The organism is Kitasatospora sp. NPDC034533 (assembly GCF_055575155.1).
On the sequence record NZ_JBVITE010000010.1, the window covers coordinates 1 to 115,343 of the forward strand.

Consider the following 115,343-nt stretch of genomic DNA (forward strand, 5'->3'; position numbering starts at 1 on the left):
ACCGCCGCGATCTGGCACAACGACCAGACCGGGCAGCCCGTCATGCGTTCCCTCACCGCGTACGACCACTGAACCCCTTGGCATCAATCATCTAGTTCGCGAGCGCGGCTCCCTGGCCGTGCGGGGCTTCCTCGGCATCAAGCAGCTGGAGTCGGTGGGCCCGCCGATTCCCGACCTCTGCTGCCGCTTCGCCGCCGCCTGGGCACATGCACGACCTTCCCCTGACGTTCTTTGACTGCCTCTGTCCTTCCCGTGACCGCTCGCGTCCGCTCGCGCCCGCCCCTGCGGACCTCGCGTCCCGGTGTGCCGCCCCACGTACGGGTCCGCAACGGGCGAAGACCTCATGGACCAGGGAGGGCCGCGACGGACACGAGCTGATCCACGCGAGCCGCCGGCCGTGAAGGGCCCGCCGGTCGGAACGAGGACGAAACCGAGGCCGTCCGCCCCCCAGCCCGGGGAGGGCGGCTCCGCCGTGCCCGGGGCGAGTTGACGTTCGCACAGACTGGCGGCGCGGGCGAACAGCTGTGTTAGGTTAGCCTTGCCTAATCTCGCTGGTCGGAGGGGATGTCCCGTGCAGCAACAGTCCGAATTCGCCGGTGCCGTCGCGATGGTCACCGGGGCCGGACAGGGCATCGGTGTCGCCGTGGTCCGGGCGCTGGTGGCCGAAGGCGCCGTCGTCGCGGCGGTGGACCGCAAGCCCGGCGGGCTCGACGCCCTGGTGGCCGAGGTCCCGTCCGTGCGCCCGTACGTGCTGGACGTCTCCGAGGCCAAATCCGTGAACGAGACGGTGGAGTCGATCGAGGACCAACTCGGCCCGATCGGCACCCTGGTGAACGTCGCGGGCATCCTGCGCACCGCCCCGGCCGTCGAACTCACCGACGACGACTGGGCCGACACCTTCGCCGTGAACACCGACGGCGTCTTCCACACCAGCCGCGCCGTCGGCCGCCGGATGGCGGCCCGCGGGCGCGGGGCGATCGTGACCGTCGGGTCCAACGCCGCCGGGGTGCCGCGGGCCGGCATGGCCGCCTACGCGGCGTCCAAGGCGGCGGCCACCATGTTCACCCGCTGCCTGGGGCTGGAACTCGCGCGCTCCGGGGTGCGCTGCAACGTGGTGTCGCCGGGTTCGACCGACACCGAGATGCAGCGCGCGCTGTGGGGCGAGGACGCCGAGGCGGCCGAACGCCGGGTGATCGAGGGCGACTTGAGCGCCTGGCGGGTCGGCATCCCGCTCGGCCGGATCGCCGCGCCCGCCGACATCGCGGAGGCGGTGGTCTTCCTGGCCTCGGACCGGGCGCGGCACATCACCATGCACGACCTGTACGTCGACGGCGGCGCGACCCTGCGCGCCTGAGCGGCGCCGCTCCACCTCCTCCCCAAGAACCCTCCCAGACTGGAGAGAACACCGTGACCACGGTGCACCACGCCCTCGTCGGGCTGACGGCCGCGGGCCCGGCACCCGCCGGCCCGGCACCCCTCGGGCCGATACCCGCCGGCCCCGACGCCCCGGTGAACGCCCCTGCCGGAGGCCCGGACCACGCCGTCATCGGTGCGGCCAGCGGACTGCTCGGCCAGTACCGGGCCGGCTCCGACGAGGCCTTTTTCGCCTCGCCGACCCGCACCCTGCTCGGCTCCGGCGTGCACGCCCGGGTGCCGCAGGACGGGCGGCCACTGCCCGCGCGGGTGGCCGAGGCCCTGACCGAAGCCGGCCGGGCGGGGGTCGAACGGCCCCTGGTGATGGGCGCGGTGGCGTTCGACCGGGACAGCCGGGTCGAACTCGCCGTCCCCGCCGGCGTCCGCGTCGCGGGGGCGCTGCGGGACGACCCGCTGATCGCACTGCCCGCGCCGCCGGCCGAGCGGGCCGACTGGCGGATCAGCCCGGTGCCCGCCCCGGAGGCGTACGGGGCGGGCGTCGCCGCCGCCGTGGAGCGGCTGCGCGGAGGAGAGTTGAGCAAGGTGGTGCTGGCCCGGACGCTGGAGCTGACCGCCGCCGAGCCGCTCGACCTGCCCGCCATCCTGCAACGGCTGGCCCGGCGTGACCCGGGCGGCTACACCTTCGCCGTCCCGGCCGGCGGCGGCCGTACCCTGATCGGCGCCAGCCCCGAACTGCTGCTCTCCCGGCGGGGACCGGCCGTGCTGGCCAACCCGCTGGCCGGCTCGGTGCCGCGCGGCGAGGACCTCGGCGAGGACGTCCGGCGGGCCGCCGCACTGCTGGAGTCGCCCAAGGACCTGCACGAGCACGCCGTCGTGGTGGACGCCATCCGTGACGCGCTGGCGCCGTACTGCCGCACCCTGGAGGTGCCCGAACGGCCCACGCTGGTGAGGACGGCGGCGATGTGGCACCTGGCCACGACGATCCGCGGCGAGCTGGCCGACCCGTCGGTCTCCGCACTGGAACTGGCCTGCGCGCTGCACCCCACCCCGGCCGTCTGCGGCACGCCGACGGACCTGGCACGCGGGGTGATCGGCGAGGTCGAGCCCTTCGACCGCGGCCTCTACACCGGCATGGTCGGCTGGCAGGACGCCACCGGTGACGGCGAGTGGGTGGTCACCATCCGCTGCGCGGAGGCGCAGGAGCGGACGCTGCGGGTGTACGCCGGCGCGGGCGTGGTCGAGCAGTCCCGGCCGGAGGCCGAACTGGCCGAGACCAGCGCCAAGTTCCGCACCTTCCTGGACGCCGTGGGGGTGGCCCGGTGACACCGCTGGAGACCGTCCGGGCGGGCTTCACCCCGTACCCCGCCGAGTTCGCCGAGCGCTACCGGGCCGCCGGGTACTGGCGAGGCGAGACCTTCGGCCGGATGCTGCGCGAGCGCGCCGCCGCGCACGGCGAGCGGATTGCCGTCGTCGACCCGGGCGGCCACTCGGTGGCGGCGACGCGGCGGAGCTGGACGTACGCCGAACTCGACCGCCGGGCCGACCGGATGGCGGCCGGACTGCTCGCCCGGGGCATCCGGGCCGGGGACCGCGTGGTGGTCCAACTCCCCAACGCCGCCGAGTTCTTCGAGGTCGTCTTCGCCCTCTTCCGGATCGGCGCGCTGCCGGTCTTCGCGCTGCCCGCCCACCGGTACGCCGAGATCGGGTACTTCTGCTCCTTCACCGGGGCGGCCGGGTACGTCGTGCCGGCCGTCGAGGGCGGCTACGACTACCGCGAACTCGCCGGTCGGGTAAGGGCGGAGAACCCTTCGCTGCGACTGGTGCTGGTGGCCGGCGAGGACCCGGGGGAGCACGTCCGGCTCGCGGACGTGCCCTGCGACGGGCCGGGCCCGGAGGCCTTCGGCGGGGAGCCCGCGCCCGGGGACGTCGCCTTCCTCCAGCTCTCCGGCGGCAGCACCGGCGTGCCGAAGCTGATCCCGCGCACCCACGACGACTACATCTACTCGCTGCGCGGCTCGGTCGAACTGTGCGGGCAGGACGCGGACAGCGTGTACCTGTGCGTGCTGCCGGCCGCCCACAACTTCCCGCTCAGCTCGCCGGGTTCGCTCGGCACGTTGTACGCCGGCGGCCGGGTGGTGCTCTGCCCGCAGCTCGCCCCGGAGACGGCCTTCCCGCTGATCGAAAGCGAGGGCGTGACCATCACCGGGCTGGTGCCGCCGCTCGCGCTGCTCTGGCTGGACGCCGCCGAGCGCGGCGCCCGTGGCTACGAGAGCCTGGAGGTGCTGCTGGTCGGCGGCGCCAAGTTCAGTACGGAGGCGGCCCGGAGGGTGCGTCCGGTGCTGGGCTGCACCCTCCAGCAGGTGTTCGGGATGGCCGAAGGGCTGGTCAACTACACCCGGCTGGACGACCCGGAGGAGCTGATCACCACCACCCAGGGCCGGCCGATCTCGCCGGACGACGAGGTCCGGGTGGTGGACGACCACGACCGGGACGTGCCCGACGGCGTCACCGGCCACCTGCTGACCCGCGGCCCCTACACCATCCGCGGCTACTGGAACGCGCCGGACCACAACGCCACGTCCTTCACCGAGGACGGGTTCTACCGCACCGGGGACCTGGTCCGGCGCACCCCGACGGGCCACCTGGTGGTCGAGGGGCGGGCCAAGGACCAGATCAACCGGGGCGGCGAGAAGGTCGCCGCCGAGGAGGTCGAGAACCACCTGCTCGCCCACCCCGCCGTGCACGACGCGGCCGTGGTGTCGATGCCCGACCGGTACCTGGGCGAGCGCGCCTGCGCCTATGTGGTGCTGCGCGCCGAACACCGTGAATCTCCCCCGAAGGTCGTCGAGTTGAAGCGCTTCGTGCGTCAGCGCGGACTCGCCGAGTACAAGGTGCCGGACCGGGTCGAGTTCGTCGAGGCCTTCCCGGCCACCGGGATCGGGAAGGTCAGCAAGAAGGACCTGCGCGCCGCCATCGCGGCCTCGCTTACCGACCGCTGATCCACCGCGTCCGCCACCGGAATCCGAGATCCCGTACGAGATCCAGCAAAGGAACACCACCGTGGGCCTGCCCCGCATTCCCCGCTATCCCATGCCCGCCGCCGAGGAACTGCCCGCCAACCGGGTCGCCTGGACGGTGGACCCGGCCCGCGCCGTCCTGCTGGTGCACGACCTGCAGAACCACTTCCTGGACGCCTACCGGCCCGACGCCGCACCGGTGCCCGAACTCCTCGGAAACGTCGCGGCGTTGGCCGCGGCGGCGCGTGCCGCGGGCGTCCCCGTCGTGTACTCGGCGCAGCTCGGCGGACAGAGCCCGGCCGAGCGCGGGCTGCAACAGGACTTCTGGGGGCCGGGCATCCCGGACGACCCCCGGGCCACCGCGATCGCCGACGCCGTCGCCCCGGAGCCGGGGGACACCGTGCTCACCAAGTGGAAGTACAGCGCCTTCGTGCGCACCGAGTTGGATCGGCTGCTGCGCGAACGGGGGCGGGACCAACTGGTGATCACGGGCGTGTACGCGCACATCGGCGTGCAGGCCACCGCCTGCGACGCCTGGATGCGGGACGTGCGGGCCTTCGTGGTGGCCGACGCGGTCGCGGACTTCGGGCCGGCGGAGCACCGTGGCGCGCTGGCCTGGGTGGCCGGGCGCTGCGGGATGGTCGCCACGGCGGAGGCCGTGCTCGGGATGCTGGGGGCGGCGATCCCGGGCGGGGCGGCCGTCGGTGCACTCGAAGGGGTGGGCGGGAAGTGACGGGCGTGGGCTTCACGGTGGAGCGGATCCGGGCCGAGGTCGCCGATCTGCTCGGCGAGGACCCGGCGGAGATCCCGCTGGACGAGAACCTGGTCGACTGGGGGCTGGACTCCATCCGGCTGATGACGCTCGCCGCACGCTGGCGGGAGGAGGGGGCCGAGGTGGCGTTCGTCGAACTCGCGGAGCGCCCGGCGATCGAGGCCTGGGCCGAACTGCTGGGCGCGGCGTGAGGGCGGCGGGGGTCCGGGAGGCGGCCCCGGGCGCCGTCGGCGGGGTGGTGCGTCCGGACGGGCGCCCGGCGGGGCGTTCGGCGCTGCCCGAGGTGCCTCCGCTGCCCCGCCGGGCGGTGGAGTACCCGGCGACCACCGTGGTGGGGCCGGTCGAGGCGCAGGCGGCCCGGACGCCGGACGCGCCGGCCCTGCTGCTCGCGAACGGGGAGGCCGTCCGCTACCGGGAGTTGAACGCCTCGGCCAACCGGCTGGCGCGTGCCCTGGCCGTCCGTGGGGCCCGTCCGGGTGCGGTGGTCGGCCTGGCGGGCTTCAGCCGACCGGCGGAGCTGCTGACGGCGCTGCTGGCGGTGGCGAAGGCGGGGGCGGCGTACCTGCCGCTGGACCCGGCGGACGCGCCCGGGCGGCGGGAGCGGCTGCTCGCCGAGACCGCGCCGGTCTGCGTGCTGGGGGAGGGGGTGCCGGGCGCGCTCGCGTCGCTGGAGACGGACGGCGAGCTGCCCACCGACCCGCCCCGGGCGCTCACCCCGCAGCACCTGCTCTGCGTGGGGTACGGCCCGGGCGGGCGCCCGGCCGCCGTCCGGCTCACCCACGCCGAGGCGGACCGCCGGGTGCGCGAGCTCCAGGCGGCCCATCCGCTCGGACCGGGGGACCGGGTGCTGCACCTGGGCCTGCCGCTCTGGGAGTACCTGTGGCCGCTGCGGACGGGCGCCGCGGTGGTGCTCGCCGACCCGGGGCGGGAGGGGCGGGTCGGGGCGCTGGTGCGGGAGCTGGGTGTGACGGCGGTGCGGGTGGCGCCGGGGGTGCTGCTCGGCGGGTGAGGGGTGCCCGGGGCGGGGAGCGCGGACAGCTTTCGGATGACAGGTTTCAGATGACAACTTTCAGCGAACAGATTTCGTTATCTGTTCGCTGAAAGTTGTCGGCTGTCATTCGTTCGCCGTTGCCGGATCCACCGCCGCCGCCGGACGCGCCACCAAGCCCAGGCCCTCTGCCGGATCCACCGCCGGACCCGCCGCCAGGTCCACCGCCGTCCACGCCATCGCCACCGCGCCGTCCAGCACCGCCCGCTCCGCCTCCTCGCCCAGCGCCGCCTCGGCGAACGCCGCCTCGTGCGGGGCGCAGGCGCCGCCGGTGATGTCCAGCACGGGGTGGATCGACGGCACCACGTGTGACACGTTCCCCATGTCCGTACAGGCGAAGGGTCCGCTCTCGACCGGCTCCGGCCGGCCGAGCGCCGCCGCGTTGGCCCGCCACAGCGCCAGCAGCCCCGGGTCGGAGCGCATGTCCAGGTAGTCCGGCTCGGGCCGGGTCAGTTCCACCTCGCACCCGGTGGCGAGCGCCCCCGCGCGGAAGCAGTCCTCGATCCGGGAACGCAGCTCGGCGAGGTCCTCGGCCGCGGAGGCACGGATCTCGTACTCGGCGCTCGCGCTGTCGGGGATCAGGTTCGGCGCCGTCCCCGCAGCCGTGGTGATGCCGTGCACCCGCCACTGCGGCGGGAGTTGCTGGCGCAGCAACCCGATCGCGACCTGGGCGACGGTGAGCGCGTCGGCGGCGTTGCGCCCCCGGTGCGGATCGAGGCTCGGGTGGGCGGCCCGCCCGGTGTAGCGGACGGACAGGGTGCCGAGCGCGAAGGAACGGAAGTCGGCGACCTCGACGGGGCAGGGGTGGACCATCATCGCCGCGTCCACCCCGTCGAACGCCCCCGCCTCCAGCAGCAGCGCCTTGCCCGCCCCGCGCTCCTCGGCCGGTGCGCCGATCACCCGTACGGTGAGCCCGAGTTGGTCCGCGTACGGGGCGAGGGCGAGCGCCGCGCCGATCCCGGCGGCGGCGATCAGGTTGTGTCCGCAGGCGTGTCCGAGGCCGGGCAGCGCGTCGTACTCGCAGACCAGCGCGACGGTGACCGGCCCGCTGCCGAGGCGCGCGTCGAACGCGGTGGCCAGCCCGTGCGCCGGCGCGGTGACCGAATAGCCGTGCGCGCCCAGGAGTTCGGCGCACCAGGCTGCCGCGAGGTGCTCCTCGAAGGCGGTCTCGGGGTGGGCGTGGATGCGGCGGCTGAGTGCGAGGAGGTCCGCGCGGTGCGCGTGGACGCGTTCGCGCACGGCCTGCTTGGCCTCGGTGAGAGGCGTGGTCGGTGGCTCGGTCAGGGGCATGGGGCGGCGCCTCCGGGGTGTCAGGGCCCGGGCTTTCCCGAGTCGTTGACCAGATCAGATGAAGTTAGATTAGGCTAACCTAAGTAAGGCGTTCCGGATCCCCGAGGAGCTCTCCACCCCATGCCCGCCGTCGAAACCCAGACCGCCGACGTCCCCCTGCTCGCCGCGCAGGCCGCCATCTGGTACGCCCAGACCCTCGACCCCGCCAGCCCGGTCTACAACACCGGCGACGCCGTCGAGATCGCCGGCCCGCTCGACGAGGACCGGTTCGAGCGGGCGCTGCGGCAGGCGGTGGAGGAGGCGGAAGCACTGAGCGCCGTCGTGGTCACCGGCCCGGACGGCACGCCCCGCCAGCGGGTGCGCCCGGGCCTGCCCTGGCCGCTGCACCGCCTCGACCTGCGCGCCACCGCCGGCACGGGCTCCGCCGGCGCCGATCCCGCCGGCACCGGCACCGACCCCGCCGCCGCGGCCGAGGCCTGGATGCGCGCCGACCTCGCCCGCCCGGCCGACCTCGCCGAAGGCCCGCTGTTCACCCACGCGCTCCTCCGCCTCGGCGAGGAACGCTGGATCTGGTACCGCCGCATCCACCACTTCGCCGTCGACGCCTATGCGTTGACCCTCCTCGGCGAGCGGGTCGCCGCCCTCTACACCGCCCACACCGCGGGCGCCGAACCCGCCCCGACCCCGTTCGCCACGCTCGCCGAGGCCGCCGCCGAGGAGGCCGCCTACCGTGCGAGCGCCGAGTACGCGGCCGACCGCGCCCACTGGTCCGCCCGGCTGGGCGACATCGACACCCCGGCGACCCTCCCGGGCACGCCCGAACCCGGCCCCGGATCCGAACCCGGCCCTGCCGCCCCTGCCGCCCCCGGACCCGGCCCCGCCGCCCCCGCCGCCTCTGCCGCCCCCGCCGCCTCTGCCGCCCCCGGACCCGGCCCCGTCGTCCGTACCACCCCTGAGCCCGCCCCCACAACGCCCGCCCCCGGCACGGGTATCCGCCTCACCACAGACCTCCCCGCCGGCACCCGCGACCGCCTGGAACGCGCCGCCGCCACCGCCCGCGCCACCTGGGCCGAACTGCTCCTCGCCGCCACCACCGGCTACCTGCACCGCCTGACCGGCACCCAGGACGTCCTCCTCGGCCTGCCGCTCGCCAACCGCCGCGGCCCGGCCGCCCTGCGCACCCCCGTCGCCGCCGCCAACGTGCTGCCGCTGCGCCTGGCCGTCCGCCCCGCCGACAGCGCCGAGACCCTGGTGCGCACGGTGGTCCGCGAACTGCGTGCCGTGCGCCGCCACCAGCGCTACCCGCTGGAGGACCTGCGCCGCGACCTCGGCCGCACCGGCGACCGCCGAGCCCTGTTCGGCCCGATGGTCAACATCAAGGCCTTCGAGGGGGACCTCGACCTGGCCGGCCTGCGCGGCGACGTCCGCAACCTGGCCGCCGGCCCGGTGGACGACCTCGCCCTGAACGTCTCACCCGGCCCGGACGGCGCGCTGCGCCTGGTCCTCGACGCCAACCCGGCCCGTCACGGCGCCGCCTCCCTCGCCGCCCACCGGGACGGCCTGCTGCGCTACCTCGACGCCCTCGCCGACCTCCTGCTCACCGACCCGCGGTCGCCGATCGCCCGGATCGACCTGCTCGACGCGGACGGTCTGCGCCGCGCCACCGCCGGCCGCACCGAGCCTCCGGTCGAGCGGACCGTGCCCGAGCTGTTCGCCGAGCAGGCCACCCGCACGCCGGACGCCGTCGCCGTCCGCTCCGGCTCGACCGCCCTGACCTACCGGCAACTCGACCGTGCCGCCAACCGCCTCGCCCACCGCCTGACCTCCCTCGGTGTCCGGGCGGGCTCGCCGGTCGCGATCGCCCTGCCGCGCGGCACCGACACCCTGGTCGCGATGCTCGCCGTCCTCAAGGCGGGCGGCGCGTGCGTCTCGCTCGACCTCACCCACCCCGCGCAGCGCCTCGCCGCCGTGCTGGCCGACGCCCGCCCGCTCTGCGCGATCGGCACCGCCGAGACCCTCGCCGCCCTCGACCTGCCCGCCGACCTGCCCACCGTCCGGCTCGCCGACCTGCCCACAGTCCGACCGGGGGAGGTGGACACCGAGCCCGACACCGCCCCGCCGGCGCCCCAACCACACCACCCCGCCTACGTGTTGCACACCTCCGGCTCCACCGGACGCCCCAAGGGAGTGGTGGTCACCCACGCCTCGCTGGCCAACCTGCACGCCGGCCTCGGCGAGGACCACATCGCCCCCGCCCTGGGCCGCACCGGCCGGGACCGGCTGCGCGTCGCCCACAGCGCCTCGTTCGCCTTCGACGCCTCCTGGGACCCGGTGCTCTGGATGGTCCACGGCCACGAACTCCACCTGCTGGACGACGCCACCTACCGCGACCCGGCCGCGCTGGCCGCCCACCTCGACCGCGAGCGCATCGACTACCTCGACCTCACCCCCTCCTACCTCGAAGTCCTGCTCGCCGAAGGCATCCTGGACGAGGGCCGGCACCGCCCGTCCGTCCTCGTGGTCGGCGGCGAGGCCACCCCGCCCGGGCTCTGGCAGTGCCTGACCGCCGTCCCCGGCCTGCACCCCGTCGACCTCTACGGCCCGACCGAGACCACCGTCGACGCCTACGCCTGGACCCCGGGCCCGGACGGCGCCCCGGCCGGCCGGGTGGTGCGCGGCTCCCGCGCCTACGTCCTGGACGGCTCGCTGCGCCCCGTGCCCGACGGTGTCACCGGTGAGCTGTACGTGGCCGGCGCCTGTCTGGCCCGCGGCTACCTCGGCCGCCCGGATCTGACCGCCGAACGCTTCGTCGCCGACCCGTTCGGCCCGCCCGGCAGCCGGATGTACCGCACCGGCGACCTGGTCCGCCGCCGATCCGACGGCACCCTGGAGTTCCTCGGCCGGGCCGACGACCAGGTGAAGATCCGCGGCTTCCGGGTCGAGCCCGGCGAGGTCGCCGCCGTCCTCGCCGAACTGCCCGGCGTCGCCCAGGCCGTGGTGATCGCCCGCCCCGGGCCGCAGGGCAAGCGCCTGCTCGGCTACGTCGTCCCCGAGCGCAGCGGCGCCCCCGAGCGAGGCGGCCGGCCCGAGGCCGGAGCTCCCGAGACCGGCGCCTCTGCGACAGGCGCCTCCGGGACCGGCGCACCTGAGACCGGCGTCCCCGAGACCGGCGCACCCGGGACCGGCGCCGTGCCCGACCCGGCCGGGCTGCGCGCCGCACTCGCCGCCCGGCTGCCCGCACACATGGTCCCCGCGTCCGTCCAACTGCTGGACGAACTGCCGCGCACCGCCCACGGCAAGCTCGACCACCGGGCCCTGCCCGAGCCGGTCGCCGCCACCTCCGCGACCGCCGCCACCGCCCCGGCCACGCCGCAGGAAGAGACGGTCTGCGGCCTGTTCGCCGAGGTCCTCGGCCTCCCGAGGCCGCCCGGCAGGGACGCCTCCTTCTTCGACCTCGGCGGCCACTCACTGCTCGCCGGGCGGCTGGCCGCCCGGTTGCGCGACACCTTCGCCGCCCCGGTCGGCTTCGCCGACGTGTTCCGGCAGCCGACCCCGGCCGGCCTCGCCGCCCACCTGGGAGCGGCCGGGGCGCCGGAAACGCGCCCCGCCTCCGACCTCGCCCCCGCCCCCGTCCCGGTGCCGCGCACCGAGCGGATGCCCCTCTCGCCCGCCCAGCGCGGCCTCTGGTTCCTGCACCGCCTCGAAGGCCCCAGCCCCACCTACAACATCCCGCTCGCCCTCACCCTCACCGGCCCGCTCGACCGGCGTGCCCTCACCCTCGCCCTCGGCGACCTCACCGCCCGGCACGAAGTCCTGCGCACCGTCTACGGGGAGGAGCCGGACGGCACGCCGTACCAGCGCGTCCTGCCGCCGACGGCCGTCGAACCGCACGACGGGAAGGGCACGTTGGCCGAGGCGGTCCGGTACGCCTTCGACCTGACCGCCGAACCGCCGCTGCGCGCCACGCTGTTCGCCGAGCCCGGCCAGGGGACGGAGCGGCACACCCTGCTCCTGCTGCTCCACCACATCGCGAGCGACGGCGCCTCCACCACCCCGCTGCTGCGCGACCTCGCCGCGGCCTACACTGCCAGGACCGCCGGTCGCGCTCCCGAACTCCCGCCGCTCACCGTCCAGTTCGCCGACCACGCGGTCTGGCAGCGGGAACGGCTCGGCACCGCCGACGCGCCCAGCCCACTGGCGGTCCGGCAGACGGAGTACTGGCGCGCCGCGCTCGCCGGGCTGCCCGACCAGCTGGAACTGCCCACCGACCGCCCCCGCCCGGCCGTCGCGGGCCACCAGGGCGCCACCGTGCCCTTCACCCTCGGCGCCGAGGCGCACGCCGCCCTGGCCGGGCTCGCCCGGTCCGCCGACAGCACCGTCTTCATGGCCGTCCAGGCCGGGCTCGCCGCCCTGCTCACCCGGCACGGCGCCGGCACCGACATCCCGGTCGGCACCCCGGTGGCCGGTCGTGAGGACCAGGAGACGGCCGCACTCATCGGCTACTTCGTCAACTCCGTGGTGCTGCGCACCGACACGTCCGGCGACCCCACCTTCCGCGAACTGCTGTCCCGGGTCCGCGCCACCGTGCTCGCCGCGCACGAGCACGCCGACCTGCCCTTCGACCGGCTGGTCGAGGAGCTCAACCCGGCCCGTTCGCTCGCCCGCCACCCGTTGTTCCAGGTGATGCTCGCCTGGCAGAGCCGACCGGACGAGCGGATCGCGCTGGGCGGCGGCCTCACCGCCGACATCGCCGCGATCCCCAGCGGCACCGCCAAGTTCGACCTCACCCTCAACGCCGGCGAACTGCCCGGCGGCGGCATCGGCGGCTTCCTGGAGTACCGCACCGACCTCTTCGACGCCGCCACCGCGGCCGCCCTCGCGGACCGCCTCAACCGGCTGCTCACCGCCGCCGCGACCGCCCCCGACACCCCGATCGGCCGACTCCCGCTGATCAGCGAGCGGGAGCGGCTGCGCGCCCTGGTCGAGTGGAACGGCGCCCCCACCGCGCAGATCTCCCCGACGCCCGCCACCCCGAGCGCCGCGACCCTGCCCGACCTCTTCGAGGCGGCGGCCGCAGCCAACCCGCGCGCCATCGCCGTCAGTCACCGCGACGAGCGGCTGGACTACACCGAACTGTCCGCCCGCGCCGACCGCTTGGCCCGGCTGCTGGCCGCCGAGGGCATCGGGCCCGGCACCATCGTCGCGCTCGCCCTGCCGCGCTCGCTCGAACTCGTGGTCGCCCTGCTGGCGGTGGCCAAGTCCGGCGCCGCCTACCTGCCGCTCGACCCCGACTACCCGGCCGACCGGCTCGCCTACATGCTGGCCGACGCCGCCCCCGCCGCCCTGCTCACCGACCGGGCCACCGCACCCCGACTGCCCGCCCACGAGGTGCGGCAACTCCTGGTCGACGGACCGGAGTCCGGGAGCCACCCGGCCGTCCCGCTGGCCCAGCACGAGCGCACCCGCCCGCTGCGCGCCGACGACATCGCGTACGTCATCTACACCTCCGGCTCCACCGGCCGGCCCAAGGGCGTGCCCGTCACCCACCGCAACGTGGTCCGGCTGTTCGGCGCCACCGACCACTGGTTCGGCTTCGGTGCCGAGGACGTCTGGACGCTCTTCCACTCCTACGCCTTCGACTTCTCGGTCTGGGAGCTGTGGGGCGCCCTGCTGCACGGCGGCCGCCTGGTCGTCGTCCCGCACTTGGTCAGCCGCGACCCGGCGGCCTTCCTGGAGCTGCTGGCCCGCGAGCGGGTCACCGTGCTCAACCAGACGCCCTCCGCCTTCTACCAGCTCAACGCCGCCGACCGGGACCGCCCCGGCAGCGAACTCGCCCTGCGCTACGTGGTGTTCGGTGGCGAGGCGCTCGAACTCGGCCGCCTGGACGACTGGTACGAGCGGCACGCCGAGGACGCGCCGACGCTGGTCAACATGTACGGGATCACCGAGACCACCGTGCACGTCTCGTACATCGCCCTGGACCGGGCGAGCGCCGCCGCCGGGAGCAGCAGCACCATCGGCGTCAACATCCCCGACCTGCGGGTCTACGTCCTCGACCAGCACCTCCAGCCCGTGCCGCCCGGCGTCACCGGCGAGATGTACGTGGCCGGAGCGGGCCTGGCACGCGGCTACCTCGGCCGCCCCGAGCTGACCGCCACCCGCTTCGTCGCCGACCCGTACGCCGGACTCTTCGGCGAGAGCGGCGCCCGGATGTACCGCTCCGGGGATCTGGCCCGGCGCCGCGCCGACGGCGTGCTGGAGTACTTCGGCCGCGCCGACCAGCAGGTCAAGCTGCGCGGCTTCCGGATCGAACTCGGCGAGATCGAGGCGGTGCTGGCCGCCCACCCGGCCGTCGCCGACGCCGCCGTGGTGGTCCGGGAGGACGTGCCGAGGGACAGGCGGCTGATCGGCTACGCGGTGGCCGGGGGCACCACGCCGGACGACCTCCGGGCCCACGCCGCCGCCGAACTGCCCGCCCACATGGTGCCCTCCGCCGTCGTGCTGCTCGACCGCCTCCCCCTGACGGCCAACGGCAAGCTCGACCGCCGGGCCCTGCCCGCCCCCGAGGCACCCGCGGCGGGCGCCGGCCGCCCGCCGCGCACCCCGCGCGAGCAGCAGCTGTGCGAACTGTTCGCCGAGGTGCTCGGATTGGCGTCGGTCGGGGTCGAGGACGACTTCTTCGCGCTCGGCGGCCACTCACTGCTGATCGTGCGCCTCGCCGGGCGGATCCGCGAGGTGCTCGGGCTGGAGATCGGCATCGGCGCGCTGTTCCAGGCGTCCACGGTGGCCGCCCTCGACGCGGCCCTCACCGCCGGTTCCCCGGGCAGCGACGCCCTCGACGTCCTGCTCCCGCTGCGGCCCGTGGCCCCCGGCCGGCAGCGCCCGCTGTTCGCCGTCCACCCGGCCGGCGGCCTCAGCTGGTGCTACACCGGCCTGATCCGCAACCTGCCCGGCGAGGTCCCGATCTACGGACTCCAGGCCCAGGGCGTCGGCGCCGCCACCGCCGGACTCCCCCTGCCCGCGACGCTGGAGGAACTGGCCGCGCACTACGCCGACCGGCTGCGCGAGGTCCAGCCCGAGGGCCCGTACCGGCTGCTCGGCTGGTCCACCGGCGGGATCATCGCGCACGCCGTGGCCGTCCGGCTCCAGGAGCTGGGCCAGCAGGTCGAGTTGCTCGCCGTCCTGGACGCCTACCCCGCCGAGGGCTTCCGCGAGCTGCCCGTCCCGGACCAGGCCGAGGCGCTGGAGGCGCTGCTCACCATGGGCGGTTTCGGACCCGCGGACCTCGGCGGCCGGCCGCTCGAACTCGGCGCCGTCACCGAACTGTTGCGGGCCGAGGGAAGCCCGCTCGCCGGACTCGACGAGGCGACCGTGGCCGCGCTGAACCGGATCTACCTCAACACCAACCACCTGGTGCGCGGCTACGACCACCGGCCCTTCGACGGCGACGTGCTGTTCTTCCGCGCCACCGTCGACACCATCGACGACACCCTGGTGCCCGAGCTCTGGGCGCCCTACGTGTCCGGCCGGATCGCCAACACCGACGTGGCCTGCTCCCACAAGGACATGACCCTGCCCGCCCCGATCGCGCACATCGCGAGCGTGATCGCCGACCACCTGAAGAGGTCCTCCCATGAGTGACGCCCCCGTCAACCCCTTCGACGCCGACGGCACGTTCCTGGCGCTCGTCAACTCCGAGGGACAGCACTCGCTGTGGCCCGTCTTCGCCGCCGTCCCGGCCGGCTGGGACATCGCCCACGGCCCGTGCGAGCGGGCGGCCGCGCTGGAGTGGATCACCGCGCACTGGACCGCGCTGTGACCCCTCCGCCGGTCGCCGCCCCGGCGCGCCCCCTGTTCGCGGGGCGCGCCGCGGTGGTCGTCGTCTACACGGCCGCGATGTGTATGAACGGCCTGGACTCGACCATCGTCAACCCGGCGCTGTTCAGCATCGCCGAGGACTTCGGCCGGCCGGTGTCGGCCGCCAACGCGGTGGAGACCGCCTTCCTGGTGGGCCTCGCGCTCGGCCTGCCGGTGGCCGGCTGGCTGGGCGACCGGTACGGCGTCAAACGGGTCTTCCTCGGCTCGCTCACCGCCTTCACCCTCGCCTCCGCGCTCTGCGCGGCGGCGCCCGGCCTGGGCGCGCTGTCGGTAGCCCGGGCCGTCCAGGGCGTGGCCGGCGGGCTGCTCACCCCGGTCGGGATGACCCTGCTGTTCCGGGCCTTCGCCCCGCACGAGCGGGCCGGCCTGGGCCGGATCCTGATCGTCCCGACCGCGCTGATGCCCGCCCTCGGGCCGCCGCTCGGCGGCTACCTCACCGAACACCTCTCCTGGCACTGGCTGTTCCTGGTCAACGTGCCGATCGGCGCGGCGGCCGTGCTGATCGGGCTGATCGGTCTGCGCGGTGAGCCGGAGCCCCCGGCGGGCCGTTTCGACACCGTCGGCTTCCTGCTCGCCACCCCCGGCCTCGGGCTGCTGACCTACGCCCTCGGCTTCGGCCCGGCGCACGGCTGGACCTCCCCGGGCGTGGCCCTCGGCGGCCTGCTCGGCCTGGCGCTGCTGGGAGGAGCCGTACGGCACCAACTGCGTGCCACCGAACCGCTGGTGGACCTTCGCCTGCTCGCCGACCGCACCTTCGGCGCGGCGAGCCGGCTGGCCCTGCTGACCGCGGCCGGGCTGATGGGCGCGCTGTTCGTGCTGCCGCTGCTCTACCAGGCGGCACGCGGCGCCTCGGCGCTGGACGCCGGGCTGAGCGTCTTCCCGGAGGCGATCGGCCTGATGGCCGCCTCCCAGGTGGTGGACCGGCTGCTGCCGAGGCTCGGTCCGCGCCGCCTGGCGCTGCCCGCGCTGCTGCTCGCGGCGGTGGTCATCGGCTCCCTCGGTTTCGCGGAGAACCCGTGGGCGGTACGGGTGCTGATGTTCGGCGTCGGCCTGGTCCTGGGCACCGCCGTCCTCACCGTCCAGATCGCCGGCTTCGCCGACGTCCCGCCGTCCGCCATGGGCCGCGCGATGGGCCTGTTCACCATCCTGCGCACCCTCGGCGGCGCTCTCGGCATCGCCGCCACCGCCGCGCTGCTCGGCGCCGTCGGCGACGACGCGGGCCCGACGCCCTACCGCCTCGCCCTCCTGCTCACCGCCGGTGTGGTGGCCGTCGGCGCCCTCCCGGCCGTCCGGCTCCCGGCCGAGGCCCCGGGCCCGCCGCCGGAGGAGTGAGCGCTCGGGTGGCGGTCCGGCCGGGGACGGAGCGTGCCCGGCCGGACCGCCGCCGCAGCGCGCCCAGGAGCCTCGGCCGGTGCACCGGCCCGCTCCGCGCCCCGGCCGGTGGCCGAGCACCGGGGCGGCCGGTTCGGAAGACCGCCCGTGCCGCCGTGCCGCCGAGCGCACGGCGCCACGCGCGGTACTGTGCCGGGAGCACCGGAGGAGAGCACATGAGCCCTGAGCACTACCGTCTTCTCGAAGAGGCGCGGCGCGGTCTGCCGCACGGCTACAAGGTCGAGTCGTCCGGCGAGTTGGTCATCGCCCAGGCGCCACCGGTGCTGATCCACCAGCTCAACCTGGCGATCGTCCAGCGCCAGTTCGAGGCGCGCTGCCCTCCGGGCTACTTCCCGACAGGGAACAGCGACCTCTCCTCGCCCGGGATCGGCTCCGTCCGCAGCCCCGATCTCACCTACCTGCCGGAGAACGTCATCGAGCTGGGGGACCGTGAGATCCCCGCGGACCTGACGCTGATCGCGGTCGAGATCGTGTCCCCGTCCAACCCCGACAACGACTGGACGGGCAAGGTCCGCGACTACCCGCAGATGGGCTTCCCGCTCTACCTGATCGTGGACCCGCGCCAGAAGACCGTGACGCTGTTCTCCGAGCCGAACCGCGAGCGCTACCACACCCGGACGGAGCGGGAGTTCGGCGAGAAGATCCGCATCCCCGCGCCGTTCGACTTCGAACTGGACCTGGCGCGGCTGGTGCCCTACCGGGACTGACCGTCCTCGGGGCCTCGGAGGCTCACTCGTGCGGCCAGAGGATCAGGTCGTCCAGCGGGTACCGGCGCGGCCGGTCACCGAGTTCGGTGACGGCGGCCCGGATCCGGTGCAGGTGGGCCGGGGTGAGCTGGAGCGGGGGCTCCTCGGGCTGGTAGGTGGTGCGGATCGGATAGTCGACGCCCGGCTCGCGGGTCATCTCGATGTGGCAGCCGAGCACGTACGTCACCGGGTGGCTCTCGGTGAAGGCGATCAGCCGCTCGATGGTCCGCCCGAAGGCCGGCCAGTCGTTGATGTAGAGCCGCCCGGGATAGAGGGTGTCGCCGGTGAGCAGGAAGCCCGTCCACGGGTCGTAGTAGGTGACCGAGGCCTCGTGGTGCCCCGGGGTGGCCAGGCACGTCAGCACCCGCCCGCCGCCGAGGTCGACGCGGGCCGTCGCCCCGGCGTCCCGATCGAAGCCGAAGTACGGCCAGGCGTCCGCGAGTTGCGCGCCGACCACGGTGGTGGACGGCCGGTCGGTGAACTGGCCGTCGCCCGCGACGTGGTCGCCGTGCGCGTGGGTGTGCAGGACCAGCAGCCCGTAGTCCTCACCGGCGTGGGGATTGCGGGCGAGCCACTTGTCCACCAGGGTGTCGACCGTGGCGCGTAGCGGGAAGTGGGCGGCGTCGGCCGTCGCCCCGGTGTCGATCAGGACGGCGCGGTCCGCCCCGAAGAGCAGGAACAGGAACGGCGCCTCGTAGTGGACCGCCTTGTTCTGGCGGAGGATGACGGTGTTCTCGTCGTACTCGTGGACCTGGACGTCCGGGTCGCCGTTGTGCTTCGCGGACGGGGAGCCGTGGATCCACCGCACGTCCAGCGGGCGGGCGGTCGGGGTACCGGCAGCGGACATGATGACGCCTCCACTGTGCGTCGTCTTGGCAGGCCGGGTACGGCGCACATCTCGTCCGGGGCCGACGCCGCTGCGCCGCCCCGGGGACGTTAGCACGGGCTGTCGGCGGCCTCGGCGGGAGCGGGGAGGGCGCGTTGGCGATCGCCTCCTGCCGAGCGCCTGTCGCGCTGTGTCGCACGGTCGACCACCCCCGCCGCCGAGGGCGTTGCCGCGGGTGGAGCGGCCTTCAGGCGGCGGGCCGCCGAAGCAGTGCCGCCAGCCCGTCCGCCAGTCCGCCCCGCCAGCAGGCGTAGTCGTGGCCGCCGTTGAACTCCCGGTAGGTGAAGTCGTAGCCGCGGGCCGTCAGTACGTCCCGCAGGTGGCGGTTCTGGCCGAGAAGCATCCACTCCTGGAGGCCGACCTCGATCCAGAAGCGGACCGGCCGCCGCGCCTCGGCCGCGAAGCGGCGGGTCAGCCACTCGCTGCCGGCGTCGGACTCGGTCTCGTCGGGCCACCAGAAGGAGCCGGACTGGCAGAGCGCGTTGCCGAAGCGCTCCGGGCGGTGGTAGGCCGCGTAGGCGGCGGTCAGGCCGCCGGCGCTCTGGCCGGCGATCACCGTGGCGGCGGGGTCGGTGCTCGCGCCGAACTCCGAGGCGGCCCAGGGGAGGAGGCGGTCGGCGAGGAGGTCGACGAAGGCCGGGTTGCAGCTGAGGTCGGTCGCCCGCCGCGGCCCGGGGGTGTGGACGAGCAGGGTGACGGTGGGCGGGATGGCGCCGTCCGCCGTCAGGTTGTCGAGGGTGTCGCCGACGGACAGCACCTCGCCCCACATCTCGCCGTCCAGCAGCAGCGCCACCGGGTACGGGCCGTCGCCGGCCCGGTGCCCGGCCGGGAGGTGGACGTCCACCCGCCGCCCGGCGACCTCGTGGGCCGGCGTGCGCCCGCGCGGTACACCCTCGCGCCGCAGGACGTACGGCTGTGCGGGGGCGGCGGGCAGGCTGAGCACCGAGGCGGGGTGGCGGCCGTCGCGGGCCGGCAGCCGGGGTTCGGTGTCGTACGGGTCGGGGCGGGCCTGGTCGAGGACGCGCAGCCAGTCGCGGCGGGCCGTACCGGGGGCCTCGCCGCGGAACGGGTACAGCTGGTAGGAGGCACGGTGGTCCTCGCGCAGCCGGTAGGTGATCGACCACGTCTCGCCATCGGTATGACGTGTCATCAGATGCGGCGTGAGGTCGCCGGAGTGGCGGTCCTTGTCGGTGACGGTGTGCAGCAGTGCGAGCACGCCGTCGCAGTCGCCGTCCCGGTGGGTGAAGGTGACCAGGCGGTACGCCGGATCGGCCGGGTCGGGCACGATCCGGGGGGAACGGGTTTCCATCGCGATGTCTCCAAGTGGCTTAGGCGGGGGTGCCCTTGCGGCCGAGCAGCACCCAGAGCAGGAAGGGGCCGCCGAGGACGGTGGTGACGATGCCGACGGGGATCTCCACCCCGCCGATCGCCACCCGGCCCAGGGTGTCCGCGAGCACGACGAGCAGGGCGCCGGTCAGCGCCGAGCCGAGCACCGGCACCCGTGCGGGGCCGGCCAGGCGTCCGGCGATCACCGGGGCGGCGAGTGCCACGAAGCCGACCGGTCCGCAGACGCCGACGGCCAGCCCGGCGAGCGCGACCGCCAGCAGCAGGCAGCCGAGGCGGACCCGGGCCGGGTCGACTCCCAGGGCGGAGGCGACGCTGTCGTCGAAGCGAAGCACCGCCAGCCGCCGGGCCACCGCCAGGGCCGCCGGCACCAGCACCGCCAGTCCGAGCAGTGCGGGCGTGGCGACGGCGAGGTCCCGTCCGTTGAGGCTGCCGTTGGTCCAGACGTACAGCGAGCCGGCCGAGTTGAGCGACCGCCGGGCCATCGCGACCTGGATGACCGCCGAGGCGAGTGCCGACATGGCGAGCCCGACCACCAGCACCCGGTAGCCGCGCGCGCCGAGCCCGCCGGAGGCGAGGGCGACGACGAGGACGGCGGCCAGCGCGCCGAGCGGTCCGGCCCACCACGCGCCGAAGGTGCCCGCGGTGCTCGCGGAGATCAGCACGGCGGCCGTCGCCCCGTCGTTGACGCCGAGGAGTTCGGGCGTGGCCAGGCGGTTGCGGGCCAGGGTCTGGGTGAGGCAGCCGGCCAGGCCGAGGGCGGCCCCGGCGGCGAGCCCGGCGACGATCCGGCCGAGCCGGAACTTCTGCACCAGCAGCACGTCCAGCCGGTCGCCGTAGCCGAACACGGCCTGGAAGGTGCGGGCGAGGTCGAGTTCACTCTGCCCGGCGTGCGCGGAGACCACCACGGCGGCCAGCAGCGCGGCGGCGAGGCCGAGGGAGGCGACCAGGGCCCGGCGCGGCAGCAGCAGCGACCAGGCGCCGTGGCGTAGCGCCACGTCCGGTTTCGGCGGGGCGGGTTCGGCGCGTCGCGCGGGCGGGGTCGCTTCGGCGGGGTCGGCCATGGCCAGGGCGGCGGAGTGCCGGGAGCGGACGATCGCGATCAGCGCCGGAGCCCCGATCAGGGCGACGATCACCGACACCGGCGCCTCGAAGGGGCGGGCCACCACCCGGGCGAGCACGTCCGCGCCGGTCAGCACGGCGGCGCCGAACAGCGCCGCGAGCAGGGTGAGCCGGCCGGTCCTGGGTCCGGCGACGGTGCGGGCGAGGAAGCCGGAGAGCAGTCCGAGGAAGGCGACCGGCCCGGCCAGCGCGACCGCGGAGGCGGTCAGCAGGGTGACCGCGAAGGCGACGGCGGCGCGGACGGCGCCGGGGCGGTGGCCGAGGCCTCGGGCGAGGTCGTCGCCGAGGGCGAGCGCGGTCAGCGGCCGGGTGGTGAGGGCGGCGAGCAGGAACCCGGTGCCCAGCACCGGGGCGAGCTGGCGCAGCGTGGTCCAGCCCTCCACACCGGCCAGTGAGCCGAGCACCCACACCCGGTAGCGCTCGTACGCCTCGGGGGAGTTGACGATCAGCACGTCGGTGAGCCCGCGGAAGATCGCCGCGACGGCGGAGCCGGCGAGCACCAGCCGCATCGGCGATCCGCCGCCCCGGGTGGCGGCGACCAGCAGCACCACGGTGCTGGCGAGCACCGCGCCGCCGAAGGCGAAGGCGAGGTAGCCGAAGGCGGTCTGCACGCCGAGCACGGCGATGCCGAGCACGACGCCCAGCGAGGCGCCGGCGTTGACGCCGAGCAGTCCGGTCTCGGCCAGCGGGTTGCGGGTGACGGACTGGAGTTGCGCTCCGGCGACGCCGAGCGCGGCGCCGACCAGCAGGGCGGTGACGGTGCGCGGCAGCCGCAGGTCCCCGACGACCAGGGCGAGCCGTCCGTCGGCGCGGGCGCCGTCGCGGTTCAGCAGGTAGTCCAGCACCCGCCCGGGGCCGACCTCGCCGGCGCCGACCGACAGCGAGAGCGCGGCCAGGGCGATCAGCAGCACCGCCGCCGCGACGGCGAACGGCCAGGTGGGGCGGGCACCCCGGGTGAGGCCCCCGGGCGGTGGGGGCTCCGGCGCGGCGGGAGGCGCTTCGGGGACGCCGGCTTGCGACAATGTCATAAGGTAAGGCTAACCTAATGACGAAGCCGTCCCGAGGGGCACCTCCGCCGTGCCGAGCTGCCCGGACGCCGCTCAACTCCCGTACCACCGTTGCCCGGAGGCACCCATGCCGTTCGCCCGTCGCCCGCTCAGCCCCGTCCGCCGCCGTGCGGCCCAGGCGCTGGCCGTCACCGGGGCGGCCGCGCTCCTGCTCACCGGCTGCGGTTCCTCCGGCTCCTCCTCCTCGGCCTCCGCCACCGGTTCCGCCGCGGCCGCCACCCCGGGCGACGGCGGCAAGCGCACCGTCAAGGACGCCACCGGCAAGGCCGTCGACGTGCCCGTCGAGCCCAAGCGGATCGTCACCCTCACCCAGGAGGACCTGGACGCGGTGCTCGCCCTCGGCGTCAAGCCGGTCGGCATCACCAACGGACAGGGGCTGGCCGAGCCGCCCGCGTACCTCAAGGACAAGGTGCAGGGCGTCCCGGTGGTCGGGAACCTGCTCCAGCCCGTGATGGACAAGGTGATCGCCGCCAAGCCGGACCTGATCCTGGCCGGCGACATGCAGGACGAGCAGGTGCTCAAGCAGCTGCGCGAGATCACCCCCGCCACGCTGGTCACCATGGCCCCCACCGACGACTGGAAGCTCGCCTTCCGGGGCGTGGGCAACGCCGTCAACAGGCTCGACCAGGCCAACAAGGTGATCGGCGACTACGAGGCCAAGGCCGCCAAGGCGGGTGGCGAGCTCACCGCGAACAAGGGGGCCGCCGTCTCCATCGTGCGCTGGAACCCCACCGGCCCGAGCTGGATGGAGAAGCAGCAGTTCGCCGGCGGCGTCGCCCTGGACATGGGCCTGACCCGCCCGGCCGCGCAGAACAAGGACGGCAACGCGCACAGTCCGGCGCTCAGCCTGGAGAAGCTGAGCGAGATCGACGGCGACTGGCTGTTCCTGTCCACCCTCACCGACGACGGCAAGTCCGCCCTCAAGGACGTCCAGTCCAAGCCCGCCTACCAGGAGCTGAACGCGGTGAAGAACAACCACGCCGTCACCGTGGACGGTTCGGTCTGGTCCACCCGCGGGGGGCCGCTCGCCGCCGACGTCGTCATCGGCGACTTCTCCAAGGCGCTCGGCGGCAACTGAGCGCGCGCCGGCTGAGGGGGCAGTGCCATGGAACTGACGATCCAGGGGCTCAGCGCCGGGTACGGGCCGGGGCGCCCGGTCCTCGGCGGCGTCGACCTCACCGTGCCCGCCGGGCGCGTGGTGGCGGTGGTCGGCCCGAACGGCTGCGGGAAGTCCACCCTGCTGCGGGCGGTGGCCCGGCTGCACCGGCCGGAGGCCGGGCGGGTCCTGGTCGGCGGGGAGGACGTGTGGCGGCTGCGCCCGCGCCAGGCCGCCCACCGGATCGCGCTGCTGCCGCAGAGCCCGCAGGCCCCGGAGGCGGTGACCGTCGCCGGACTGGTCCGCTACGGCCGCCACCCGCACCAGGGGCTGTTCCGCCAGTGGTCGGCGCAGGACGAGCGGCTGACCGCCGAGGCCCTGCGCGCCACCGGGGTCGAGGACCTGGCCGGCCGCCGCCTCGACCGGCTCTCCGGCGGCCAGCGGCAGCGCTGCTGGCTCGCCATGGTGCTCGCCCAGGACACCCCGGTGGTGCTGCTCGACGAGCCGACCAGCGCGCTCGACCTCGGGCACGCGGTGGAGGTGCTGGAGCTGGTCCGCCGGGTCGCGGCGGGCGGGCGGACGGTGGTCATGGTGCTGCACGACCTCGCGGCGGCGGCCCGCTACGCGGACCTGCTGGTCGCGCTGCGGGACGGCGCGGTGGTGGCCTGCGGGCCGCCGCGCGAGGTGGTGGACGCGCCGCTGGTGCGGGCGCTGTACGACATCGACAGCCACGTGCTGGCGGCGCCGGGCGACGGCGCGCCGGTCATCGTGCCCAGGGCGCCGCTGGACTGACGGGGCCCGGACGGTGGGAGGGCGGGGCGGCTGCCTACGGGCGGCCGCCCCGCCCTGCCGTTGTCTTCGATCACTCGTTCGAGTGGTTTGAAACTCGCATGTCAGGCCCCAACTCACCCCGGTCGACGCGTTGTCAGTGGCCCTCGCTACGTTCCTCGCATCGCTGGTCAGCAGGCGATCGACAGGTGTTCCCGAGTGGCACTCGGGTGGGAGGAGTACGGCCGTGGCATGGGTGGAGACGGGCGCGGGAGGGTACCGCGTCACGCTCGACGGGGAGGGCAGGGTGGCGTGCCGCAACGCGGCGGGCCGCGACCTCAAGTCCCTACCGTCGAAGCTCGGTGACGACCCGGTGGTCCTCCAGCTCAAGCAGCTCGCCGAATGGCTGGCCGCGCACGAGCGGGGCTGCCGGGAGGACGTCGAGCGCTGGATGGTCCGCTCGCTGCCGGTGCCCGCCGCCGTGCTCACCGCCGTCTGGCCGGACGAGGCCTGGCAGGGCGTCCTGAAGGACCTCGTGGTCACCGCCACCGACGGCTCCGTCGCCGGCTTCCTGCGCGGCGCCGACGCCGAGCGCGGCCTCGGCCTGGTCGACCTCGACGGCGACACCGTGCGGCTGACCGACGGCGAGGTCCTGATACCGCACCCCGTGCTGCTCCAGGACCTCGACGAGCTGCGCGAGTTCGCCGTCGAGCTGGGCGTCTCCCAGCGCGTCCAGCAGCTCTACCGCGAGGTCTGGCACCGGCCCGCCGAGCCGCCCGTGGGCACCGAGGTCACCACCTACGCCGGCGGCCGCTACCGGGAGCTGCGCGAGCTGGTCGGGCGCTGCACCCGGCTCGGCTGCCGGGTCCGCGGCGGCTCCGCCGTCCAGCCGGTCACCGAGGGCGGACGCACCGTCGAGGCCCGGGTTTGGGTCGGCGACTACTACGAGTACGACGCCTGCGAGACGGGCGCGCTCAGCTGGGCCGGCCCGGACGGCCGGGCCCTGCCGCTCACCGAGGTCGGACCGGTCGCCTGGTCCGAGGGCATGCGGATGGCCGCCGCCCTGCACGCCGGCCGCACGATCCAGGGGGAGGAAGACGCATGACCGCCACCGTGAACCCGACCACCGCGACGCCCGTCGCGACGCACTCCGGGACGCCCTCCGCGACACCCGGGGAACTGCTCGACGCCGGGGCCGTGCTCCAGGCCGGCACCCTGCCCGGCGCCGGGCGCCCCGACAGCGCCGCCGACGTGCTCACCGCCCGCACCTACGCCCACCCCGCGCTCGACGGCCGCCGGATCGTCCGGCTCGTCCCCGGCGCGCTCGGCCAGGCCGAGGACCTCGCCCTCGAATTCCTCGGCCTGGCGCCGCAGGAGGAGCCGGCCGAGGTCGGCCAGGTCCGCCAGGAGGCGCTCGGCTTCCCCGCCTGGGCGCTGGTCCACGACCCGGCCAACGGCCACCACGCGCTCGCCCTGGTCAAGGAGATGGAGCGGCTGGCCCGCCAGGCCACCTCCAAGCCCGGCGCCGCCAAGGACGGCTTCGAGGAACTGGCCCTGCGCCTGGGCCGGGCCGTCCCGCACTTCCTGCCCACCTTCTGCGAGGAGGTCGGCCGGATCTTCCTCGGCCACGGCAACCAGACCTACGCCGCGGCCTGGTTCGGCAAGGCCCGCGAGGCCGAGCGCACCCACGGCCTGGCGGTCGACGAGGAACGGCTGCGCGCCGTCTTCCTGGAGTTCGCCCTGGCCGGAGCGCTCACCGTCAAGTCCCTGCGCCAGTACGTCAAGGAGCTGAGCCGGCGGCTCGACCCGCTGACGGCCTGGCAGCGCTTCCGCCAGCTGTGCACCGAGCGCTCCGCGGCCGGCATGGCCCCGTACGCCGGGGTCGCCGAGGACGCCCGCGCGCTGATCAGGGCCGCCGGCCTGGACCGCGAGGAGCACGAGCGGGCCCTGCTCGCCGAACTGCTGGACTCCCCGGCGGTCAACCGGGCCCCCGGCACGTTCTGGAAGTCCTGGCACGGCGCGCTGATCGAGCTCGGCCGGGCCGACGCCGCGGTCCGCGCCCGGCTGCTGGAACTGCTGCCCGACCCGGCCTCCTCCGACCAGGCCCCGCACGACACCGCCTGGCTGGAGATCCTCACCGAGACCGGCGCCGAGGACCTGCTCACCGGCCCGCGCCCCGAAGGCGCCGAGCCCGCCGCCGCCTGGCTCCAGCGCTGGTGCAACCACCTCGGCCGCGGCTGGCGCACCCGGCCCAGCTGCCCCGCCACGCTCGCCCTGGCCGGCCGGATGACGGACCGGCTGCGCGCCGACGGCGTCGCGGTCGACCTGTTCACCGGCATCCGGAGCAGCCTCACCCGACTCGACCTGCTCGACCTGCTGCTGGCCGCCGGCGTGCCGGTCGCCGACCCGCCGGCCGGCCTCGAATGGGACCTGCGCGGCTGGGTCGAGCAGTGCGGCCCCGACAGCACCGGCCTGGCCGCCGTCGCCGCCGACCCGCGCTTCCGGCCGGTGCTGCGCCACGCCACCCCGCCCGCCTGGGAGACGGCCGTCAAGCGCCGGGTGCCCGCCCTGCCGCTGCTGCGCGAGCTGTTCGCGGAGTGGGCCGACGCCCGCGCCGAGGAGCTGTCCGGCGCCCGCGGCCTGGCCGGCGCCGCCGACCTGGTCGGCTCGCTGGCCCCGTACCGCACCGCCGTCCGGGAGGTCGCCCCGGCCGCCGCCGAGCGGATCGCCGCCCTCGACGTCACCGCGCTGCTCACCGGCGCCCTCACCTCCGGCATCCTGGACGAACTCGGCTGGCCCGCCCTGGAGGAGGCGCTCGGCAAACTCGCCGACCCGCCCGCCGCCGACGCCCCGCAGCACCCCGTCCCGAGCCTCGGCGGCGCGGGCCTGACCGGCCTGATCATCGAGGACGCCTGGCCGCACCTGATCCTCGCCCGCCGCGACCGGGCCGTCGTGGTCGGCCCCGAGGGCATCGTGCTGGAGCACACCCTGCGGGTGCCCGGGGAGCAGCACCAGCGCAACCGGACCAGGCTGCGGCTGGTCGACGGCGAGCTGCTGGTCGTCTGGTCCCAGGAAGGCAAGCAGCGCGCGTACTGGTCCAGCCGTCCGGACGAGCAGTTCGAGCTGGAGGGCCAGACCATCGCCGGCTACTACTACGGCGACCGGGAGCCCGAGGCGCCGTCCCTCCAACTGCCCGGCGGCGGACGCACCACCGGCGAGCGCCCGCTGCACGCGGGTGACACCCGGATGCCCCAGGAGCACCGCGTCCTGGGCGACGGCACCGGCTACTGGACGCTGCGCCACGCCCCCGACGGCAGCCCCGTCCTGCGCGAACTCGACCCGGCCACCGGCAGCCTGGGCCGCACCGCCGAACCGCCGGTGATCGCCGCCACCGCCCGGGCCGGAAGGCTGGTCCAGGGCAGCACCTGGCTGCTGCCGCTCCAGCCAGGCCTGGAGCACACCCCGCTCGGCACCGACGGCACCGTGCTCGGCAGCTGGGCCCGGGTCGAGCCCGGTAAGGCCGTCACCACGTTCACGGCCGACGGGCAGCGCATCGTCCTGCCGCTCGCCGCGTCCGGGACGAACACCCACCCGGTGGGCCGGCTCGCCCTGCCCGGCACGGCCGGGCCGGTCGTCAGCCACACCCACCGCGGCCACTTCTCGCTCAACCTGCCCGACGTCACCGACCGCACCGGCCACGACGACCGCACCGTCGACCTGCGCCCTTGCCACCCCGGTGACCTCTCCGCCGCCGGCACCCCGCTCATCCCGCCGTACCCGCACTGGCACGCCCTGCGCCCGCGCGACGAGGCGGGCTCGAAGGTGCTGCGCACCGTCACCGCCGAGCAGGCCGCCCGGCTGATCGACGCCGCCTGGCCGGTCGACCCCGAGCCGGGCCCCGAGGCGGAGCAGTGCTGGCTGACCGTCCAGGGCGTGCGCCGCCGGATCGCCCGGCAGCAGGCGGTCCGGCGCTCCCTGCCCGTCCAGGCGGTCGGCGCCGTGCTGCCCGGCATCGAGCACCCGCGGCTGCTGGCCGGCGTCGCCGGGCTCGCCCGCGCCGCCGCCGACCTACTGGACCGGGTCGCCCGGTTCCTCCCGCAGCCCGAGGCCGAACGCCCCGAGGAGGCGACGGCCGCCGAGTGGCGGCCGGACCACGGCGGCGACGACGACCTGCGCGAGGCCGTCCACGCCGTGCTGCCCGGCACCGGCGGCTTCGGCAACACCTGGGACTCGGACGGGCGCTGGTCGGTGCTCAACAACCTGCGCGCCGTCAGCGCCGTGCTGGCCGCCCCGCCCGCCGCGGACGGCGAGGGCTGGACGACGCCCGCCACCGTCACGCTGCGCGGCGGCGACTCCCACCACGGCTGGCTGCACCTGCTCGGCCGCCTCCACGCGCTCGCGTACGCGGTGGCCTCGCCGTTCACCCGGCCGGCCCACCGCTCCTCGCTGGTGCTGCTGCTCGGCGAGCTCACCAAGGGCCCGCTGGCCGACCACGGCGCCACCCTGCGCGAGATCGTCCTCGCCGAGCCGTCGCCCCAGGCCGCCGCCAGTACCAAGCCGGTCACCCACCGCCAGGGCGAGGTGCTGCGGCACGCCGGGCGCACCGTCGTCATCCTCGGTCGCCAGCGGCAGTACACCGACGGCACGGTGCACTGGCTCGCCGTCGACCACGACCCGAGCGGGGAGTTCGGCCCCGTCGCGCACTTCACCACCGTCGAGGAGCGCGGCACCGAGGAACTGGTCTCCGCGGCCTGGGTCGCCAAGTTCTGGCGGGTCGCCGCGCTGCGCGGCAGCGTCCCGTGGGACCCCGCCCGGGCCGAGACCTTCAGCGAGCTCACCGGCATCGGCACCGCCCGCTCCGCCCTGCTCCTCAGCCCGCCGGCCAGGCTGCTGCACTGGAACGGCGATCCGATGCCCGCCGAGTACGGGCTCAAGTCCGGCGAGTACAAGGCCGCCCGGGCCTGGCTGCGCGGCCACGACCACACCGGCCTCGCCGCCGTCTGGGGCGCCCTGCTGCCCGCCGACCCGAAGACGCTGTGGACGGAGGGCCCCGACCTCGCCGCCGGGGCCGAGGAGTGGATCCGGCGCTTCGGACGGCTCGTCACCCTCCCCGACGAGGCGCTGGCCACCGTCCACGGCGTGCCCGTCGACACCATCGAGGCCGTGCTCAACCCCGCCCGCACCCCGTGGCTGACCGGCCGCACCGGCTTCCGGATCACCGAGACGGAGGACGCCGGCCCCCGGCTGGCCCCCGAGGACCCGTCCGCCGTCCCCGGGAACGGCGCGATCGGCTCCACCGTCGACGCGCTGCGCTGGCTCGCCTACCACCTGCCCGCCGACAGTCCGCTGCGCCCGCTGCTGCCCACCGCGGCCACCGCGCTGCGCAGCCGGCTGGCCGATCCGGAGCTGCTGCTCGACCTCGACCTGATCCGCACCCCCAAGGGCGCGGCGCTGGCCCCCGTGCTGCGCGGCCACTTCGGCCTGCCCGCCGAGGGCGGCGCCGACCGGCACGGCCTGGTCCACTGCGGCCCGGCGCTCGTCCTGACGCCTTACCACGAGAAGTACGAGCGTTGCTGGCTGCGGCCGGCCGCCCTCACCGGTCCGGACGACCCGCTGCTCGAACTGCTCGACGGGCTCTCCGGCAGCTACTGGTTCTCCCTCGAACGACGCGCCATCGAGTCGGTGCTGCGCGGCGAGCCGGAGCGACTGGCCGCCTCCGCCGGCACGGTGTCGGCCACCGGCGAGGGCCCGGCCTGGCTGCAGAACCCGCAGCTGTCCGTCCCCGAGCTGGTCACCGAGGTGGCCCGCACCCACGGCCTCGGCGAGGACGCCGCCGCGCTCTACCTCCAGCTGCTCGCCCTGCCCGACCCGACCGACCGCAACGCCGCCCGCTGGACGGGGTGGAAGCCCGCCCGGCTGAAGAAGGCCCGCGCCGAACTCGCCGCCACCCCCCTGGTGCTGGAGGCCAAGCGCGCCCGCGCCGGGCGCGGCCTCTTCCTGCCCGGCGGCTGGCAGGAGGCCAAGGCGCCCGCCCTGCCGGCCGAGACCTGGAAGGCCGCCCTGTACACCCTGCCCACCCACCGGCCCGCGCTGGCCACCCTGCCCGTCCCCGAGCTGTTCGCCCGGGCCTGGCAGCGGACGGTCGACGGCGACGCCCCCGGTTACGAAGAGCTCCAGACCAGCAAGCGCAGGAAGGCCCCCCGCCGATGAGCACCCCCACCGTCCCCACGTCCACGGAACGGCAGATCGTCCCGCCCGAGGAGAAGTACGCCGCCGAACTGGAGTTCCTGGCCGCCCACGACAGCGGCCCGCGACCGCCCGGCTGGCGCCTGACCCCCCGCTCCGTGGTCACCTTCGTGATGGGCAGCGGCGGCGAGAAGCTCAAGGCCGGGCGCAAGGCCCTCGTCATCGAGCCGAAGTTCGTCGGCGAGCGCGCCCTCGTCGAGCGCTGCGTCGTCACCCTCGCCGGCGAGCGCGGGCTGCTGCTCGTCGGCGAGCCCGGCACCGCCAAGTCCATGCTCTCCGAGCTGCTCGCCGCCGCCGTCTGCGGCACCAGCGCGCTCACCGTCCAGGGCACCGCGGGCACCACCGAGGACCAGCTCAAGTACGGCTGGAACTACGCCCTGCTGCTCGCCAAGGGGCCCAGCCGCGAGGCCCTGGTGCCCTCACCGGTGCTCACCGCGATGACCACCGGCGCGGTCGCCCGGGTCGAGGAGGTCACCCGCTGCCTGCCCGAGGTGCAGGACGCCCTGGTCTCGCTGCTCTCCGAACGGCGCATCGCCGTCCCCGAGCTGGCCGGCAGCCCGGACGGGCAGCTGCACGCCGCCGCCGGCTTCACCCTGATCGCCACCGCCAACCTGCGGGACAAGGGCGTCAGCGAGATGTCCGCGGCGCTCAAGCGGCGGTTCAACTTCGAGACGGTCGGGCCGATCGGCAGCCTCGCCGACGAGGTGGACCTCGTCCGCCGCCAGTCCACCGTCGCCGTGGCCCGGGCCGGCGCCGCCTACGCGGTGGACGACGCCGTCCTGGAGGCCCTGGTCACCGCCTTCCGCGACCTGCGCACCGGCCGCTCCACCGAGGGCTGGGACGTCGAACGGCCGTCCACCGTGATGAGCACCGCCGAGGCCGTCTCGGTCGCCACCTCACTCGGCGTCAGCGCCGCCTACCTGCCCGACGGCGGGGACCTGCTCGGCCGCCTGCCCGGCCAGCTCCTCGGCGTGGTCCGCAAGGACGACCCGGCCGACGCGGCCCGGCTGCTCGGCTACTGGGACGGACCGGTCCGCCGTCGCGCCGAACAGGGCGCCGCCACCTGGCGCACCCTGTGGGACCTCCGCTCGGCGCTGGAAGGCTGAGCCGATGAGCAGCGCGGAGATCACCCGCCCGGACGACGCGGACCAGGTGGTCCGGGCCGAGGCGGACCGGCTGGCCGCCTCCGGCACCGGCGGCCCCGGGCCCTACCTGATCGGCGTGCGCCACCACGCGCCGTCCCTCAGCGCGGTCGTCCCCGCGCTGCTCGACGCCGCCCGGCCGCAGGCCGTCCTGGTCGAGCTGCCCGCCGAGTTCCAGCCCTGGCTCGGCTGGCTCGCCGACGAGGCCACCCAGGCCCCGGTCGCCCTCGCGGCGGCCCCGGCCGGGGCCGAGGAGGCGGCCGGGCCCGCCTTCTACCCGTTCGCCGACTTCTCCCCGGAGCTCGCCGCCCTGCGCTGGGCCCGGCGTAACGGGGTGGAGGCCATCGCCTGCGACCTCCCGCTCGCCCACCGCGCCGGCCGGTCCGGGCCGGAGCGGCCCGGGGCCGAGCGGCGGGCCGTCCCCGGCGGGGCGCCCGGCGTCGCCGACGCGCTGCGCCACCGCCTCAGCGGCCGGGACTCCGACGAGGACCTCTGGGACCGCCTGGTCGAGACGGCCGCCCCCGGCTCCACCCCGGAGGCCGTCCGGCGCGCCGCCCTGCTCGTCGGCTGGGCACTGCGCCGGGACGCCGAGACCGGCCCCGGCGTCGACCCGTACGACCTGCGCCGCGAGGCCTGGATGCGGGCCCGCGTCCAGGCCGCCTCGGCCGGCGGGCGCCGGGTCGCCGTCGTGATCGGCGCCTTCCACGCCCCCGCCCTGCTGGACGGCCCGCTCGCCCCCGAGCAACCGCCGCACCCGGACGACGCCGGGCACGTCCTGTCCCTGATCCCGTACACCTACCCGCTGCTCGACGCCCGTTCCGGCTACCCGGCGGGCATCCGCGACCCTGAATGGCAGCACACCGTCCTGGACGCCGGCGGCGACCCCGAACGCCTCGCCGAGGCGCTCACCACCACGGCCGTGCGGATCTGCGCCGCCCTGCGCTCCCAGGACCACCCCAGCGGCCCGGCCGACGCCCGCGAGATCGTCCGGCTGGCCGGAGACCTCGCCCGACTGCGCGGCCACGCCGCCCCCGGCCGGGGCGAACTCGTCGAAGCGGTGCAGACCGTCCTCGCCCAGGGCGAACCCCTCGGCCGGGGCCGGGCCGTCGCCCGCGCCCTCGAACAGGTCCTGGTCGGCAGCCGCACCGGCCGTCCCACCCCCGCGGCCCCGCGCAGCGGACTCGCCCCCGCGGTGGAGGCGCTGCTCGCCGGCCTCGGCCTCCCCGGCCCCACCGACCCGGGCCCCCGCGACCTGCGCCTGGACCCGTTGCGCAGCGACCTCGACCGCCGCCGCGAGATCCTCCTGCACCGCCTCGCGGCCTGCGAGGTCCCGTACGCCGAGGCCGTCGCCACCACCGGCGCCGGCGGTACCGACACCCTCGGCACCCGCTGGCGCCTGCACTGGACACCCGCCACCGCCGCCATGCTCACCGTCGCCGGCACCCGCGGCGTCACGCCCGTCCAGGCCGCCGAAGGTGCCCTGCGGGCCCGCCTCAGCGACCAGCCGACCCCGCGCGAGACCATCGACGGCCTGACCGCCGCCGCCTCCTGCGCCCTCCCCGCCCTGACGGAGGCCCGCCTCACCCAACTGACCACCATCCTCCCCGCCTCCGCCACCCTGTCCGAGCTCCTCGACGCCCTCGCCCTCCTCGACCGGCTCGCCGCCGGTCACTTCCCGGGTTTCGCTCCGGGTGCCTTCGATGGTGTCGCCGTCGGGCAGGTCGTGGGTGGCGTCCCGGGTGGCGAGGGTGCCGAGGTCGGGGGGTCTGGCTCTGGTGGTGCCGTGGTGGTGGGCGGTGGTGGGGCGATCGCCGGTTCCTGTGACCGGCTCGCCGCCGGTCATCTCCCGGGCTTCGCTCCGGGTGCCTTCGATGGTGTCGCCGTGGGGCAGGTCGTGGGTGGCGTCCCGGGTGGCGAGGGTGCCGAGGTCGGCGGGTCTGGCTCTGGTGGTGCCGTGGTGGTGGGCGGTGGTGGGGCGATCGCCGGTTCCTGTGACCGGCTCGCCGCCGGTCCTCTCCCGGTCTTCCCTCCGGGTGCCTTCGACGGTGTCGCCGTCGGGCAGGCCGTCGATGGCGTCCCGATGGAGGGGGAGGCCGCTCCGGTTGGCGAGGCTGCCGAGGTCGACGGCTCCGCCGGGGACATCGCGACGGCTGCCGCGCCCGGCTCCGCCGATCCCGAGGACACGGAGGAGACGGGGAAGCCGGCCGCACCCGGTGCCCCGCTCACCGACGGTCTCACGGCCGGCCGCGCCTTTCCCCTCGGTGGCACCGATCCGGCTGCTGCCGGAGCGAGTGCGGAGGCTGTCGGCGGGTCGGCGGTCGCGGACCGCCCCGTGGGGCACGCCCCCGCAGGCGGTGCCCCGTCCCACGGCGGCCCGGGCCGGCCCTCCGAGCGGCCCGCCGGGCCGGGGGAGCCGACCGGCCCGGCCGTCCTCGCCGCGGCCGGCGAGGTGCTCACCGCTGCCGCCGTGCGGCAGTTGGAGGGCCTCGGCGGGTCGGACGATCCGCAGGACGCGCGGGCACTGGTGGAGCTGGTGCGGCGGGCGGACCGGCTCGGTGGGGTGCGGCTGGCCTACGTGCTGGCCGAACTCGCGGAGCGCGGGAGCCCGTTGGTGCGAGGTGCGGCCGGCGCGGTGCGGGTGCTGCTCGGGCAGGAGCCGGCCGAGGACCTGGGCGGCCGGGCTGCCTCGTGGGTGGACGGTGCGACCGGTCCCCAGGCGCGGCAGACGCTCGGCCGGGCGCTGGTCGGACTGCTGACGGCAGCGGAGGGCCTGTTCGACTCCGCGCCCCAGGCGCTGGAACCGGTGCTGGAGCGGGTCACCTCGATGCCGGACGACGCCTTCCTGGACCGGTTGCCCGCGCTGCGCGGCGGCTTCGACACGCTCAGCCCGGCCGCCCGTGACCGGCTGCTGGCCTCCGTCGAGGAGCGCCTGGGCGCCCGGCTCGCCGCACTGCCCGAGGAGGTCGCCCCCGCGGCGCTCGCCGGCTGGGTGCGCGCCGACCTCGCGGCCCGCGCCGCCCTCGCCCGCCGCGGCCTCCTGCCTCCGGCCTCCGAGCAAGCCCAGGCACCCGAGGAATCCCCGGCCCCCGCGACACCACCGGCCCTCGCAACACCACCGAATCCCGTGGCACCGACCAACGCCCCCACCCACACCCTCGCCCCCGCCGAGCGCTGGCGGCTGCTCCTCGGCCGTCCCGGCAACGGCGGCCTGAGCGGCCGGGGCGCCCGACTCGCCACCGCCCTCGACGAGTTGTACGGCAACGGCCACGGCGAGGGCTCCGGCCCAGGCCTGGACAGCCGGGCCGGCCGAGGAGGCCGCGAGGCCCCCTACCCAGGCGTGCGGGAGTGGGCCGAGGACCTGGAGTCGCTGTTCGGCCCCGGTGTGCGCGAGGAGGTGCTCACCGCCGCCGTCGCGCAGGGCCGCACCGATGTCCTGGAGGCGGTCGACCCGTCCGCCGTCCGCCCGTCCGTCGACCTGCTGCGCACCGTGCTTGAGCACGCGGGCGGCATGCCGGAGGCCCGGCTGGCCCGGCTGCGCCCGCTGGTGCGGCGCCTGGTGGACGAGCTGAGCCGGGAGCTGGCCACCAGGCTGCGCCCGGCCCTGACCGGGATCTCCGTGCCGCGCCCCTCCCGCCGCCCGGGTGGCGGGCTGGACCTGGACCGGACCATCCGGGCCAACCTGGCCACCGCCCGTCCCGCGCCGGACGGCGGCACCCTGATCGTGCCCGAGCGCCCGGTGTTCCGGACCAGGGCGCGGCAGGCCAACGACTGGCGGCTGATCCTGGTCGTGGACGTCTCCGGGTCGATGGAGGCCTCCACGGTGTGGGCCGCCCTGACGGCCTCGATCCTGGCCGGTGTTCCCTCGCTGAGCACCCACTTCGTGGCCTTCTCCACGGAGGTCCTGGACCTCACGGAGCGGGTGGACGATCCGCTCGGCCTGCTGCTGGAGGTGCGGGTCGGCGGGGGCACCCACATCGCGAGCGGGCTGCGCTACGCGCGCCGGCTGGTGACGGTGCCGTCCCGCACGCTGATCGCCGTGGTCAGCGACTTCGAGGAGGGCGGACCGGTCGGCGCACTGCTGGCCCAGACCCGGGCGCTGGTCGACTCCGGCGTGCACCTGCTCGGCTGCGCGGCACTGGACGACACCGGGACGGCCCGCTACTCGAAGGCGGTCGCGGGCCGGTTGGTGGCGGCCGGAATGCCCGTGGCGGCGTTGAGCCCGCTGGAACTGGCCCGCTGGGTGGGGGAGAAGGTGCGATGAGCGTGACGGAACCGACGAACGACTGGCCGGGCGTGCGGCCCGAGGTGGTCGCCGAGGTGGTGGCCGGGCTGAGTGCCCGGTTGCAGAAGCGGCTGGACGGCGCGGCGGCGAAGCTGGCACAGCGGCCGGTGGCCCGCGAGGGCGACGAGTGGCGGGTGGAGGTGGACGAGGAGACGGTGCTCGTGCTGCACGCCCCGGGCGGGGTGGTCGCCGGGGAAGCCGATGTCCGCTGCGGTTGCCTGCTCGCCCCGGCCTGCGTGCACCGGGCGGCCGCCGTCACCCTCTGCCCGATCACCGAGGCCGGGAGCGACACCGGCATCCCGGCCACGGACGCCGGCGGCGGGGCCGCGGAACCGTCCGGGGGACCGGCGGACCAGCCGGCCGCTCCGGCCTCCGACCCCTTCACGGCCGACCTCACGGCAGACCTCAGGCCCGACCCCCTCACGGCCGCCGAACACGCGGCCGTCCACCACCTCCACCGGGCCGCGGCCACCGTCCTGGCCGCCGGGGTGAGCGGTGCGGGAGCCGTCTCCCAGGCGGAGCTGCTGCGCGCCGCCCACCGGGCGCGCCTGGCGGGCCTGTACCGCCCGGCCGCGGCGGCCGTCACCGTCGCGACGCGGGTCCGCGCGGCGCGCGCCGGTGCGCCGGACCACCGGCTGGCGGACCTGGTGGCCGGCCTGCGGGAGCTGCTCGGCCTCACCACGGCCCTGGCCGGCGGCGCCGCCCCGACCGCCGGGCTGCGCGGCACCGCGCGCCAGGCCTACCGGGAGGAGGGTGGCCTGCGGCTCTACGGTCTGTTCGCCGAGCCGGTGCTGACGGCGACCCATGCGGGCGCGGTCAGCTGGGCCGTGGACGCCGGCGGGCGGCTCAGCACGATCGCCGAGGTGCTGCCGCACGACGGCGTGGCCGCCGCCGTCCCGCAGGCGGTCGGGGCGGGCAACCGGACGCTCCGGCTGGGCGACGCCGCGCTGAGCCACCGCGAGTTCAGCCGTGCCGGGCTGGCCGTCCAGGGCGCGACCAGGTCCGCCGGTGGCCGGCTGGGCGCCGGCGCCTCGGTACGGGCCGTCCGTGCGGCGGGCACGGCGTGGACGGCCGAGCCGGTCTCCCGGCTCTGGTCCGAACCGGTGTCCGCCCAGGTGGCCCGGGCGCTCGGGGCTCAGGACCTGCCGTACGAGAGTCGGCCGGCCGGGAGCGACCTGCTGTTCCTGGACGTCACCCTGCTGGGCACGGCCCCCACCGGCCCGGGCGGAACGCCCCAGCTGCTGGCCCGCTGCGCGGTGGGCGCCCCCGCGGGCGACGACCCGGCCGGCACGCCGGATGGGCCGGTGGTCGTCCTGCGTCCCGCGCACGAGCACCCCGACCTGCCGTTCCGGGCGAACCTCGCGCTGCTCGCGACCGCGCCCGGCCTGCGGCTGCGGGTGATCGGCCGGCTGGAGCGTGCGGACCGCCCGGAGCTGCGCCTGCTCGCGATCGGCGCGCACCCGGACGCGCCCGGCCCGCTCGCCCGGCCCGCCGACCGGGCGGGGCGGGTCAACCTCGGCCTGGAACGCCTCCAGGCCGCCGACCTCGCCGAAGCCGAGGCCACGTCCGGGGCCATCTCCGAGGCCACCCCCCGGGCCGCAGCCGAGGCCGTGCCCCAGGCCGTACCCGCAGCGACGCCCGAGGCCCTGCCCACAGTGACGCCGGAGGCCGTACCCGAGCCGCCCGCCCCGGTGCCGTACGGCCCGCCCGTTCATGTGCTCGGCCGCCGGGTCGAGCAGACGGTCACCACCGGCCGGCACGCCCTCGCCCCGAGCGAGGCCTCGGCGGCTGCCGACCGGCGTCTGCTGCGCGCCGCCGGTCTGGCCACCGCCGCCGAGCTCCTCGACGGCCTGCGGGCCGCCGCGGCCGACCGGCAGCGCGACGTCTTCGGCCGGATCGTCACGGACGACCACGACGCCTTCGCCACCGCCTGGTTGGCCGCCGCCTCGTACATCGAGGAACTGGCGGCGGCGCTGTGCGTGGCGGCCTGGTCCGGAGAGGAGTGAGAGGGGCGGGCGGGGGAAACCGGTGGGAGGTATAAGCCGAACTATTTGCACAGACCGATATTCCGCGCCGAATGGCATACTTGTCGGAGGGAGTCGCCGTACGGGACATCACCGAGGAGCGTGCACGGGGCCTTGCGCCCGGGCCTCCCGGGGCGCACGGCAACGGGCAGCGCGACGGGAGAGTGAGCAAGTCATGGGAATCCGCGACGATGCGGCCGAGATCCGGTCCCGTGGCTGGCGGACGCTCGCCGCGCTGCATGGGATGATCGACACCGCGCTGGAGAAGACGCTCCAGGCCGAGTTCAGGCTGTCGGTGGTCGAGTACACCGTGCTGGAGGCGCTCTCGCGGCAGGACGGCTGGCACATGCGGATGCAGCAGCTGGCCCGGGCGGCGGCGCTGAGCAGCAGCGCCACCACCCGGCTGGTGAGCCGTCTGGAGGAGCGCGGTCTGCTCAGCCGCTTCCTCTGCGCGGACGACCGGCGCGGCATCTACACCGAGCTGACGCCCGAGGGCCGCGACCTGCTGACGGCTGCCCGCCCGGTGCACGACGCCGCCCTGGAGGCCACCCTCGCCGAGGCCACCGGGGTGCCCGAGCTGGCCCCGCTGGTCGAGTCGCTCGCCGACCTCCACCCGGCCCACGCCACCGGCTGAGGCCCACCGCCCGGACTGAGGCCACGCGTGGCCGGGGCTCACCCCGGCGCCCGGGAGCACGCCGACGCCCGAGCCCACGCCACCGGCCGAGGCCCGGCCCCTCCCCATGGCGGGGCCGGAGCCTCGGGCCCTCCCGGTCGCCCGCCCTCCCGGCTGCTCGCCCTCACCGCCGTCCGGCGGCCAGGGCGTCCCGGTGCACCCGGTCGAGCAGGGCGAGCAGCACGTCCTTGCTGGACGCCCGTTCCCGGACGTCGCACAGCACGACGGGGACGTCCGGGCCGAGGTCCATGGCCCGGCGGACCTGCTCGGGGGTGGCCTCCCGGCGGCCGTGGAAGCAGTTGACGCCGATCGCGAACGGGATGCCGCGCTGCTCGAAGAAGTCCACGGCGGCGAAGCTGGAATCCAGCCGCCGGGTGTCGGCGAGGACGATCGCCCCGAGGGCGCCGAGCGCGAGGTCGTCCCACATGAACCAGAAGCGGAACTGTCCGGGCGTGCCGAAGAGGTAGAGCACCAGGTCCTCGCGGACGGTGATCCGCCCGAAGTCCATGGCCACCGTGGTGGTGGCCTTGTCCTGGACGCCGTCGAGGTCGTCGACCCCGACGCTGGCGTGGGTCATCCGCTCCTCGGTCTGCAACGGTTCGATCTCGCTGACCGAGCCGACCATGGTGGTCTTCCCGACGCCGAACCCACCGGCGATGAGGATCTTGACCGCGCCCGGCACCAGGCTCTGGGTCGTCAATTCGGTTCTCCTGTAGGGGCTGGGATTGTCGGGCGGCGCCGCTCGGTGCCCGCCCGTCAGAGTCGGCGGACGCCCTCGATCACGGCCTGGATCAGTGAGGCGTCCGGCGCGTCGGCGAGCGGGACCGGGGCCCGGGTGAGGATCAGTTCGGCCTCGGCCAGGTCGTCCAGCAGCACCCTGACCACGCTCACCGGAAGGTCCAGGGCGGCGGCGATCTCGGCCACGGCCAGCGGGCGTTCGCGGCACAGGTCGAGGATCGTGGCCGGTTCGGGTGCCAGCCGGCCGGTGTCGGCCTGTGGATCGGCGGTGACCACCAGGGTGATCAGCGCGAAGCCGTCCCGGACCGGCCCGGTGCGCCCGTTGGTGATCGCGTACGGACGGACCAGGTGGCCGGCGTCCTTGTCGTAGAACGAACCCTCGTCGGCGGCGGACGTCACGCACCACCGCCCTCGCCGACCGGGCCGACGTCGCCGCGCGGCGCCGCGGTGAGGAACTGGCCGACTTGCTTGACCAGCATGTTGATCTCGTAGGCCATCAGTCCGGCGTCCACCTGCTCGCTGGTGAGGACGGCCAGCCGGGCGCCCTGCCCGGCGGTGGTGACGAACAGGAAGAGCCGGTCCATCTCCACGACGGTCTGCCGGACCCGCCCGCCGTCGAAGCGGTGCCCGGCGCCGCGGGCCAGGCTCTGGAGGCCGGAGGCGACCGCGGAGAGGTGCTCGGCGTCGGCCCGGTCGAGGTCCCGGGACGTGCCGACGAGCAGGCCGTCCTCGGAGAGGACGATGGCGTGCCGGGTCTCGGGCACCCGGGCGACCAGCTGGTCCAGCAGCCAGTTGAGGTCGCGCTGGGCTTCGGTGGGCTGCGTCATGGCTGCTGTTCCTCGGCTTCGTGGATGGCGGGGGCCGCCGGGGCCTGCCGCGCTCTGGCCGGTGTGGCCGGGTCGGTGGGCGGGGTGGGCGCGTCCGGTCCGGTGCCGCCGGCGCGGGCGCTGCGGGTGCCGCGCTGGATGGCGGCCATGGTGGCGCGGGACCGCGCCGGCGAGGGGTCGTCGGACCCGGCGGTGTCGTGCCGGTAGCCGGTCGGAGCGGGGCGCGCGCCGTGGGCCGCCGTCGCCGGGGCGCCGAACGGGCGGGCCTCGCGGAGCTGCTCCGCCAGGCTGGCGTTGCGTACCCGCTGCGGCAGGACCGGCGGGGTCCGCAGTTCGCCGTCCGGGCCCCGCTCCGGGGGGTTCTCCCGCGGGTGCTCGCGGGCGGGCAGGGAGCGGCCCTCCGGGCCTCCGCCGGTGCCGGCGGCCGGGCCCGTGACCGGACCGGCCGGCGCTCCGCCGGTGCCGCCTCCGTGCCCGCTGTCGCCACCGCCGCCGGGCCCGGCCGCCAGGTCGTACACGCGCGGCGGCACGGGCCGGGGCACGACCACGGCACCGGGCAGTCCCGGGATCCGCGCACCGACGGGCAGCCCGCCGTTGACGGGCGCCGTGCCCGCCCCCCCGGTCCCCGCGCTCTCGTTTCCCGGGCCTTCGGCACCGGCACCGGCACCCTCCGCACCGGCTCCGCCCACGCCACGCGCCCCGAGAGGACCGTCGGGCGCCGGGGGAGCGACCGGCTCGGCCGGCCCGACCGGATCCGCGGGCCCGACCGGAGCCGTCGGCCCTCCCGGGGCCCCGAAGGACCCCGGAACCCCCGGCGCCCCGCCCAGCAGCCCCCCGAACACCCCGGCCGTCGCGCCCGACGGCTCCGGGCGCTCCTCACCGACCTGCGCGAGGCCGTCCGCGCCGAGCCAGGTACCGAACCCGAACCCGGAACCGCCCGCCGCCCCGGCCCCCGAGCCGATCCCGGCCCCGGAACCGGCCCCCGAATCGACGCCGGTCCCGGCCCTCGAATCGACGCCGGTCCCGGCCCCCGAGCCCGTCCCGGCCCCGCCCTCGGACCCCGCCTCGACCACCGGTGTCCGGGTGATCCGAGCGCCCGACGGCAGCCCGGGCACCGCGGCCGGCTGCCCGGCCTGCTCCAGCAGGGCCGAGGGCAGCAGCACCACGGCCCGGGTGCCGCCGTACGGCGAGGGACGCAGGGCGACCCGGACGTCGTGCCGGGCCGCCAGCCGGGCGACGACGAACAGACCGAGTCGCAGGTCGTCGCCGAGCGCGGAGACGTCCAACTCGGGCGGATTGGCCAGGTACTCGTTGAGCCGCTCGTACTCCTCCTCGGTCATGCCGAGCCCGCGGTCCTCGACCTCGACCGCCAGCCCCCTGGGCACCTCCTGCGCGGAGACCTGCACCTGGGTGTACGGCGGGGAGAAGGTGGTGCCGTTCTCGATCAGCTCGGCGACCAGGTGGATGACGTCCGCGACGGCCTGGCCGGTGAGCGAGACGCGCGGCACGCCCTGGACGACGACCCTGGAGTAGCTCTCGGTCTCCGAGACCGCGCTGCGCAGCACGTTGACCACGGGCACGGCGTTGCGCCAGCGCCGGGCCGGCAGGGCGCCGCCGAGGATGACCAGGTTCTCGGCGTTGCGCCGCATCCGGGTGGCCAGGTGGTCGACGGCGAACAGCTCGCGCAGCAGCTCCGGGTCCTCGTGCTCGCGCTCCAGCGCGTCCAGCATGCTGATCTGCCGGTGGATCAGGATCTGGGTACGCCGCGCGATGTTGAGGAAGACCTTCTTCGTCCCCTCGCGGCCCTGGGCCTGGTGGACGATGGCGGCGACCGCGGCCTGGCGGACGGCGGCGAGGCCGTCCGAGGTCTGCTGGACCACGTCGCCGCTGCGGCGGCTCGGCGCCCAGGCGGGCGGGACGGGCACCTGCTCCCCGGCACGCAGCCGCTCGACCACGTCGGGGATCTCGCGCTGGGCGAGCGCCAGGGTGTCGGCCCGCAGCGCCGTCAGCCGCGCGGACAGCGTCCGGCTGACCCGGAGCCCGAAGCCCAGGCTGATCAGCACCACCAGGGCGACGACCGTGCTGCCGGTGAGCAGCGCGGTGCGCTGTCCGGAGCCGCGCAGCAGGTGGACGGCGTAGCCCCAGGCGGCGGCGAGTCCCAGGCTGGGGACCAGTACGAGGGCGAGGAGCGGGCCGCGGAGGGAGCCGGGCCGACCGGCGCGGTGGCCCGTGCGGCGGGCCGATTTGCCTGGCATCTGATTCCTTGCTGCAGGGCCGAGGCGCGGGACCGGGACGCCGGTTCGGACCGGTGGGTCCGAGCGGCGGGTCGACCCCGCACGGCGTGGCCGGGCTTCAGGGCGTCGAGGCCGGGGCTGCCGGAGCCGGTGACGAGGTGCCACCGGCCGGGGCGGGGCGCAGCACGGCCGCCGACGGCATGGAACGCTATCAGCCCGGGGTGGACCCCACGCAATATCAACTGACGATATTGGCAAGGCTGATGGTTGGGAAGTGGGCGCCGGGACGGATGGTTCGACGGCGCGGCCTCGCGGCTCAGGGCCGTACGCTCCGCCGGACCGGCGGACTCCCGGAGGTCAGGGGCGCTCGCCCCGGGAATCCGCCGACCCGGGCCGGTGGCCGTCGTGGTGCGCCGCCGCGTCCGTCCCTCCCTCACCCCGCCAGTGGCATCGGCAGCACCCGCCCGCACTGTCCGGACCGGTCGTCCGGCGAGGTCTCCCGGGTCAGTTCGGACCAGGCCCAGCTGGTCAGGTCGGACAGCTCCGCCGACCACTGGGTGCCGTACGTGCCCGAGGCGACCTGCCCGAGCCGCAGCCGCTGGACGTCCGAGGTGCCGGCCGGCGGGTAGACGTGGGTGGCGTCCCGCAGGTAGCGCTCGATGTGGAACTCGGTCTGCAGGCCGCGGGCGGCGTGGATCTCCATGGCGTTGCGCGCGGAGTCCAGGGCGTACTCGGTGTTGATGAGCTTGGCGTTCATCAGCTCGGCGTCGCAGGCGCGCCCGTGGTCGAGCAGGTAGGAGGCGTGGTAGGCGGCGAGCCTGGCTGTCATCAAACGGGACTGCATCTCACCCAACTTCAGCCCTATGTTCGGGAGTTGGTTGAGCGGTCGACCGTAGAGCACCCGCTCCTCGGCGAACCGGGCGGTGTCCTCGACGATCGCGGTGTGGATGCCCAGGGCGACGGCGGCGAGGTTGAGCCGGCCGTAGAGGGTGGAGGAGGAGTAGGCGACGTCCAGCCCCTGCCCGTCCTGGCCGAGCCGGTGGCCGACCGGGACGCGGCAGTCCTCCAGGACGATCTCGCCGAAGCTGAAGCCGTGCAGCCCGCCCTGCGACCCGGGGGAGCCGACCCGGAACCCGGGGCGGTCGCTCTCGACCAGGAACGCCGACAGCCCCCGGCTGCCTTCCCCGGTGCGCAGGACGACGCCGTGCACGTCGCCGACGTGGGAGTTGCCGACGAACCACTTGCGGCCGTTGAGCACGTACTCGTCGCCGTCGCGGACCGCGGTGCCGGTCATCCCGAGCACGTGCCCGCCGGACTCCGGCTCGGTGACGGCGATGGTGGGCAGGCACTCGCCGGAGGCGAACTTCGGCAGCCAGGTGCGCCGTTGTTCCTGGGAGCCGTAGTGGAGCACCTTGGCCACGCCGAGCTGGGAGGCCTGGGCGATCGCGCCCGCCGCCCCGCTGACCCGGGCCAGTTCCTCGACGATCACGGTCTTCGCGACGTGGCCCAGGCCGAGGCCGCCGAACTCCCGCGGAATCGTGACGCCGATCCAGCCGCGGCGGGCGATCCGCCGGGCGAGCTCGACCTCGGTCTTCCGCTCGGCCTCCATTCTGGCCACCTGCGGGCGCACCTCCTTCTCGGCGAACTCCCGGACCTCGGCCCGTAGTTCCTCGTGACGGTCGTCGGTGAAGTAGTCCATCGCCATTGCTGGGTTCCTCTCGAAAGCGTGTGGTGTCGTGCCTCCGTCCGTGCCGTCGAAGCCGCTCCGGCTGCCCCCAGGGGGGTCCGGTGGAGTGCGGGAGTGCCGGCCGATCGCCCCGGTGCGATCGGCGCACGCGTCACCGGACGGTGTCCCGGCAAGCGGCACCGTCCGTGTCTTCGGCAGGGCTCATTGTTGTATGGGCGCGCCGGGACGACCCAGATTCGATCTTGGATTGGCGGGATTCGGCCCGTCTTCATCGGGAGGGGTTTTGCTCTCCCTACGAAGGGGGATTGATCTCGGTTTTCCGTGACGGACCGTCGACCATCGGTCCACGTGCAGTTTTGACTGGCCATCGGCAAGGCTGAGGAGCGCTGAACCCCCGGTCCCCGAAACGCTGATCTCTGGTTACATGTGCGCCATGACTGATGTGATGAGCACTCAAGGCCAGTTCCAGGGTGCCTCGGGGGAGTCCGCGCGAACCCGCAGGTTGCGCGGCCTTGGGCTCAACGACCCGTCCGCGGACGAGGCGTTCGACCGCTTCGCCCATCTGGCAGCCAGTATCACGCGCGCTCCCATTGCGATGGTCAACTTCATCAATGACGAACGTCAGATGTTCCGGGGGCTCTACATTCCGCCAAATGCGGCCGACACGGCCGAGAACGGACCGTCCTGGGCGGACCGCGGCATCGCCTTCGACCTCCCCAGCCGCGAGATGCCGTTGAGTCACGGCTTCTGCCCGCACGTCGTCGCCCAGCGCTCCCCCCTCGCGCTCGACGACATCCTCGCCTACCCCCGGTTCGCCGGAAACCCGGTGGTGGACGAACTCGGCGTCCGCGCCTACCTCGGCGCCCCGCTCGTCGACGACACCAACACCGTCATCGGCACCGTCTGCGTCCTCGACCGCGAACCGCGGCAGTGGGGGCGCGAGCGGCTGCGCGACATCCAGCACCTCGCCGAGGCGCTGCTCTCCGAGATCCGGCTGCGCGACAACCTGCTCGCCCAGCGCCAGGAGATGTTCGCCGCCTTCGACGGCTCGCCGTTCCCCATCATGCTCACCGAGGGCCCGGGCCAGGAGATCCGGTACGCCAACGCCCTGCACGCCGACACCTTCGGCGCGCCGGTCGCGTACGGGGCGGTCGGCGCCGCCTACCCGCAACTCGGCGCGGCGGGCCTCCAGCGGGCCGTCGTGGAGGCCTACCACACGGGCCGCACCACCGTCCTCGACAACGTCCGGGTTCCGTCCGGCCATCCCGACGCGCAGCGGGGCCAGCAGGTCTTCAGCTTCACCTGCACCCCGCTGCGGTCCGCGCTCTCCGGCCGGATCAACGGCGTCCTCACCGTCGGGATGGACGTCACCGCGCAGTCCCGCACCGAGGAGGAGATCAGCACGCTGGCCGCGCTGCTCGTCGACCGGCTCCAGCAGAGCGGAGCCACCGCCCCCGGCCGCCCGGCCGTCTTCGGCGACACCGGGCTGGTCCTTCCCGACTGAACTCCGGCCGGTCCCGACCGACCCGACGCCGGCCGGCGCGGACCGTCCGCCACCGTGGCGGGGCGCCTCTCACCCCCGAGGAGAGGCTCCTCGCCACGGTGCTGTCCGGGGCGGCGAGTTCACGCGGGGGTGCCGTCCGCCATCTCAGTCCGCGACCCCCGTCCGCGATCTCCGTCCGCGGTTCCCGCCCGGAGTGCCGAACGGTGGGCTCGTACCCGGAGCGGTGCTGCCGTCCGCCGACCCCTCCGGGGTGCCGGCTGCGGGCCGAGCGGGTGAACCGTCCGTCCCCCGCCGACCCGACCCGCCCCGCACCCGAGGCGCCGGATGGTAGGCATGGGCCGCATGGACTGGTTCGCCGCCCCCGACTACTGGCTGAGCCGGGTGCTCGTCCAACGCCTGCTCGCCGTCCTCTTCCTGATCGGATTCCTGGCCGCCGCCGCGCAGTTCCGCGCCCTGATCGGCACCGACGGCATGCTGCCCGTCCCCCGGTTCACCGCCCGGGTCCCGTTCCGGTACTCGCCCGGCCTGTTCCACCTCCACTACAGCGACCGCTTCTTCGCCGCCGTCGCCTGGACCGGCGCCGCCCTCGCCGCGGCGGTCGCGGCCGGGCTCGGCGACCTCGTCCCGCTCTGGGCGTCGGTGGTGCTCTGGCTGGTGCTCTGGGCCCTCTACCTCTCCATCGTCAACGTCGGGCAGACCTGGTACTCCTTCGGCTGGGAGTCCCTGCTGCTGGAGGCGGGCTTCCTCGCCGCCTTCCTGGGCAACGCCGACACGGCCCCGCCCACCCTGGTGCTGTGGCTGATGCGCTGGCTGGTGTTCCGGGTCGAGTTCGGCGCCGGGCTGATCAAGCTTCGCGGTGACAGCTGCTGGCGCGACCTGACCTGCCTGCGGTACCACCACGAGACCCAGCCGATGCCCGGCCCGCTCAGCTGGTTCTTCCACCACCTGCCCGATCCGTTGCACCGGGTCGAGGCCGCCGCCAATCATTTCGTCCAACTCGTCGTACCGGTAGGCCTGCTGATGCCGCAGCCGGTCGCGAGCTACGCGGCCTGCGCCGTCCTCGCCACCCAGCTCTGGCTGATCGCCTCCGGCAACTTCGCCTGGCTCAACTGGCTGACCATCGCCATCGCCCTCGCCGCCGTGGAACCGGCCCGCCTCGGCCTGACCGTCCACGCCCGCTCCCACCCCGGCTCCCCGGTCTGGTTCGAGGCGCTGGTGATCGCGCTGACCGCCGCCGTCGTGGTGCTCAGCTACTGGCCGGTGCGCAACATGGTCTCCCGCGGCCAGACCATGAACCGCTCCTTCAACCGGCTCCACCTCGTCAACACCTACGGCGCCTTCGGCAGCATCAACCGCCTCCGCCAGGAGGTGGTGGTCGAGGGCACCGACGACACCGTGCTCACCCCGCACACCGTCTGGCGCGAGTACGGATTCAAGGGCAAACCCGGCGACGTGCGGCGCCTTCCACGCCAGTTCGCGCCCTACCACCTGCGGCTCGACTGGCTGATGTGGTTCGCCGGCATCTCGCCCGGCTACGCCCGCCCCTGGTTCCTGCCCTTCGTCGCCCGGCTGCTCTCCGGTGACCGGGCCACCCTGCGGCTGCTGCGCCACAACCCCTTCCCGGACGACCCGCCGACCCACGTCCGGGCGACCCTCTACCTCTACCGGTTCACCGATTGGCGCGAACTGCGGGAAACCGGCGCGTGGTGGCACCGCACGGCGCTGAGCGAGTTCCTCGCGCCGGTCGACCTGCGAACCCTCGGCCGGGCCGGGTACCGGCCGCCGCTCGGCCGACGGGGCCCGGCACCGGGGCGCGGCACCCGGGAGGTGCCGCCGGAACGGTTCCGCCGGCCCGCCAGGCCGCCGGCCGGTCGGCCGGACCGCCGACCGGGGCACCGGCCGGAACACCGGCCGGACCGTCGCCCCGGCCGCGACTCCGGCCCGTCCGACGGACCCGGGCACGAAGAGCCGCGGTGAGCCGCGCGCCGCCGTCCGCCGGTCTGCCTGTCTGCCCGTCCGCCCGTTCGCCCGGGTTGGCCAGGAACGACGGGGGGCCGACGCGGGGCCGACGTCGGACGGCCGACTCGGACCACCCGCTCGGATCGCCCGAGTGGCGGCCAGGCGGGCGGTATGGCACACGACACCCGCCCGTCGCGGCGGTGGGTGCGTGCAAGGCTCGAACGGGCACCCGTATTCTGGGCGTCCACAACCGGCAGCCCGACCGCGCGCCCCCTCGCCCCGCCCCAGGGGCTACCCCGCGCGACCGGTCCGCCGCCCCCTCGCCGCCAGCCCCGCCGTCGTCGCCCAGAACCGGACCTCACATGACAGTGCTTCACTCGCGCAACGCCGACGCAGCCGACCCGGCGGACGTCGCCGACGCCGCAGACGTCAAGGACCCCCAGGACGCCGCCGCGGAGCCCGACCTCCGCGAGGACCTCGGCCGCTACGCCGAACTCGGGGCCTTCACGCTCGACGCCGAGACCCACGCCTGGTACGCGGCTGTCGACACCGTCGAGACCCCCGAGGACGCCCGCGCCGCCTCCACGGCCCTCGCCGAACTGCGCGGCAGCGACCTCGCGCAGACCTGGGAGGCCGTCGTCGCCCTCGCCGCCGAGGCCAAGCTCGACGAGCCCGACACCGTCGCCAAGACCGCGCTGCTGGTCGAGATGCTCCAGCGGGTGCACCGCACCTCCGCCACCCTGTTCCCCGCCGCGTACGACGCCGACCTCGGGGCCCTCGCCGCCGCCACCGCCGACAGCACCTGGCGCCGCGAGAACGGCGTCAAGCTGTCCTGGCTGCGCGCCCGCTCGCTGCGCAAGCAGGCCGTGGCGCTCGCGACCGACCGCCGCATCCGCCGAGAGGACCTGCACGAGGCCCTCACCTCCGCCGAGATCGAGCGCCGCGCCTGGACCGCGCTCGCCCCGAGCGGAACCCTCCCGAGGGTGCCCGCCGACGGCGCCCTGGTCGAGCGCACCGCCCAGGCCTTCGAGGCGATCAACACCGGCCTGCGCGGCCTCGCCCGCCTGCTGCCAGACCACGACCTGGACGGGCTGTCCTTCGTCGAGCTGATCGACCTGGTCGAGCGGCTCGCCGCCGACGAGGGCACCCTCTACCGCCTGCCCACCATTCGTGGTCTGCGTGCCGGACTGGAGGCGGCCGGCCTCGCCGACCTGCTGGCCGAACTGGCCGCCGCCAAGGCCGACCGCCGCGCCGCCGAGGCCGCGTACACGGCCCGCCAGGCGCTGGTGGCCGGGCAGCGGGACGGGCTGGCGAAGGAGCCCGTCGCCGAGGAGGCGGCCGAGTCCTCGTCTGTGGTCGAGGTCGAGAAGGAGAAGGACCGCGAGGTCGAGGCTGACGTCACGGCGGGGACGGAGGCTGACGCCGAGGCCGAGGACTCCGGTGTGGAGGAGGCCGAGGCGGAGGAGACGGCCGATCTGGCCGGCGCCGAGGCGGCTGCCCTCCAGGCACTGGCCGGCGGTCAGCGGGACGGGCTCGTGGAGGAGGCCCCGGTCTCGGTGACGGCTCCCGCGGTGGAGGCCGACGAGGCTGTTGCGGCTGCCGAGGTGCAGGCCGAGGCCGAGTCCGGCTCTGACGCCGAGTCCGACTCTGACGCCGGGGCCGACGCGGCTTCGGATGCGGCTGTCGCTGTCGCTGCTGCCGAGCCCGAGTCGGAGCAGCCCGAGGAGGAGACCCCGGCGGCCGTGGTCTCCCTCCCGGCGCCCTCCCCGGCGGCCGACGACCTGGTGGCCGCCGCCACCGCCGCCCTGGCCGAGGCCGTTCCCGCAGATGACAAGGCTGCTGCTGAGGCCGTTGGGATCGAGGCGGTCGCTGCTGAGGTCGCGGTCGAGGAGCCGGTCGACGAGGTTGCCGAGGTCGCTGAGGTTCCTGAGGTCGAGCCGGCTGTCGAGAATGAGCCCGAGGCCGTCGCGGTGGAGCCTGCCGCCGAGGCCGAGGCCGAGGCAGTCGAAGCCGAGGTTGCCGAGAGCGCTGCCGGGGTCGAGCCTGAGGCTCCTGCCGCCGAGGCTGAGACCGTCGCCGACGTGGTTGAAGCCGAGGTGGAGGGACCTGCCGCGGTCGAGGAGACGGCCGCGGAGGTTGTCGAGCCTGCCGCCGAGGCCCAGGTGACTGAGGCGGAGACCGTCGAGCGCGAGGCCGAGCCTGAGCCGGTCCTCGTTTCCGAGCCCGAGGCAGTTGCCGAGGAGCCCGCCGCCGAGCCTGAGTTGGCTGTCGAGGCTGAGCCCGTCGCCGGGCCCGAGCCGGTTGTCGTTCCCGAGCCTGAGCCCGTGGCTGAAGAGCCCTCCGCCGAGGCGGAGTTGGCAGTCGAAGCTGAGCCGGTTGTCGTTTCCGAGCCCGAGGCCGTTGCCGAGGAACCCGCTGTCGAGCCTGAGTTGGCTGTCGAGGCTGAGCCCGTCGCCGAGTCCGTGCCGGTCGTGGTTCCCGAGCCTGAGCCCGCCGCTGAAGCGCCCGCCGCCGAGCCCGAGCCGGTGACCGAGGCCCGTCCCGCGAAGCCGGACTTCACGCCCGGTCGCCCCGTGACCGCCTACTCCGCCGACGAGCTGCTCGCCGTCGTGCGGTGGGTGGACGGCGACGGCGCCGAGCGGACGGACGAGGAACTGCTGCGGGCGGCCATGAAGGAGCTGGGCTTCGCCCGCCTCGGCCCGCGGATCAAGGAGGCGCTGGGCGCCGCCGTCGCCGCCGCGCGCGGCTGACGCCGTACCACGGCGAGGCTCCGGCCCGGGACGCGTGCTCGCGTCCCGGGCCCTGCCGTGTTCCGGCTGCGCTGGCGTGGCGTGGTCGGTCACCCTCGTCTCCCGCCGCGACGTGAACCGCCCGGATCGAGCGCTGCCTGGCCGGCCTGAGGGCCGCGAGTTGTGCGAGCAGCAGGACCAGCCGGTACGCCTCGGCGAAGCCGCGGCGGTGAAGGCGGCCGTTCGTCCGCCTCCGACGCGTGCGACGCCCGGCACGAGGGTGGTCAGGTCGACCGTGAACGGCGCGAAGAGGTCGACCTCGACCTCCAGCAGTCCGGCGAGGGCCGGCGGGGAGACGTCCGCGTGCCGCGTGACGGCCTCGGCGGCCGCACGGCGCAGTCGCTCCCGTGCTCCCTCGGGGTGAAGGGTGACGGCGACGCGGTGGCCGAGGGCTTGCTTGACGGCGGCGGTGGCCGTGGAGGGCACCAGACCACGCAGTTCGGTACGGCGCTGTCGTCTCCGCTGAGCAGGACGACCGGCGTGCCCAGGTGCCCGGCCATGGCGGTGTTGAGCCCGATCTCTCCCATGGAGCGCCCGGCCAAGCGCACGTCGAGGACGCCGTCGTTCATGGTGTGCGCCAGCACGGCCGGCCGTGGCCGGCACGGGCGTGGTAGCCGATGAGCAGGACCGCGTCCGTCCGGTCGTCGAGCCCACCGGGCATGCCCAGCGGACGCGGTCTGCCGCGCACCAGGCGGGCCCGCCGGTCGAGTTCCTCCGGCAGCAGGTTGCGGAACGGCCCGTGGGCGTCGGCGACCCACACCTCGGCGGCGGGTTCGGCGTCCAGCACGCCGGCGATCACGCTGGTCGTCTCGGCCGTCGCCAACGAATCTTCATGCCCCGGGGAGTCTAGGCGTCGTGGCCCGCGCCACCCCTGCCGTCTGTTCCTCCTGCGCTGCCGTCTGTTCCGCCCGCGCCACCCCTGCCGCCCGGCCGGAACGGGTGGTCCAGTGCCTGCCGCAGTACGTCCGGCGCGGCCACCAGGGACGGCCCGTACCAGGTCAGGTGCCGTCCGCTGACCAGCGCCACCGGCGTACCGGGGAACGACTCCGGGCCGTCCTCGGCCGAGAAGCGGTACGGCTCGTCCGGCAGGACCACCAACTCCGCTCCGCAGGCGAGCAGTTCGGGCAGCGGGACGGCGGGGTAGCGCTCTGGGTGGTCGGCGTGGACGAGCCGCAGGCCCAGCCGGCGCAGCAGGTCCCCGGCGAAGGTGTCGCGGCCGAGGACCATCCACGGGCGGCGCCAGATCGGTACGACGGTCCGAGGGCCGCCGGGCCCCTGGGGGTCGGTGCCGCTCCCGAGCCGGGACCAGGCCGCCTGCGCCTCGCCCAGCCAGGCCGGGCGGGGCAGCCCGCAGGCGATGGTCAGCATCCGGCCCAGGGAGCGGAAGGCGTCGTCCAGGGTGCGGATGTCGGTGACCCAGACGGGGACACCGGCCGCTCTGAGCGCGTCCAGGTCCGGGATGCGGTTCTCCTCGTCGTTGGCGAGGACGAGGTCCGGTGCCAGGGTGAGGATGCGCCGGACGTCCGGGTTCTTGGTGCCGCCGATCCGGGTGACGGACAGGTCGGCGGGATGGGTGCACCAGTCGGTGGCTCCGACCAGCAGGCCTGGCGCCGTGACGGCGACCGCCTCGGTCAGCGAGGGCACCAGGGAGACCACCCGGCGGGGCGGGCGCGGCCCGAGCCGGACGGGGAGGTCGAGGTCGTCGCGCGGGGCGGTGGGGTCGGCCATCCGGCCACCCTATGTCCGGAAGCGCCCGCGAGGACCCGTCGAGGCCCGTCGCGCCCCGTCGGGACCGCAACGCTCTGCCACGCGCCCCGTCGGGCCCGCAGCGCCCCGCCGAGGCACTCAAGACCCGACGCGATTGCCCGGGAACCCGGCGCCCGGGCCGGCCGACTACCTGCTCCGGGTCCGCAGCACGGGCCCAGCACGATCACCGACCAGGAGAGAGTTGTCATGCGCCCTCGAATCGTCTGCGGAATCGCGGCCGCCGTCGCCCTGTTCGCCACGGCCTGCGGAAGCGGGGCCGGCGGCGGGCAGAGCCCCTCCGTCACCCTCCAGGCCGCGCCGGACGGCGGATACCCCGTCAAGGTCGCCGACTGCGCGGGCAAGGAGACCACCGTCGCCAAGGCCCCGACGAAGATCGTCACCAGCAACGCGTCCAGCCTGGAGCTGCTGCTCCAACTCGGCGCCGGCGACCGGGTGATCGGCACCGGCTTCCCGCCCGGCAAGGGCACGCTGCCCGCCGCCGTGGCCGAGCAGGGCGCCAAGGTGCCGGTGCTCGGGGACAAGGGCATCCCCAAGGAGAAGCTGCTCGGCTCCGGCGCCGACCTCTACGTGGACACCTTCGGCGCGATGCCGATGATGGGCGGCGGTGCCGCCGGCCCGAGCGAGGAGGAGTTCGCCGCGGCCGGCATCCAGCACGTCTTCCTGCTCTCCACGGCCTGTGCCGGGACGCCGAAGGCCGCCAAGGCGCCGCGCACCGACCTCACCGCGGTCGCGGACGACGTCCGCCGGATGGGTGCCGTCACCGGGACCGCCGCGCGGGCGGAGGAGTTGGTCGCCGGGATGGACAAGCAGCTCGGCGAGGTCCGCACCGCGCTCGCCGCCGTGCCGGAGGGGCAGCGGCCGAGCTACTTCGTCTTCGACTTCGACGCCGGCACCAAGCAGCCGGTCGCAGTCTGCGGGCGGCAGGTCGCCAACGCCGTGATCGCCCAGGCCGGGGCCCGCAACGTGTTCGCCGACTGCGACGCCGACTTCAAGCCCGGCTCCTGGGAGGACGTGGTCGCCAAGGACCCGGACTGGATCCAGCTCGCCGTGCGCAACCGGGGCAGCGAGGAGGCCACCCGCAAGGCCTTCGACGAGGCCGAGGCCTTCCTGAAGGGCTTCCCCGCGACCCAGGGCCTGAAGGCCGTCCAGGAGGGGCACTTCGTCCGGCTCGGCTCCGAGGTGACCACCATCGCGGGGGTGCGCAACGCCGACGCCGTCCGGCAGATCGCCGCCACCGTCCATCCGGACCTCGTGAAGGGTGCCGACCCCGTCAAGGGTGCCGATCCGGCCAAGGGTGCCGACCCCGCAGAGAACGGGCGGTAGCCCGGTGACCCCGGCCGTCGTTCGGGAGCCACGCGACCAGCCCCGCCCGGTCCGCACCCTGCGGGCGGGGCCGCTGGCCGCGGCGCTCGCCGCCGCCCTGGTGCTCGCGCTGACCGCCGCCGTCTCGCTCGGTTCGGTGGACGTCCCGCCCGGCGAGGTCTGGTCGGTGGTCGTCCGCCGGCTCACCGGACAGCCCTCCGAACCCGGCACCCGCGACCTCATCGTCTGGCAACTGCGCGTCCCGCGCGCCCTGTTGGCGGCCCTGGTGGGCGCGGGGCTCGGCCTGGTCGGCACCGCCGTACAGGCTCTGGTCCGCAACCCGCTCGCCGACCCCTACCTGCTGGGCATCTCCTCGGGAGCCTCGCTCGGCGCGGTCGCCGCCATCGTCCTCGGCACCACCCTCGGGCTCCAGCTCTCCTTCGGCAGCGCGCTCGGCCTCACCGTCTCCCTGGCGGCGTTCGCCGGCGCGCTCGCCGCGTTCTCGCTGGTCTGGCTGATGGCCCGGCGCGGCGGCGGCTTCTCCCCGCTGCGCCTGGTCCTCGCGGGCATCGGCATCGCCCAGTTCCTCGGCGGCATCACCAGCTACCTGGTCCTCCAGACCCGAGACGAGCAGCAGACCAGGGGCGTGCTGTTCTGGCTGATGGGCAGCCTCGGTGGCGCCGTCTGGGCGCAACTCGCCGTCCCAGCGGTCGTCGTGGCACTCGGACTGGCCCTGCTCCAGGCCCGCGCCCGGGGGCTCAACGCGATGCTGATGGGGGACGAGACGGCCGCCGGGCTCGGAGTGGACGTCGCCCGGCTGCGCCGCGAGGTCTTCGTCGTCACCAGCGTGCTCACCGGGGTGCTGGTCGCCGTCTCCGGCGCGATCGGCTTCGTCGGGCTGATGGTCCCGCACGTGTGCCGGCTGTTGGTCGGAGGCGACCACCGGCGGCTGCTGCCGCTGTCCGCCCTGACCGGGGCCCTGCTGCTGGTCGTCGTCGACACCGTGGCCCGCACCGCCCTGGACGGCCAGGAACTGCCGATCGGCGTGGTCACCGCCGTCGTCGGCGCCCCGACCCTGCTCTACCTGCTGGACCGACGTCTGGAGCGCAATTGAGGATCGCCGTCGAGGACTTGAGCGTCGCCCTGGCCGGCCGGACGGTGCTGGCCGGGGCCAGTCTGATCGCCGAGGAGGGGGAGATCGCCGGACTGGTCGGGCCCAACGGGAGCGGCAAGTCCAGTCTGCTGCGCACCGTCTACCGGCACCTTCGGCCGAGCGCCGGCCGGGTGCTGCTGGCCGGGCGGGACCTGGCGGAGCTGCGGCCCGCCCAGTCCGCCCGGCACATCGGGGCACTGCCCCAGGAGCGCGGCGGTGACTTCGAGTTGAGCGTCCTGGAGGTGGTCGCGATGGGCCGTACGCCCTACAAGCGGGCCTTCGCCGCCGACGACGCCGGGGACCACCGGATCACCACCGAGGCGCTGGCCCGGGTCGGCATGGCCGGGGCCGCCGACCGGCGGTTCGCCCAACTCTCCGGCGGTGAACGCCAACGGGTGCTGCTGGCCCGGGCGCTCGCCCAGCAGCCGGATGTCCTGGTGCTGGACGAGCCGACCAACCACCTGGACGTCCGGCACCAGGTGGAACTGCTCGCCCTGCTCCGGGAACAGCGCCGCACCACCCTGGTCGCCCTGCACGACCTCAACGCCGCCGCTTCGGTCTGTGACCGGCTGCACGTCCTGCACGGGGGCGCCCTGGTGGCCTCCGGGTCACCGCGCGAGGTGCTGACCGCCGAGCTGCTGGCCGAGGTCTTCGGGGTGCGGGCGGCGGTGGTCGAACACCCGCTCACCGGAGACCCGTTGATCGCCTTCGACCACCGCGCCACGGCGGCCGGGGGTTCCGCCGCCGCCGGCGCGGTGGACCGTGCGGGCCCCCACCCCTAGCGGCCCCGGCGGGCCTCGTCGAGGTCTCCGGCCCTGTCTTCGGTGAAGTTCTCGGCGGGGCTCTCGCGGTGGCTCTGGGGGTCGCTCTCGCGGTGGCTCTCGTAGTGGCTCGGCCGGCCGTCCCGAAGTACCAGCCGGCCGAGCCGAGCGGCCTCGTCGCTGCGCAGCAACTCCCGCTCATCATCGGCGTGCTTGAGTACCGAGGAGTGCCAGGGCGTGGTCCAGACGTCGGCCGCCGCCAACAGCCGGATGCCGAACTTGGCGGCGCCGGCCGGCTGCGGGTGGATGGAGAGCCGGACGGCACGCGGGTGGTGCTCGGCTATCAACTCGCCCCAGGCGCGGCTGCGCTGGATCACGCCGTAGGCGCGGCGGCGGCACTCCCGCTGGAGGGCGGAGCGGGTGCCGGTGAACCCGACGGTGTCCTCGGTGAGGAAGCGGGTGATGCCCCGGTAGAGCCGCAGGGTCTCCTCCTCGGCCAGCACCTGTTCGCGCAACTCCTCGACGCTGGGGGCGTACCGGGCGTGCACCCGGGCGCGCTTCTCGTCGTACGGGAGGTCGCCGAGGACGGCCCGCAGGTCGAAGGTGTCGAGGTGGGTCAGCCCCTCGCGGGCGATCATGGCGGTCAGGGCGTCGGAGTAGGCGTCGATGTGGTCGTCCGGGACGTTGATCAGGTCGCCGAAGACGTGCCCGTCGGAGCAGATCAGCATGCGGGCGCCGGGCGCGTGGAGCCGGCCGATCTCGGCGCAGAGCCCGTCGAGGAAGGACAGCGACAGCCGCTCACCCTCGTCGGGCAGGTGGCCGAGCACCTTCGCCGGGTTCGGTGACTTGCACGGGAAGCCCGGCAGGGTGAGGACGATCGGCTCGTCGGCGGCGATGAAATCCGCCAACTGCGCCAGCTGGAGGGGGAAGTGCTCGGGGCGGGCGTCGAACTCAGGGTCGGCGGCGCGGCGGTGCGGGAGCAGCAGACCGAGGACGCGGGCGGCGAGCCGATCGGGCGAGGGGCGGTCCTCCAGGGTGGCGGTGACGGGGGTGGCGGGGGCGGTGCCGACGGGCGGCATGGTGGTCCTCCACGGAAGGTGGCGCGCCAGGCAAGGTGGTGCGGTACGGGCGGCGGGCAGGGGAAGCCCGGTGGTCGGGTCGGGTCGGGTCGGGTCGGTTCGGGTCGGTTCGGGGCAGGGCCGGGTCAGTGGCGCTGGTCGTAGACGACCGGCAGCCGGTTCACCCCGCGCGCCAGGACGGCGGGAATCCAGGCGAGTTCGTCCAGACCGTCCCCGGGGGTCTCGGCGGGGCGCAGACCGGACAGCCGGGTGAGCAGGGTGGCGAGGGCGACCTGGAGTTCGGCCCGGGCCAGCGCGGCTCCGGGGCAGTAGTGGATGCCGTGGCCGAAGGCCAGATGGGCGTTGGGGGAGCGGTCGAGGTCGAGGCGGTCGGCCCCGGGGAACTGCTCGTCGTCGCGGTTGGCGGCGCAGAGCGAGACGATCACCGAGTCGCCGGCCGGGACGGCGGTGCCGAAGAGCTCGCCGTCCTCGGCGAGGAACCGCCAGGTGGTGAGCTCGAATGCCGCGTCGTGGCGCAGCAGTTCCTCCACCGCCCGGGCGAGCCGGCCGGGATCGTCGATGCCCTCGCGCAGTCGGACGAGCTGCTCGGGGTGGCGCAGCAGGGTGATCAGCATGGTGGTGATCTGGTTGGTGACCGGCTCCTGCCCGGCGACCAGCAGCTGGAACACCATCGAGTCCAGCTCCGCCCGGCTCAACTCGCCCTCGTCATGGGCGCTGACGAGTCGGCCCAGCAGGTCCTCCCGCGCCTGCCAGCCGGGTTCCCGGCAGTCCGCGCGCTTCCGGGCGACCACCTCCGCGATGTACGTCTGGAGGCCGCGCAGCCGAGCCTCGTAGGCGGGGCGGCCGGGATCCCGTGGGCCGACCGGCTGGACGACCTTGCCCCAGTCCCGGTCGAAGCGCTCCGCCAACCCGGGCGGCAGGCCGATGACTTCGGCGAGGACGCGGAAGGGGTAGAGAGCGGCGAAGCCGGCCACCAGGTCCGCAGCGCCGGACTCCGGCAGCCGGTCCACCAGCGCGTCGGCCAGCGCCCGGAAGCGGGGCCGCAGCGACTCCACCCGGCGCGGGGCGAAGGCGTCCAGGACGAGGCGGCGCATCGTGGTGTGCTTGGGCGGGTCCTGGTGGAGCAGGTGGACCTGGAGCTGTGAGTGCTGCGGCTCCGGCATGATCGAGGCGCGTCGGCGCCAATTGTCGTTGCCCAGGGCGTGGTTCTTGCCCAGGCGGGGGTCGTTGAGGGCCGCGTGGGCGGCCCGGTAGCCGGTGACCAGCCAGGCGTGGATGCCGCTCGGGAACTCCACCCGGTGCACCGGCCCGGCCTCGCGCATCCGCCGGTAGAGGGGGTACGGATCGCGCTTGAACGCCGGGCCGTACAGCGGCACGGGGGAGGGGAGGGGGCCGTCGCCGCCGTACGGGCAGCGCGGGCGGTCGGGGGTGGTGTCGCTCATCTGGGGTGATCCTTGGGAGGGAGGGGGTTTCGGCAGGTGGCGTGGTCAGGCGCGGGCGCGGGGTCGGTGCAGGGCGAGCAGGACGACCGCCGTCGACGCGACCAGGGCGGCCAGGGCGATGCCGGCGCGTGTCCCGGCGGTGGTGCGGTCGCCGGCCAGGGCGGCGGCGGTGGCGAGGGCCGGGCCGAGCGCGAAGCCGAGGCTGCGGGCGAGTTGGACGGCGGAACCGGCGGTGGCGAGCCTTCCGGGCGGGGAGGCGGACATCACCAGGGCCTGGGTGGGCCCGCCGTTGAGGCCCATTCCGGCCCCGGCGAGGGCGAGGCGCGCGGCGATCTCGGGGGCGGACCAGCCGCTGTCCAGGGGGACGAGCAGGGCCAGCCCGAGGGTGGTGACGGCGGCACCGGTCAGTGCCGTCGTGCGGGCGCCCCGGCGGTCGGCCAGCCGCCCGCCGATCCGGCTGGCCAGCACCATGCCGAGCGGGAACGCCAGCATGGTGAGCGCGGTCGTGGTGGCGCTCTCTCCCCGGGGGCCGCGAAGGTGCTGGGCGAGCAGGTAGTGGCAGGCAGCGAAACCGGAGGCGAGTGCCAGGACGGAGGCGCTGGCCCCGGTGGTTCGGCCGGCCCGCAGCACCTCCGCGACGGGCCGCCCGCCCGGGCGGCGCAGCCAGAGCAAGGCCAGCGGCGCGGCGGGCAGCGTGAGCAGCAGCCACTGCGGCGCCCGGGGTGCCAGGGTGAGCCCGAGCAGGACGGCGGCCACGGCGGCGCCGATCAGCGCGGCGTCGCCGAGCGAGGCCCGGTCGGGCGGCCGCAGCCCGCCGTGACGAGGGGCGTGCCGCCGGACGATCAGGAAGGCGGCCAGGCAGACCGGGAGCTTGACCAGGAAGATCGCCCGCCAGCCGACGTGGTCCAGCAGCAGCCCGCCGACCACCGGTCCGGTGACGGCGCCGAGCGGACCGAGCGTCGCGGGCACGCTCATCGCCCGGCCGCGCAGTTCGGGCCGGACGGAGGTCGCGGCGAGCACCGGCATCAGGACGAAGAGCACGGCCCCGAAGGCGCCCTGCGTCAGCCGGGCCGCGATCAGCCAGCCGGCCCAGGGGGCACAGGCGGCCAGGGCACTGCACGCGGCGAAGCAGCCGACGGCGAGCAGCAGGGCCGACCGCGTGCCGACCTGGTCCAGCCAGCGCCCGGCGGGCAACAGCAGGGCGACGAGCGGGAGTTGGTAGCCGAGGACGGCCCACTGGGCCACTCCGGGGGACACCCGCAGGCCGGTCGAGATGTCGGTCAGCGCGAGGTTGACCACGTTCATGTCGAGCATCGCGACGAACGACAGCAGGCCGGCGGCTATGACCAGGCTCCAGCGGTCGGCCGAAGCTTGTTGACATTCCGTCAGGGCGGTGGTGGCCGGGTGTGGTCGCGCCGCCATCGAGTCCCTCCGTTTTCCGTGCTGCCGTACCGGACGCCACCTCGGCGGCGGGGTCCGGTACAGCAGTCGGGGGCGCGGGGGTTCCGGTTCCGAACATCTGGCGGAATTTTTCCGGGGCCCGAGGGGAGCGGGGCTGACGGATGACAGGTTTCAGCGAACAGGCAACAGCTGACAGATTTCGAAATCTGTCAGCTGTCATCTGTCATCTGTTGTCTGTCATTCGTCACCGGCCGCTGCCGGAGGCGCCCGCCGCTCAGCAGGCGGCCGCGAGCTCCCCGGCCTCGGCGGCGCGCAGACGGGCCACCAGTTCCTCCCGCGCCCGGGCGACCCGGGAGCGGACGGTCCCGACGGGGCAGCCGACGACCGCGGCGGCCTCCGCGTAGCTCAGTCCGACCACCTGCGTCAGGACGAAGGCCTCCCGCCGCTGGGCGGGCACCCGTTCGAGCAGGTCGCCGAGCGCGATCCCGTCCTCGAACCCGGCCGTCGGTGTGCCGCCCTGCCGCTCGGCGGCCTCCTGCCAGTCCGGCAGCACCGCGCAGCGCGGGCGGGCGGCCGCCATCCGGTACCGGTCGATCACCGTGCGCCGGGCGATCGACAGCAGCCAGGTGCGGGCCGAGGATCGCCCCGCGAACGAGGGCAGACCGCGCAGCGCGCGCAGGAAGGTCTCCTGGGCGAGGTCGTCGGCGGACTGCACGTCGGTCAGGTGGGCGACGAAGCGCCAGACGTCCCGCTGGGTCGCGCGGATGAAGGCCTCGACGTCCGCCGCCCGCCCGGAGCGGGCGGTCAGCGCGAGCGCGGTGAGCTGCTCGTCATCCACGGCGGCCTCCGACCCGGGCGGTCCCGGCGCCATGGCCGTACGGGACGATGGTCATATGAGATGCGCGCAATTTCGCACGGCCCTGTCCGCCCGGCTGGACGGTGAGCCGAGCGGTCTGCCGGAGATCCGGCTGGACAAGCACGTCGCGCGCTGCACCGGCTGCCGGGACTGGCTGGCCCGCGCGGAGCGGCTGCGCGCTCGGGTGCGGACGGGCGCCGCGGACGGGCCTTCGCCCGATTGGTCGACGCGGCTGCTGGTCCGACTGGGTGAAGATCGGACGGGCGAGGAGCCCCCCGAGCAGAAATAGCCGGGATCGGCGCGCGCGGAGGGGCGTGAACGGCGGGACGGTGGCGCGGGCCGGAGCCGGTGCGCCGTCGAAGTCAGGCATGGGAAGGTCCCGAGGGAAGGCGGGGGAACGGCGCCGCGCAGGGCGGCGCCGTCGGCGTCGATGGGCGGCCGCGCGGCACGCCCGGACCTGGGGAGTCACGGCGGCGGGCGCGGGCCCGGACCCTGACGGCACGGCGGCGCGAAGGCGCGGCCGCACCGCAGGGCGACCTGCCCGTCGCGAACGTCCCGGCGACCGGAGGTGGCCGGGGACGAGGTGGGGAGCGGCGGGCGCGTCAGCAGGCGAGGGCGAACGCCGGGGGCCCCCGCCGGACCACGGCATGCGTCAGCAGCGCCGACCGGCACGGCCGGGCCCGGTCGTCCGCCGGGCGGGGCGGCGTCGGTGCCCGGTAGCCGAAGGGGCGCGCGAACAGCGCCACCAGCGGGAGCAGCAGCGCCCCCGCGACCACCGAGCCGAGCGCGCCGAGCAGCTCGAAGAGCCTCACCAGCGCCGCGTCACCGCGCCAGAGCAGGAGCGCGCACGCCAGCGCGGCGAGCACGTGGGCGGCGGTCATGCCCGGCGACAAGCCGTGGGACATCCCGTGCGCCATGGCGTGCGCCGGTGCGTGCGCCGGTTCGCCCATCAGGTCCTGCGCCATCCCGTACGACCCGCCGCCGTGAAGAGTCCCGTCGGGCATCAGATGCGGGCCGGCGGGCATTCCCCCCGGCCCGGGCAGACCCGGCTCCAGGGCCGGGGTCCCCCCAGGGGCCATGGTCCCCGAGGCGGCGTGGTGCGTACTCGCCGTCGGCCGCAGGCTGCCGGCGGTCGGCGGGACGTCCGGGTCGATGCCCGCCATCCGGGCCAGTTCGACCGGGGAGAGCCCACCGGGCACGCGGTCGGGGTTGCAGAGCAGCAGGGCGGCCCAATCCGTGGTGGCGAGCCGACCGAGGCCGCCGCCTCCCCGGGAGACCGCCCCGGCCTGTTCGAACAGCTGGTGCAGCGCGATCTGCGCCACCACCATCCAGAGGCTGATCACCCCGAGTCCGCGCCGCTTCCCGGCGAGCAGCCAGGTCAGCCCGAGCACCGCTCCGAGCGCGCCGGTCAGCACGGTGGGGGAGACTCCGGAACCGGCCATCGCGACGTGCGCGGTGGCGGCCATCGCCACGCACAGCGCGGCGAAGACCACGGCGCGCAGCAGGCGGATCCGGTCGGTCATCACGATGGCACTCATCGTCGCACCACCACTGCCCGGCCCGTACCGCACCCTCCGGTCATGGCCGGTTCTGTGCCGTGAGACCATGCCCGGCCGCCCGCCCGGCGGCCCTTGGCCCGGCCCCCGGCCACTCGCCCGGCGGCCCCTCGGTTCGAGCCCCGGCTGACCGGTCAGGCCCGGGTGTCGTACCGGCGTGCCGACCAGACCAACCGCTCGTAGGACCATCGGGGCGGTTTGACAGCGCCGATCGCCTGCTCACTAAATGTGCTCCACCCAGTGCGGTGCGTACCGGGACGATGCCATCCAGAAGTAGGGAGGTCCGGTCTTGAAGACCCCGACGGATGCCTCGGCGCCCATCGCCGACACTGCCGAGTCCGCTGCCACCACGGAGCCGACGGTCCCGGCGCAGGCGACCGCCCCGGCACAGGCGAAGGCTCCGGCCCAGGCCGAGGACCGCGTCGAGCAGTCCGATCCGGCCGAGGCCGAGGTCAAGAACGAGGCCCAGGCGCCGACCGAGCAGGTCGCGCAGGGCGAGGCCGCCGAGCAGAACGGCTCGGCTGAGCCCGCTGAGCCCGCTGAACCGGCCGACGTGGCCGAGGCCGGCGAGCCGGCCGAGCCGGGCGGCGCGGTGAAGGCCGAGAAGCCGACGGAACGAGCCGAAGCCGCCGAGCCGTCCGAGCCGTCCGGCGCCGCTGAAGCCGCCGACCCGGCCGGGGCCGCCGATTCCACCGAGCCCGCCGAGTCGACCGAGTCCGCCGAGTCGTCGAAGGCCGAGGAGCCGACCGACCCCGCCGTCGAGGCCGAAACCGCCGTCGAGACCAAGCCCGCAGTCGAGGCCCAGCCCGCCGCCCCCGCGGACCTCGCCGACCCCCGTTTCTGGCAGCTGCCCGCCGCCGACCGCGCCGCCGCCTTCGCCGAGCTGCGCCGCCGCCCCGCCCCGGTGTTCTTCGGCGACCGCGCCACCGGCAGGGGCTTCCACGCCCTGGTCCGCCACGCCGACGTGGTCGAGGCCAGCCGCACCCCCGCCGTCTTCCTCAGCGGCCCCGGCGTGACCACCCCCGTCCCGGCCCGCTGGGTCCGGCTGCTGTTCGGCGACTCGATGGTCAACCTGGACGACCCCCGTCACGCCCAGCTGCGCAAGATCGTCTCGCGGGCCTTCACCCCGCGACTGCTCGACCAGGTCGAGGGGGACGTCCGGCGGATCAGCACCGAGCTGGTCGACCGGATCGAGCGGGAGCGGCCGGAGGACTTCGTGACCGCGGTCGCCGCCGAACTCCCCTTCCAGGTGATCTGCACCATGATGGGCATCCCCGAGGAGCCGCGCCGCACCATCCTCGACCTGGTCAACCGCACCTCCGAGGACACCGGAGTGGGCCGCCCGTTGCGCCGCAGGCTCAGGGTGCCGGGGCGCGGGCTGCGGGCGCTCGCCCGGATGCAGGGCATCGTCGCCGGGATCGGCCGCCAGCGCCGCCGGCGGCCGGAGGAGGACCTGATCTCGGCGCTGGTCACCGCCGACGTGGACGGCCGCCGACTCACCGGGCGTGAGCTGGGTGCCTTCTTCAGCCTGCTGCTGGTGGCCGGGGTCGAGACCACCCGCAACGCGCTGGCCCACGGCCTGCACCTGCTGACCGCCAACCCCGAGCAACGCGAACTGCTGCTCGCCGACCTCGACGGGCTGCTCGACGGCGCGGTGGACGAGATGGTCCGCCACTCCGCGCCGATCATCCAGTTCAACCGGACCCTCGCGGTCGACCACGAGCTGGGCGGCCCGGGCGGCCACCTGCTGCGCGCGGGGGAGAAGGTCGCCCTGTTCTACGGCTCGGCCAACCGGGACGAGGAGGTCTTCCCCGACCCGGAGGCCTTCGACATCACCCGCGCGCCCAACCCCCACCTCGGCTTCGGCGGAGGCGGTCCGCACTACTGTCTCGGCGCGCACCTGGCCCGGCAGGAGATGACGGTGCTGTTCCGCGAGCTGTTCACCCGCCTGCCCGAGGCACGGTCGGTCGGCGAACCGGAGCTCGTCCCGTCCAGCTTCGACCACCGGGTCCGCTCGCTGCGCTTCACCTTCTGACGGTCCGAAGCCGGTCGGAAGCCGGTTCGAAGTCGGTTCGAAGCCGTTCCGAGGCGGGGTCCGAGGCCGGTTCGAGCCAGGCCGAGCCAGGCCGGACCGAGCCGAGCCGGGCCCGGCCGCGGCGCGGAGCCACCTCTACCCGGTCGGCTCCCACACCGCGTGGTCGTGCGCGAACAGCACCCGCCGCGGCGCGTGCTCCGCCACCCGGTCGAGCCAGGCGCGGAAGCCGGGCAGCGGCGCGGCCACGCCCTCGCGTGCCGCCCGCCGGGCGAGCAGCGCCTGGCCGTACTCGGAGGCGAAATCGTAGGCCTGCCCGGCCAGCAGGACCGGCCCACCGCCCGGGCGGTCGACCAGCAACGACTGGTGGCCCGCGGTGTGGCCGGGGGTGGGCAGCACCCGCACGCCCGGCCAGACCTCCTCCTCCCCGTCGAGCTCGCGGTACTCGGCACCCGGGAAGTCGACCAGCGCGTCGATGGTGTGACCTCCGCGCCGGGCGGCGGCCAGCTCGTCGGACTGGACCAGGACGGGCGTGCCGGCGAACAGCGGGTTGCCACCGCAGTGGTCGAAGTGCAGGTGGCAGTTGACCACCAGGTCGATGTCGGTGACGGCGACCCCCGCCGTGGCGAGCGCCTCCGGCAGCGGGCGGCGCACCGGGCGGTAGTGCGCCTCGGTCTCCGGCTCGCCGCCGCCGATTCCGGTGTCGAACAGCAGCAGTCCCTCCGGACACCGGACCAGGTACGCGAGCACCGGTTCCACCCGCGGCTCGGGACCTCCCACCTCGGCGGCCGGCCGGACGAAGTACCCCAGGTCGAGACGGTGGATCACACGCAATTCAGCCCCCATGTCGCGGTGCGTCGCCCCGCCCGTACGGACAGTCGCACAGGCTCCGGTTCGCACCCTACCCGCCGATCGGCAGCCCCCGGTCCGCCTTCACCTGCTTCATCGTCAGGTGTGAGTTGACCTGCGCGATGCCCGGCAGGCCGGAGAGCACATCGGTGATGAAGCGCTCGTACGCGGCTATGTCGGCCACCGCGATCCGCAGCAGGTAGTCCGGCTCGCCGAACAGGCGGTGCGCCTCGACCACCTCGGGCAGCTCGGCCACCCGGCGCTCGAACTCGGCGACCGTCACCTGGTCCTCGTGACGCATGGTGATCGTCACGAAGGGCTGGAAGCCACGACCGACCGCCGCGCCGTCCAGCACCGCCCGGTAGCCGCGGATCACGCCGTCCTGCTCCAGTTGGCGCACCCGGCGCAGGCAGGGCGAGGGGGTGAGGTCCACCCGGGAGGCCAGCTCGGCGTTGGTCAGGCGCCCTTCCCGCTGGAGCTCGCGGAGGATTCTGCGGTCGATTCGGTCCATGGCGCAACATTCTGCCAAAACGCCACCTTGGTCGGCACGAAGTGGCCATCGCGTGCCAGCCCGCTCCGGCTACCTTCAGTGACCGCACCGGCCGCACGGGCCGTCGCGGCCCACCACCGGGACACCTGCGGCCCTCGGCCGGGACGACCCCGGCCGACCGCCGCCCCCCACCACGACGAGCACGACAGGCACGCCCACGCTCATGGACACCCACGCCCTCCTCCTCTTCCTCGGAGTCGACCTGCTGTTGGTCTGCACCCCGGGCCCCGACTGGCTCTACATCGCCGCCCGCGGCCTCGGCCAGGGCCGGCGCGCCGCGCTCACCGCGGTCGGCGGGGTCTGCGCCGGGTACGCCGTCCACACCCTGCTGTCCAGCGCCGGGCTGGCCGCCGCGCTGCGTGCCGTCCCGGCCGCCCTGCCCGTGCTGCGCTTCACCGGCGCCGCGTACCTGCTGGTGCTGGCCGTCATGATGCTGCTCGCACTGCGCAAGGGCGGGGGCGCGGCTGCTCTGGCCGAGCCCAAGCCGCAGCCCACCGCGACGGTGCTGCGCCAGAGCATGCTGACCGCGCTGCTCAACCCCAAGGGGCTGCTGCTCTACCTCTCCCTGGTGCCGCAGTTCGTCGACCCGGAGGCCTCGCTGCCGGTCGGCGGGCAGGTGCTCGCGCTCGGCTCCCTGAACGTGCTGGCCTGCGCGGTGGTGTACGGGCTGGTCGCGCACGCCAGCGGGCGCCTCGGCGGCCGGTTCGGCGGCACCCCGCGGGCGGCCCGCCGGATGACCGTGGTCTCGGCGGTGCTGCTGATGCTGGTGGCGGGCGTCACAGCGAGCGCCTGAGAAGGGGAGCACAATGCCGGGCATGACAGAACGTCCGCTGCCCGCAGACACCGCCGGAGCTTCCGGAGCTTCCGGAGCCTCCGGGCGGGCCGGAACCGCCGGGTCGGCCGGAACCACCGGGTCGGCCGGAACGGCCGGAAACACCGGTACCACCGGAACCGCCGGGGCGGCCGGCCCCGGCGACCGCCCCACCGCCCACGCCTGGGCGGCCCTCGGCGGACCGGCCGAACTGCTGGAGCGGGTGACCTTCCACGGCCCGGAGGACGTCCTGCCCTCCGGGCTGCCGGTGCGCCAGCTGGCCCGGGCCACCGTGGCGGTCTGCTCGCTGGCCGCCGCCGAGCTCGCCGCCCACCGCACCGGCGGCCCCGCATCCACTGCCGAGATCGGTCCGGCGTCCGTCGCCCTGCCCGTCCCCTCGCCCGACCTGGCGTCCGTCCCCGCCGTCCGGGTGAACCAGGGCGCCGTCGCCACCGCCTTCGTCAGCGAGCGGCACCTGACGGTCGACGGCCGCACACCCGTCACCTTCGCCCCGCACTCCGGCTTCTGGCGCACCGCCGACGGCTGGGTGCGCACCCACGCCAACTACCCGCACCACCGCACCCGGCTGCTCTCCGCCCTCGGCCTCGCCGCCGACGCCGGGCCCGAGCGACTCGCCGAGGCACTCGGCCAGCTGCCCGCCGAGCAGGTCCAGGAGCGCGCGTACGAGGCAGGGGCGCTGGCAGTGGCAGTCGCGCCGGTGAGTCCGATCGGGCACCCCCTCGTGGAGCACCTGGAGGTCGGTGCCGCAGCCGGATCCGCGCCCGTCCGCCCGCTCACCCGGGCCCCGGTGGACCGGCCCGCCGCCGGAATCCGGATCCTCGACCTCACCCGGGTGATCGCCGGACCGGTGGCCACCCGGACGCTCGCCCTGCTCGGCGCCGACGTCCTGCGGATCGACTCGCCCCGGCTCCCCGAGGCCGATGACGCCCACGCCGACACCGGCTTCGGCAAGCGCTCCACCCGCCTCGACCTCGCCGAACCGGCCGACCGCGCAGCCTTCGAGGAACTGCTCGCCACCGCCGACGTCGTCGTCAGTGGCTACCGCCCCGGCGCCCTCGACACCCACGGCCTCAGCCCCGACGCGCTGTTCGCCCGGCGGCCGGACCTGATCCTCGTCCAACTCTGCGCCTGGGGCTGGACCGGCCCCTGGGCCGGGCGGCGCGGCTTCGACAGCCTGGTCCAGGCGGGCGTCGGCATCGCCGACCACGAGGCCGCCCCCGACGGGCGTCCGGGCGTGCTGCCCGCCCAGGCCCTCGACCACGGCACCGGCTACCTCATCGCCGCAGCCGTCCTGCGCGCCCTCACCGACCAGCGCACCCGCCGCCCCGGTGGCCGCCACCTGCGACTCTCCCTCGCCGGCACGGCCGCCTGGCTGCTGCACGGCATCGAACCGGAGGCACCGCGGGGGGCTTCGGGTGAACCGTACGACCCCACCCACTGGCTGGCCGAGACCGACTCCGCCTACGGACGGCTGCGCCACGCACTGCCGCCGATCGGGTACGAGGGCGCGCCCGCCGACTGGTCGCGCCCACCGGGGCGCTGGGGGACGGACGAGCCGGTCTGGCTGTGACGGAGCCGGTTCGGCGGGCACAACCCCGGTGAGCGGTGTCCGAGGCGTCTGGCAGCATCCCCGTCATGACCGCACACGCCACGGACTACACCTGGTTCGAGCAGCGCTATCCCGTGCTGGGCGAGGCCTACTGCCTCACCCAGGTTCAGGGGATCTCCGCCGACGAACTGCTGCGCCGCTTCGACGCCCCGCCCGGCCGTGAGGTCACGGGGCTGGATGCGGTGATCGCGGCCTGGGAGTCCTTCGAGGACGGGGAGGAAGGCGAGGACGGGGAAGACGGGAACACCGGGGACCTGTTCGACTCCGAGGACGACGACCGGGTGCTCGTAGCCGTCGCCGAACTCGGCGGTTGGGCGCTCGCCGTGGAACCGTTCGGTTACCTCGGCGCCCTGGACGAGGTCGTTCCCCGGCTCGGCGAAGGCACCCGACTGGTCTCGCACTTCCGCAACTCCATGGCGGTCGACCACTTCCACTGGTGGGAGCACGGCATTCGGCGACTTGACTTCGAGCCGCTCTTCCCCGACCAGCGGGACGGTTCGGACGCCGACGCTCCCGGTGTCCCCGAACTGCTGACGGCCTGCGGCTTCGAGCTGGAGACGGAGGCGTACGACCTGCACACCGAGGCCGCCTTCGCCCTCGCCGAGCGGCTGACCGGCGTCCGGCTCAGTCCGGAACGCCTGGAGGCCGCCACCTTCCGGATCGGCTACGCCCCGCGCCCGTGACCTCGCCCCGAGCCCGTAGCTCACTGCGCGCCCGTAGCTCGCTGCGCCCAGGACCTCGCTGCGCCAGGCTGTGAGGCCGTGCCCCGATGGGACACGGCCTCACGGCGGCACGAAGTGGGGGGTTGTCAGACCCCGGACGGGATCTGCTTGGCCCGACTGCGCACCTGGAGCGCCGTCACGATCTCGACCAGTCCGAGGATCACCAGCCAGCACCCGGCCAGCACGGTCAGCGCGGCGATCGACCCGACCGGCCACACCATCAGCAGCACACCGGCCAGGGTGTTGGCCACGCCGGCGAAGGCCTGCCAGCCGCGGGCGGGCATCAGCGGGTCGGAGATGGCGGCGGCGAGCTGGGTGATGCCGCGGAACAGCCAGCCGATACCGATCCAGAGGGCGAGCAGCAGCAGGGACTGCACGGCGCTGCGGAAGCAGAGCAGCCCCAGCAGTACGCAGATCGCGCCGCTGATGAAGGCCAGTACCCGCAGCGCGGTGGTGGCGTGGGTGCCGAACGCGGCGACCAGCTGCACGATGCCGATCACCAGCAGGTAGAGGCCGAACAGCACGCCCACCACCAGGAGCGTCTCCCTGGGCCAGGCGAAGACCACGATCCCGAGGGCGAGCGAGGCGATTCCGGCGACCAGCAGGATCTGCCAGGCGGCCTTGGCGAGCAGTCCGAGCGGGCCCCGGACCGGGGAACCGTCGGGGGTGATGATCGGGGAGACCACGGGGGCGCACTCCTCGGGTTGACGCCGGACGACGGGTCGGGCCCCGCGTGTGACGTGCGGGTCGGGTGACGCGCGCGGCTCACGAGGCGTACGGGACGGCCGGCTGATGGGCAGGGAACGAACCCCAGCCTCTCCGCGCCGACATCGGACCGCGCGCCGGATACGGCCGTTCGGGTGATTCGCGGCGGTCGCCGGAACGCCATGTTCCGGACATTTTCGGCCGATACCATCCTTCGATATGACTTCTGAAGGGTGGGGGACCCCTCCGGTCGAGCCGATCAGCCAGCACTACATCGTCTGCGGGGGCAATGCGCTGGCCCATCGACTGGTCCTGGAACTCATCGAACACTACGACGTGCCGGTCGTCGTCCTGGTCGCCGACCGGACCCGCGACCACGCGCCGCAGATCGATCAACTCTCCGGCGTCGCCGCCGTCGTGGAGTACGCCAGTGTCACTGAGGAGGCGCTGCGCGCGGTGTCCGTCGGCACCGCACGCGGTCTCGCCCTGGTCGAGGGGAGCGACCAGGAGAACATCCACGCCGCGCTCAGCGCCCAGAACCACAACCCGGACATCCGCATCGTGTTCCGGATGTTCAACCAGCGGCTCGGTGAGAACATCGAGCGGTTGCTCAAGAACGGCGCCGCGCTCTCCGGATCCGCCACCGCCGCGCCGGCCTTCGCCTCGGCCGCGCTCGGGCGGCCCAACTCGGTGGAGGTGGACGGGCGTTACCTGCACATCGCGTTCGACGACGACATCACCTCCGACCGGATCTGCGTGGTCGCCGACCACATCGACCGGCAGGACGTCGGCAGGATGCGGCTGCTGCCCGAACAGCGGGGGGATTCGGCCGACTTCGTGCGGCTCGCCAGCGAGTTCGGCGACGACGGCCCGATCCGCGCGGGCGGTGTGCGGCGCGAGCCGGCGCCGCCGGCCGCCGAGGAGCCGGAGCAGGGTGGCAGGGCGGCGCTCCAGGTGCTGCGGATGGAACCCCGGGAGCCGATCGACTGGACGCGGCGGCTGCGCTGGCGGCTGCTCGACACCATGCGCTTCTTCACCAGCGCCCGGATGCGGCTGGTGCTGCTCACGGCGCTCGCGGCGGTGCTGCTGTCCTTCGGGGTGCTCTGGTACCTCAACCGGAACTTCGGCTGGACCGTCTACATCGCGCTGCTCGACCTGGCCGGTGCCGCCCAGCCGGACCAGCTCTCCGACATCGCCTCCGGGACGGGCACCGGCGGGTTCTGGCAGCGGGTCGCACAGGTGGTGATCACCATCTGCGGGATCACCTTCGCGCCGGTGGCCACCGCCATCGCGGTCGAGGTGCTGGGCTCCGGGCGGCGCGGGCAGCCGCGCAACCCCGGGGCGGGCACCCGGGACCACGTGATCGTCGTCGGCCTCGGCAACGTCGGCACCCGGGTGGCGACCCAACTGCACGACATGGGTGTGCCGGTGGTCTGCATGGAGCGGGACCCGCAGGCGCGCGGCATCGCCGCCGTACGGGCCCTGGGGATTCCGGTGGTGATGGGGGACGGTCCGTTCGAGCAGCAACTGCGCCGGGCGCGGCTGAAGCACAGCCGGGCGCTGGTCGCGGTCAGCGGGGACGATGCCACCAATCTGGAAGCGGCCCTGGAGGCGCGCCACGGCAATCCCGAAGTCCGGGTGGTGGTACGGCTGTTCGAGGACGACTTCGCCAGTCACTTCTACCGGACGCTGGACAACGCGGCCTCCCGGTCGGTGTCCTACCTGGCCGCGCCCGCCTTCGCGGCGGCGCTGATGGGGCGCGAGGTGCGGGGCACGCTGTCGGTGCTCCGGCACGTGCTGCTGATCGCGGAGCTGAGGGTGGAGGACGGCAGCGGGCTGATCGGGCTGAACCGCCACGACCTGGAGGACCCGGGCGGCGTCCGGGTGATCGCCGTGCGCTTCTCCCGTGGTGGGCCGTTGCAGTGGAACTTCCCGGACCGCACCCGGCGGCTCACTCCGGGCGACCAGATCGTGGTCGCCGCCACCCGCAGTGGGCTCGCCCGGCTGAACACGGTGGCGGTGGAGGAGTGAGCGTCGGGGGAGGGAGACGGGAGAGAGGCGGCGGTGGCCGGGGGGAGACTGACAGGTGACAGCTTTCAGCTTTCAGATTTCAACATCTGAAATCTGAAAGCTGAACACTGAAATCTGTCAGCTGTCAGCTGTCACCTGTCATCGGTCAGCAGGCCGGTCCCGTCAGCGGTTGGTGAACTCCGGCGGGCGCTTCTCGGCGAAGGCCGCCATGCCCTCCTTCTGGTCGGCCGTGGCGAAGGCCGCGTGGAAGAGCCTGCGTTCGAAGCGGACGCCCTCGGCGAGGGTGGTCTCGAAGGCGCGGTTGACGCTCTCCTTCATCATGATCGTCGCCGGGGTGGACATCGCCGCGACCGTCTCGGCGGTGGCCAGCGCCTCGGACAGCAGCTGGTCCGCCGGGACGATCCGGGAGACCAGCCCGGCCCGCTCGGCCTCCTCGGCGCCCATCATCCGCCCGGTCAGGCACAGTTCCATGGCCTTGGCCTTGCCGACCGCCCGGGTCAGCCGCTGCGAGCCGCCGATGCCGGGGATGACGCCGAGCTTGATCTCCGGCTGCCCGAACTTCGCGGTGTCGGCCGCCAGCAGGATGTCGCACAGCATCGCCAGCTCGCAGCCGCCGCCCAGCGCGAACCCGGCCACCGCCGCCACCACCGGCTTGCGCAGCGCGCCGAGCCGGTCCCACGGTCCCAGCCAGTCGTCGAGGTAGACGTCCGGGAACCGGTTGCCCTGCATCTCCTTGATGTCGGCGCCGGCCGCGAAGGCCTTCTCCGAGCCGGTGATCACCAGACAGCCGATCTCCGGGTCCCGGTCGAAGGCGGTGGCGGCGGCCACCACCTCGTTCATCAGCTGGGTGTTGAGCGCGTTGAGCGCCTTGGGGCGGTTGAGCGTGATCAGCCCCACCCGGCCCTTGCGCTCGACCAGGATCGTCTCGTAGGTCTCGGTCTCGGTCATCGCCGTCGACTCCCATGTCCGCTGCTCGGCGCCGCACGGGCGCGCCCTGACCACCCAACGATCTACGACACGAGCCGCCTCGCGCCAGTCTTGGTATGCGAGACGCCGATCACCAGGCGGCGGAGGGGTGGGAGCGGCGCCGCTCAGAACCTGACGCCGTACCGTTCCGCGGTCCGCCGTACGGTCTCCGCCTTGACCTCGCCCCGGCGGGCCGCGCGGCGAGCGCGCGACCGTCACCGATCGGCGTCCACCCCGAGGTGGCTCAGTCGGTGTGCCGGGCGTACGCCAGGACGTGGTCGGCCGGCAGCCGTCCCACCTCCGGGTCCTGACGGCGGAAGGCCTCGATCAGCGGCCGGTGGCCGGCGGGGGCGGCTCCGTCGGTCGGGGCGGACGGCGGGACCGGGTGGTTCACGGCGGACTCCAGGGGTGCCGGTGGGGAGCCGGGGCCGGGGTCAGGCCAGGCCGAGCTCGTCGCCCTCGCGCGGGGCGAAGTAGCGTGCGACGTCCGCCTCCGTCACCTCGGCGAGCGTCGCGGGCTCCCAGCGGGGAGCGAGGTCCTTGTCGATCACCTGGGCGCGGATGCCCTCGACCAGGTCGTGGCTGTCCAGGGCGGCGCACGAGACCCGGTACTCCTGGTCGAGCACCGCCTCCAGCGAGGGGAGCGTGCGGGCACGGCGCAGTGCGGCCAGGGTGGCCTTGACGGCGGTGGGGGAGTTCGCCAGGACGGCTTCGGCGGCCTCCTTCGCCTCCGGGACGCCGGAGTCGAACAGGCTGTCGACGATCTCCTCGACGGTGTCTGCCGTGTAGCAGCCGTCGATCCAGGCCCGCTGGGCGGCCAGGGCGGCGGGCGGTGCGGGCTCGGCGTGCGCGGCGACCAGGGAGTCGATCTCGGTGGCGCCGACCTCGGTCGCGTCCGCGGTGCTCCGGCCCAGGGCGGCGAGCAGGTCCGGGACGCGCGCCGAGGGCACGAAGTGGTCGGCGAACCCGCACAGCAGGGCGTCCCCCGGGCCCATCGAGGCGGAGGTGAGGCCGAGATGGGTGCCCAGCTCGCCCGGGGCGAGGGCGAGCAGACGGCTGCCGCCGACGTCCGGGACGAGGCCGATCCGGGTCTCGGGCATCGCGACCCTGGAGCGTTCGGTGACGATCCGCACCGTGCCGTGGGCGGACACGCCGACGCCGCCGCCCATGGTGATGCCGTCGAGGACCGCGACGTACGGCTTCGGGTAGCGCGCGATCAGCGCGTTCAACCGGTACTCGTCGCGGAAGAACGCCCGGGCGTCGGCCCCGCCGGCCTTGGCCGATTCGTGCATCATGCGGACGTCGCCGCCCGCGCACAGGCCGCGCTCGCCGGCGCCGGTCAGTGCGACGGCGCGTATCCGGTCGTCAGCGGCCCAGTCGTCCAAGGTGACGCGCAGGGCGGTGACCATGTCGCGGGTGAGCGAGTTGAGCGCCCGCGGACGGTTCAGCACGATCCGTCCGAGGCCGCCGTCCAGGAACGCCTGGACCTCCGCCACCTGTGCGCTCATCGGGCCCGCTCCCGTCCCTCGGCGGCGTCGACGTCCGTCGGCGCCGGTCGATGTCAGCCGATTCCTGGGCCCACGTACCGGGGGAGGCTCGGAGTTGTGATCACCGGACGAACAAATGACAGCTGACAGATTTCAGCATCTGAAATCTGTCAGCTGTCATCCGTCATCTGTTACCTGTTACCCGTACCTGATCCCGGCCGCCCGCAGCCCCGTCGCCCCGCAGCCGCAGGCGCCGTCGGAGCCCTCAGCCCCGCACGCGCCCCGTAACCTCGCCGAAGCCGACCACCGCACCGTCCGGTCCGGGCGCTGTGGCGGTGATGGTGACCTCGTCGCCGTCCTCCAGGAACGTCCGGGTCGTCCCGTCCGGGAGCTTCAGCGGCTCCTCGCCGTTCCAGGTCAGCTCGATCAGCGCGCCCCGGGTCTCCGGCTCCGGCCCGCTGACCGTCCCGGAGGCGAACAGGTCGCCGGTGCGCAACGAGGCGCCGTTGACGGTCATGTGGGCCAGCTGCTGTTGCGCCGTCCAGTACATGGTGGCGAACGGCGGCCGGGAGACCGGGTGCCCGTTCAGCCGGACCTCCATCGCCAGGTCCAGCCCCCACGGGTCGCCGCCCCGGTCGTCCAGGTACGCCAGCGGCTCGACGTCGCGCTGCGGCGGCGCCACCCGGGCGTGCTCCAGGGCGTCCAGCGGGACGATCCACGGCGAGACCGAGGTGGCGAAGGACTTGCCGAGGAACGGGCCGAGCGGCACGTACTCCCAGGCCTGGATGTCCCGCGCGGACCAGTCGTTGAGCAGGCAGACGCCGAACACGTGCTCGCGGAAGTCCTCCAGCGCGACGGGCCGGCCCAGCTCCGACGGGGTGCCCACGACGAAGCCCACCTCGGCCTCGATGTCCAGTCGGCGCGACGGGCCGAAGGTCGGCGCGGCGTCGGCGGGCGCCTTGCGCTGCCCGTGCGGCCGCACCACCGGGGTGCCGGAGACCACGACGGTGCCCGCCCTCCCGTGGTAACCGATCGGCAGGTGCTTCCAGTTGGGGGTGAGCGGCTCCGAGCCGGGGCGGAAGATCCGGCCCAGGTTGGTGGCGTGGTGCTCCGAGGCGTAGAAGTCGACGTAGTCGGCGACCTCGAACGGCAGGTGCAGCTCCGCCTCGTTCGCGGGCAGCAGCGCGGGCGACAGCGCCTCGCGGAAGGACTCGTCGGTGAGCCAGGTGGTGAGGTCCGCCCGCACCCGGGTCCAGACCGGACGCCCGGCCGCCATCAGCGGGTTGAGCGAGTCCGCGTCCAGCAGTTCGGACGGCGCGCCGGCCGCGCGGGCCGCCGCTCCGGCGTCCAGGACGAAGTCCCCGACGCGTACGCCGATCCGGCGCCGCCCGGGCTGGTCGGCGGCGGTGAAGACGCCGTACGGCAGGTTGTGCACGCCGAACGGCGAGTCCTGGGTGCTGGTGACCCAGCAGCGGGGGGTGGTCAACGGTCCTCCTGGTGCAGTGGACTGGGCGACGGGAGCAGGCCGAGCGCGGCCAGGTCGTCCAGGGGCTCGGCGATGCTACAGGTGCCGAACGCGGTGAACGAGTTGCGGATCACCGTGATCTGATGCTCGGTCAGTGCACGTACCGCCTTGGCCAGCACCTCTCCGTCGCGCTCCGCCAGCACCGCGGCGGCCGCGGCCCGGTCGGTCTCCTGCGCGGCCAGCAGCACGTTCAGGAAGCCGTGGTGCTCGAATCCGGTCTCCCGGTCGGTGTGCCGGACGGCGTTGTGCAGCCCGGCCGTGCACTTGTAGGGCAGTCCGCGCCGGGCGCAGCCGGTGAGGAAGGCGGCCAGCTCCTCCTCGTCCGGGAACGCCCCGGCGACCAGCCCTCCGGTGCGGAACTTCGCCCGGTACGGGCTGTCCACCAGCACGTCCAGGGCGGCGTCCAGCCCGTCGCCGCGCAGGAGTTCGCGCGGCAGCTCGACGGCGGCGGGGACATCCGGCGGCAGCAGCCGGTCCAGTGCGGCCACCGCCTCGGCGGCGTCCCGGGTGGCCAGCTCGACGCCGGCCAGCTCGAACGGTGCGGCGGCGGCGAGCGCCGGGGCGAGCTCGGCGCTGCCCCCCGGCAGCACCAGCCCGACCTTGAGCGGCGGGTCGCCCGCCACCACCGATCCGTCCGCCCCCGCCGTGCCCCCTTCGGCCACGGCGGCCGTCACCGCCGTGGCATCCGAGGCCGCGGAAGTGCCCGCGGCCTCGGGAGAGTTCGCGACCACCGCAGCTAGCTCGCCGAGCCGGCCCGCCCCGCAGAGGAACGGGCCCACCGCCCCGGCGTACCAGGCGGCGCGGTGCGCCCGGTGCGCGGGCACCGCCTGGGCGATGGGCAGGTTCCCCGGGGGGAACACCGCCGCGTCGTCGAACAGGCCGCGGAACAGCTCGGGAATCGTGATCCCCGAAGACGGTGCGCTCATCGTCCGGGCCCCCGACCGGACCAGGTCCAGGCATAGTCGGGGTCCTCGCCGGCCCGGCCGCCCTCGCCGAGCTCCAGCGGGCGGAAGGTGTCCACCATGACGGCCAGTTCGTCGAAGAACTCCACGCCGATGCTGCGCTCGTACGCTCCCGGCTGCGGCCCGTGGGTGTGCCCACCCGGGTGCAGCGAGATGGAGCCCTGGCCGATGCCCGAGCCCTTGCGGGCCGCGTAGTCGCCGCCGCAGTAGAACATGACCTCGTCGCTGTCCACGTTGGCGTGGTAGTACGGCACCGGGATCGACAGCGGGTGGTAGTCCACCTTGCGCGGCACGAAGTTGCAGATCACGAAGCCGTCGCCCTCGAACACCTGGTGGGCCGGCGGTGGCTGGTGGACCCGGCCGGTGATCGGCTCGTAGTCCTTGATGTTGAAGGCGTACGGGTAGAGGCAGCCGTCCCAGCCGACCACGTCGAAGGGGTGGTGCGGCACGGTGTAGCGGGTGCCCGAAATCCCGTTCGGGCCACGGTGCTTGACCAGGACGTCGACGTCCCCGGGAGTGTCGACCAGCAGCGGTCCGACCGGTCCGCGGAAGTCCCGTTCGCAGTACGGCGCGTGCTCCAGCAGCTGTCCGTACTTGGACAGGTAGCGCTTGACCGGGGCGATGTGGCTGTTCGCCTCGATGCAGTACGCGCGCAGCGGCTCGTCACCGGCCGGCACCCAGCGGTGGGTGGTGGCGCGGGGGATGATGACGTAGTCGCCCTGCCCGACCTCGATCGAGCCGAAGACCGTTTCGAGGGTGCCGGCGCCGGACTCCACGTACACGCACTCGTCGCCGAGCCCGTTGCGGTAGAGCTCGCTCGGGGCCCCGGCGGCGACGTACGAGAGCCGTACGTCGCCGTTGCCGAGGACGAGCCGGCGGCTGCCGACGACGTCCGCGGACTTCCAGTCCTGGTCCGCGAACAGCGAGTGCAGCTTGAGGTGGCGGGGGAGGAGCGGATGGTTGGGCACCGTGGACTGGTCCGGCAGCTCCCAGGGCACCGCGTTGACCACCGCCGAGGGGATGCCCCGGTGGTAGAGCAGCGAGGAGTCCGAGGAGAACCCCTCTTCGCCCATCAACTCCTCGTAGTAGAGCCCGCCTTCGGGGGTGCGGTGCTGGGTGTGCCGCTTGGGCGGGATGCTGCCCAGCTGCCGGTAGTACGCCATCTCCGTGGTCCTCCTCGACCGTTCGTCAGTGCCGGCGCCGAATCAGGGTCGGCCGACGCTCACAGGTTGCCGCGGCGGTCCTGCTCGCGCTCGATGGACTCGAAGAGCGCCTTGAAGTTGCCCTTGCCGAAGCCGAGCGAACCGTGCCGCTCGATGAACTCGTAGAAGACGGTGGGGCGGTCGCCGATCGGCTTGGTGAAGATCTGGAGCAGGTAGCCGTCCTCGTCGCGGTCGACCAGGATGCCGCGCTTCTTCAGCTCCTCGATCGGCACCCGGACCTTGCCGATCCGCTCGCGCAGCTCCGGGTCGTCGTAGTAGGCGTCCGGGGTGGTCAGGAACTCCACGCCGCGCGCCCGCAGCACGTCCACGGTGGTGAGGATGTCGTTGGTGGCGAGCGCCATGTGCTGGCAGCCGGGGCCGCTGTAGAACTCCAGGTACTCGTCGATCTGGGACTTCTTCTTGGCGACGGCCGGCTCGTTGAGCGGGAACTTCACCCGGTGGTTGCCGCTGGCGACGACCTTGGACATCAGCGCGGAGTAGTCGGTGGCGATGTCGTCGCCGACGAACTCGGCCATGTTCACGAAGCCCATGACGCGGTTGTAGAACGTCACCCACTCGTCCATCCGGCCCAGCTCGACGTTGCCGACGGCGTGGTCGAGGGCCTGGAAGAGGCGCTTCGGAGAGCCCTCCGGGTGGGTGACCTTGCTCTGCGCGACGACGTAGCCGGGCAGGTACGGGCCGTTGTAGCGGGAGCGGTCGATCAGGGTGTGGCGGGTCTCGCCGTAGGTGGCGATGGCCGCGCGGCGCACGGTGCCGTTCTCGTCCGAGACGTCGTTCGGCTCCTCCAGGATGGTGGCGCCGGTCGCGCGGGCGTGCTCGATGCACTTGTCGACGTCCGGGACCTCCAGGGCGAGGTCGACGACGCCGTCGCCGTGGCGGCGGTGGTGGTCGAGCAGCGGGCTGTCCGGCTGGACGCCGCCCTTGATCACGAAGCGGCAGGAGCCGGAGCGGAGCACGTAGGCCTTGCGGTCCCGGCGGCCAGTCTCGGGGCCGGAATAGGCGACCAGTTCCATGCCGAAGACGACCTGGTAGAACTGGGCCGTCTGGGTGGCGTTCCCGACCACGAAGACGACGGCGTCCTGGGCCGTCACCGGGAACGGGTCGGCGGCCGCGTCGTGCTCGACGAGGCCGACGAGGCGGCGCAGCTGGTCGGCGTCAAGACCGGCCTCGCGCTCCTCGGGGGTCAACTCAAGGGCGTGGGACTGCGGGGTCATCGCTCGTTCCTCCACTTCGGGCCTCGGCGTCGAGGCTTCCGCTGGATCGCGACCGCACCGCGAACGGGTGGGCGGTGTGGTTGCGGAGAGCTTGCTCCTGTCGGAGGGGTTGGGCAACAGGTCGTTTTTTGACTGCTCAATGTGTACAAGCTGATCAGAAAATCCCGCTGTCGGCTGCGCAAAATGCGCTGCTGACCGGGGGCGATGCCCGAGGTCTGCGCAATGGGACGTTCACGTGCTTCCGGGGCCGGTGGGGCGCGGGAGATGGCGGAGGAACCAGTCCGACGCCAGCTCGGCGACCCGGTCCAGGGTCCCCGGCTCCTCGAACAGGTGGCTCGCGTGAGGCACCACCACGAGCCCGGTCTCGCAGCGCAGCCGGCTCCGGGCCTGCCGGTTGAGGTCGAGCACGGCGGGGTCCAACGAGCCGACGACGAGCAGCGTCGGAGCGCGCACCCGGGCCAGCGTGTCCGGCGGGGCGAGGTCCGGGCGACCGCCCCGGGAGACCACGGCGCGCACGGCCGGCCCCAGCTCGGCGGCGGTGTGCAGCGCGGCGGCCGCGCCGGTGCTGGCGCCGAACAGGCCGAGCGGCAGCCCGGGCGTCTCCGGCACGAGGGCGTCCCCGGAGCCGTCCCCGGCCAGCTCACGGGCGACGGCGGTCAGCCGGGCGCCCAGCAGCGCCACGTCGAACACGTTCCGCCGGTCGGGCTCCTCGGCCTCGGTGAGCAGGTCGAACAGCAGCGTGGCCAGCCCGGTGCGGTTCAGGTACTCGGCGACGTAGCGGTTGCGCGGGCTGTGCCGACCGCTGCCGCTGCCGTGTGCGAAGACGACGACCCCGCGCGCCCCGTCCGGAACGGTCAGCCGGCCCGCGAGGCGGACCCCGGCGACGGGCAGCGACAACTCCCGGTCGACCCCGGTGCGGGCTGCGGGCGGGTCGTCGGCGGACTCGGCGAGCAGCCGCAGCACCTCCGCGTCCTCGGTCTGCGAGAAGTCGGCGTAGAACTCGCCGATCGCGAAGAACGGCGACGGCGTGGCCACGCAGACCAGGTCGTCGGCGACATCGTCGAGGCGCTCGGTCCAGTCCGGGGGCGCGACCGGCACGGCGAGCACCACCCGGGCCGCGCCGCGCTCCCGGACGATCCGGCAGGCCGCCCGGGCGGTCGAGCCGGTGGCGATGCCGTCGTCCACCACGACGACGGTGCGCCCGCGCAGGTCGGCGGGCGGCCGGTCGCCCCGGTAGCGGCGGGCCCGGCGCTCCAGCTCGGCGCGCTCCTTGCGCTCCACCTCGTCCAGCTGCGCGTCGGTGACCGAGGAGAACCGGATGACTTGCTCGTTCAGCACGCGGACGCCGTCCTCGCCGATCGCCCCCATGCCCAACTCGGGCTGGTAGGGCACGCCGAGCTTGCGGATCACACAGATGTCCAGCGGTGCGCCGAGCGCCGTCGCGACCTCGGCGGCCACCGGCACGCCACCCCGCGGCAGGGCCACGACCACGGTGTCGGGGCCGGCCAGGCGGCCCAGGAGGGCGGCCAGCCGACGGCCCGCCTCGGTGCGGTCGGCGAAGCGGGCGAACTGGGTTCCGGTGACGTGCACGACACGGCCTCCGGTTCCACCGTACGTCCTTCCGGGCGGCTCGGGGCGGTCTCGGGGCGATCGCGCGGTGGTCGCGGGTGGACGCAGGTAGTTGCGCGGCGGTCGCGGGGGTGGGGCGCCGGACGAGGGCGGAACAGGAGCCGGCACGGGGGCGGGATCGGGCCGGGATTCCGTGTGGGATCGGGCCCGGGATTCCGTGTGGGATCGGGCGGGACCAGGCCGGATCACGTCCGGGATCGGGGCGGGAGCGATACGGGACGACACCCCCGTGTGGCCGGGACAGCGGGCGGCGCACGGTGGATCGCAGAGGCGGACCGCAGAGCCCGCCCGCGACCGGAAGGAGCGCCCGCCATGCCGGGAACCGTCATCACCGACCTGCGCCGCAGCGGCGCCGTCGACCCCGGCCGCCTGCTCGCCGGACCGCTGCGCGGGGTCGGCCTGCAACGACTCGACCCGGGCCGACAGGCCGAGGTGGCCGCCGACGGTGTCGAGCACGCGCTCTACGTCACCGCGGGCTCCGGGCTCGCCGAACCGCCCGAGGGAGCCGTGCGCCCGGACGGTGCGGACCACTCCGAGCGCGCTGACGCCGGCCTGCCGCTCGTCGAGGGCACCGCCCTCGTGCTGCCGCTCGGCACCCGGACCGTCCTGACCGCCGGGACGGCCGGGCTGGAGTACTTCCACGCCCTGCTGGCCGTCCCGCTCCCCCGCGAAGGAGGTGACCCCGGATGATCGTCACCGCCGACACCGGCGCCGCCATGGTCGTCATCGGCCCGCACGGCGAACGCGTGCGCATCCGCTCCCTCGCCCGGCGCCCGATGCTCGCCAGCGCCTGCGAGGCCTTCGACCACCTGCGGCTGAGTCCGGGCGCCCACCACACCCTCCCGGGCCGGCCCGACACCGAGACCGTCCTGCACGTGCTGCGCGGCGCCGCCGTCATCGGTCAACTCTCCGACGAGCCAGACCACTTGGCCTCGGAAGGAGACCTGCTGCTGGCCCGCCGGGGCCGCGCGCTGCACCTCGAAGCCGGACCGCTCGGTGCGGAACTGCTCTGCCTGACCCTCGCCGTCCCCCGGCACTCCGCCGGCATCCGGGCCGCCTCGGCCCGGCGCCGCGCCGCCCGCCGCGACCGGCCCTGACCGGCCCCGACCGAGGAGCCCCTCGTGATACTCGTCCCCGCCGCCGTCCCCCGTACCGCGCCCGCCTTCCAACGGCTGATCGACCCCGACCAGCGGCCCGCCGTCCGCGCCGCACTCACCGTGGAGGCGGTGCCTCCGGGTGTCCGGTTCGACCAACTCCCCTACGAGTCCGTGGAGTCGGTGACCGTGGTGCTCTCCGGCCGGCTGTTCGCGGCCGGCCGCGTCCTCTCCCCGGGGGAGGCCCTGCACCACCGCCCCGGCACCTCCTGCCGGCTCGCCGCCGTCCGCGGCACCCCGACCACCCTGCTCACCGTCCGTCCCGTCCCCGGTCCCGCCCGGGCCGCCATTCCCGCCCAGCGGTCGGAATCGGCACCCGCCCGCACCTGGCGGCAGGTGGAGGTGGGCACCGTCCGCCTCGACCCCGCCGCCGCCCGGGGCCCGTACACGGACCGGGCTGCCGACGCCTTCCTGCTGATCCTCTCCGGGCCCGCCGTCTTCCTCGGCGACCTCGGCGAAGTGCCGATGTTCCCGGGCGACTTGGTCTACATCCGGGCGGGCGAACGGTACGGCCTGAGAACCGGCCGCCGCAGCCCGGCCACCGCCGTCCTGGGCCGCGTCGGCGCCCCCGGTGCCGCTTCGGGGCCGGAGTGGGGCGGCCGGCCCGTGGGCTCGGGCCGGGTGGGCCCGCGGGATTGAGCGCGGGTCGCCGGGTGGCCCCGGTGCGCCGGAGCCGACACGCGGAGGGGGCTCGCGAGCTTGTCACGGAAAGTCACGAGGTCGACGCTGATAGTGTCGCCCGCGTGGATGAAGAAGAGCCGGTGGATCCCCCGGATCGCGGCGGGGACAGGCCCGTCCGTGTGCTGATCGTCGATGATCACCCCCTCTTCCGGGAGGGGCTCAAGGCGGCGCTGGAGAGCGCCGAGGGCATCGCGGTGGTCGCCGAGGCCGAGCGGGTCGACGAGGTTCCGGAGGCCGTCGCCAGGTCCCGTCCGACCGTGGTGATCATGGATCTCTCGCTGCCCGACGGCTCCGGTCTGGATGCCGTCCGGCACCTGGCCGCCCAGGAGGCACCGCCGCCGGTGCTGATGCTGACCATGTCGGACGACGACGGGAACCTGCTCGCCGCCCTCCAGGCCGGCGCGCGCGGCTACCTGGTCAAGGGCGCCGGGCGGGAGGAGGTGTTGCACGCGGTGCGGACGGTCGCGGCGGGCGGCGCGGTGTTCGGCGGTGAGGTGGCCGGGCGGATCACCGCCCTGCTGGCCGGGGCGAGGATGCGCGAGGCGGGGCAGCTCTTCCCCGAACTCACCGCCCGCGAGGCCGAGGTGCTGGACCTGGTCGCGCGCGGGCTGGACAACCGGCGGATCGCCCGGGAGCTGGTGGTCGCGGAGAAGACCGTCCGCAACCACATCACCCACATCTTCGAGAAGCTCCACGTGGCCACGCGCGCCGAGGCGGTCGCCCGGGCCCGTGACATGGGCCTCGGCGACGGGCGGACCTCTCCGGAGAGGTGAACCGGGCGGTGCCGGCCCGTCGCCGGCCGGCACCCCCCGGAGGCCCCGTCGCCGCGCCCTACGGCCGCATCTCGTACGCGCCGCAGAGCCCCTCGACCCGCGCCCACACCCGCGCGTCCCGTTCCTGGTCGGCGACGGGCCGGCGCACGTTCGCCAGCGCCCAGGCGGCCTGCTCCTCGGTGGCGGAGGCCTTGCCGTGCAGCTCGGTGGCGTGCGCGGAGAAGTCGCGGACCAGTGCGTCGAAGATCCGGTCCACGACCTCCGTGTCCAGGCCGGTCAGTTCGGCCTGCTCCAGTACCAGCTGGCCGTAGACGATCAGCGCGAACAGCTGGCCGATCTCCAGCAGGAAGTCCAGGTCCGCCTGCTGCTCCTTGCTCGGCGCGTTCTTGAGGAGCAACTCGCAGAAACCGTCGGCCTGTTCGCGGAAGCGGACGACGTTGGGCAGTTCGGCGTTGCGGTCGTAGGCGGCACGCCAGTCGTGGAAGCGGATCGCGCCGAGACCGCGGGCCGGGCCCTGCCGGAAGAGGAAGGCGTCGTCGGCGGCGTCCAGGCGGGTCGGCACCGGGGCGTAGTCGGCCGGGGCGAACAGGTAGTTGCCCATGAACTTGAGGATGAGCGCCAGGTTGACGTGGACGGTGCCCTCCAGCTTCGGCAGGCCGCGGATGTCCTTCGCGGCCTTGTCGAAGTAGGTGTCCGCCTCGAAGCCCTTGGCCGCGATGACGTCCCACATCAGGTCGATGACCTTCTCGCCCTCGGTGGTGACCTTCATCTTGGTCATCGGGTTGAACAGCAGGTAGCGGCGGTCCTCGGGGGAGGCGGTGCGGAAGTAGTCCACGGCCCGCGCGGAGAACAGCTTCATCGCCACCAGGCGGACGTACGCGTCGGTCAACTCCCGCTTGACGTGCGGGAAGTCGGTGACCCTCCTGCCGTACAGCACCCGGTTGTGGGCGTGCGTGACGGCCTCGTACATCGCGTGCTCGCAGATGCCGATCGAGGCGGTGCAGAGGTTGAACTTGCCGACGTTGACGGTGTTGAGCGCGGCGTCGAAGGCGGCCTGCCCGGTGTGCAGCACGTCCTCCGTGCGCACCGGGTAGTCCTCCAGGCGGAACTCGCTGACGTACATCTGGGCGTTCACCACGTTCTTGACCAGGTGGTACGCCTCGTGGCGGCTGTCGGCGGCGAAGAAGACGTAGCCCTCCGGCCCTTCGACGTCCGAGCGGCGGCCGAACACCGAGACCAGGCCGGCCACGTTGCCGTTGCCGATGTAGTACTTGGAGCCGGTCGCGGTGAAGCCGCCCTCGCCGTCCGGGGTGAGGATCATGTCGGTGGAGTAGATGTCGGCGCCGTGGGTGCGCTCGGAGAGGCCGAAGGCCATCACGTGGCCCTCGGTGAGGAGCTTGGCGGCGCGGGCACGGACGGCCTCGTTCTCGCTCTGCCAGACCGGGCCGAGGCCCAGGATGGTGACCTGCCAGGTGTACCAGTAGCCGAGGCCGTAGAAGCCGAGGATCTCGTTCAACTCGGCGATCCGCGCGGTGTCCCAGCGCTTGTCGGGGTCCGCCGCGGTGGGGGTCAGGAACTCCGCGAACAGGCCCTCTTCGGCGGCGAAGTCGAGGAAGTCGGCGTACCAGCTGCGGTCGACGTAGGTGTCGATCAGCGCCTTCTTGCCGCGGGACTCGAACCAGTCCACCGTCGCGCGAAGGAGCCGGCGGGTCGGCTCGTCGAACTGTGCGGGGTCGTAGTTGCGCGGGTTGAAGAGCATCGAGGGGCTCCCGGGGTCGAGGGTTGGGGGGGGCGGCGCGGCGCGGCGACGGGTGACAGATGACAGGTTTCAGGTTTCGAAATCTGTTATCTGTTATCCGTCATTCGTTGTCTGTCATCTGAAAGTTGTCAGCTGTCAGTCGTCAGCTGTCACTCGCCGGCTGCCCGCCGCTCTCGCCGCCCGCCGGTCGTTCCCCGGAGAGGCGGCGCAGGGTGGCGAGCACGTCGTCGAGCCAGGCGAGGGTCATCCGCTCGTACTCGATCCCGCCGCGCAGCACCACGTGCTGGAGCTCCTGCCGGGCGTCGAGCGCGGCGGGGTCGGGGAAGTCCCGCTGCTCGCCGTGCAGGTAGCGGGCGAGCAGGGCGGCATGGCTCTCGCGGTGTCGTTCGACCTCGGAGACCAGTGCCGCCGGGTCGTCGAAGGCGGCGGCCCGGATCTTCACCGCGAGTTCGTGCCGGACGGTCTCCGGTTCGACCGGTTCGCGCAGCCAGCCGGCCAGCGCGGCCCGTCCGGGCTCCGCCGCCGAGTAGACCTTCTTGTCCGGACGCCCCTCCTGGGGGACCTCCTGCGCGGACACCCAGCCGTCCGCCTCCATCCGCCGCAGCACCCGGTAGATCTGCTGATGGGTGGCGGTCCAGAAGCGCCCGATCGAGCGGTCGAAGCGCCGGGCCAGCTCGTAGCCGGAGCCGGGCTGCTCCAGCAGCGAGACGAGGATCGCGTGCTCCAGTGCCATGACCCGCATCCTGCTATGCAACGAGTTGCATAGGCAATGCCGACCCGCCCGGTTGAGACGCAGGTCACCGGCGTGATCCGATGGTTATCGGTCGTTCCGCCCCATCGGGTGCAAAACATGGGATAAGGGCCAGAATGGGTACGGGGCAAGCGCCTTACCGGTTCCGACCACAGGAGGTGGTATCGGTGGCAACCCATATCCCGGCCACGGGCATGGAGCACCATCCGGACATCGTCGAACTGCGCGAACGCTACGAGCGGGCCACTTCGACCCCCCGCGCCCAGGGTGTCGAAGCCCTGGCCATCCTGGCCGGCCTCTTCCTGGCGGCATCGCCTTGGATCGTCGGCTTCACCGCGTACACCACCCTGACCGTGACCTGCCTGATCGTGGGTCTGGCCTACACGGCTCTGATGGCCGGCTACGGAACGGCCTACGAGCGCACCCACGCACGGGCCTGGGCGGCCGCGGTGCTCGGTGTCTGGACGATCATCTCGCCGTGGGTCGTCTCCGGGTCGGTCGCGCACGGCAAGAACATCGTCACCTGCCTCATCGTGGGCGCCGTGATGTTCCTGCTCGGCCTCGCGGCCATCTCGATGGCGACCATGACGTCGAACGGGGCATCGATGCGGCGCGGCCGGGCCGGCCGCGCCAAGGGCTGATCTTCCCCGCAGCCCGTGACCGGGGCGCGGAGGGCTCGACCAGCCCACCGCGCCCCGGCGCCGACCGTGTTACGGGTGCGTCATCCGCTACGGACGTGTCATCCGCAGCACGTCCAGGGCCTCGTCCAGCTGCTCCTCGGTGAGCCTGCCCTGCTCGACGTAGCCGCGCTCCAGCACCACCTGACGGATGGTCTTGCGTTCGGCCAGCGACTGCTTGGCGACCTTCGCGGCCTCCTCGTAGCCGATGTAGCGGTTCAGCGGCGTCACCACCGAGGGTGAGGACTCCGCGTACTCCCGGGCCCGTTCGACGTTGGCGGTGACGCCGTCCACCGTCCGGTCCGCCAGCAGCCGGGCGCTGTTGGCGAGCAGTCGCACCGACTCCAGGACGTTGCGGGCGATCACCGGAAGCATCACGTTCAGCTCGAAGTTGCCGCTCGCGCCGGCCAGCGTGACCGTCGCGTCGTTGCCCACCACCTGCGCGGCGACCATCAGCACCACCTCGGGCAGCACCGGGTTGACCTTGCCCGGCATGATCGACGAGCCGGGCTGGAGGTCCGGCAGGTTGATCTCGCCGAGCCCGGTGCGAGGACCGGACCCCATCCAGCGCAGGTCGTTCGCGATCTTCGTGAACCCGACCGCCACCGTGCGCAGTTGGCCGCTCAACTCGACCAGGGCGTCCCGCGCGCCCTGTGCCTCGAAGTGGTTCCGGGCTTCGGTCAGCGGCAGGTCGGTGGCCCGGGCGACCTCCGCGATGACGGCCGCCGGGAAGCCGGGTGGGGTGTTGATGCCGGTGCCCACCGCCGTTCCCCCGAGCGGCAGTTCGGCCACCCTGGGCAGGGTGGCCAGCAGCCGCTCCCGCCCGTTCCGCACCTGCGCGGCGTAGCCGCCGAACTCCTGGCCGAGGGTGACGGGCGTGGCGTCCATCAGGTGCGTCCGGCCCGACTTGACCACCTGGGCGAACTCGGTGGCCTTGCGCTCCAGCGCCTCCGCGAGGTGCTCCAGCGCCGGGACCAGGTCGTGGGTGACGGCGGCGGTCGCGGCGATGTGGATCGAGGACGGGAACACGTCGTTGGACGACTGGCTGGCGTTGACGTGGTCGTTCGGGTGGACCGGCCGGCCCAGCCGCTCGGCGGCCAGGGTGGCGATCACCTCGTTGGTGTTCATGTTGGACGAGGTGCCCGAGCCGGTCTGGAACACGTCCACCGGGAACTGGTCGTCCCAGTGGCCCTGCGCGACCTCCTCGGCGGCCGCCGCGATCGCCTCCGCCGTCTCCCCGTCCAGCACCCCGAGCCGGGCGTTCACCCGGGCCGCGGCGGCCTTGATCCGGGCCAGCGCGGCGATGTGCGCACGCTCCAGCCGTTGACCGGACACCGGGAAGTTCTCCACCGCCCGCTGTGTCTGTGCCTGCCACTTCGCGTCGGCCGGCACCCGGACCTCACCCATCGAGTCGTGCTCGATCCGGTACTCCTGCGGCTTCTCCTGCTCGCCACCCATCACGCGCTGCACCTCCTGTACGGGCCTGACCGGCCCGGAACGGATCTCCGATCACCACAGCCGCGCACGGGGCCCGGGTATTTCCGGGGGAGGAGGCGGATCCGCGCGGGCCCGCCGGCGAGCGCCCGCCGCCCACTGCCGGAACGGCCCGGAACCGCCCGGAACCGCCCGCCGCCCGCTGCCGGAACCGCCCGCCGCCCGCCGCCCGGTGCCGACGTGGTCGCTGTCGGAGCTGTCTCGGTGCCTACCGCCGGGAAAGCTCGGCGCGAACCGACTCGGCGCGGACCAGCTCGGCCCGGACCAGCTCGCCGGGAGCGGTGCCGGCCTGGACGACGAGGCCGCCCCCCGGAGCCCAGACGCCGGAGCCGCCCGAACTGTCCGGGTACTCGCCGGTGGCGCCCGCGCAGGTCGCGAGCACGCACCAGACCCCGTGGGCGGCGGCCCGGTCGCGGAAGTGGCCGTCCCGGCGCTCGGCCTGGGCGGCGCCGGGCCCGTAGAGGGTGGAGGCGACGTAGGCGTCGATGCCGAGCGCGGCGGTCTCCTCGGCGTGCGCCGGGTCCGCGGCGTCCGCGCAGATGGCGAGGCCCAGCCGCAGGTCGTCCAGCTCCAGGACGACGGGCTTCTCGCCGGGGGGCGAAACGCTCGAACTCGGCGCCGTGCAGGCGCGTCTTCCGGTAGACCACCTCGGCACCCGCGCCGGTGACCGCCAGCGTGGCGATGGACTCGCGCCCGTCGGCCTCGGCGACCGGCGCCCCGACCAGGGCGACGGCTCCGGTGGCGGCGCAGGCCGCCAGCAGCGGCGCGAACCGGGCGTCCGCGGGGTCGACGGGCGGTGCGGCCAGGTCGTAGCCGGTCAGCGACAGCTCGGGGAACACCACCAGCCGGGTGCCCGCTTCCAGGACCGCCTCGGCGTGCCGGGCGACGTTCTCGGACACCGTGTCGGGACGGCCCGCGAGGGCGCAGACGGGTTGGGCGACCGCGACGGTCAGTGGCACGGACGTGGACGAGGGCATGGCGGGGCCTCCGGCGGGCGGGGTGGGGAGATCACGGCCAACCTACGCGCCCGTCAAGCGGACGGACAAGAAGCGGAGGAATCCGTTCCGACCGGGGTGGTGCCGCCTGCGCCGGGCCGAGGCGGATGGGCCGAGGCAGGCGGGTCGAGGCAGGCGGGTCGAGGCGGACGGTCCGACGCGGTCGGGCCGGAGCGGGCGGGCCGAGGCGGACGACGGGGGATTTCGCGGCAGTTCGGGTCGATGCTCACTCGAAGGAGTGAGATCGCGAGCGGATACGTCGGACTGTCAATGGACCTTCCTACGCTCCAAGCGGCCGGGTGGACACCGGCCGGCCCCGGGTCGTCGCAGCCCGGCCGGGGAGGGACGAAGACAGAGGGGCGGACGGACGGATGAGCACGGAGCAGGACCGGAAGGTCGAAGCGGTCGCCGGGGCGGCAGTCGAGGGGAGCGTCCCGACGAGTGGCACCACGACGACCAGTGGCACCACGACGACCCGTGGTGCCACCCCGGCGAGCGGCCTCACCCGCAGGCGGCTGCTCGGCGCGTCGGCGGCACTGGGCGGCGCGGGCTGGCTGCTGCGCGGCACCATCGGCCCGGACAGCGCCCAGGCCGCCACGCCCGTGCCGCCCGCACTTCCCGCGGGCACCGAGCTGTACCAGCGGGTCTTCCAGAACTGGTCCGGCGAGATCCGGACCGACCAGCTGTGGACCTGCGCGCCCCGCACACCCGAGGAGGTCCCGGCGCTCGCCGACTGGGCGCACGCCAACGGCTGGCGGCTGCGCGCCTCCGGCTACCGGCACACCTGGGCACCGCTGACCGTCGCCGACGGCACCCGGGAGAGCGCCCGGGTGCTGCTCGTGGACACCAGCCGGCACCTCACCGCGATCAGCGCCGACTCGCCCACCACCGTCCGGGTGCAGACCGGAGCCACCATGGAGGCCCTGCTCGCGCACCTGGCCGGCCGGGGCCTGGGCCTGACCGCCTGCCCGGCCCCCGGCGAGCTCACGGTCGGCGGCGTGCTCGCCATCGGCGGCCACGGCACCGCCGTCCCGGCCGCGGGGGAGGTGCGGCCGGAGGGGCACGGCTACGGCTCGGTCAGCAACCAGGTCGTCCGGCTCACCGCCGTCGTCCTGGACCCGGCCACCGGCCGCTACGCGCTGCGCGCCTTCGACCGCTCCGAGGCCGACAGCGCCGCCTTCCTGGTGCACCTGGGCCGCGCCTTCCTCACCGAGGTGGTGCTGCGTGTCGGCGCCGACCGGCCACTGCGGTGCGTCAGCCGGCTCGACATCCCGGCGAGCGAGCTCTTCGCCCGCCCGAGCGGCAGCGGTACGGCCTCCGGCTCCGGTTCTGGCGCCGGCTCCGGTTCCGGCTCCGGCGCGGTGACGGGCGCGGGGGGTTCAGGCGCCGATTCGGGCAGCGGCGGGGGCGGTGGGCTCGGCGGCGTGGTGGGGGGAGTGCTCGGCGGGGTGCTGGGTGGCGTCCTCGGTGGTGGGGTCGGTGGTGGAGGCGGCAAGCCCCGGACCCTGGCCGACTTCGTGGAGCGCGACGGCCGGGTCGAGGCGATCTGGTTCGCCTACACCGAGTACCCCTGGCTCAAGACCTGGAGCGTCGCCCCGAACAAGCCGACCGCCTCACTGGCCGTCGACCACCCCTACAACTACCCCTTCTCGGACAGCCTTCCGGAACCGGTCGCCCGGCTCGTCGGTGAGATCGTCTCCGGCACCTGGGGATCGGCCCCGCTGTTCGGCCAACTCCAGTACCTGGTCGCGAAGGTGGCGCTCACCGGTGACCTCACGGACGTGTTGCTCTCCGGTGGGCTGCTGCGCCGGCTGCTCAGCGGCGAGGTGCTCACCCACCTGCTCGCGGGCGCACTGCGCTCCGACCTCTGGGGCCCCTCGCGCACCCTGCTCCAGTACGTCCGACCGACCACTCTGCGGGTGACCGCCAACGGCTACGCGATCCTCACCAGGCGCGCCGACCTCCAGTGGGTGGTAAGTGAATTCGCCGCCCACTACCGTGAGTTGCTCGCGCGCTACCAGGCCAGGGGGGAGTTCCCGGTGAACGGCGCGGTGGAGATCCGGGTCACCGGCCTGGACGACCCGGCCTCCTCCGGAGTCCCCGGCGCCAGGCCCCCGCTGCTGTCCGCGCTGCGCCCGCGCGCCGACCGCCCGCAATGGGACACGGCGGTCTGGCTGGACGTCCTCGCACTCCCCGGCACCCCCGGACTGGAGCGCTTCGCCCGGGAGTTGGAGCAGTGGCTGCTGCGCACCTTCGACGGCACCCGGGCGGGTCTGCGGGTCGAGTGGTCCAAGGGCTGGGCCTACACCGACGACGCCGCGTGGTCCGATCCCGACCTGCTCGACCGGGTCATCCCCGACAGCCTGCGGGCGGGCGGCGGACCCGGCTGGGACGAGGCGGTCGCCGTCCTGGACCGCCACGACCCGCACCGGGTGTTCGGAAACCCCTTCCTGGACCGCCTGCTGAAGTAGCCGGCGCCGCCGATCGCGCACATGCCTGACGGACCGTCAGATGTGCTCCATCACGATCACCGCGAGGGTGTCCGGGGCCAGGGCCCGGAACACGTGAGGGGCGTCGCCCGGATAGCTCACGTAGTCGCCCGGGCCCAGCTCGACCGGCGCCTCGGTGGGCCCGACCAGCGCCCGCCCGGCGCCGATCATCAGGTGCTCGACGGTGCCGGGCATGTGCGGATCGGAGGCCCTGGTCTCGCCCGGCTGCGCCTCGATCCGGTAGATGTCGCGCCGGGCGTTGGGCGGGCAGGAGGAGAGCACGGTGGCGGCGTAGTCCGCGCGCTCGGAGTGGGTCACCGGACCCTCGCCGGCCCGGATCACCTTGACCGTCGGGCGGGGCGGGTCGACCAGTCGGCTGAACGGCACGTTCAGCGCGACTCCGAGCGCCCAGAGGGTCTCCACGCTGGGGTTGCCCGCGCCCGACTCCAGCTGGGACAGCGTGGACTTGGCGATGCCCGCGCGCCGGGCCAGCTCGGCCATCGACAGTCCGCTGCGCTCGCGCTCGCGCCGGATCGAGGCGGCGATCTGGCCGATCAGCTCACTGCCGCTGCCGCCGGAGTTGCCGGCGCCGTTGCCGCCCGGGTTCGCGGTCGGGGTGGTCTGGTCATTCATGCTCGCCACTCACGCTTCCTCCTGGCCCCTTCCTGTGACTCCCGTGCGACCGGTGCCGCTCATGCTGCCACGATCGGCCGAGCGAACCATCCGTTCGCTGGATCGGTCCACATGTTCGCCTTGACGAACGAGCGGGCGCGGGTTCACTCTAATGGACATGCGTTCGCTGCTCCGAACACTGGAGGGTGCCACTCTCCGTGACATCGCTCTGGTCTGCCTGGCCGACGCCCTCGTCGGTGCCTCCTTCGGCGCGATCAGCGTCTCCGGTGGGCTTCCCCTCTGGGTGCCGATCGCGCTCTCCGTCCTCGTGTTCGCCGGCGGCTCCCAGTTCGCGGCGGTCGGCGTGGTGCTCTCCGGCGGCGGCGCCCTGGCCGCGGTCGCCACCGGACTGGTGCTCAACGCCCGCCTGCTGCCCTTCGGCTTCACCGTGGCCGACGTGCTCGACGGGCCGCTGTGGCGGCGGCTGCTCGGTGCGCAGCTGCTCACGGACGAGACCGCCGCCTTCGCGCTGCGGCACGACGAGCCGCGGCGGCGCAGGGCGGCGTACTGGCTCTGCGGGATCGCGCTGTACGTGGTGTGGAACGTCTCGGTGCTGCTCGGCGCCGTGGCGGGCGGACTGATCGGCGACACCGACGCGTTCGGTCTCGACGCCGCCTTCCCCGCCGTGCTGCTCGCGCTCGTGCTGCCCTCGCTGTCGGACCGCCGTACCCGTACGGCGGCGGTGGTCGGCGCGGTGGTCGCGGTCGCGGTCACGCCGTACGTCCCGGCCGGGCTGCCGGTGCTGCTCGCGCTCGTCGGTCTGCTCTTCGCGGGGCGGCCGGAGCCGGGAGGGGCGGACCGGAAGGCGGCAGGTGAACGGGGCGGCGCGAACGAGGCGAGTGGCCCGTCCGAGGAGAAGGAGGCGGTCCGATGATGCCGCTCCACGCCGTCCTGTTGCTCGCGGCCGGGACGTACGGCTTCCGGATCGCCGGGCCGCTGTTCGCCGGCCGGCTCGCGCTCTCGGACCGGCTGCGGCACCTGCTGACCGTCGCGGCCGCGGTGCTGCTGGTGGCCCTCGTCGCGACCGGCGCGCTGACCCAGGGGGACGGCTTCGCCGGGTGGGCCCGTCCGGTGGGCGTTCTGGTCGCGGGCGTCCTGGCGCTGCGCCGGGCGCCGTTCCCGGTGGTGGTCGTCGCGGGTGCCGCGGCGACGGCGCTGCTGCGGCTCTGCGGAGTCGGGTGACAGCTGACAGAGTTTGGAATCTGTTATCTGTTAGTTGTCATCTGTCATCTGTTATCTGTCGTCCGACGGCGGTCGCTCGTCCGCCGTCACACGCCCTCCCCGCCCCCTTCCGCCAGGCGCTCCTCCTGGACCTCCGGCCGCTTGCTGTCCCAGAGCAGCTCCCACACCTTGAACACGCAGTGGTAGTCGCGCATGCTCCCCTGCGAGATCAGCAGGTAGGTGTCCCCGTCGCGGAGCAGCGTCCGCCGCCGGCTGTTGAACGGGTGGTGCGGGGTGTAGGAGGGGACGAGCCGCTTCAGCTCCTCGACTGCCTCCTCGCGGGTGCCCTCCACCTCGGCGAGCACCTTGCTGCCCCAGGTCCGGTCCTGGCCGGTGCCCACCGTCTCCTCGACGACCAGCGCCCAACGTGCCATGTCCTGCTCCCGTCCCGAGTGTCCTCGACGATCCCGCAGGCGCCGCCGAACGTGTCGCCATCCTCACGTGCTCGCACCCGCCCACCGTCCGGGCGGGTGCGGAATACTCCCCGGTATCCCGCCGAGAGTACAAGGAGCTTCAATGACGAAGCCGCCCCGGATCGACCCGTCCGACCTGCTCGCCGTCGGAGACCTCCTCACCGACGAGGAACGGCTGATCCGCGACACCGTCCGCCGGTTCACCGAGGAGCACGTCCGTCCGCACCTCGCCGACTGGTTCGAGCGCGGTGTCTTCCCGGCCCGCGAACTCGCCCCCGAACTCGGCGCCCTCGGCGTGCTCGGCATGCACCTCGACGGCTACGGCTGCGCGGGCGCCGGCGCGGTGGCGTACGGGGTGGCCTGCATGGAGCTGGAAGCGGCCGACTCCGGGCTGCGCAGTTTCGTCTCCGTCCAGGGCTCGCTCGCCATGCGCTCGATCCACGCCTTCGGCTCCGAGGAGCAGAAACAGCGCTGGCTGCCCGGCATGGCCGCCGGCGAACTGATCGGCTGCTTCGGCCTCACCGAGCCGGACTTCGGCTCGGACCCGGCCAACATGCGCACCCGGGCGGTCCGCAAGGGCGGCGAGCACGGCGACTGGGTGCTGTCCGGCAGCAAGATGTGGATCACCAACGGCAGCATCGCCGACGTCGCCGTGGTCTGGGCGCAGACCGAGGACGGTGTGCGCGGCTTCCTGGTCGAGCGCGGCACCCGCGGCCTGACCGCCACCGACGTGCACGGCAAGCTCTCGCTGCGCGCCTCGGTCACCAGCGAGCTGGCCTTCGACGAGGTGGTGCTGCCCGCGGACGCGGTGCTGCCCGGTGTGGTCGGCCTGCGCGGACCGCTCTCCTCCCTCAACGAGGCCCGCTACGGCATCCTCTGGGGCACCGTCGGCGCCGCCCGCGACTGCTACACCGCGGCCCTGGACTACGCCAAGAGCCGGATCCAGTTCGACCGCCCGATCGCGGGCTTCCAGCTGACCCAGCAGAAGCTGGTCGAGATGGTGCTGGAGGTCGAGAAGGCCTACCTGGTGGCCCTGCGGATCGGACGGCTCAAGGAACAGGGCGCGGCCCGACCGCCGCACATCAGCTTCGGCAAGCTCAACAACGTCCGCGCCGCGCTGGAGGTCGCCCGCAGCGCACGGACCGTCCTCGGTGCCAACGGGATCACCACCGAGTACCCGGTGCTGCGGCACGCCAACAACCTGGAGTCGGTGCTCACCTACGAGGGAACCAGCGAGATCCACACCCTGGTCCTCGGCGAGGCCGTCACCGGCGAGTCCGCGTACCGCTGACGGCCCGTCCACGCTGCCCGCCCGTCCACGTCACCCGCGCGTCCACGCCGCCGGCCGGGAGGAATCCGGTGGCCGGGCCCGTCCCGGCCCGGCTACCGTTCCCTGCCATGAACAGCGCGACCTCGCGGCAGGCAGCCCCGACCACCACCCTCTGGCGCCCCACCGGCCCCGAGGAACTGGCTCTGGTCGAGGCCGCCGACTGGCGCGCCTGGCCGCCGCGCCTGCCCGAGCAGCCGATCTTCTACCCCGTCCTCAACGAGGACTACGCGATCCGGATAGCCCGGGACTGGAACGTGCCCGCCTCCGGCGTCGGCTACGTCACCCGCTTCGAGGTGGACACCGCCTTCCTCGCCCGCTACCCGGTACAGCGGGCAGGCGGCCGGACCATCCTCGAACTCTGGGTGCCCGCCGAGGAGTTGGCCGAGTTCAACCGGCACATCGTCGGCGCGATCGAGGTCGTCCACGAGTTCCGGCCCCGGTCCTGACGGCCTGAGCCGGGTTCCCCCAGCGGTGTCCGGTGCCGTGAACCGCCGACGGGCGCCGGCCGGGAACCGGTCGGCGTGCTTCCGACACCTCGCGGACACCTGTCGTTCGGTGGCGGGACGCCGATCGGTACGGCGGGCGGTGGAGCATGGCGCGGTCGGCGGCGCCCTCGGCGGGCGCGGCCGGATGCGCACGACCGAAAGGAACCCCCGCCATGTCCGCTGCCCAGTGGCCCCGCCCCCGCGTGCTCGTCGTCGGGATCGACGGCGTCCGCCACGACTACCTGGCGCAGGTGCCGATGCCCCGCCTCCAGGAGGTCGCCGAGGCCGGGTTCCTGGTGCCGGTCACCGTCGCGGACACCACCCCCACCATGTCCGGGCCGTGCTGGGCCACCATCGTGACCGGGGTGGAGCCCGCCAAGCACGGGGTCTGGGGCAACCACCTGGGCGGCAACCGGCTGGACGTGTTCCCCGACTTCGCCACCCGGCTCGCCCGGGGCGACCGCCGCCGCACCTTCGTCGCGGCGGGCTGGGACCCGCTGGTGATCAGCGAGGCCGGGGGCCCGCTGTTCCGGGCCCCCGGCCGGCTCTCCTACACGGCCCCCGCCGAGGACACCCCCGAGGCCTGGGAGGCGGTGGACGAGGAAGTCACCCGGGAGGCCGTCCACGTGCTCGGCACCGCCGACCCCGAGGCCTCCTTCGTCTACCTCGGCGCCGTCGACGAAACCGCCCACTTCCTGGGCTGCGGCGACGAGTACCGCGCGTCCATGCGCACCGCCGACGAGCGCCTCGGCCGCCTCCTGGACGCCGTCCGAGGCCGGGCCACCCACGCCGAGGAGCAGTGGACGGTGATCGTCGTCACCGATCACGGGCACGTGGCCTCCGGCGGCCACGGCGGCCGTACGGACGAGGAGCGGACGGCCTGGGTCGCCTGCGCCGGGCACGGCATCCCGGCCGGCCCGCCCACCGGCGAGATCCGTCACCCCGACGTCGCCGCCCAGGTGTACGCCTCGCTGCTGCGCCCGATCGATCCGCACTGGACCCTCGACGGTCGCCCCTTCCCGGTAGCCCGGCCGGTGCCGGCGGTGGCCTGAACACCAGAGGCCTGGACCACCAGAGGCCTGAACCACGAGAGGCCTGGACCGCCGGAGGCCCCGGCCGTGGGCACTTCGAGTAGGGGGCCGTTCCGGCCGAGCCCGAGCGGGGGAGGGCGGATGCTCCAGGTGCAGCACACCGGGCTGCGGCGACGCCGGGCTTGAGCGAGGCTCGATCGGGGCTCGGGCCGTGCTGGAGCCGGGCGTGCCAGCCTGAGCGCCGGAACGGCATGAGCCCCGGCCGGCACCGACCCGCGGTCCTCAGGGTCTCTGGGGCTCTGGGTCTCAGGGTCCTCTGCCGAAAGACGTACGTCTGAAGGTGGAGAAGCTACCCCGTGGGTCGGAGACAGGATCGCGACCTGGTGGTGACGATCCGACGGGTCCGTACGGGCCACGATGGTTGCACCGGGCGGCGGACCGCGCCGGCCGGGTCGGCGGCAGCGCAGTGCAGGGCGTGTCGCACGGGAACAGGGACAGCGGCCGCACAGGCCATCACACGGAGAGGGCAGTCGGACATGAAGGGCATCGTGAGCAAGGTCGCGCTGGGAGTCGCGGGCACCGGCATGGCCGTCGCCGTGGCCGCCGTGGCTATCGGCCCGCGGGTGTCCGACTGGTACGACGAGCGCCACCAGGAGCAGGCCTCCTACGAGACCGGCACCCAGGCCAAGGCCGACCGCCGCTCGATGCCGGCCTGGCTGCCCGACAACGCCTCCGGGGTGCAGTACCTGATGTCCACCAAGGGCGATGACCGCCTGCTGCGCGCCACCCTCCCCGAGGGCCGGTTGCCCGTCGGCTGCACCGCCGGGCTGCCGGGCAAGGGCCCGCACCCGGTGCCGGAGTCGCTCAAGGCCGGCTGGTTCCCCGAGGGCGTCGCGAGCAAGGCCACCGGCACCTGCGGGCACTACAACGTGGCGCTGACCGGTAACCAGCTCTTCGCGTGGCAGGACGGAGCGGCGCTACAGGCGGCGCTCCGCGCCGAGCACGTCGCCAAGCACTGAGCCGGGCGGCCGGGCGTCTTCGGCCCGCCGACCGGGCGCCTTCGGCCCGCCGACCGGGCGCCTTCGGCCCGCCGACCGGGCGCCTTCGGCCCGCCGACCGGGCGCCGGCCCGCCTGACCGTCGGCCCTGGCGGCACCCGACCTCTCCCGAGCACCACTGACCGGCTCCTGATCGGGAACCGAACGGCCCGCCGGGCACCGGGAGGTGCGGGCGGGCCGCCGTCGTGCGCGGGCCCGGACCGGGCGGCGGACGACCGCCCCGGAGGCGCCCCCGCGGCCGGTCAGGACGTACCCCCGCTGTCGGAACCGGGCCCGGCTGCGATAGGACGGAGCGCGAACGAACCCCACGTCACCCCGTCCGTAAGGAGAGCCATGCCCGGCCCGACCGTCGGCCCCACCGACGACACGTCGACCGCTGCGACCGCACCCGCCACGGCGGCACCTGCCACCACGCCCGCCGCCGCACCCGTCCCCGCGCCCGCCGTCACGCCCCTCGCCGCGCCCGCCGACGGGAAGGCCGGCCCCGGCCTCGCGGTGATCGTCGCCCTCGGCGGTCTCGCCGCGCTCGGTCCCCTCACCACCGACCTCTACCTCCCCGGCCTGCCCGCGATCGCCGACGACCTGGTCGCCGAGCCGGCCGCCGTCCAGCTCACCCTGACCTTCTCCATGCTGGGGGTGGCGGCCGGCCAACTGCTCTTCGGACCGCTCAGCGACCGCTTCGGGCGCCGCCCGCCGCTGCTCGTGGGGCTCGTCCTCTACACCCTCTCCAGCCTGGTGTGCGTGTTCGCGCCGAACTTGACGGTGCTGATCGCCGCCCGCTTCGTCCAGGGCGCGGCCGGGTCCGCCGGGCTGGTGATCGGGCGAGCCGTCTCCCGGGACCGGTTCCAGGGCGTCGCGCTGCTGCGCTTCCTCGCCTCGATCGCCCTGATATCCGGGCTGGCGCCGATCCTCGCCCCGATCATCGGCGCGCAGTTGATGCGGTTCACCTCCTGGCGCGGCACCTTCGGCGTGCTCACGGCGCTCGGACTGCTGCTCACCCTGGTCTCGTTCGGCGTGCTGCGCGAGACGCTGCCGACGGAGGCCCGGGAACGCGGTGGGGTGGGCGAGGCCCTGCGGGCGATGGGGAGGCTGCTGCGCGACCTGCCGTTCCTGGGGCTGGCCCTGACCAGCTCCCTCGCCTTCGGCACGCTGTTCGGGTACATCAGCGGGTCGTCGACGGTGCTCCAGCACGTGTACCACGTCTCGCCGCAGACCTACAGTCTGCTGTTCGGGCTGAACTCGTTCTCGATCGTGGTGATGACCCAGGTGAACGGGCGGCTGCTGGCGCCGCGCTTCACGCCGCGGGCGCTGATGCTGGGCAGTCTGGCGGCGGCCGTGGCCGCCGGGGCGGCGCTGGTGCTGCTGACGACGGTCTGGGACTTCGGGCTGGCCGGCTTCTGCCCGCCGCTGTTCGTGATGATGGGCAGCCTCGGGGTGCTCCTGCCGAACACCGCAGCCCAGGCGCTCAGCCTGGTGGAGCCGAAGGTGGCGGGCACGGCGTCGGCGTTGCTGGGGACGGGCAACTTCCTGGTCGGAGCCGTGGTCGCGCCGCTGAGCAGCCTCGGCGGGCAGCCGTCGGCGGTGCTCCTGGCGGTGGTGGTCCTGGTCTGCGGGGTGCTGGCGACCGTCGCGTACCTGGCGCTGTGCCGGCCCGAGCGCATGCGGGCGGCGGGGATCTGACGGGCGGCGGGGGGCAGGTGACGGAGGACAGGTGACAGCGAACAAGTAACAGGTAACAAGTAACAGCGAACAGAAAACAGATGACAGCTGACAGATGTTGAAATCTGTCAGCTGTCATCTGTTATTCGTCATTCGTCATTCATCGCCCGAAGCGGACTCAGGCGATGGAGAAGTCATCCCCGTACACGTTGCCCTGGCCGTACCAGCCGTGCAGGTACACGGTGACGGTGCCGTTGGCGCCGGTGGTGAAGGGGACGGACAGCTTGGTCCAGCCGGAGGAGCTGGTCCAGGCGCTCGCGGTGGCACCGCCGCTGACGCCGACGTAGGCGTAGTTGCCCTGCACCCAACCGCTCAGGGTGTAGCTGGTGTTGGGCTTCAGCGTGACGGTCTGGGAGCACTCGCCGCTCTGGCTCGCGGTGGCCGCGGCCTGGAGCGCGTGGCTGCCGGAGTGGACCGGGGTGGAGACCACGGCGCCGCCGCTCTGGCAGGTCCACGGGCTCAGGTTGCCGCTCTCCAGGTCGCCGTTGACGAGGCCGGTGGCCGGGCCGGTCCCGGTGACGGTCAGCGAGTAGGTCGCGGTGTGGCTGCCGGAGGCGCCGGTCGCGGTGACGGTCAGCGGGTAGGTGCCTGCGGCCGCGGCGGCCGTGGTGGCGATGTTCAGCGTGGCGCTGTTGCCGGCGGTGACGCTGCCGGGGGTGACGGTGGCGGTGACGCCGGCCGGGGCTCCGCTGACGGTCAGGTTGACGCTCTGCGCCGAACCCGAGGTGACGGCGGTCGCGATCGAGGCCGAGGCGGACGAACCGGCCGCGACGGTACCGGAGTTCGGGTTCACGGCGACCGAGAAGTCATTGCCGGGCTGGGTGCCGGTGACGTTCAGCGTGAAGGTGCTGGTGTGGCTGCCGGAGGCCGCCGTGCCGGTCACGGTGATCGGGTAACTCCCGGGCGCCACCGAGGAGGTGGTGCTGACGTTCAGCGTGGCGCTGTTGCCGGCGGTGACGCTGCCGGGGGTGACGGTGGCGGTGACGCCGGCCGGGGCTCCGCTGACGGTCAGGTTGACGCTCTGCGCCGAACCCGCCGTCACGCCCGTCGCGATGGTCGCCGAGGTGGACGCACCGGCGGTGACCGTGGCGGAGGCGGGGCTGGCCGAGATCGAGAAGTCGTTGGTCACCGTCGAGCCGCTGGTGAACGGCGCGAAGATGTGGCTGAAGTCCCAGGTGTTCTGGCTGATCCCCGAGCAGTTGTCGTCGCCGGCCTTGCCGACGCAGCCGCCGTTGTCGCGCTGGAGCGCCCAGAAGGACAGCGTGCTGATGCCCTTGGACACCGCCCAGTTGTACACCGTGTTGGCGTTGGCCAGGGTGAAGGTCTCGGCCGGACCGAAGTCGTCGATGCCGATCATCTCGATGATCCCGATCGAAGCCCACAGCTGAGCGGGGGTCTTGGACGGGTAGAGCTTGGCCAGCTGGTTGTACAGGCCCTGCGCCGAGGTCTGGGTGTCGGCCGCCATGTCGTGCGTGGCGTTGTCGTAGTAGTCGAAGGTCATCATGTTGACGACGTCGATCCGCGCGTTGTTGCTGACCGCGTTCTTCAGCACCGCGAGCCCGCTGCTGGCCAGCCCGGAGGTGGTGGTGGGCAGCGTGTAGGAGAACTGGACGTTGCGGCCGTTGGCGGCGGCCCAGTCCTGCGTGATCTTGATCGCCTTGTTGCGGCGGTCGATCCCGGCGGTGTTGTTCAGCGAGTTGTCCTCGATGTCGAGGTCGATCCGGCTGACGTCGTAGGTGGTGATCACGTTCTCGAAAGCGGCCGCGATCTGGTTGACATCGGTGCAGCTGTCGGCGATCTCGGTACCGGTGTTGTCGGCGGTGTAGCCGCCGAAGGACGGGATCACGTCCCCGCCGTTGGCACGGATGGTCGCGATGTCGGCGCCCCAGGTGGAGGTGGACACCGGCTTCGAGGAGTCGCCGTTCCACAGCGGGGTGCAGGAGCCCTTGGTGGCGGTCTGGAGGAACGCCATGGTCAGGTACTTGGCACCGGACTGCGCGGACAGCTGGGCCGGGCTCTGGCCGATCCAGGACTCGAAGTAGGGGGCGAAGACCCGGCTGGGGATCGGGGTGGCGGCCTGGGCGGTGCCCGTCCCGGCGGCGACCAGGCCGGCCGAGGCGGCCAGCGTGGCACAGGCCGTCAACGCGGCCTGGACTGCTCTGCGAAGGCGCATGGATTCTCCAACAGACGTGGTGGGGCAGGACGTTGGGGATGTGCGGTCGGTCCGGGCGAGGCGGCCGTGTGGGGTCGGCCGCGCGGTCCCGGGCCGAGGGGGTCGGATATCGGGAGTACGGGCGTGCGAAGGCCCACCGACTCGCGCGGACACGGGCGGCGTTGCGGGCGCGTGCCGTACGGGGCGGGGGTGGAGCGAGCAGGGCAGGGCAGTGCCTCAGCCGCCGGTGGTCACACCCCCACAGTGCATCCCGGTCGGATCGACATGCTTATGTTTGGACTAGACCACTGGTCTGTCAAGAGTCCTAACAGTTCGTCAGCATACGGTCCGCGCGGGGGCGGGGGCGGATGATCGGTGTCCGGCCGGGTCGGGGTGTCGGCCGGTCCGGGCTGTCGGGCCGGGGCGGGGCGAGGGTGTCGCGGGGGGGCGAGGGTGAACGGCTCCGGAAACGAGAAGACCGTGGCCGCGCACCCTCGGAAGGGGCGCGGCCACGGCGGGCCCGGCGCTCAGGACACCGGGCGGTCCATGGTGCCGCAGGACATCGTGCCGCAGGATCCCGTGCCGTGGCACGAGGGCGTCGGCACTGCGGCATCTCGCGGCGGATCAGTGGGGCGGATCGGCGGACCGGTCCCGCAGGACCGGATCGGCGGGGCGGATCAGTGTGACGGCGGGCAGAGCGTGGCGAGCAGGGCCTCGTTGATCTTCGCGGCGGCCTCCGGGCCGAAGCCCTGCGGGTGGTCGGCGGAGGTGAAGCGCTGGTTGGCCAGCTCCACCAACTTCTGCTTGTCCTTGGGGAACTGGTAGATCGACTGGCACTGGTTGCGCGCCCGGTCCACCGCCTGGTCGGGCTTGCCGCCGACGATCGCCGGGTCGATCGCGTCCAGGGCGGCGACCAGCTTGGCCGTCAGGTCGGTGCCCGGCTTGGTGGGCAGTCCGGCGTCGGCGGGAGGGGCGGGCTTGGCCGGCACCGGGGCTCCCGAGGCGCCCGCGTCGGTGGCGGGCGCGCCGGTGGCGCCGTCGGCGGTGGGGGCTCCGGGGTCGGGCGCGGGCGCGGCGGGCGTGGTGGCACCGGGCGCGGTGGCGTCGCCGGAGGGCGTGGCGGCCGAGGCGGAGGTGGTGGGGGAGCCCGCCGCGGAGGTGGCCTTGTCCGAGCCGGCCCCGGAGCTGGAGCAGGCAGCGAGACTCACCGCGGCGAGTGCCGTGAGGGTGGCGGCGAGGAGACGAGTGCGCATGGCGCCCAGACTGTCATGTTCGCGGCGCGGAAGGGAAGGTCCCTCCGGCGGTCGGAAGGATCTCCGCGACGGCGAGCGGCGGCCCGGAGGAAGCTCCTCCCGGCCGCCGCGTTCACGGTCCTCGGCCCTCCGGTCCGAGGCGCGGGCCCGACTGCCGCCCGTTCGGACGTCAGCTGTCGAACACCGGCCGTCGAACACCGGCCGTCGAACACCAGCCACCGGCTGTCGTACATCAGCCGCCGAACAACAGCCGCCGACCGGCAGCCGCCGACCGGCGCCCGTCAGCCGAGACCGTTGGACTTCAGCCAGTCCTTGGCGACCGTCGACGGGTCCTCCTTGTCCACCGACACCCGCTTCATCAGCGCCGTCAGCCCGGCCGTGTCGAGCTTGGCCGACACCGCGTTGAGCGCCGCCGTCGCGGTCGCGTCCACGCCCGCCTTGTTGACCAGCGGGGTGACGTTCTGGGCGCCGAAGATGTCCTTCGGGTCGGCCAGCGGGACGAGCTTGTACTGGACGATCTTCGGGTCGGTGGTGAACACGTTGCCGACCTGGATGCTGCCGTCCTTGAGCGCGTTCGCGGTGGCGTCGCCGGTGGGCTTCCACTCCTTGAAGGTCAGCCCGTAGACGTCCTTGAGCTGCTGCTCGCGGCGGTTCTTGAACTCCGGAGGCCCGCCTATGGTGAGCTCGCCCGCCTTGGCCGCGAGGTCGGCGATGCTCTTGAGGCTGTACTTGTCGGCGGTCTCCTGGGTGACGCTGAGCGAGTCCTTGTCCTCGGCGGGGGAGGAGTCCAGGATGCCCAGCGTGGCGGGCAGCGTCTTGGTGAGCGCCGCGTTCACGTCCTGGGTGGTGACGGCGGTCGTCTTGGCGTCCAGGTAGGCGAGCAGCGAGCCGTTGTACTCCGGCAGGACGGTCAGGTTGCCGCTCTGCAACTGCCCGTAGAGGACCTCGCGGCTGCCGATGTTGAACTTCTCCTCGACCTTGACCCCCTTGGCCTTGAGCGCCTGCGAGTAGATCGAGCCGAGCAGGACGTTCTCCGGGAAGTTCGCCGAGCCGACGACCACGGTCGACCCGGAACCGCCGGAACCTGCCGCGGAGGCGGAGGCGCTCGAACCCCCGCCGAGCGGGTTGTCGCCGGAGGAGCCGCAGGCGGTGGCGCCGAGGGCCAGCACGGCGAGGGTGCCGAGGACGACGGCACGGCGGCTTCTCTTCATTGTCGACATGGTGACAGATGTCCTTCCGGGGTGGGAGGGGAGGGATGAGGGGCTCAATGGGCCCGCTGCTGGGCGCGGACCCCGGTCGGGAGCGCGAACCGGGCGAGCAGGGCGAACAACAGCTGGGCGGCGACCGCGAGCAGCACCACCAGCAGCGCGCCGCCCACCGTCACGGCGTACTGGCGGGTCGCCAGCCCGTCGATCACGTAGCGGCCGAGTCCGCCCAGACCGACGTAGGCGGCCACCGTGGCGGTCGCGATCACCTGGACGGTCGCGGTGCGGAAGCCCGCCAGCAGGGTCGGCGCGGCCGAGGGCAGGCAGACCTGCCACAGCACCTGCGGGTGGGTCAGCCCGATGCCGCGCGCGGCGTCCCGGACGTCGGGGTCGGTACCGCGCACCCCCTCGACGGCAGCCACCAGCAGGGGCGGCGCGGCGAGCGCGACCAGCGGGATCAGGACGGCCGTGTCGCCGACCCCGGCGAGCAGCACCGCCAGCGTCACCAGACCGAGCGTGGGCAGGGCGCGGGCGGCGCCGGCGAACGCGGTCACCACGGTGACGCCGCGCCCGGTGTAGCCGATCAGCAGCCCGAGCGGGACGGCGATCAGCGCCGCGAAGAGCAGGGCCTCGCCGGAGAACAGCAGGTGCTCGGAGATCCGGTGGACGATCGAGTCCGGCCCGCTCAGGCGTTCCGGGGCGGTGAAGAAGTCGCTCAGCCAGTTCAGCCAGTTCACGAGCCCGCTCCCTTCTCCCGGACGGCCCAGGGCGCGAGCAGCCGCCGGGCGGCCACCAGCAGCAGGTCGACGGCCAGCGCCAGGACGGCGATCAGCACGATTCCGGCCACGATCGGGGTCGGGAAGGTGCGCTGGAAGCCGTCGATGAACAGGTAGCCGAGCCCGCCGCGCCCGACCAGCGCGCCGACGCTCGCCAGCGAGATGCTGGACACCGCCGCCACGCGCAGACCGGCGATCAGGTACGGCACGGCGGCGGGCAGCTCGACCGAGGTCAGCCGGTGCCACGGTCCGTACCCCATCGCGGTGGCGGCCTGCCGGACGGCGTCCGGGACGGCGCGCAGCCCGTCCACGGTGGTCGGCAGCAGCACGGCCAGGGCGTAGAAGGTGAGCGGGATCATCACGGTCGCCTGGGTGGCGAGGCCGGTGTACGGGATCAGCACCACGAACACCGCCAGCGAGGGCAGCGCGTAGACGATGTTGAACACCGCGGACAGCGGCTGGTAGAGCCGGGGGAAACGGGCACAGGCCAGGCCGAGCGGGACGGCCAGCAGCAGGCCGATGAGGACGGGGAGGAGGGCAATCACGGCGTGGTCGGCGAGCAGGTCGCCGAGGTAGCCGATGTGCTCGCCGATCCAGTACCAGCGGACGATCGGTTCATCGTCCACCGTCGGCTCCGTCCGTCCGCTCCCGCGCCTCGGGGGCGGACGCGGCATCGGGCTTGACCATGCCGACGGCACCGTCGGCGCCGGGTGAACCGGAGGCATTCGCTGAACCGGAGGCGCTCGCTGAACTGGAGGTGCTCGGTGAGCCGGAGGCGCTCGCTGAACCGGAGGCGTCGGGCCGGAGCGCGGCGAGGACGGCCTCGCGGCTCGCGGTGCCGGTGGCCCGGCCGTCGGCGTCCAGCGCCACCGCGACGCCGGCGGGGGAGAGGACCGCCGCGTCCAGCGCGGTGCGCAGCGTGTCGGTCTCCGGGTGGAAGCCCGCCGCCGGGTGCAGCTCGGCGGTGACGGCGTCGCGGTCGATCCAGCCGATCGGTCGGCGCTCGTCGTCCAGGGCCAACTCCCAGCCGCCGTAGCGGAGTCCGCCGGACACCGGGCGGAGTCCGACGGCGGTGGCCGGGCGCAGGCCGAGGCCGCGCAGGCCCCGGTCACGGCCGAGGAAGGCGGCGACGCCCTCGTCGGCGGGGGTGGTGAGCAGCGTGTGCGGATCGGCCAGCTGGGCGATCCGGCCGTGTTCGCGCAGCACCACCACCTGGTCGCCGAGCCGGACGGCCTCCTCGATGTCGTGGGTGACGAACAGCACCGTCTTGTGCAGCTCGGACTGGAGCCGCAGCAGCTCCTCCTGGAGCCCGGCCCGCACCACCGGGTCGACCGCGCTGAACGGTTCGTCCATCAGCAGCACCGGCGGATCGGCGGCGAGCGCGCGCGCCACGCCGACCCGCTGCTGCTGGCCGCCGGACAGCTGGAACGGGTACCGCTTGGCGGTCTCCGGTGCGAGCCCGACCAGTTCGAGCAGTTCGGAGGCGCGGGCTCGGGCCTTCCTGCGGTCCCAGCCGAGCAGGTAGGGGACGGTGGCGATGTTGTCGATCACCTTGCGGTGCGGGAAGAGCCCTGCCTGCTGGATCACGTATCCGATGCCGCGGCGGAGTTTGGCGGGTTCCAGCTCCGCGACGTCCGCGTCGTCCAGCAGCACCCGGCCCGAGGTGGGCTCGACCATCCGGTTGACCATGCGCAGCAGGGTGGTCTTCCCACAGCCTGACGGCCCGACCAGGACGGTTATCCGTCCGGTCGGGACCTCCAGGTCCAGGCCCTCGACGGCGATGGTTCCGTCGGGGTGGCGCTTTCCGGCGCCGTCGAATCTGATCACAGGGAGTTTCCTCGTCAGGGCGCCCCGGGGAGGCGGCGCCTGGGTCGGTCGTCGTTCGGTTCTCGGCGGTCTGGCGACGAACCGCCGGTGCGGGTAGTCGTGGTGCTGGTCGGACCCGATCGTCCGGGCGTTCTTCCGCCCGCGTGGCTGCCCGGCTTCGGACCGGCGGAAACTCTGATCAGACTATGACCTACATCATCCTCTGTCTCTGATTTACCGTCCGGCGCGCACGTCCGGGGCGGACTTCGTCAGGTGGCGCTCAGCCGCTCTGACGGGTCGGCAGGCCGGCGGCCGCCCAGCCGACGAAGCCGCCGTCCAGGTCGGTCGCCCGGTGCAGCCCCAGCTCGCGCAGCGAGGCCGCGGCCAGGCTGGAGGCGTAGCCCTCGGAGCACACCACGATCACCTCGATGTCGTAGCCCGAGGCCTCGGGGATCCGATGACTGCCCGTCGGATCGAGCCGCCACTCCAGCACGTTGCGTTCGATGATCAGCGAGCCGGGGATCTCCCCTTCGGCCGCCCGCTGCGCCGCCGGACGGATGTCCACCAGCAGCGCGCCGTCCAGCTGCGCCTGGTAGGCCTCGCGGGCGCGCGGCCGGTGGACGCCCTCCCGGGCCCGCTCCACCAGGTCGTCGATCGTGGTCACCACTGTTCCGGTCCTTCCTCCGAGGTGCGGACGAGCCCTCCGGCTCGCAGGTCGTAGTGCGCCATCGAGCTCAGCGGCGGTGAGTAGGCGTGGAGCGTGACGGCGGGGCCGACGGCGGTGTTGCGCACGTCGTGCACGTACTCGGGGCCGAAGGCCCGGGCGGTGCCGGCCGGGATCCGGCGGATCAGCAGGCCCTGCTCGGGGCCGCCGAGGGACAGCTCCTCCAGTTCGCCGAGGGCGACGGTGAAGGCGCCGCGCGAGCCGCCGTGGTCGTGGAAACCGGTGGACTGGCCGGGCAGCCAGCTGATCAGCCACACCTCGTGGTCCTCGTCGGCGGCCAGGCGCCGGTACCAGCGCTCGTCGGTGGAGAGGCGGACGTGGTGGATCCACTCCTCGGGCCGCTCGGCCAGCTCGCGGACGATGGTCCGCAGGGTGCTGGGGGTGAGCGGTGCGCGGGTGTCCCCGGGGCCACTTCCGGCGTGCCCGGTTTCGCCGGTTTCCCCGGTGTCCCCGGCTTCGCCGGCGTCCCCGGTGGACGGCGTGGGTGGTGGTTCGGGGGTGCCCGTCGGGCTCCCGGGCGCGGCGCCGGACGGGACGCCGTTCGGGACGCCGTCCGTGGGGTGCTTCGCAGGGTCCTTCGTGGGGTCGGTGGTGGCGGCGGCCGTGACGCCGTCCCCGGCATCGGTCGTGACGCCGTTCGTGGCGTCGGCCGTGGCGAAGGCGGTGGTGCCCGGCGTGCTGCCCGGCGTGGTGTCGGGGCCGGGGGTCGGCCGGGCGGCGGGGCTGATGCTCGGACTCGGGCTCAGGCTCATGAGGGCGTCCTCGGGTGCGGCGGGAACGTCGGGGAAGGTGCCCGGCGTCCGACGGCGGTGGGCGGGCGCGGGCCGGTGGAACGGCCAGGCACGCACGGGTGCGCCGGGACGGGGCGGGAGTCAGGACTGTGGGTGCGGGTGCGCGGCGCGGGCCCTGGCAGACGTCACAGGGCGGGACCGGCGGGGAAGGGCAAGATCAACAGGCACAGATGGAACTCGCCTGGCGTCGCAGATCGACGTGCAGGCGGCAGACCAGAACGGTGCCGGATTCCATGCGCCGGATCTTTCCCGAGCGAACCTGGCGAAGTCAAACCGGGGCGGCGGTGGCCGACGGCCCGGGCGGCCCGTTCCGCCGCCGCCATCGAGACTGCCCGTTTTCACTCGAACGAGTAAGAAGGGGACTCGCGGGGTAGATCAGCCTTTCATCGCACCCGCGACCGCCCGCGTGTCCGCGCGACGAGATCGCCCCGGACGCGTTCGCACCAACGTATTGTCAGGCCACCGAGGCCGGGCCTACGGTCTAGGGATCGCTTTCTACGCACGTAGATCCTGTGGTTCCCCGCGTGGGACCCGCCGGTGAGACCCGCCCCGTCAACCCTCGACCGCGGGCCGACCGCACGGCCGGACCGCGGAGTTGCGGAGGTACCCATGTCGCAGATCGTCCGTGCCGCGCTCGTCCAGACCCGCTGGACCGGTGACCAGGAGAGCATGATCGCCCTCCACGAGCGCTACGCCCGTGAGGCCGCCGCCCAGGGCGCGCGGATCATCGGCTTCCAGGAGGTCTTCAACTCCCCGTACTTCTGTCAGGTGCAGGAGGCCGAGCACTACCGCTGGGCCGAGGCCGTCCCGGACGGCCCGACCGTGAGCCGGATGCGGGACCTCGCCCGCGAACTGGGGATGGTGATGGTCGTCCCGGTCTACGAGGAGGAGCAGACCGGCGTCTACTACAACACCGCCGCCGTGATCGACGCGGACGGCGGCTACCTCGGCAAGTACCGCAAGCACCACATCCCGCAGGTCAAGGGCTTCTGGGAGAAGTACTACTTCAAGCCCGGCAACCTCGGCTGGCCGGTGTTCGACACCGCCGTCGGCAAGGTCGGCGTGTACATCTGCTACGACCGCCACTTCCCCGAGGGCTGGCGCGCGCTGGGCCTGGCCGGCGCGCAGATCGTCTACAACCCCTCCGCCACCAGCCGCGGCCTGTCCGGCTACCTCTGGCAGCTCGAACAGCCCGCCGCGGCCGTCGCCAACGAGTACTTCGTCGCCGCGATCAACCGCGTCGGCACCGAGGAGTACGGCGACAACGACTTCTACGGCACCTCCTACTTCGTGGACCCGCGCGGACAGTTCGTCGGCGACGTCGCCTCCGACAAGGAGGAGGAACTCGTCGTCCGCGACCTCGACCTCGGGTTGATCGAACAGGTCCGCCGGCAGTGGGCGTTCTACCGGGACCGCCGGCCCGACGCCTACGGACCGCTCGCCGAGGCGTGAGGGGAGGCGCGATGACCACCCGCGACCCGCACCGGCGCACCGTCGTCCGCGGCGGCCTCGTCATCACGGCCACCGAGGAACTCCACGCCGACGTCCTGATCGAGGGCGAGCGCGTCGCCGCCCTCGCCGCCACGGGCAGCTCCGCCGCCGAGGCCTGGACCGCCGACGCCGTCATCGACGCCACCGGCCACTACGTCATCCCGGGCGGCGTCGACGCCCACACCCACATGGAGCTGCCGTTCGGCGGCACCTCGGCCTCCGACACCTTCGAGACCGGCACCCGCGCGGCCGCCTGGGGCGGTACCACCACCATCGTGGACTTCGCCGTCCAGCCGATCGGCGGTTCGCTGCGCGAGGGCCTGGACGCCTGGCACGCCAAGGCCGAGGGCAACTGCGCCGTCGACTACGCGTTCCACACCATCGTCTCCGACGTCAACGACGCCGTGCTGAAGGAGATGGACGCCCTCGTGGACTCCGGGGAGTCCACCTCCTTCAAGCTGTTCATGGCCTACCCCGGCGTCTTCTACAGCGACGACGGCCGCATCCTGCGCGCCATGCAGCGCGGCGCCGTCAACGGCGGGCTGATCATGATGCACGCGGAGAACGGCATCGCCATCGACGTCCTGGTCGAACAGGCGCTCGCCGCCGGGAAGACCGCCCCCCGCCACCACGGCGAGGTGCGCCGCGAACTGCTGGAGGCCGAGGCCACCCACCGGGCGATCAAGCTGGCCCAGGTGGCCGGCAGCCCGCTCTACGTGGTGCACGTCTCGGCCGCCGCCGCGCTCGCCGAACTCACCCGGGCGCGGGACGACGGCCTCAACGTCTTCGGCGAGACCTGCCCCCAGTACCTCTTCCTCTCCACCGACAACCTCGCCGAGGAGGGCGCCGACGGCTTCGAGGGCGCCAAGTACGTGTGCAGCACGCCGCTGCGGCCGCGCGAGCACCAGGAGGCGCTCTGGCGCGGGCTGCGCACCAACGACCTCCAGGTGGTCTCCACCGACCACTGCCCGTTCTGCTTCGCCGGTCAGAAGGAACTGGGCCGGGGCGACTTCTCGAAGATCCCCAACGGCCTGCCGGGCGTCGAGAACCGGATGGACCTGCTTCACCAGGCCGTCGTGGACGGGCACATCAGCCGGCGCCGCTGGATCGAGATCGCCTGCACCACCCCGGCCCGGATGTTCGGCCTGCACCCGCGCAAGGGGACCATCGCCCCGGGCGCCGATGCCGACCTGGTGGTCTACGACCCCACCGCGGTGCAGACCGTCTCCGCCGCGACCCACCACATGAACGTGGACTACTCGGCCTACGAGGGCCGCCGACTCACCGGCCGGGCACGGACGGTGATGTCGCGCGGCACCGTCGTGCTGGACGACGGCGACTGGCTGGGGCGGGCCGGCCACGGCACCTTCCTGCGCCGGGATACCTGCCAGTACCTGGTCTGAGCCCCCCCGCCCCTCCGCGATCCGTCGGCCCGATCCCCCTGCCTGGAGCCCCTCATGGACATCGGACTCGTCCTGCAGACCGACCCGCCCGCCCGACTGCTCATCGACCGGATGATCCGCGCCGAGCGGGCCGGGTTCAGCCACGGCTGGACCTTCGACTCCTGTGTGCTGTGGCAGGAGCCCTTCGTCATCCACAGCCGGATCCTCGCCGAGACCGAGCGGCTGACCGTCGGCCCGATGGTCACCAACCCCTCCACCCGCACCTGGGAGGTGACCGCCTCCACGTTCGCCACGCTCAACGACATGTACGGCAACCGGACCGTCTGCGGCATCGGCCGCGGCGACTCCGCCATGCGGGTCGCCGGCCGGCACCCCGCCACCCTCGCCCGGCTCTCCCAAGCCATGCATGCCATCAAGGAGTTGGCCGAGGGCCGCACCGCTGAGGTGGACGGCACCGAGATGCGCCTGCCGTGGGTGCGGCCCGGCGCGTCCCTGCCGATCTGGATGGGCGCATACGGGCCGAAGGCGCTCAATCTGACTGGACGTCAAGCAGATGGCTTCATCCTACAGTTGGCCGACCCCTACCTCACCGAGTTCATGGTCAAAGCGGTGCGCAACGCCGCCGTCGAGGCCGGCCGGGACCCGGACTCGGTCACCGTCTGCGTCGCCGCCCCCGCCTACGTCACCGCCGACGACTCGCCCGAGGCGCTCGCCCACGCCCGGGAGCAGTGCCGCTGGTTCGGCGGCATGGTCGGCAACCACGTGGCCGACCTGGTCGGCCACTACGGCGAGCACTCCGACCTGGTACCGGAGGCGCTCACCGACTACATCAAGGGCCGCCAAGGCTACGACTACAGCCACCACGGCCGGGCCGGGAACCCCGACACCGCCTTCGTCCCGGACGGGATCGTGGACCGCTTCTGCCTGATCGGCCCGGCCGAGATGCACCGGGCCCGGCTGGCGGAGCTCCGCTCGCTCGGCGTCGACCAGTTCGCCGTCTACGCCATGCACGACGCCATCGAGAGCACCGTCGACGCGTACGGGACGGACGTCATCCCGCTGCTGTGACGCCCCGGTTGTGGCACCGGATGTGAGACCCGGCCTGTTCGGGACCGTCATCCGGCCGCTGTCTGGCCGGGGCCGGTCCGCTGTCCGGCGCGGCAGCGGGCCTGTGAGCAGAGCGTGCACCACCCACCGCGCACCACCGTGTGGAATCAGCCGATCGTGAACTGCCCGTGAGTCTCTCCGTGAACCCACCCGTGGCCCCCATCTGAGCCCAGCCGTGGCCCCGCCCGCGGCGGACGGGAGTTGCCCATGCCCGACACCGAGACCAACGGCGGCAGACAGTCGCAGCGCCCCGACGGCCGGGTCGAACTCGACCGGGCCGCCGGGGGGTTGCCGGCCAGCGGCTTCACCAGCGACGACCTGCGGCCGGTTCCCCTGGCGCGGCGCACCTGGACCACGTACAACTTCCTCGCACTCTGGGTCGGCATGGCCCACAACATCCCGTCCTGGACCCTGGCTTCGGGCCTGGTCGCGCTCGGCATGGACTGGAAGCAGGCGGTGCTGACCATCGCGCTCGCCAACCTGATCGTGCTGGTGCCGATGCTGCTCACCGGGCACGCCGGTACCAAGTACGGCATCCCGTTCCCGGTCTTCGCCCGCGCCTCCTTCGGGCTGCGCGGCGCCAACCTGCCCGCCCTGTTGCGGGCGGCGGTGGCCTGCGCCTGGTTCGGCATCCAGACCTGGATCGGCGGCGAGGGCATCTTCCTGCTGGCGGGCAAGCTGATGGGCGAATCCTGGCGCGCGGCAGGCGAGTTCGGCGGCCACCCGTGGACCCAGTGGCTGTCGTTCCTGCTGTTCTGGCTGATCGAGATGGCCGTCATCGCGCGGGGGATGGAAGCGCTGCGACGGTTCGAGAACTGGGCGGCGCCGTTCGTCATCGCCGGTGCGCTCGCGCTGCTGGTGTGGATCACCGTCAAGGCGGGCGGGTTCGGGCCGCTGCTCGACCAGCCGTCCAAGCTGGGGTGGGGGAGCGGCTTCTGGAAGGTCTTCTTCCCGGCGCTGATGGGCATGATCGGATTCTGGTCCACCCTCTCGCTGAACATTCCCGACTTCACCCGCTTCGGCGGTAGCCAGCGTGCCCAGATCCGCGGGCAGGCGCTGGGCCTGCCGACGACGATGACGCTCTTCGCGCTCCTGTCGGTGCTGGTCACCTCCGGCTCCGAAGCGGTCTACGGGGTGCCGGTGTGGGATCCGATCCAGTTGGCCGCCAAGATGGAGAACCCGGTCGGCATCCTGTTCGCGCTGCTGACCGTGCTGGTCGCGACGCTGTCGGTCAACATCGCGGCCAACGTCGTCTCACCGGCCTATGACCTCGCCAACCTGCTGCCCCGTCTGGTCACCTTCCGCGCCGGCGCGCTGGTCACCGGGGTGGTCGGGATCGCGATCTTCCCGTGGCGGTTGATCTCCGACCCGCACGTGTACATCTTCACCTGGTTGGGCGTGGTCGGCGGGCTGCTCGGCACGGTGGGCGGGGTGCTGATCGCGGACTACTGGGTGCTCCGGCGCACCCGCCTCCGGCTCGCCGAGCTGTACCGGCCCGGCGGGGCCTACTGGTACACGGCCGGGTGGAACTGGCGGGCTGTCGTGGCGCTGGTGGCGGGCGGCGTGCTCGCCGTCGGCGGCTCGTACTCGACCGTCGACGCGGGCGGGGCGCGGCAGGGCCCGTTCCCGGTGGATGGCCTGATCCCCCTCCTCAGGCCGCTCGCCGACTACGGCTGGGCGGTCGGGCTGGTGTCGGCGGCGGTGGTGTACCTGGGGCTGACCGGGGTTCTCGGGAGGGGGTGCGGCGGGGGAGGGGACGCGCTGACGGGCGGGGGCCTTCGGGCGGCGAACAGGTGACAGATGACAGATTTCGAAATCTGTTATCTGTCACCTGTTTTCTGTCATCTGTTCGCCGTCGTCTGTCATCTGCCCGTCGTCAGCCGTTCGGCGCCATCCGCCCGATAGCGGCGAGGACCTTGGTCGTGCCGTCCTCGGCGGCCAGCGCGGCGGCGACGGCGTGTGCGCGGGTGCGGTAGCCCGGGTCGTCGAGGGCCTGGCGGAGGGCGGCGGCGAGGCGGGTGGCGGTGAGGGAACGCAGCGGGACGGGTCCGGGGGAGACCCCGAGGCTGGCCAGCCGGGCGGCCCAGAACGGTGCGTCGAGCTGGGCCGGCACCGGGACGGAAGGAGTCCCGGAGCGGAGGGCGGCGGCCGTGGTGCCGGCACCCGCGTGGTGGACGACGACGGCCGTACGGGGAAAGAGCCACTCGTGCGGGGCGTCGCCGATCGTCAGGACGGTGTCCGAGTCCTCGGCGGCCAGTTCGCTCCAGCCCGCCTGGAGGAGGAGCCGCACCCCGGCGGTGCGGGCCGCCGTGAGGACGGTCGCGGTGAGCCGCTCCGGGTCGGGGACGACCAGGCTGCCGAAGCCGACGAAGACCGGCGGTGGCCCGGCGGCGAGGAAGTCGAGCAGCCGGGCCGGGGGTTGCCAGCCGGGCTGTGCCGGCGGCCACCAGTAGCCCGCCACCTCCAGCCGGGGGTGCCAGTCGGCGGGGCGCGGCACCACCAGCGGCGAGAAGCCGTGCAGGACGGGGTGGTCGCGGCGACGGCGGGCAACGCCGGCCGGCGGCAGGCCGAGCCGGCGGCGCAGCCCCCGGACGGCCGGGGCGAACAGCCGGTCGGTCGAGGCCTGGGTGGCGTGCCCCGCCAGCAGGTTGCCTACCGCGCCGAACGAGCGGATGCCGGTGACGGCGGGAGGGAACTCCCGGGTGGGCGCCAGGGGTTGGAGGAACACCCCGATGCTGGGGATGCCGGCCGCCTCGGCGACGACCTGGCCGAGCGGGGCCGTGCTGTTGCTGGTCAGCAGCAGGTCGGCGCCGAGCGCCGTGGCGTCGGCGATGCCCTCGCCGAGCGCGGGCATGAACCTCCGGGCCAGGATGAGGAGTTGCAGAAGGCCGCGCGGTCCGTTGCCCGCCCGTAGCAGGCGTTGGCCTTCGGCCGAGGCGAGTTCGGCGCGAGGGTCGACCGGCAGCGGACGGAACTCCAGCCCCGCGGCCCGGACCGACTCGGCGAAGACGCCGTGGGTGGCGAGGGCCACCCGATGTCCGGCCGCCCGCAGGCGGACGCCGAGCCCGGTGAGGGGCGCCACGTCGCCCCGGGAACCGGCGGTGGCGATCAGGATGCGCATGGCCGCAGTATTTCGGCGCGGACGGTTCCCGGGAAGGGCGCCGCACCCGGGGCGTCCCGGCCGTCGCGGTTGCCCCGCGTGCCACGTCCGTCCCGTGTGCCACGTCCGCCACGCGTGCCTCGGCAGGATTCGAACGCCGTCGGGCGGGCGGCGACGGAACCGGGCGGCCGGCGGTGGTCGTCCTTGCGGGCAGAGCGGACGGGACGGGGCCCGTCGCGCCTCGAACGGAAGGATGGCGGATGGGCATCGTCGCGTGGATCGTGCTGGGCCTGCTGGCAGGCGGGCTGGCCAAGCTGCTCCTGCCGGGGAAGGACCCGGGCGGCCTGATCGTGACCACTCTGATCGGCATCGCCGGGTCCTTCGTCGGCGGCTGGATCGCGTCGCACTTCATGCACCGCTCGGTCACCGCGCACTTCTTCGACGCGGCGACCTGGGTGTCCGCGATCGGCGGCTCCCTGGTGCTGCTGATCGTCTACCGGCTGCTGTTCGGCAACTCGCGCAGCTGAGAGGTGGGTTGCCCGCACTCCCGACGATCGGGAGTATGGGCGGAGGAGTTCGGTGGAGGCGTCCGCCGCCGGGAGCGGCGGACGCCGGACGGCTGGTTCCAGCCTGTCCTCGCGGTCACCGGAGACGACCGGGGCCTTGGGGCATCCTTCCGGTCGGCCCTCGGTGCCGACCGGGTTCGTCACACCGATGACGCGAGGGGCGGCGGATGAGCTGGATGGAGTGGATCGTGCTGGGCCTGGTGGCGGGGACGCTGGCCAGGATGGCGATGCCGGGGCGGGGTGAGCGCGGTCCGATCGGGAGCACCCTGATCGGCATCACCGGCTCCTACGTCGGCACCTGGATCGTCTCGCACTGGATGCACGGGGCGGTCCGGCCGCGTCTCCTCGACGTGACGACCTGGGTGTCGGCGATCGGCGGTGCGGTGGTCCTGCTGTTCGCCTACCGCGTGCTCCGCTTCGTCGCCCGGCGCTGATCGAGCCGATCGAGCCGATCGGGTATCGGGCGGCGGTGGCGCCGATCGCCGGGCGTCCCAGGCCGTCAGGCCGTCAGGCCGTCAGCCGGCGGAAGCGGGCATGGACCATCCCGCCGACCCAGTCCGGCAGCCGCTCGCGCGCGGCGAGCCAACCGGCCGGGACGCCTGCGAGCCCGGTCCGGGCGGCGACCACACCGGCGGCGATGGCGCAGGTGGTGTCCCTGTCGCCCCAGCCTTCCAGGGTGTGCCAGATGGCCTCCGGGAGCGAGTCCAGGT

The 115,343-nt window shown here is 74.2% G+C and carries 90 protein-coding genes, 2 pseudogenes and 1 riboswitch (1 of these 93 running past the window's edge); of the genes and pseudogenes, 49 read left to right on the plus strand and 43 right to left on the minus strand.

Annotated elements, in window-relative coordinates; all coding sequences use genetic code 11:
• Positions 1–571: 571 nt before the first annotated feature.
• The 6 genes from ACZ55U_RS09815 to ACZ55U_RS09840 all read left to right on the plus strand — a co-directional run bounded on the left by ACZ55U_RS09815 (position 572) and on the right by ACZ55U_RS09840 (position 6,172).
• On the plus strand, positions 572–1,354 hold the full coding sequence (locus ACZ55U_RS09815; protein WP_465524323.1) for a 2,3-dihydro-2,3-dihydroxybenzoate dehydrogenase: 783 nt from the start codon (positions 572–574) through the stop codon (positions 1,352–1,354).
• Between the two features lie 131 nt (positions 1,355–1,485).
• Positions 1,486–2,697, plus strand: coding sequence for an isochorismate synthase DhbC (gene dhbC, locus ACZ55U_RS09820; protein ID WP_465524604.1), 1,212 nt, complete (start codon positions 1,486–1,488; stop codon positions 2,695–2,697).
• Positions 2,694–4,373: a (2,3-dihydroxybenzoyl)adenylate synthase gene (locus ACZ55U_RS09825; protein WP_465524325.1), complete on the plus strand. Its 1,680-nt coding sequence runs from the start codon at positions 2,694–2,696 to the stop codon at positions 4,371–4,373. The genes dhbC and ACZ55U_RS09825 overlap by 4 nt, the downstream gene beginning before the upstream one ends.
• A 61-nt stretch (positions 4,374–4,434) precedes the next feature.
• Complete coding sequence (locus tag ACZ55U_RS09830) at positions 4,435–5,124, plus strand: isochorismatase family protein (protein ID WP_465524327.1); 690 nt, start codon at positions 4,435–4,437, stop codon at positions 5,122–5,124.
• On the plus strand, positions 5,121–5,354 hold the full coding sequence (locus tag ACZ55U_RS09835; RefSeq protein WP_380703299.1) for a phosphopantetheine-binding protein: 234 nt from the start codon (positions 5,121–5,123) through the stop codon (positions 5,352–5,354). Before ACZ55U_RS09830 ends, ACZ55U_RS09835 begins: the two co-directional genes overlap by 4 nt.
• Before the next feature lie 92 nt (positions 5,355–5,446).
• Positions 5,447–6,172 carry an AMP-binding protein gene (locus ACZ55U_RS09840; RefSeq protein WP_465524329.1) on the plus strand — a complete coding sequence of 242 codons (726 nt, stop codon included), beginning with the start codon at positions 5,447–5,449 and terminating at the stop codon, positions 6,170–6,172.
• 105 nt (positions 6,173–6,277) lie between these two features.
• Here the strand turns inward: ACZ55U_RS09840 and ACZ55U_RS09845 are convergent, their stop codons facing one another.
• A complete protein-coding gene (locus ACZ55U_RS09845) occupies positions 6,278–7,501 on the minus strand; it encodes an amidohydrolase (protein ID WP_465524331.1) in 1,224 nt (407 codons plus the stop codon).
• A gap of 120 nt (positions 7,502–7,621) precedes the next feature.
• Between ACZ55U_RS09845 and ACZ55U_RS09850 the strand changes: the two genes are divergently transcribed.
• The 4 genes from ACZ55U_RS09850 (at position 7,622) to ACZ55U_RS09865 (ending at position 17,478) form a co-directional block, all read left to right on the plus strand.
• Complete coding sequence (locus ACZ55U_RS09850) at positions 7,622–15,142, plus strand: amino acid adenylation domain-containing protein (protein WP_465524333.1); 7,521 nt, start codon at positions 7,622–7,624, stop codon at positions 15,140–15,142.
• Entirely contained in the window at positions 15,135–15,320 is a 186-nt protein-coding gene (locus ACZ55U_RS09855) for an MbtH family protein (protein WP_465524335.1), read from the plus strand. The genes ACZ55U_RS09850 and ACZ55U_RS09855 overlap by 8 nt, the downstream gene beginning before the upstream one ends.
• The gene (locus tag ACZ55U_RS09860) at positions 15,317–16,711 is read left to right on the plus strand and encodes a DHA2 family efflux MFS transporter permease subunit (RefSeq protein WP_465524337.1); all 1,395 of its coding nucleotides are present in this window, start codon (positions 15,317–15,319) and stop codon (positions 16,709–16,711) included. Before ACZ55U_RS09855 ends, ACZ55U_RS09860 begins: the two co-directional genes overlap by 4 nt.
• 215 nt (positions 16,712–16,926) lie before the next feature.
• Complete coding sequence (locus ACZ55U_RS09865) at positions 16,927–17,478, plus strand: Uma2 family endonuclease (protein WP_465524339.1); 552 nt, start codon at positions 16,927–16,929, stop codon at positions 17,476–17,478.
• A gap of 22 nt (positions 17,479–17,500) precedes the next feature.
• Here the strand turns inward: ACZ55U_RS09865 and ACZ55U_RS09870 are convergent, their stop codons facing one another.
• From ACZ55U_RS09870 to fhuB, 3 genes are all read right to left on the minus strand, one after another.
• Positions 17,501–18,364 carry an MBL fold metallo-hydrolase gene (locus ACZ55U_RS09870; protein ID WP_465524341.1) on the minus strand — a complete coding sequence of 288 codons (864 nt, stop codon included), beginning with the start codon at positions 18,362–18,364 and terminating at the stop codon, positions 17,501–17,503.
• 14 nt (positions 18,365–18,378) lie between these two features.
• A riboswitch (guanidine-III (ykkC-III) riboswitch) is annotated at positions 18,379–18,446 on the minus strand.
• Positions 18,447–18,590: 144 nt separating this feature from the next.
• Positions 18,591–19,712, minus strand: a complete 1,122-nt coding sequence (gene fes / locus ACZ55U_RS09875) for an enterochelin esterase (RefSeq protein WP_465524343.1) — start codon at positions 19,710–19,712, stop codon at positions 18,591–18,593.
• Between the two features lie 19 nt (positions 19,713–19,731).
• Entirely contained in the window at positions 19,732–21,897 is a 2,166-nt protein-coding gene (gene fhuB / locus ACZ55U_RS09880; RefSeq protein WP_465524345.1) for a Fe(3+)-hydroxamate ABC transporter permease FhuB, read from the minus strand.
• 106 nt (positions 21,898–22,003) lie between these two features.
• On the opposite strand from fhuB, the gene ACZ55U_RS09885 reads away from it, so the two are divergent.
• From ACZ55U_RS09885 to ACZ55U_RS09920, 8 genes are all read left to right on the plus strand, one after another.
• A complete protein-coding gene (locus ACZ55U_RS09885) occupies positions 22,004–23,014 on the plus strand; it encodes an ABC transporter substrate-binding protein (RefSeq protein WP_465524347.1) in 1,011 nt (336 codons plus the stop codon).
• Positions 23,015–23,041: 27 nt separating this feature from the next.
• Complete coding sequence (locus ACZ55U_RS09890; RefSeq protein ID WP_465524349.1) at positions 23,042–23,824, plus strand: ABC transporter ATP-binding protein; 783 nt, start codon at positions 23,042–23,044, stop codon at positions 23,822–23,824.
• Between the two features lie 223 nt (positions 23,825–24,047).
• Positions 24,048–24,905: a DUF4132 domain-containing protein gene (locus tag ACZ55U_RS09895; RefSeq protein ID WP_465524351.1), complete on the plus strand. Its 858-nt coding sequence runs from the start codon at positions 24,048–24,050 to the stop codon at positions 24,903–24,905.
• Positions 24,902–30,010, plus strand: coding sequence for a hypothetical protein (locus ACZ55U_RS09900; protein WP_465524353.1), 5,109 nt, complete (start codon positions 24,902–24,904; stop codon positions 30,008–30,010). The genes ACZ55U_RS09895 and ACZ55U_RS09900 overlap by 4 nt, the downstream gene beginning before the upstream one ends.
• Positions 30,007–31,152 carry an ATP-binding protein gene (locus ACZ55U_RS09905; protein ID WP_465524355.1) on the plus strand — a complete coding sequence of 382 codons (1,146 nt, stop codon included), beginning with the start codon at positions 30,007–30,009 and terminating at the stop codon, positions 31,150–31,152. The genes ACZ55U_RS09900 and ACZ55U_RS09905 overlap by 4 nt, the downstream gene beginning before the upstream one ends.
• Before the next feature lie 4 nt (positions 31,153–31,156).
• On the plus strand, positions 31,157–35,449 hold the full coding sequence (locus ACZ55U_RS09910) for a DUF5682 family protein (protein ID WP_465524357.1): 4,293 nt from the start codon (positions 31,157–31,159) through the stop codon (positions 35,447–35,449).
• 2 nt (positions 35,450–35,451) lie between these two features.
• Positions 35,452–37,476, plus strand: a complete 2,025-nt coding sequence (locus ACZ55U_RS09915) for a hypothetical protein (RefSeq protein ID WP_465524359.1) — start codon at positions 35,452–35,454, stop codon at positions 37,474–37,476.
• Positions 37,477–37,669: 193 nt separating this feature from the next.
• Positions 37,670–38,128: a MarR family winged helix-turn-helix transcriptional regulator gene (locus ACZ55U_RS09920; protein WP_465524361.1), complete on the plus strand. Its 459-nt coding sequence runs from the start codon at positions 37,670–37,672 to the stop codon at positions 38,126–38,128.
• Positions 38,129–38,291: 163 nt separating this feature from the next.
• Here ACZ55U_RS09920 and ACZ55U_RS09925 read toward each other — a convergent pair whose 3' ends face one another.
• The 5 genes from ACZ55U_RS09925 to ACZ55U_RS09945 form a co-directional block, all read right to left on the minus strand.
• Complete coding sequence (locus tag ACZ55U_RS09925; protein WP_465524363.1) at positions 38,292–38,867, minus strand: GTP-binding protein; 576 nt, start codon at positions 38,865–38,867, stop codon at positions 38,292–38,294.
• A gap of 56 nt (positions 38,868–38,923) precedes the next feature.
• A complete protein-coding gene (locus ACZ55U_RS09930; protein WP_465524365.1) occupies positions 38,924–39,304 on the minus strand; it encodes a DUF742 domain-containing protein in 381 nt (126 codons plus the stop codon).
• Complete coding sequence (locus ACZ55U_RS09935) at positions 39,301–39,732, minus strand: roadblock/LC7 domain-containing protein (RefSeq protein WP_465524367.1); 432 nt, start codon at positions 39,730–39,732, stop codon at positions 39,301–39,303. Before ACZ55U_RS09935 ends, ACZ55U_RS09930 begins: the two co-directional genes overlap by 4 nt.
• Complete coding sequence (locus ACZ55U_RS09940; RefSeq protein WP_465524369.1) at positions 39,729–41,987, minus strand: sensor histidine kinase; 2,259 nt, start codon at positions 41,985–41,987, stop codon at positions 39,729–39,731. The genes ACZ55U_RS09935 and ACZ55U_RS09940 overlap by 4 nt, the downstream gene beginning before the upstream one ends.
• 412 nt (positions 41,988–42,399) lie before the next feature.
• Positions 42,400–43,671: an acyl-CoA dehydrogenase family protein gene (locus ACZ55U_RS09945; RefSeq protein ID WP_465524371.1), complete on the minus strand. Its 1,272-nt coding sequence runs from the start codon at positions 43,669–43,671 to the stop codon at positions 42,400–42,402.
• A gap of 415 nt (positions 43,672–44,086) precedes the next feature.
• Between ACZ55U_RS09945 and ACZ55U_RS09950 the strand changes: the two genes are divergently transcribed.
• The 3 genes from ACZ55U_RS09950 (at position 44,087) to ACZ55U_RS09960 (ending at position 49,866) form a co-directional block, all read left to right on the plus strand.
• Complete coding sequence (locus tag ACZ55U_RS09950; protein WP_465524373.1) at positions 44,087–45,157, plus strand: GAF domain-containing protein; 1,071 nt, start codon at positions 44,087–44,089, stop codon at positions 45,155–45,157.
• 342 nt (positions 45,158–45,499) lie between these two features.
• On the plus strand, positions 45,500–47,134 hold the full coding sequence (locus tag ACZ55U_RS09955) for a lipase maturation factor family protein (protein ID WP_465524606.1): 1,635 nt from the start codon (positions 45,500–45,502) through the stop codon (positions 47,132–47,134).
• A 344-nt stretch (positions 47,135–47,478) separates the two neighbouring features.
• Positions 47,479–49,866, plus strand: coding sequence for a hypothetical protein (locus tag ACZ55U_RS09960; protein ID WP_465524375.1), 2,388 nt, complete (start codon positions 47,479–47,481; stop codon positions 49,864–49,866).
• Between the two features lie 139 nt (positions 49,867–50,005).
• Here ACZ55U_RS09960 and ACZ55U_RS09965 read toward each other — a convergent pair.
• Both ACZ55U_RS09965 and ACZ55U_RS09970 read right to left on the minus strand, forming a co-directional pair.
• A pseudogene (locus ACZ55U_RS09965) lies at positions 50,006–50,731 on the minus strand (M55 family metallopeptidase); the annotation flags it as partial.
• Between the two features lie 20 nt (positions 50,732–50,751).
• The gene (locus ACZ55U_RS09970; protein ID WP_465524377.1) at positions 50,752–51,633 is read right to left on the minus strand and encodes a helical backbone metal receptor; all 882 of its coding nucleotides are present in this window, start codon (positions 51,631–51,633) and stop codon (positions 50,752–50,754) included.
• A gap of 225 nt (positions 51,634–51,858) precedes the next feature.
• Here ACZ55U_RS09970 and ACZ55U_RS09975 point away from each other — a divergent pair, with 225 nt between their 5' ends.
• From ACZ55U_RS09975 to ACZ55U_RS09985, 3 genes are read left to right on the plus strand one after another with little or no spacing between them, the layout of a single operon-like run.
• Positions 51,859–52,995 carry an ABC transporter substrate-binding protein gene (locus tag ACZ55U_RS09975; protein WP_465524379.1) on the plus strand — a complete coding sequence of 379 codons (1,137 nt, stop codon included), beginning with the start codon at positions 51,859–51,861 and terminating at the stop codon, positions 52,993–52,995.
• Positions 52,996–52,999: 4 nt separating this feature from the next.
• Positions 53,000–54,088 (plus strand): FecCD family ABC transporter permease, encoded by a 1,089-nt coding sequence (locus ACZ55U_RS09980; RefSeq protein WP_465524380.1) that lies wholly within the window; start codon positions 53,000–53,002, stop codon positions 54,086–54,088.
• Positions 54,085–54,909, plus strand: a complete 825-nt coding sequence (locus tag ACZ55U_RS09985) for an ABC transporter ATP-binding protein (protein ID WP_465524382.1) — start codon at positions 54,085–54,087, stop codon at positions 54,907–54,909. Before ACZ55U_RS09980 ends, ACZ55U_RS09985 begins: the two co-directional genes overlap by 4 nt.
• On the opposite strand, the gene ACZ55U_RS09990 is transcribed toward ACZ55U_RS09985, so the two are convergent.
• The 4 genes from ACZ55U_RS09990 to ACZ55U_RS10005 all read right to left on the minus strand — a co-directional run bounded on the left by ACZ55U_RS09990 (position 54,906) and on the right by ACZ55U_RS10005 (position 59,681).
• Positions 54,906–55,967, minus strand: a complete 1,062-nt coding sequence (locus ACZ55U_RS09990; RefSeq protein WP_465524384.1) for an L-tyrosine/L-tryptophan isonitrile synthase family protein — start codon at positions 55,965–55,967, stop codon at positions 54,906–54,908. The genes ACZ55U_RS09985 and ACZ55U_RS09990 overlap by 4 nt on opposite strands.
• A 125-nt stretch (positions 55,968–56,092) precedes the next feature.
• Positions 56,093–57,409, minus strand: coding sequence for a cytochrome P450 family protein (locus ACZ55U_RS09995; protein WP_465524386.1), 1,317 nt, complete (start codon positions 57,407–57,409; stop codon positions 56,093–56,095).
• 45 nt (positions 57,410–57,454) lie between these two features.
• Positions 57,455–58,831 carry an MFS transporter gene (locus ACZ55U_RS10000; protein ID WP_465524388.1) on the minus strand — a complete coding sequence of 459 codons (1,377 nt, stop codon included), beginning with the start codon at positions 58,829–58,831 and terminating at the stop codon, positions 57,455–57,457.
• A gap of 253 nt (positions 58,832–59,084) precedes the next feature.
• Positions 59,085–59,681 (minus strand): sigma-70 family RNA polymerase sigma factor, encoded by a 597-nt coding sequence (locus ACZ55U_RS10005; protein ID WP_465524390.1) that lies wholly within the window; start codon positions 59,679–59,681, stop codon positions 59,085–59,087.
• Positions 59,682–59,703: 22 nt separating this feature from the next.
• Here ACZ55U_RS10005 and ACZ55U_RS10010 point away from each other — a divergent pair, with 22 nt between their 5' ends.
• Positions 59,704–59,955 (plus strand): zf-HC2 domain-containing protein, encoded by a 252-nt coding sequence (locus ACZ55U_RS10010; protein ID WP_465524392.1) that lies wholly within the window; start codon positions 59,704–59,706, stop codon positions 59,953–59,955.
• A gap of 313 nt (positions 59,956–60,268) precedes the next feature.
• Here the strand turns inward: ACZ55U_RS10010 and ACZ55U_RS10015 are convergent, their stop codons facing one another.
• Entirely contained in the window at positions 60,269–61,204 is a 936-nt protein-coding gene (locus ACZ55U_RS10015; RefSeq protein WP_465524394.1) for a hypothetical protein, read from the minus strand.
• Positions 61,205–62,069: 865 nt separating this feature from the next.
• On the opposite strand from ACZ55U_RS10015, the gene ACZ55U_RS10020 reads away from it, so the two are divergent.
• A complete protein-coding gene (locus ACZ55U_RS10020; RefSeq protein ID WP_465524608.1) occupies positions 62,070–63,257 on the plus strand; it encodes a cytochrome P450 in 1,188 nt (395 codons plus the stop codon).
• Between the two features lie 135 nt (positions 63,258–63,392).
• Here ACZ55U_RS10020 and ACZ55U_RS10025 read toward each other — a convergent pair whose 3' ends face one another.
• Both ACZ55U_RS10025 and ACZ55U_RS10030 read right to left on the minus strand, forming a co-directional pair.
• Positions 63,393–64,100 (minus strand): N-acyl homoserine lactonase family protein, encoded by a 708-nt coding sequence (locus ACZ55U_RS10025; RefSeq protein WP_465524396.1) that lies wholly within the window; start codon positions 64,098–64,100, stop codon positions 63,393–63,395.
• A gap of 55 nt (positions 64,101–64,155) precedes the next feature.
• The gene (locus ACZ55U_RS10030) at positions 64,156–64,614 is read right to left on the minus strand and encodes an Lrp/AsnC family transcriptional regulator (protein ID WP_465524398.1); all 459 of its coding nucleotides are present in this window, start codon (positions 64,612–64,614) and stop codon (positions 64,156–64,158) included.
• A 202-nt stretch (positions 64,615–64,816) separates the two neighbouring features.
• Here ACZ55U_RS10030 and ACZ55U_RS10035 point away from each other — a divergent pair, with 202 nt between their 5' ends.
• From ACZ55U_RS10035 to ACZ55U_RS10045, 3 genes are all read left to right on the plus strand, one after another.
• Positions 64,817–65,446, plus strand: coding sequence for a LysE family translocator (locus ACZ55U_RS10035; protein ID WP_465524400.1), 630 nt, complete (start codon positions 64,817–64,819; stop codon positions 65,444–65,446).
• A 22-nt stretch (positions 65,447–65,468) separates the two neighbouring features.
• Positions 65,469–67,055 (plus strand): CoA transferase, encoded by a 1,587-nt coding sequence (locus ACZ55U_RS10040; RefSeq protein ID WP_465524402.1) that lies wholly within the window; start codon positions 65,469–65,471, stop codon positions 67,053–67,055.
• A gap of 65 nt (positions 67,056–67,120) precedes the next feature.
• A complete protein-coding gene (locus tag ACZ55U_RS10045; RefSeq protein ID WP_465524404.1) occupies positions 67,121–67,777 on the plus strand; it encodes a DUF6461 domain-containing protein in 657 nt (218 codons plus the stop codon).
• Between the two features lie 125 nt (positions 67,778–67,902).
• Here ACZ55U_RS10045 and ACZ55U_RS10050 read toward each other — a convergent pair whose 3' ends face one another.
• Entirely contained in the window at positions 67,903–68,502 is a 600-nt protein-coding gene (locus ACZ55U_RS10050) for an HdeD family acid-resistance protein (protein WP_465524406.1), read from the minus strand.
• Positions 68,503–68,740: 238 nt separating this feature from the next.
• Here ACZ55U_RS10050 and ACZ55U_RS10055 point away from each other — a divergent pair, with 238 nt between their 5' ends.
• Positions 68,741–70,552, plus strand: a complete 1,812-nt coding sequence (locus tag ACZ55U_RS10055; protein WP_465524408.1) for an NAD-binding protein — start codon at positions 68,741–68,743, stop codon at positions 70,550–70,552.
• 162 nt (positions 70,553–70,714) lie between these two features.
• Here the strand turns inward: ACZ55U_RS10055 and ACZ55U_RS10060 are convergent, their stop codons facing one another.
• The 8 genes from ACZ55U_RS10060 to ACZ55U_RS10095 all read right to left on the minus strand — a co-directional run bounded on the left by ACZ55U_RS10060 (position 70,715) and on the right by ACZ55U_RS10095 (position 79,519).
• A complete protein-coding gene (locus ACZ55U_RS10060) occupies positions 70,715–71,500 on the minus strand; it encodes an enoyl-CoA hydratase (protein ID WP_465524410.1) in 786 nt (261 codons plus the stop codon).
• A 262-nt stretch (positions 71,501–71,762) separates the two neighbouring features.
• Positions 71,763–71,912: a hypothetical protein gene (locus ACZ55U_RS10065; RefSeq protein ID WP_465524412.1), complete on the minus strand. Its 150-nt coding sequence runs from the start codon at positions 71,910–71,912 to the stop codon at positions 71,763–71,765.
• Between the two features lie 40 nt (positions 71,913–71,952).
• Positions 71,953–73,026, minus strand: coding sequence for an enoyl-CoA hydratase/isomerase family protein (locus tag ACZ55U_RS10070; protein ID WP_465524414.1), 1,074 nt, complete (start codon positions 73,024–73,026; stop codon positions 71,953–71,955).
• 244 nt (positions 73,027–73,270) lie between these two features.
• Complete coding sequence (gene fahA / locus ACZ55U_RS10075) at positions 73,271–74,491, minus strand: fumarylacetoacetase (protein WP_465524416.1); 1,221 nt, start codon at positions 74,489–74,491, stop codon at positions 73,271–73,273.
• A complete protein-coding gene (locus tag ACZ55U_RS10080) occupies positions 74,488–75,456 on the minus strand; it encodes a hypothetical protein (RefSeq protein WP_465524418.1) in 969 nt (322 codons plus the stop codon). Before ACZ55U_RS10080 ends, fahA begins: the two co-directional genes overlap by 4 nt.
• Positions 75,453–76,655, minus strand: coding sequence for a cupin domain-containing protein (locus tag ACZ55U_RS10085; RefSeq protein ID WP_465524419.1), 1,203 nt, complete (start codon positions 76,653–76,655; stop codon positions 75,453–75,455). The genes ACZ55U_RS10080 and ACZ55U_RS10085 overlap by 4 nt, the downstream gene beginning before the upstream one ends.
• A gap of 59 nt (positions 76,656–76,714) precedes the next feature.
• Positions 76,715–77,929: a 4-hydroxyphenylpyruvate dioxygenase gene (gene hppD, locus ACZ55U_RS10090; protein WP_465524420.1), complete on the minus strand. Its 1,215-nt coding sequence runs from the start codon at positions 77,927–77,929 to the stop codon at positions 76,715–76,717.
• Positions 77,930–78,160: 231 nt separating this feature from the next.
• Complete coding sequence (locus ACZ55U_RS10095; protein ID WP_465524421.1) at positions 78,161–79,519, minus strand: phosphoribosyltransferase family protein; 1,359 nt, start codon at positions 79,517–79,519, stop codon at positions 78,161–78,163.
• Between the two features lie 351 nt (positions 79,520–79,870).
• Between ACZ55U_RS10095 and ACZ55U_RS10100 the strand changes: the two genes are divergently transcribed.
• The 4 genes from ACZ55U_RS10100 (at position 79,871) to ACZ55U_RS10115 (ending at position 82,166) form a co-directional block, all read left to right on the plus strand.
• Positions 79,871–80,248, plus strand: coding sequence for a hypothetical protein (locus tag ACZ55U_RS10100; protein ID WP_465524423.1), 378 nt, complete (start codon positions 79,871–79,873; stop codon positions 80,246–80,248).
• Complete coding sequence (locus ACZ55U_RS10105; RefSeq protein ID WP_465524425.1) at positions 80,245–80,655, plus strand: hypothetical protein; 411 nt, start codon at positions 80,245–80,247, stop codon at positions 80,653–80,655. Before ACZ55U_RS10100 ends, ACZ55U_RS10105 begins: the two co-directional genes overlap by 4 nt.
• Positions 80,656–80,679: 24 nt before the next feature.
• On the plus strand, positions 80,680–81,351 hold the full coding sequence (locus ACZ55U_RS10110) for a cupin domain-containing protein (protein ID WP_465524427.1): 672 nt from the start codon (positions 80,680–80,682) through the stop codon (positions 81,349–81,351).
• 161 nt (positions 81,352–81,512) lie between these two features.
• Entirely contained in the window at positions 81,513–82,166 is a 654-nt protein-coding gene (locus ACZ55U_RS10115; protein ID WP_465524429.1) for a response regulator, read from the plus strand.
• A gap of 58 nt (positions 82,167–82,224) precedes the next feature.
• Here ACZ55U_RS10115 and ACZ55U_RS10120 read toward each other — a convergent pair whose 3' ends face one another.
• Positions 82,225–83,925 (minus strand): acyl-CoA dehydrogenase family protein, encoded by a 1,701-nt coding sequence (locus tag ACZ55U_RS10120; RefSeq protein WP_465524431.1) that lies wholly within the window; start codon positions 83,923–83,925, stop codon positions 82,225–82,227.
• 142 nt (positions 83,926–84,067) lie between these two features.
• On the minus strand, positions 84,068–84,658 hold the full coding sequence (locus ACZ55U_RS10125) for a PadR family transcriptional regulator (protein WP_465524433.1): 591 nt from the start codon (positions 84,656–84,658) through the stop codon (positions 84,068–84,070).
• 185 nt (positions 84,659–84,843) lie between these two features.
• Here ACZ55U_RS10125 and ACZ55U_RS10130 point away from each other — a divergent pair, with 185 nt between their 5' ends.
• Positions 84,844–85,317: an SPW repeat protein gene (locus ACZ55U_RS10130; protein ID WP_465524435.1), complete on the plus strand. Its 474-nt coding sequence runs from the start codon at positions 84,844–84,846 to the stop codon at positions 85,315–85,317.
• A gap of 87 nt (positions 85,318–85,404) precedes the next feature.
• On the opposite strand, the gene ACZ55U_RS10135 is transcribed toward ACZ55U_RS10130, so the two are convergent.
• Both ACZ55U_RS10135 and ACZ55U_RS10140 read right to left on the minus strand, forming a co-directional pair.
• Positions 85,405–86,811, minus strand: coding sequence for a class II fumarate hydratase (locus ACZ55U_RS10135; RefSeq protein ID WP_465524437.1), 1,407 nt, complete (start codon positions 86,809–86,811; stop codon positions 85,405–85,407).
• A gap of 244 nt (positions 86,812–87,055) precedes the next feature.
• Positions 87,056–87,824: pseudogene (locus tag ACZ55U_RS10140) on the minus strand (carbon-nitrogen hydrolase family protein).
• Positions 87,825–88,213: 389 nt separating this feature from the next.
• Here ACZ55U_RS10140 and ACZ55U_RS10145 point away from each other — a divergent pair.
• Positions 88,214–90,313 (plus strand): cholesterol oxidase substrate-binding domain-containing protein, encoded by a 2,100-nt coding sequence (locus ACZ55U_RS10145; protein ID WP_465524439.1) that lies wholly within the window; start codon positions 88,214–88,216, stop codon positions 90,311–90,313.
• Positions 90,314–90,349: 36 nt separating this feature from the next.
• Here ACZ55U_RS10145 and ACZ55U_RS10150 read toward each other — a convergent pair whose 3' ends face one another.
• Complete coding sequence (locus tag ACZ55U_RS10150; RefSeq protein ID WP_465524441.1) at positions 90,350–90,973, minus strand: helix-turn-helix domain-containing protein; 624 nt, start codon at positions 90,971–90,973, stop codon at positions 90,350–90,352.
• 148 nt (positions 90,974–91,121) lie between these two features.
• On the opposite strand from ACZ55U_RS10150, the gene ACZ55U_RS10155 reads away from it, so the two are divergent.
• On the plus strand, positions 91,122–91,877 hold the full coding sequence (locus ACZ55U_RS10155; RefSeq protein WP_465524443.1) for an AzlC family ABC transporter permease: 756 nt from the start codon (positions 91,122–91,124) through the stop codon (positions 91,875–91,877).
• Positions 91,877–92,185, plus strand: a complete 309-nt coding sequence (locus tag ACZ55U_RS10160; protein WP_465524610.1) for an AzlD domain-containing protein — start codon at positions 91,877–91,879, stop codon at positions 92,183–92,185. Before ACZ55U_RS10155 ends, ACZ55U_RS10160 begins: the two co-directional genes overlap by 1 nt.
• Before the next feature lie 86 nt (positions 92,186–92,271).
• Here ACZ55U_RS10160 and ACZ55U_RS10165 read toward each other — a convergent pair whose 3' ends face one another.
• A complete protein-coding gene (locus ACZ55U_RS10165; protein WP_465524445.1) occupies positions 92,272–92,598 on the minus strand; it encodes a hypothetical protein in 327 nt (108 codons plus the stop codon).
• A 142-nt stretch (positions 92,599–92,740) separates the two neighbouring features.
• Between ACZ55U_RS10165 and ACZ55U_RS10170 the strand changes: the two genes are divergently transcribed.
• From ACZ55U_RS10170 to ACZ55U_RS10190, 5 genes are all read left to right on the plus strand, one after another.
• Positions 92,741–93,928, plus strand: coding sequence for an acyl-CoA dehydrogenase family protein (locus ACZ55U_RS10170; RefSeq protein WP_465524447.1), 1,188 nt, complete (start codon positions 92,741–92,743; stop codon positions 93,926–93,928).
• Between the two features lie 107 nt (positions 93,929–94,035).
• Complete coding sequence (locus ACZ55U_RS10175) at positions 94,036–94,413, plus strand: ADP-ribosylation/crystallin J1 (protein WP_465524448.1); 378 nt, start codon at positions 94,036–94,038, stop codon at positions 94,411–94,413.
• Positions 94,414–94,625: 212 nt separating this feature from the next.
• Positions 94,626–95,504, plus strand: a complete 879-nt coding sequence (locus tag ACZ55U_RS10180; protein WP_465524450.1) for an alkaline phosphatase family protein — start codon at positions 94,626–94,628, stop codon at positions 95,502–95,504.
• Positions 95,505–96,019: 515 nt separating this feature from the next.
• Positions 96,020–96,502 (plus strand): hypothetical protein, encoded by a 483-nt coding sequence (locus ACZ55U_RS10185; RefSeq protein ID WP_465524452.1) that lies wholly within the window; start codon positions 96,020–96,022, stop codon positions 96,500–96,502.
• 371 nt (positions 96,503–96,873) lie between these two features.
• Positions 96,874–98,220, plus strand: coding sequence for a multidrug effflux MFS transporter (locus ACZ55U_RS10190; RefSeq protein ID WP_465524454.1), 1,347 nt, complete (start codon positions 96,874–96,876; stop codon positions 98,218–98,220).
• A gap of 157 nt (positions 98,221–98,377) precedes the next feature.
• Here the strand turns inward: ACZ55U_RS10190 and ACZ55U_RS10195 are convergent, their stop codons facing one another.
• The 8 genes from ACZ55U_RS10195 to ACZ55U_RS10230 all read right to left on the minus strand — a co-directional run bounded on the left by ACZ55U_RS10195 (position 98,378) and on the right by ACZ55U_RS10230 (position 106,927).
• The gene (locus ACZ55U_RS10195; protein ID WP_465524456.1) at positions 98,378–100,432 is read right to left on the minus strand and encodes a glycosyl hydrolase family 18 protein; all 2,055 of its coding nucleotides are present in this window, start codon (positions 100,430–100,432) and stop codon (positions 98,378–98,380) included.
• A 656-nt stretch (positions 100,433–101,088) separates the two neighbouring features.
• A complete protein-coding gene (locus ACZ55U_RS10200; RefSeq protein WP_465524458.1) occupies positions 101,089–101,664 on the minus strand; it encodes a hypothetical protein in 576 nt (191 codons plus the stop codon).
• Positions 101,665–101,945: 281 nt separating this feature from the next.
• A complete protein-coding gene (locus tag ACZ55U_RS10205; RefSeq protein ID WP_465524460.1) occupies positions 101,946–102,875 on the minus strand; it encodes an ABC transporter substrate-binding protein in 930 nt (309 codons plus the stop codon).
• 53 nt (positions 102,876–102,928) lie between these two features.
• Positions 102,929–103,606: an ABC transporter permease gene (locus ACZ55U_RS10210; protein WP_465524462.1), complete on the minus strand. Its 678-nt coding sequence runs from the start codon at positions 103,604–103,606 to the stop codon at positions 102,929–102,931.
• Positions 103,603–104,271 carry an ABC transporter permease gene (locus tag ACZ55U_RS10215; RefSeq protein WP_465524464.1) on the minus strand — a complete coding sequence of 223 codons (669 nt, stop codon included), beginning with the start codon at positions 104,269–104,271 and terminating at the stop codon, positions 103,603–103,605. The genes ACZ55U_RS10210 and ACZ55U_RS10215 overlap by 4 nt, the downstream gene beginning before the upstream one ends.
• The gene (locus ACZ55U_RS10220; protein WP_465524466.1) at positions 104,261–105,472 is read right to left on the minus strand and encodes an ABC transporter ATP-binding protein; all 1,212 of its coding nucleotides are present in this window, start codon (positions 105,470–105,472) and stop codon (positions 104,261–104,263) included. The genes ACZ55U_RS10215 and ACZ55U_RS10220 overlap by 11 nt, the downstream gene beginning before the upstream one ends.
• Before the next feature lie 259 nt (positions 105,473–105,731).
• The gene (locus ACZ55U_RS10225; RefSeq protein WP_465524468.1) at positions 105,732–106,118 is read right to left on the minus strand and encodes a rhodanese-like domain-containing protein; all 387 of its coding nucleotides are present in this window, start codon (positions 106,116–106,118) and stop codon (positions 105,732–105,734) included.
• Complete coding sequence (locus tag ACZ55U_RS10230) at positions 106,112–106,927, minus strand: cysteine dioxygenase (RefSeq protein ID WP_465524470.1); 816 nt, start codon at positions 106,925–106,927, stop codon at positions 106,112–106,114. Before ACZ55U_RS10230 ends, ACZ55U_RS10225 begins: the two co-directional genes overlap by 7 nt.
• Positions 106,928–107,575: 648 nt before the next feature.
• On the opposite strand from ACZ55U_RS10230, the gene ACZ55U_RS10235 reads away from it, so the two are divergent.
• The 4 genes from ACZ55U_RS10235 to ACZ55U_RS10250 all read left to right on the plus strand — a co-directional run bounded on the left by ACZ55U_RS10235 (position 107,576) and on the right by ACZ55U_RS10250 (position 112,764).
• Positions 107,576–108,418: a nitrilase-related carbon-nitrogen hydrolase gene (locus ACZ55U_RS10235; RefSeq protein WP_465524472.1), complete on the plus strand. Its 843-nt coding sequence runs from the start codon at positions 107,576–107,578 to the stop codon at positions 108,416–108,418.
• Between the two features lie 11 nt (positions 108,419–108,429).
• The gene (gene hydA / locus ACZ55U_RS10240; protein ID WP_465524474.1) at positions 108,430–109,860 is read left to right on the plus strand and encodes a dihydropyrimidinase; all 1,431 of its coding nucleotides are present in this window, start codon (positions 108,430–108,432) and stop codon (positions 109,858–109,860) included.
• A gap of 54 nt (positions 109,861–109,914) precedes the next feature.
• Entirely contained in the window at positions 109,915–110,928 is a 1,014-nt protein-coding gene (locus ACZ55U_RS10245) for a TIGR03842 family LLM class F420-dependent oxidoreductase (RefSeq protein ID WP_465524476.1), read from the plus strand.
• 246 nt (positions 110,929–111,174) lie between these two features.
• Positions 111,175–112,764, plus strand: a complete 1,590-nt coding sequence (locus ACZ55U_RS10250; RefSeq protein ID WP_465524478.1) for an NCS1 family nucleobase:cation symporter-1 — start codon at positions 111,175–111,177, stop codon at positions 112,762–112,764.
• A 79-nt stretch (positions 112,765–112,843) separates the two neighbouring features.
• Here the strand turns inward: ACZ55U_RS10250 and ACZ55U_RS10255 are convergent, their stop codons facing one another.
• Positions 112,844–114,088 (minus strand): glycosyltransferase, encoded by a 1,245-nt coding sequence (locus ACZ55U_RS10255; protein WP_465524480.1) that lies wholly within the window; start codon positions 114,086–114,088, stop codon positions 112,844–112,846.
• Positions 114,089–114,327: 239 nt separating this feature from the next.
• Here ACZ55U_RS10255 and ACZ55U_RS10260 point away from each other — a divergent pair, with 239 nt between their 5' ends.
• Both ACZ55U_RS10260 and ACZ55U_RS10265 read left to right on the plus strand, forming a co-directional pair.
• A complete protein-coding gene (locus tag ACZ55U_RS10260; RefSeq protein ID WP_380731190.1) occupies positions 114,328–114,594 on the plus strand; it encodes a GlsB/YeaQ/YmgE family stress response membrane protein in 267 nt (88 codons plus the stop codon).
• Positions 114,595–114,800: 206 nt separating this feature from the next.
• Complete coding sequence (locus ACZ55U_RS10265) at positions 114,801–115,067, plus strand: GlsB/YeaQ/YmgE family stress response membrane protein (protein ID WP_465524482.1); 267 nt, start codon at positions 114,801–114,803, stop codon at positions 115,065–115,067.
• Between the two features lie 73 nt (positions 115,068–115,140).
• Here the strand turns inward: ACZ55U_RS10265 and ACZ55U_RS10270 are convergent, their stop codons facing one another.
• On the minus strand, positions 115,141–115,343 hold the end of the coding sequence (locus ACZ55U_RS10270) for an ADP-ribosylglycohydrolase family protein (RefSeq protein WP_465524484.1). 733 nt of this gene lie beyond the right edge of the window; only the last 203 of its 936 coding nucleotides appear in the window; its start codon lies beyond the right edge, outside the window; its stop codon occupies positions 115,141–115,143.

Coding starts and splice junctions, on each gene's coding strand:
- ACZ55U_RS10170 (WP_465524447.1), top strand. CDS start 92,741: ATGACGAAGCCGCCCCGGATCGACCCGTCCGACCTGCTCGCCGTCGGA.
- ACZ55U_RS09935 (WP_465524367.1), bottom strand. CDS start 39,732: ATGACGCAGCCCACCGAAGCCCAGCGCGACCTCAACTGGCTGCTGGAC.
- hydA (WP_465524474.1), top strand. CDS start 108,430: ATGACCACCCGCGACCCGCACCGGCGCACCGTCGTCCGCGGCGGCCTC.
- ACZ55U_RS10015 (WP_465524394.1), bottom strand. CDS start 61,204: ATGAGTGCCATCGTGATGACCGACCGGATCCGCCTGCTGCGCGCCGTG.
- ACZ55U_RS10045 (WP_465524404.1), top strand. CDS start 67,121: ATGACCGCACACGCCACGGACTACACCTGGTTCGAGCAGCGCTATCCC.
- ACZ55U_RS10250 (WP_465524478.1), top strand. CDS start 111,175: ATGCCCGACACCGAGACCAACGGCGGCAGACAGTCGCAGCGCCCCGAC.
- ACZ55U_RS09940 (WP_465524369.1), bottom strand. CDS start 41,987: ATGCCAGGCAAATCGGCCCGCCGCACGGGCCACCGCGCCGGTCGGCCC.
- ACZ55U_RS10035 (WP_465524400.1), top strand. CDS start 64,817: ATGGACACCCACGCCCTCCTCCTCTTCCTCGGAGTCGACCTGCTGTTG.
- ACZ55U_RS10175 (WP_465524448.1), top strand. CDS start 94,036: ATGAACAGCGCGACCTCGCGGCAGGCAGCCCCGACCACCACCCTCTGG.
- ACZ55U_RS10000 (WP_465524388.1), bottom strand. CDS start 58,831: ATGGCGGCGCGACCACACCCGGCCACCACCGCCCTGACGGAATGTCAA.
- ACZ55U_RS10120 (WP_465524431.1), bottom strand. CDS start 83,925: ATGCTCTTCAACCCGCGCAACTACGACCCCGCACAGTTCGACGAGCCG.
- ACZ55U_RS09865 (WP_465524339.1), top strand. CDS start 16,927: ATGAGCCCTGAGCACTACCGTCTTCTCGAAGAGGCGCGGCGCGGTCTG.
- ACZ55U_RS10160 (WP_465524610.1), top strand. CDS start 91,877: ATGCCGCTCCACGCCGTCCTGTTGCTCGCGGCCGGGACGTACGGCTTC.
- hppD (WP_465524420.1), bottom strand. CDS start 77,929: ATGACCCCGCAGTCCCACGCCCTTGAGTTGACCCCCGAGGAGCGCGAG.
- ACZ55U_RS09945 (WP_465524371.1), bottom strand. CDS start 43,671: ATGGCGATGGACTACTTCACCGACGACCGTCACGAGGAACTACGGGCC.
- ACZ55U_RS10155 (WP_465524443.1), top strand. CDS start 91,122: ATGCGTTCGCTGCTCCGAACACTGGAGGGTGCCACTCTCCGTGACATC.
- ACZ55U_RS10195 (WP_465524456.1), bottom strand. CDS start 100,432: ATGCGCCTTCGCAGAGCAGTCCAGGCCGCGTTGACGGCCTGTGCCACG.
- ACZ55U_RS09855 (WP_465524335.1), top strand. CDS start 15,135: ATGAGTGACGCCCCCGTCAACCCCTTCGACGCCGACGGCACGTTCCTG.
- ACZ55U_RS09950 (WP_465524373.1), top strand. CDS start 44,087: ATGACTGATGTGATGAGCACTCAAGGCCAGTTCCAGGGTGCCTCGGGG.
- ACZ55U_RS09910 (WP_465524357.1), top strand. CDS start 31,157: ATGAGCAGCGCGGAGATCACCCGCCCGGACGACGCGGACCAGGTGGTC.
- fhuB (WP_465524345.1), bottom strand. CDS start 21,897: ATGACATTGTCGCAAGCCGGCGTCCCCGAAGCGCCTCCCGCCGCGCCG.
- ACZ55U_RS10005 (WP_465524390.1), bottom strand. CDS start 59,681: ATGGCGCCGGGACCGCCCGGGTCGGAGGCCGCCGTGGATGACGAGCAG.
- ACZ55U_RS10025 (WP_465524396.1), bottom strand. CDS start 64,100: ATGGGGGCTGAATTGCGTGTGATCCACCGTCTCGACCTGGGGTACTTC.
- ACZ55U_RS10060 (WP_465524410.1), bottom strand. CDS start 71,500: ATGACCGAGACCGAGACCTACGAGACGATCCTGGTCGAGCGCAAGGGC.
- ACZ55U_RS10125 (WP_465524433.1), bottom strand. CDS start 84,658: ATGGCACTGGAGCACGCGATCCTCGTCTCGCTGCTGGAGCAGCCCGGC.
- ACZ55U_RS10265 (WP_465524482.1), top strand. CDS start 114,801: ATGAGCTGGATGGAGTGGATCGTGCTGGGCCTGGTGGCGGGGACGCTG.
- ACZ55U_RS09905 (WP_465524355.1), top strand. CDS start 30,007: ATGAGCACCCCCACCGTCCCCACGTCCACGGAACGGCAGATCGTCCCG.
- ACZ55U_RS10190 (WP_465524454.1), top strand. CDS start 96,874: ATGCCCGGCCCGACCGTCGGCCCCACCGACGACACGTCGACCGCTGCG.
- ACZ55U_RS10085 (WP_465524419.1), bottom strand. CDS start 76,655: ATGGCGTACTACCGGCAGCTGGGCAGCATCCCGCCCAAGCGGCACACC.
- ACZ55U_RS09995 (WP_465524386.1), bottom strand. CDS start 57,409: ATGAGCGACACCACCCCCGACCGCCCGCGCTGCCCGTACGGCGGCGAC.
- ACZ55U_RS10230 (WP_465524470.1), bottom strand. CDS start 106,927: ATGAGCCTGAGCCCGAGTCCGAGCATCAGCCCCGCCGCCCGGCCGACC.
- ACZ55U_RS09885 (WP_465524347.1), top strand. CDS start 22,004: ATGCCGTTCGCCCGTCGCCCGCTCAGCCCCGTCCGCCGCCGTGCGGCC.
- ACZ55U_RS09900 (WP_465524353.1), top strand. CDS start 24,902: ATGACCGCCACCGTGAACCCGACCACCGCGACGCCCGTCGCGACGCAC.
- ACZ55U_RS10205 (WP_465524460.1), bottom strand. CDS start 102,875: ATGAAGAGAAGCCGCCGTGCCGTCGTCCTCGGCACCCTCGCCGTGCTG.
- ACZ55U_RS10200 (WP_465524458.1), bottom strand. CDS start 101,664: ATGCGCACTCGTCTCCTCGCCGCCACCCTCACGGCACTCGCCGCGGTG.
- ACZ55U_RS10185 (WP_465524452.1), top strand. CDS start 96,020: ATGAAGGGCATCGTGAGCAAGGTCGCGCTGGGAGTCGCGGGCACCGGC.
- ACZ55U_RS10260 (WP_380731190.1), top strand. CDS start 114,328: ATGGGCATCGTCGCGTGGATCGTGCTGGGCCTGCTGGCAGGCGGGCTG.
- ACZ55U_RS10135 (WP_465524437.1), bottom strand. CDS start 86,811: ATGGGTGGCGAGCAGGAGAAGCCGCAGGAGTACCGGATCGAGCACGAC.
- ACZ55U_RS10235 (WP_465524472.1), top strand. CDS start 107,576: ATGTCGCAGATCGTCCGTGCCGCGCTCGTCCAGACCCGCTGGACCGGT.
- ACZ55U_RS10070 (WP_465524414.1), bottom strand. CDS start 73,026: ATGAGCGCACAGGTGGCGGAGGTCCAGGCGTTCCTGGACGGCGGCCTC.
- ACZ55U_RS10255 (WP_465524480.1), bottom strand. CDS start 114,088: ATGCGCATCCTGATCGCCACCGCCGGTTCCCGGGGCGACGTGGCGCCC.
- ACZ55U_RS10100 (WP_465524423.1), top strand. CDS start 79,871: ATGCCGGGAACCGTCATCACCGACCTGCGCCGCAGCGGCGCCGTCGAC.
- ACZ55U_RS10080 (WP_465524418.1), bottom strand. CDS start 75,456: ATGAGCGCACCGTCTTCGGGGATCACGATTCCCGAGCTGTTCCGCGGC.
- ACZ55U_RS09920 (WP_465524361.1), top strand. CDS start 37,670: ATGGGAATCCGCGACGATGCGGCCGAGATCCGGTCCCGTGGCTGGCGG.
- ACZ55U_RS09970 (WP_465524377.1), bottom strand. CDS start 51,633: ATGGCCGACCCCACCGCCCCGCGCGACGACCTCGACCTCCCCGTCCGG.
- ACZ55U_RS09990 (WP_465524384.1), bottom strand. CDS start 55,967: ATGCCGCCCGTCGGCACCGCCCCCGCCACCCCCGTCACCGCCACCCTG.
- ACZ55U_RS09960 (WP_465524375.1), top strand. CDS start 47,479: ATGACAGTGCTTCACTCGCGCAACGCCGACGCAGCCGACCCGGCGGAC.
- ACZ55U_RS10145 (WP_465524439.1), top strand. CDS start 88,214: ATGAGCACGGAGCAGGACCGGAAGGTCGAAGCGGTCGCCGGGGCGGCA.
- ACZ55U_RS10105 (WP_465524425.1), top strand. CDS start 80,245: ATGATCGTCACCGCCGACACCGGCGCCGCCATGGTCGTCATCGGCCCG.
- ACZ55U_RS09890 (WP_465524349.1), top strand. CDS start 23,042: ATGGAACTGACGATCCAGGGGCTCAGCGCCGGGTACGGGCCGGGGCGC.
- ACZ55U_RS10180 (WP_465524450.1), top strand. CDS start 94,626: ATGTCCGCTGCCCAGTGGCCCCGCCCCCGCGTGCTCGTCGTCGGGATC.
- ACZ55U_RS10040 (WP_465524402.1), top strand. CDS start 65,469: ATGACAGAACGTCCGCTGCCCGCAGACACCGCCGGAGCTTCCGGAGCT.
- ACZ55U_RS10030 (WP_465524398.1), bottom strand. CDS start 64,614: ATGGACCGAATCGACCGCAGAATCCTCCGCGAGCTCCAGCGGGAAGGG.
- ACZ55U_RS09850 (WP_465524333.1), top strand. CDS start 7,622: ATGCCCGCCGTCGAAACCCAGACCGCCGACGTCCCCCTGCTCGCCGCG.
- ACZ55U_RS10010 (WP_465524392.1), top strand. CDS start 59,704: ATGAGATGCGCGCAATTTCGCACGGCCCTGTCCGCCCGGCTGGACGGT.
- fes (WP_465524343.1), bottom strand. CDS start 19,712: ATGGAAACCCGTTCCCCCCGGATCGTGCCCGACCCGGCCGATCCGGCG.
- ACZ55U_RS09975 (WP_465524379.1), top strand. CDS start 51,859: ATGCGCCCTCGAATCGTCTGCGGAATCGCGGCCGCCGTCGCCCTGTTC.
- ACZ55U_RS09870 (WP_465524341.1), bottom strand. CDS start 18,364: ATGTCCGCTGCCGGTACCCCGACCGCCCGCCCGCTGGACGTGCGGTGG.
- ACZ55U_RS09955 (WP_465524606.1), top strand. CDS start 45,500: ATGGACTGGTTCGCCGCCCCCGACTACTGGCTGAGCCGGGTGCTCGTC.
- ACZ55U_RS10055 (WP_465524408.1), top strand. CDS start 68,741: ATGACTTCTGAAGGGTGGGGGACCCCTCCGGTCGAGCCGATCAGCCAG.
- ACZ55U_RS10245 (WP_465524476.1), top strand. CDS start 109,915: ATGGACATCGGACTCGTCCTGCAGACCGACCCGCCCGCCCGACTGCTC.
- ACZ55U_RS09845 (WP_465524331.1), bottom strand. CDS start 7,501: ATGCCCCTGACCGAGCCACCGACCACGCCTCTCACCGAGGCCAAGCAG.
- ACZ55U_RS10165 (WP_465524445.1), bottom strand. CDS start 92,598: ATGGCACGTTGGGCGCTGGTCGTCGAGGAGACGGTGGGCACCGGCCAG.